We start from the raw sequence: 113,933 nt of genomic DNA on the forward strand, positions 1-113,933 counted from the left end.
ACTGCGGCAAACCCAAGAGGCTCACCATCGGCGCGACGGATGAAGAACGGCTGCTTGCGGCCGTCGATCGCCTTCCATTCGTAATAGCCATCGGCCGGGATCAGACCGCGCCGCCTCCGAATCGCGTTCTTGAAGGCGGGCTTCTCCAGCACCGTCTCCGAGCGGGCGTTGATCAGCAGCGTAAAGCCCTTGGGGTCCTTGACCCAGGTCGGCAACAGGCCCCAGCGCATCAGGCGGAAATGGCGGGCACCATTCTCGACCAGAACGACCGGGATCGGTTGCGTCGGGGCCACATTGTACCGGGGCGGGAAGTTCGGCTGCTCGATATAGCCAAACAGTTGCCGCAAAGCCGCGGGGGCCGAAGTTATGACGAAGCGTCCACACATCCTAAGGCGTCCATATAGTGTCCGTTCAGGTCCTTTTAACCCCGAACGTTAACACTGCGGCCAATGAGCTCAACGGCCTCCCAACCCGCGACGCACGCACAGACGGGCCCCGAGGCCGCGGCCTGGGCCGAGCGGCTGCGCGTGGCCAACATCAACCCGCGGACCGGGCTTGCCACCGACTATCTCAACCATTTCAATGAAGCCGTGATGCTCCTGGAAATGGTCCCGGACATGCCGGAATGCGCCGAAGATTTTCTGACCTGGACGCCGTTGTCCTATGCCGAGCACTTCACCGCCTCGAACTTCAAGGCGCGCGATCTCGCCATCGAGGCCTATGAGAAAGCCGATCCCAATGTGCGCGCCCAGTTCGACCACATTACCGACACCATGACCTCGATTCTATCAGCGGTCGGTTCCGCCATGCGCGAGGTCGACAAGGACCAGACCCGCGTCCGGCTCGCCGAGCAGGCCTCCCTCTGGGTCAGGCCGCTGATCGCCACCTGCGGCGGCATCATCAATGGCGGCGCTGAGGCCGACATCGACACCATCATGGCGAACTAGCGAAGTGGCCGCGGTCGTCCAGCCCACCCATCCCCAGCTTGCGGTCTCGGCCGCGATTTTCCGCGACGGCAAGGTGCTGCTGGTCCGCCGTGCCCGCTCGCCGGCCAAGGGCTTCTATTCGCTGCCGGGCGGCCGGGTCGAGTTCGGCGAATCGCTGCACCAGGCGCTCGAGCGCGAAGTCGACGAGGAGACCGGGCTCGAGATCGACATCATCGCCCTCGCCGGCTGGCGCGAGGTGCTGCCGGCCACCGCGGGCGCCGGCCACTATCTGATCATGTCCTTTGCCGCCCGCTGGACGGCCAAGGAGCCCGCTCTGAACGACGAGCTCGACGACTACCGCTGGATCGCCCCGGACGCGCTGGCGAGCCTCGGCGACCTCAAGCTGACCGGCGGGCTGGAGGAGGTCATCCAGTCGGCCGCACGGCTGATCGGCTCCTGACGGCCGCCTTGCGTCCACCGCCCTGAGGGGGCATACACCCCGCCGATGTCGACGCGATTTCTGGCCATTTTTGCCCTGATTCTCGCCTGCGCCTGCGCGCCCGCCCGGGCCCAGGACGTGGCAGCGCCGTTTGACGGCGATTTGCAACGGCTGGCGGAGATTTTGGGCGGCCTGCACTATCTGCGCGGCATCTGCGGCGCCAACGAGGGCAACAAATGGCGCAGCGAGATGCAGGCGCTGATCGATGCCGAAACCCCCTCCGGCGAGCGCCGCACCCGCATGATCGCCGGCTTCAACCGCGGCTATAACGGCTTTCAGCAGACCTACCGGAGCTGCACCCCGGCCGCGACGGTGGCGATCCGCCGCTATATCGAGGAAGGCTCGAAGATTTCGCGCGACCTCACGGCGCGCTACGCAAATTGAGCTCTCGGGAACAACGACATCGTCTTTGTTCACAGCCGTTAACCGTTCTTAAAGATGTGGCCTAGCGGTCGTTAATGCGCGTGCTACACCTCTCGTGCAGCGCATCGCCGTGGATCGCGCCCCAGCCCTGTCGAGTTTCATGAGCCATCCTGTGTCCTACGCCCCCGCCCGCGCGCCGCTGCCCGATCACGAGCAGAAACAGGCTGCGCTGAGCTATCTCAACGAGGCCTGGGCCGAGGCGCGCCATGATGGCGTCGATGGCGATTGCCTGGCGCAGGCGAGCCTGTTCGCGGCGCTGGCCGAGCTCGTCGGCACCTATGGCGAGGACGCGGTCGCGAAGTTCGTCGAGGGCTTTCCGGCGCGCATCCGCAACGGCGAATTCTCGGTCGGCGTCTCGCGGCAGTGAGCGCTTCCGCGCCCTAATCGGTCTCGATCGGCAGCGCCTCGTCCCTTGCCCACTCGCCCATCGAGCCATCGTATAGCTTGAGCTTGTCGTAGCCGAGCTCTGTGAGCAGCAAGAGGTCGATCGTCGCCGAGATGCCGCCGCCGCAATAGCAGATCACGGTCTTGTCGCGCGTGATGCCCTGGGCGGCGAATTTCGCCTCGGCATCCGCAAGCGTCGTGACCGTCTTGTCGGCATTGGTGAGCGTTGCAGCCGGGACGTTGACACTGCCGGGGACGCGGCCGGGCCGGCCGTAGCGGCTCGGCTCGAGACCGCGATGAAACTGCGGCCCGAGCGCATTGACGATGACGGTCGAGGGATCGCCGATCCGCGCCGTGACAGTATTTTTGTCGACGAAGAACCCGGCGCGTGGGGCGGCCTTGAAGGTCGTCGCCGGATAACCCTTCGGCGCGCCGGTCTCGACCGGCCGCCCCTCGTCCTTCCATTTGTCGAAACCGCCGTCGAGCACGCGCGCCTCGACGCCGAGCGAGCGCAGCATCCACCAGAACCGCGTCGACCACATCATCGTGCCGATGCTGTAGAGCACGATGGTCTTGCCGGCATCGAGCCCGTGGTGGCCGAAAGCGGCTGCGAGTTGAGCCACGTCAGGCATCATGAACAGCGGCCGCGCGGAAGTGTCGGAGAACTCGCCTTGCAGGTCGAGAAAATCGGCGCCGGGGATGTGGCCGGCTGCGAACGTCTTGTCACCGGGCACCGCGCGATAAGGCACATCGCTGCCCGGCGGCACCGGCTCGTTGTAGGTCGTGCAATCGTAGAGGCGAAGATTGGGATCGCCGAGGATGGCAGCGAGTTGCTCGGTGGTGATAAGGGATGCCGGTTGGGACATTGATTGCACTCCCATCCCTCCTTGTGGTCGTCCCGGCGAAGGCCGGGACCCATAACCACAGGGAGACGTTTGGCGACGGCTCGTCGTTCGGTACTGCGACGGCCTACAATCGAGAGATCACGCGGTATGGGTCCCGGCCTTCGCCGGGACGACACTGAGTGTGTGGCGCGCTTTTGCCGTTCGGCCCGGCCCCCTACTGCTTCAGCGTCTCCAGAAACCGCACCGGCTCGCCCTGAGACGGCGTCACGAGCTCGCCCTGCCACATCACACGCCTGCCGCGCACAAAAGTGCCGACGGGCCAGCCCGTGACGCGCACGCCGTCATAGGGCGTCCAGCCGGCCTTGGAGGCCACCCATTTGTTGGTGACGGTTTCGCTGCGCTTCAAGTCCACGATCGTGAAGTCGGCGTCGTAGCCGGCGGCGATGCGGCCCTTGCAGGCCATGTTGTAGAGGCGCGCGGGGCCGGCGCTGGTGAGATCGACGAAGCGCGCAAGCGACAGCCGGCCCGCGTTGACGTGATCGAGCATGAGCGGCACCAGCGTCTGCACACCGGTCATGCCCGAGGGCGAGGCCGGATAGGTCTTCTGCTTCTCTTCCAGCGTATGCGGGGCGTGATCGGAGCCGAGCACGTCGATGATGCCCTGCTCGATGCCGCGCCAGATCCCGGCGCGGTGATCGGCGCCGCGCACCGGCGGGTTCATCTGCGCCAACGTCCCGAGCCGCTCGTAGCATTCGGGCGCGACCAGCGTGAGATGATGCGGCGTCGCCTCGCAGGAGGCGACGTCCTTGTGGTCGCGCAGAAACTCGATCTCTTCCTTGGTCGAGATGTGCAGCACATGGATGCGCTTGCCGGTTTCATGCGCGAGCTTGACGAGGCGCTGCGTTGCCATCAGCGCCGCGGTCTCGTCGCGCCACACCGGATGCGAGCGTGGATCGCCCTCGATGCGGAGCGACTTGCGATCGTTGAGGCGATACTCGTCCTCGGCGTGGAAGGCGGCGCGGCGCCGGATCACCTGAAAAATGCGGCGCAGGCTTTCGTCGTCCTCCACCAAGAGCGCGCCGGTCGAAGAGCCGATGAACACTTTCACGCCCGCACAACCCGGCGCGCGTTCCAGCACCGGCAGGTCCTGCACGTTCTCGCGGGTGCCGCCGATGAAGAAGGCAAAATCGCAATGCATGCGGTGATGGGCACGCTTGATCTTGTCGGAGAAGGTGGCCTCCGTCACCGTGAGCGGCGACGTGTTCGGCATCTCGAACACCGCCGTGACGCCCCCCATTACGGCGCTGCGCGAACCGGTCTCGAGGTCTTCCTTCTGCTCCAGCCCGGGCTCGCGGAAATGCACCTGCGTGTCCATCACGCCGGGCAGGATGTGCAGGCCCTTGCAGTCGATCACCTCGGCAGCCGAGGCCTGCGACAGCGGGCCCAGCTCGGCGATGCGGCCGTTGGTGATGCCGATATCGCGAACACCCTCGCCGTCCTGGTTGACCACGATGCCGCCCTTGAGGATCACATCGAAACGCTGGGTCATGGCTGGAGGCCTCTCTCATCCCCAAGCGCAGGGCTCAAGGTCTTGTCGTTTAATCCTTGCGGGCTTACGTTCCCGAGCAACATGTCGCAAGAGATTTTCGCATGAAATCAGCGTTTCTTCCCGACCGGGGCGTGGTCAAGGTCGCGGGCGAGGATGCGCGCAACTTCCTCAACGGCCTCATCACCACCGATGTCGACAGGCTCAAGCCGGGCCTGGGGCGATTCGGTGCGCTGCTGACGCCGCAGGGCAAGATCATCGTCGATTTCCTGATCACCGAGGTGCCCGCCGGCCATGGCGGCGGGTTCCTGATCGACTGCCCGAAGGCACTGGCCGAGGGGCTCGCCACCAAGCTGAAATTCTACAAGTTGCGCGCCAAGGTCACGGTGGAAAACCTCGATCTCGGCGTGCTTGCGGTCTGGGACGGCCAGCTTGCGGCACAGCCGGATCTCTCCTTCGCCGATCCCCGCAATGAGGCGCTCGGCACTCGCATCCTGATCCCCGAGGATCTCAAGCAAAAACTATCCGATCTCATCGGCGCCGAGCTGGTCGATGCCGCCGAATACGAGGCTCACCGCATCGCGCTCGGCGTGCCGCGCGGCGGGCTCGATTTCATGTACAGCGATGCGTTCCCGCACGAGACCAACATGGATCGCCTCGCCGGCGTCGATTTCGACAAGGGCTGTTATGTCGGCCAGGAGGTCGTCTCGCGGATGCAGCATCGCGGCACTGCGCGCACCCGCAGCGTGAAGGTGCTGCTCGACGGGCCCTCGCCCGAGGCCGGCGCCACCATTCTCGCCGGCGACAAGCCGGTCGGCACCATCGGCTCCTCCGCCGACGGCAAAGGCATCGCGCTGGTGCGCATCGACCGCGTCGCCGATGCGCTCGACGCAAACCAGCCGCTCAGCGCCGGAGGCATCGCCTTGAAGCTCGCCGAGCCCGAGGTCGTCCGCATTCCAGTGAAGCAGCCCGTTGCATGAGCCGTGCTCCCCACCTGCATCCCGACGGAAAGACCCGCTGCCCCTGGCCGGGTGAAGATCCGCTCTACGTCGCCTATCACGACACCGAATGGGGCGTGCCTGAGTATGACGACCGCGCGCTCTACGAAAAGCTGATCCTCGACGGCTTTCAGGCCGGCCTGTCCTGGATCACGATCCTGCGCAAGCGCGACAATTTCCGCAAAGCCTTCGACGATTTCCAGCCGGAGAAGATCGCGCGCTACACCGACAAGAAGGTGCACGCGTTGATGAACGATGCCGGCATCGTGCGTAACCGCGCCAAGATCGACGGCACGATTTTGAGCGCAAAATCCTATCTCGACATCATGGAGAAGGGGCCCGGTTTCTCGAAGCTGTTGTGGGACTTCATGGACGGAAGGCCCAAGGTCAACAATTTCAAGACCACCGCGAGCGTACCGGCCTCGACGCCGCTGTCGGTGCAGATATCGAAGGAGCTGTCCTCGCGCGGCTTCAAGTTCGTCGGCCCGACCATCGTCTATGCCTTCATGCAGGCGACCGGCATGGTCAATGACCATCTGGTCGACTGCCATTGCCACGCGAGCTGCGGCAAGACGCAGCGCAAGCCGCGTCTCAAGGTCAAATGACGGCCAACAAGACTCCGCGCGGCCTGGAATCCCGCGCCTGGCAGCGCATGCTGTCGGGGCGGCGGCTCGATTTGCTCGATCCCTCTCCGCTCGACGTGGAAATCGCCGACATCGCCCATGGGCTCGCGCGCGTCGCGCGCTGGAATGGCCAGACCATTGGCACGCACATCTTCTCGGTAGCGCAGCACACGCTGCTGGTGGAAACCGTGTTGCGGCACGAGACACCGCGCGTCGATCAGCGCGCGCGCCTCGCGGCGCTGCTGCATGACGCGCCCGAATACGTGATCGGCGACATGATCTCGCCCTTCAAGGCCGTGCTCGACGGCCATTACAAGGCCGTGGAGAAGCGCCTGCTCGGCGCCATTCATATCCGCTTCGGCCTGCCGCCGGTGCTGCCCGAGGAGATCACGCAAGCCATCAAGGCCGCCGATCGCGGCGCGGCCTATCTCGAAGCGACCGAGCTCGCCGGCTTCAGCGAAAGCGAGGCCAGGCGCCTGTTCGGCAAGGACCCGGGCCTGTCTGACAGCGTCCGGCGCGACTACCTCACGCCCTGGACCGCGGCGCGGGCCGAGAAACAGTTTCTGGAGCGGTTTGGCGCGGTGTTTGCGTAAGTCTCGTAGGGTGGGCAAAGGCGCGTTTGGGCCGTGCCCACCATCCTCAGCGTTTGCGGCAAAAAGGGTGGGCACGCTTTGCTTTGCCCACCCTACGGCCGCTCGCTATAATCGCCGCCAAAAAGGTCCGCCATGATCCACGTCTGTTCGCTTGCCGCCCTTCCCGAAACCGTCCGCCGCACCGGGGCCAGCCATGTGCTGACCGTGATGGCCAATGTCGAGCAGGTGGCACGGCCGGTGTCGGTGCTGCCGGCCAATCATCTGAAGGTGTCGATGGACGACATCACCGAGGAGATGGACGGTTTTGTCGCGCCCTCGGAAGCGCATATCGACCAGGTGCTGAACTTCGTGCGCGGCTGGGACCGCAACGCGCCGTTGGTGGTGCATTGCTATGCCGGCATCAGCCGCTCGACCGCGAGCGCGTTCGCGGCCGTCTGCGCGCTCAATCCCGATCGCGACGAGATCGAGATCGCGAAGAAGATCCGCGCCGCCTCCCCGGTCGCCTCGCCGAACCGGCGCATCGTCGGCCTCGCCGATCGCGCACTCGGGCGCAATGGCCGCATGCTGCAGGCGCTCGACGAGATGGGCCCGGGCGCAATGATGGTCGAGGGCCGCCCCTTCGTGATCGAGCTCGAATGACATCAGCGATCTTGGGATGAGCGACAAGCTGCTGACGCCGATCGAGATCGGCCTGACTGCCGCGATCGTCGCGATCGAGGAGCATGAGCCGCTGGTGCTGACCGCGCGCGGCAGCGACGGGCTTGCCGGCCTGCCCTTCGGTCCGTTCGACGCGCCGAGCCATCGTACCTTCGAGATCGGCCTGCGTGCCTGGGTCGAGGAACAGGCGGGCTTGCGGCTCGGCTATGTCGAGCAGCTCTACACTTTTGGCGATCGCGGCCGTCATGCGGAGGCCGGCGACACCGGCGCGCACATGGTGTCGATCGGCTATCTCGCGCTGACGCGCACCGTTGACGGCGCGGCGTCCTCCAATACGGCGAGCTTCGAGCCCTGGTATCGCTACTTCCCCTGGGAGGACTGGCGCGAGGAACCGCCCGCGATCATCGCGCGCGACATCATCCCCGCGCTGACCAAATGGGCCGAGGAGGAAACACCCGAGACCACGCGCGCGTTGCCGCGCCGGGATCGTGTGCGGTTCTATTTCGGCCTCGAGGGTGATGCGTGGGACGAGGAGCGCGTGCTCGACCGTTACGAGCTCCTGTACGAGGCCGGCCTCGTCGAGGAAGCCCGGCGCGACGGCCGCCCTGCGGCGTTGTCGCGCAAGGCACTGCCTGCGCTCGGCACCTCGATGCGGTTCGACCACCGCCGGATCCTTGCCACGGCAATCGCGCGGCTGCGCGCAAAGCTGAAGTATCGCCCTGTGGTGTTTGAACTTTTGCCGGCCGAGTTCACACTTACGGAATTGCAGTATACGGTGGAGGCGATCTCGGGCCGGCACCTGCACAAGCAGAACTTCCGTCGCCTGGTCGAGATGGAGGCCCTGGTCGAACCGACCGGAGTGATGTCGACACAGACGGGTGGACGGCCGGCGGCGCTCTATCGCTTCCGCCGCGACGTGCTCCAGGAGCGGCCGGCCCCCGGCTTGCGCATGCGCTCCCGGCGCTAGATCAAGATCGCGATCGGCCCCTGCACGCCGGTCGCCAGGAGGCCCCATGTTCGACGCCCCGTTTGACGTCTTTGCGGTGATGTTTGCGATCGCTGCGTTTTTGATTGCGCTGAAGGCGTCGAACCAGGCGACTGAGTTGCGCCGAAGGCTGGGCTCGCTGGAGGCCGCGCTGCAAGCGCCGCGACCGATCCAGCCGCCGCCGTTGCTGCCCGAGCAGGAGCAGGCAGCTGCGCCCGCAGCGAGCGCGGCAGAGCCGCCGCCGCTTGCGCCCGAAACCGAGCAGGCGCCGTCGCTGGTCACAGCCGACGTGACACCGCCGCCGATCGAGCCCAGTTCCGATGCGCCGCCTCCGCGGCCCGCGCCGGCGCCCGGCTTCGAGGAGCGGCTCGGCACGCGCTGGGTGGTGTGGATCGGCGGCCTTGCGCTCGCGCTCGGCGGCTTCTTCATGGTGCGCTATTCGATCGAGGCCGGCCTTATCGGCCCTGGCGTCCGCGTGTTCCTCGGCGGCGTATTCGCGCTCGCGCTGCTAGGTGCCGGCGAATGGACGCGGCGCAAGGAAACCATCTCCAACATCCAGGCGCTGCCGATCGCCAACATCCCCGCAATCCTGACTGCGGCGGGCACCGCCGTGGCGTTCGCGACGGTCTATGCGGCCTACGCGCTCTACGGCTTCCTCGTGCCCGCGACCGCATTCGTGCTGCTGGGCCTCGTCGCGCTTGGCACGCTGGCTGCGGCCCTTCTCCATGGCCCTGCGCTTGCAGGTCTCGGCGTCGTCGGCGCCTTCATCACGCCTGCTCTCGTCTCCAGCGCAAAGCCGGACTATTGGGCGCTCTACGTCTTTCTCGCCATCGTCACCGCTGCGAGTTTCGGCCTCGCCCGCATCCGGCTGTGGCGCTGGCTCGCGGTGACCACCATCGTCTTCGCCGTGCTCTGGATCTTCCCCGGGCTCGACACCAACGAATTGCAGGTCGCGCCGCACGCTTTCCATGCCATTGCAGGATTCGTGCTCGCCGCACTGCTCGTCGTCTGCGGCTTCATGTTCGGCCCGACCATCGAGGACGGCCAGATCGAACCGGTCTCGTCGAGCGCGCTCGGCGCCTATCTGTTCGGCGCGATGCTGATCGTGCTGTCGAGCGCACATGCCGATCTGTCCCTGATCGCGTTCACTCTTCTTGTCGCCGCGACGCTGTACGTCGCCTGGCGCGCCGAGGCTGCGACCGGCGCGCTGGGCGCGGCGGCCGCGGTCGTCTTCATCGTGTTCGCCGAATGGGCGGTGCGCGCCAATCCCGACATGCTGGTGCTACCCGGCGGCCCGCTGCCCGGCATCGGGCCGACCGCAACCGATAGCTCCGTGACGCTGCATCTGATGATGGCCGCGATCTTCGCCGCCGGCTTCGGCATCGCCGGGTTTCTCGCGCAGGGCCGCTCGAACTCGGCGATCATTCCCGTGGTTTGGGCGGCGGCCGCAGTCGCCACGCCCATTGCCGTTCTCGTTGCGCTCTATGCGCGCATCGCCCATCTCGACCGCTCGATTCCGTTCGCGATCCTCGCGGTGCTGCTCGCCGGCGCATTCGGCCTTGCGACCGAAACGCTCAGCCGCCGCGAAACCCGGCCAGGTCTTGCGATCTCGATCGCGCTGTTCGCCACCGGCACGCTCGGCGCGCTGGCGCTGGCGCTGACCTTCGCTCTGGAGAAGGGCTGGCTCACCATTGCGCTCGCGCTGATGTCGCTCGGCACAGCCTGGATCTCGATGCGGCGACCGATCCCGTTCTTGCGCTGGCTCGCCGCCATCTTCGCCGGCATCGTCACCGCGCGCGTCGCCTATGACCCGCGCATCGTCGGCGACGCCGTCGGCACCACGCCGATCTTCAACTGGCTGTTGTGGGGCTATGGCCTGCCGGCGGCGGCGTTCTGGGCAGCGAGCCATTTCCTGCACCGCCGCGGCGACGACGCGCCGCTGCGCATGGTGGAGGCGGCTGCGATCCTGTTCACGGCGCTGCTCGCCTTCATGGAGATCCGCCATCTCGCGACCTCAGGCGACATGACGTCGTCGCCGTCCCTGCTCGAAGCCGGTTTGCAGGTCTGCGTGGCGCTGGCGATGGCGATCGGGCTCGAGCGGTTGCGGCTGCGCAGCCGCAGCATCGTCCACAATGTCGGCGCCGTCATTCTGACTGCGATCGCCGGGTTCATCAGCGTGTTCGGCCTCCTGTTCCTGGAGAACCCGATGATCTGGCGCATCGACGTCGGCGGCGCGGTGTTCAACCTGCTGCTGCTCGGCTACGCGCTGCCGGCGGTGCTGATGCTGCTGCTCGCCTATGCGGTGGTCGGCGCGCGCGGCAAGGTCTACGCCAACATCCTGGCGGGCGCAGCACTGCTGTTCGCGCTGGTTTACCTGACGCTGGAGATCCGCCGCTTCTATCACGGCCCGATCCTCTCAAGCGGCGGGACCACGGGCGCCGAACAATACACCTATTCGATCGGCTGGCTCGCCTTCGGCGTGGTGCTGCTCGGTATCGGTGTCCTCGTCAACTCCGAGCGGGCGCGGCTGGCGTCCGCCGCCGTGATCGGGCTGACGATCCTGAAGGCCTTCGTGATCGACATGTCGACGCTGACCGGCGTCTACCGCGCACTGTCGTTCATGTGCCTCGGCATCGTGCTGGTCGCGATCGGCTGGCTCTACCAGCGCATCCTGTTCCGGCGGCAGCTGCCGCCGCCGGCGCCGCAGACCAGCAGTTAAGGTCAGGCCGCGCGGACCGATTCCAGGAACTGCGCAACCTCGACCTTGAGGCGTGTGCTGTCGGTCGCCAGCAATTTCGCCGCCGACAACACCTCGCTGGAGGCCTCGCCGGTCTCGATCGCGCCGCGCTGCACGTCGGTGATGTTCGACGAGACCTCCTGCGTGCCGACCGAAGCCTGCTGCACGTTGCGCGAGATCTCCTGCGTCGCCGCGCCCTGCTGCTCGACGGCGGCGGCGATGGCCGAGGACACCTCGGACAGCCGCTCGATGGTGCCGCCGATCTCCTGGATCGCGCTGACCGATTCCTGCGTCGCGGCCTGGATCCCTGCGACCTGCGCCCCGATCTCGCCGGTCGCCTTCGCGGTCTGCTCGGCCAGCGCCTTGACCTCGGAGGCAACGACCGCGAAGCCGCGGCCGGCTTCGCCCGCGCGCGCCGCCTCGATGGTCGCGTTCAACGCCAGCAGATTGGTCTGGCCGGCAATCGTGTTGATGAGCTCGACGACGTCGCCGATGCGCGAGGCGGCCTGCGACAGTGCGTTGACGCGCTCGTTGGTGCGCGCCGCCTGCTCGACGGCTTCGGCGGCCATCCGCGCCGAATCCTGCATCCGGCGGCTGATCTCGGTGATAGAGGACGACAGCTCTTCCGAAGCCGATGCCACGGCCTGGACGTTGGTGGAGGCTTCCTCGGACGCAGCCGCGACGACGGTCGCGAGCTCCTTCCCGCGCTGCGCGGTGCCGGTCAGCGTCGAGGCAGACGCCTCGAGCTCGGTCGAGGCCGAGGAGACGGTGCCGACGACTTCGCCGATCATGGCTTCGAACTTGCGGGTGATGGCATCAACGCGGCGGCCGCGTTCGATCTTGGCTTCGGCATCGGCCGCGGCAGCCTGATCAGCAGCCTTCTTGGCAATCAGCGCTTCCTTGAAAATCTGCAGCGCATCCGCCATCGAGCCGATCTCGGTCTTCTCGCCGCGATGCTGCACCTCGGCCGAGAGGTCGCCCTCGCCGAGGGACTGCATCGGCTTGATGATGGATGCAATGCCGCGCGAAACATCGCGCACGAGATAGTAGGCCGCGCCGATCGCGATCGCGACCGAGGCTATGATGATGCCGACCAGCACGCGGAAGATCATGGCGTAGCTGTCCGCCGCCTGCTTCGTCTCCGATTCGACGCCGCGATTGTTGAGGTCGATGTTCCTGGTCAGCAGCGGATCGGCCGCCTGGGCCATCTTCGCCACCCTGGTCTGCAACAGCTCGTTGGCTTCAGACGGGAAGCGGCCGACGCTCTTGCGCGACAGCGCCATCACCTCCTGCACGCCGTTCAGGTACTCGCCCCACGCATTGGTCCATTGCCCGTAGATGGAGCGTTCTTCGGACGAAGTGATCAGCGGCTCGTAGGTCTTGCGAGTCTGCTCGATGCGTTCGCGCAGCGAGGCGAGGCGCTTCTCGGCGGCCTCCTTGCCTTCGGCGGTGTCCTGCATCAAATGCAGGCGGAGCGCGACCCGCAGCTCGTTGACATCGGCGCGGATCGAGCCCAGCGCACGCACGCTCGGCAGCCAGCCCTGCGCGATCTCGACGGTGTGCGAGTTGATGTTCTGCATGGTGCCGATCGCCACCACGCCAACGCCGGCGAGCGAGAGCACGAGGACCGACAACACGGTCAGAAGCTTGAAGACGATCGACAACTTCGACATCACGACAAATCCCGATGATACCTGGCAACACACGACTTGCCTGCGCCGCAATCGTCACGACGGACGACAGGGCAGGCGTCATTCCAACAATGCTGGCTGATTCTTATCCCGTAAGATTGCGCACATAGTTGCAAACAGGCGTTAACAGGAACCTACGTGAAACTACGGGGAATGACCCAACCGGCGCTATTTTCGCTGTATTGCGGCGCCGCAACACGAACGGAAACGACCGCCACGCCTTCGGGCGCAGCGGTCGCGGGATCGGGTTGAAACTTCGTGCGGTCGCGTCAGGCCGCCCGGACCGTCTCCAGGAATTTGCCGACCTCGAGTTTTAGACGATCGCTGTCGGTGGACAGCATCTGCGCGGCGGACAGGACCTGCGAGGACGCCGAGCCGGTCTCGCTCGCGCCGCGCTGTACGTCGACGATGTTTGAGGAGACCTCGTGCGTGCCGTGCGCGGCCTGCTGTACGTTGCGGGAGATTTCCTGCGTCGCCGCGCCCTGCTCTTCCACGGCCGCCGCGATCGTCGAGGAGATCTCCGACAGTTTCTCGATGGTGTCGCTGATGTCCTTGATGGCGCCGACCGATTGTTGCGTCGCCGCCTGGATGCCGGAAATCTGCTGGCCGATCTCGCCGGTCGCCTTCGCGGTCTGCTCGGCCAGGGCCTTGACCTCGGAGGCGACGACCGCAAAACCCTTGCCGGCCTCGCCGGCCCGCGCCGCCTCGATCGTGGCGTTGAGCGCCAGCAAATTGGTCTGGCCGGCGATGGTGTTGATCAGCTCGACCACGTCGCCGATCCGCGTCGCGGCCTTCGACAATTCACTGACGCGCTCGGTGGTGTTGCGGGCCTGGCCGACGGCCTCGCTCGCCACGCGCGCGGACTCCTGCACCTGGCGGCTGATCTCGGTGATCGAGGAGGACAATTCCTCCGTCGCCGACGCGACCGACTGCACGTTGGTGGAGGCTTCCTCGGAGGCCGCCGCAACCACGGTGGTGAGCTTCTGCGTGCGCTCCGCGGTCGAAGTCAGCGTCGTGGCGGAGGCTTCGAGCTCGGTCGAGGCCGACGACACCGTGCCGACGATCTCGCCGACGGCGCCTTCGAAACTGTCGGCGAGCTTGCGCATTTCCACCTTGCGCTGCTCGGCCGCGATCTGATCCTGTCGCATCTTGGCGTCCGCTTCCGCGCGCGCTTTCTGCTCGGACACGATCTTGAATTTCTCGACCGCGCCGGCGACCTCGCCGACCTCGTCCTTGCGGCCGAGGCCCGGCAGCACCACCGAGAAGTCGCCGCCGGCGAGCTTTTCCATCGCGACCGTGAGCGCGCGCATGGGACGCGCGATGCTGAAGACGGAGAAGATGCAGGCGCCGATCAGGATCAGCGCGACCAGCGCGCCGGCGACGAGCGACGTCCGCGCCACCGCCGCGGCTTCCGTCTCCGCCGCCGCCCGCGCCTCGGCGCTCCCCTGCTTGGCGAATTCGGTGATCTGGTTGGTCAGCTCAGATATCTCTTCGTTGATTGGCGCCAATGTCTCCTTGCGAAGGCGGTCGACGTCAGAGACAAGCTTTGCAAGCTGCGCGGCCGCTTCGCTGTCCTTCTTTGCTTCGAGCCCGAGCTCCTGCTTGCGAACGGCTTCGATCTGCAGCTCACCCTTGACGAAATTGCCGACAAGCAAGGTGAGGCGCTCGATCCGCTTGCTGTTTTCGGGCGAGCGCGAGAGCTTCGCCATCTCTACCGCGAACTTCAAAGCCGACGTCTGGCGGTCGTTGAAATAGCTGACGGCCTTCTGCATCTCGGCTGGCGAGGACGACGTCAGAATGTCGCGAATGCCGATCTGCATCCCGCGTACCGAGGCCTTCGCTTCAGCGGCGTTCTGCGCGATCGCCTGCTGCCCCGATGCGCCATTGCTGAGTCTCTGGACCTCGGCGTCACCGGTCATCTGGAGGAAGATCATCAGGGCGACGAGCCCGATGGTCAGCGCTGAGGTGATGGCGAGCTTGGTGCCAATTCGCAGGTTCTGAATGAACATCATCGAAGCATTCCCAGGATATGCGTGGCCGCGACGAAGCGCGTAAACAGCACGGGAAGGCTAAACCGGCAGGTTCCTCATTAACGTTAAGTAGAGGCGGTCGGGACTTGGGTAGAACTACGGGAAACGCTGCTCAACCTGCCGGACTTGCACAGCTTTCACGTGCAGAGAAAAGGCGCCTCTCGGATTTGCATATGTCGCCGTCGTTAACGCCTGAGGCCGCGTCAGCGCACGGTCTCGCCAAGGAGGCTGATGCGAAACACCGGCTGCTTGTTCTCGTCGAGCAGCTCCATGCACCACTTGGCGTTCGGCTTGAGATTGCGCGAGATGCTGCCGAGCAGGTTGGCGCACACTTCTGTCATCTCCTTCCAGGCGGCGTCGTGATCCCGGAACTCGTAGGGATGATCGGCGGCGCCGGAATAGCGGCCGGTGCTGATGCGGAAGAAATACAGCGACATCGTTGAACCCTTGCGTACGGCCGCACCCCTCGGCCGTTACACAAGCTGGGGCGCCAGTCGCTACCAAGGCATGAAAGCCGCAGACCGTATGACTACGGCGTGACGGCTTGATCGCCGATGGATTCGTCAATTTGTGTGCAGCTGGTCCCTACACGAAGAGGCCGAGATCACTCGGTCGAGCGGCGCAGCTCCAGCGCACCTTCGTTCTTCGGCTCGGACCTCACCGGTTCGATCCGGCTGCTCTCGACACGCGGCGTCTCGACGCGCGCGGCGACCTCGGTGCTCGATGTGTTGACCGAACCGGTCTGCTCGGGTGCGCGCAGCGAGCGCGGACGCGCGACGGCGCGCGCCATCAGCATCTGGTTGCCGCCCTGATGGTGGAAGTCGCAATAGGCGAAGCCCATGCCCGACACCGAGCCGCGGAAGCTGCGCTCGTCGGTCTTTTCAAGGTTGAAACAGGGTTCGAACGGAATGCCCTTGATCGAGGCGCAGACGTTCTGGCCGCGGATCTGGAGCGTGTTGCCGGGAAGGCGGAGATGTTTGACCGGGCCTGAGCCCGAGAACTGCACCGCGCCGGCGGCGCCGAGGTCGTCCAGGATTCGGCCTGCGCCGCGGGTACCGTCGAAACAGGTGAAAGCGAAGACCTTGCCGGCGACGAAGCGGCGCGCCTCGTCGGCGTTCATGCTGCCAGCAATGGCCGGCGCAAACGTCGCGACAGCGGTGACAGCCCCCAACACAATACGCGCAAGCATGCTCAACTCCGAACCAACCCCCGCAGCGGGCGATGCCTTATCTCTTTACCCGCTGCTTACCATACTAACCATGGCGACATTGAAGCAGCTTCGTTGGTAAAGTCTGAACGCCGTTAGACAATTTTTACCACGATCCGGCCGCGGACCTGGCCCGCGAGGATCTTTGCACCCCATGCGGGCACTTCGTCGAGCGGAATTTCATGAGTGATTTCAGATAGTTTTGTCCGATCCAGATCGGAGGCCAAGCGTTGCCAGGCGGCTTTTCGCGGTTCGATCGGGCACATCACGGAATCGATGCCGAGAAGGCACACCCCGCGCAAAATGAATGGCGCGACCGAGGACGGCAGATCCATGCCGGCCGCCAAACCACAGGCCGCGATCGCGCCGCCATATTTCGTCATCGACAGCAGATTCGCGAGCGTGGTCGAGCCGACGCTGTCGACGCCACCCGCCCAGCGTTCCTTTGCGAGCGGCTTGCCCGGCGCCGACAATTCATTGCGGTCGATGACCTCTGCGGCACCGAGGCTCTTCAGATAATCGGCTTCCGACGCGCGGCCGGTGGAAGCGATGACGTGATAGCCGAGCCAGGACAGCACCGCGGTGGCGACCGAGCCGACGCCGCCCGCCGCGCCCGTCACCACCACCGGACCGCTCTTCGGCGAGATGCCCTGCTTCTCCAGCGCCAGCACCGACAGCATCGCGGTGAAGCCGGCGGTGCCGATCGCCATGGCGTCGCGCACCGACAGGCCCTGCGGCAGAGCGACCAGCCAGTCGCCCTTCACGCGCGCCTTTTCGGCATAGGCGCCGAGATGGGTCTCGCCCATGCCCCAGCCGGTGCAGACGACCTTGTCGCCCGCCTTCCACGCCGGATGCGAGGACAGCTCGACGGTGCCTGCGAAATCGATGCCGGCGATCATGGGAAAGCGGCGCACCACCGGCGCCTTGCCGGTGAGCGCGAGGCCGTCTTTGTAGTTCAGCGTCGACCATTCGACGCGGACGGTGACGTCGCCTTCCATCAGCTCGGCTTCGTCGTACTGTGTGAGCGCGGCGGTGGTGCCCTTGTCGGCCTTGTCGATCCGGATCGCCTTGAATGTGGCCACGGCAAAACTCCCTGAGACTTGTTTCAGGCGATGTTTAGCCGATCAGGCAGGCTGCGCAACCGCCCGCTGGACGGGTTTCTCCACGATCGGAAGATTGATCAGCGCCGAGAGCACGCCGAACAGGACCGAGAGCCACCAGATCGGCGTGTAGGAACCGTACTTCTCGAACACGATGCCGCCGAGCCAGACGCCGAGGAAGCCGCCGACCTGATGGCTGACGAAGGCGAAGCCATAGAGCGTCGCCAGCCAGCGCGTGCCGAACATTAGCGCCACCAGCGCGGATGTCGGCGGCACCGTCGACAGCCAGGTCAGACCAGAGACGGCGCCGAACGCGATCGCCGAGAACGGCGTGATCGGGAACGAGATGAAGGCGAGCGTTGCGAGCGCGCGGGTGAAATAGATCACCGACAGGATGTAGCGCTTCGGCAGCGAGTTCTGGAGATAGCCGACACTGAGCGATCCGATCATGTTGAAAAGCCCGATCGCCGCGATCACCCAGCCGCCGACCTGCGTGGAAATGCCGCGATCGACCAGGAAAGCCGGCAGATGCACGGTGATGAAGGCGAGCTGAAAGCCGCAGGTGAAGAAGCCGAGCACCAGGAGCACGTAGGAGCGATGTCCGAAGGCTTCGCTCAGCGCCTTCGTGAAGGTCTGCTCATCCGCAGGCGCAGCGTTTGCGGCACTTGCCACCGGCGGCGTCGAGAGCGCCAACGACAGCGGGATGATCAGGAGCATCAGGAAGCCGAACACGGTGAGCGCCTGCTGCCAGCCAAAATTGTCGATCAGCGCGACGCCGATCGGCGCGAACAGGAACTGGCCGAACGAGCCCGCTGCGGTGCCGGCGCCAAGCGCAAGGCCGCGCTTCTCGGCCGGCAACAGCTTGCTGAACGCCGACAGCACCAGATTAAACGAGCAGCCGGCAAGGCCGAAGCCCACCATCACGCCCGCGCCGACGTTCAGCGACAACGGCGTCGACGAATAGCGCATCAACAACAGGCCGCCGGCATAGAGCAGCGCGCCAACGCACATCACCCGGAACAAGCCGAAGCGATCGGCGACCGCGCCGGCAATCGGCTGGCCCAAGCCCCACAACAGATTCTGAAAGGCAATCGCGAGCCCGAACACGTCGCGGCCCCAGGCGAATTCATGGCTCATCGGCTGCACGAAGAAGCCGAGCGCCGAGCGCGGACCGAAACCGAGCATGCCGATCGCGCAGCCGCAGAGAATGATGACGGCCGGCGTGCGCCAGTTGGAGGAACGTGAGACCGGACCGAGCTCGCCCACTTGCGTCGACATGGTGTTCCTCATCTGTCGTTGGCGGGTCCGGAATAGGCAGCCGCGAGTCAGGCGTTTAATGCAAATGCATGAAAGTCCCAAGACCAAAATGGCTGCGCCCTGGGAAGGGCTGGGCCGGGAGCATTGCGTTTCATCGCGGCGTTGCCGGGGCGGGACTTGACGAGAATGTGTGCGGCAGGACCTAGCGGGATGCCGAACGCGGTGCTATCTTTGATATACTCATATTGAGCATATGTGAGCTCGCGAAACCCGCCGGCCCTCTCGGCCGGATTTCTCAGGCTCTATATATACTCATATTGAGTATATATAATTCTCACGGGAGGCTTCAATGCCGATCACTGGAATCTACGGCCCCGACGACCTTGCCAGCTCGCCACAGGGCCAAACCATCTCCGCCCGCACGCCGGCGCACAGAGGACCAGCGCTGCCGATGCCCTCGCTGGAATGGACGGCGGAGGTCGAGCGGGCCACCGCGCCGATCTACGAGCGCGTCAAGCACGTGATCCCGCCAATCGAGTGGCCGCTGATGGCGCCGACGATTCACGCGATCAACGCGCTGAAGCGCGAACGCAACGCGGTGATCCTCGCCCACAACTATCAGGCGCCGGAGATCTTCCACGGCGTCGCCGATATCGGCGGCGATTCGCTCCAGCTCGCGGTCGAGGCGACCAAGGTGAAGGCCGATGTCATCGTGCAATGCGGCGTGCACTTCATGGCGGAGACGTCAAAGCTGCTCAACCCTGACAAGACGGTGCTGATTCCGGACTCCCGCGCCGGCTGCTCGCTGGCGGCCAGCATCACGGGCGCGGATGTGCGGCTGCTCCGTGACAAATTTCCCGGCGTGCCCGTGGTCGCCTATGTCAACACGTCGGCGGAAGTGAAGGCTGAGGTCGACATCTGCTGCACCTCGTCGAACGCGGTGCAGGTGGTCGAGAGCCTGAACGCGCCCACCGTAATTTTCCTGCCCGACCGCTATCTCGCGACCTACGTCGCTTCGAAGACCGACGTGAAGATCATCGCCTGGAAGGGCGCCTGCGAGGTGCACGAGCGTTTCACCGGCGACGAGCTGCGTGCGTATCGCGATGCCGATCCGTCCGTGCAGATTATCGCGCATCCGGAATGCCCGCCGGACGTGCTGGCGGAAGCCGACTTTACCGGCTCGACCGCGCACATGATCAACTGGGTGCGCAACAAGCGGCCGAAGCGGCTGGTGATGATCACGGAATGCTCGATGGCCGACAATGTCCGGGCCGAACTGCCGGACGTGGAGATGCTGCGTCCCTGCAATCTCTGCCCGCACATGAAGCGCATCACGCTCGCCAACATTCTGGAGAGCCTGCTGACGCTTGGCGAGGAAGTGACGATCGATCCCGCGCTCGCGGCACGCGCGCGGCGATCGGTCGAGCGGATGATCAATTTGAAGAACTAGCAACCCAAGTCGCAACACACACAACCGTCGTCCCGGCGAAGGCCGGGACCCATAACCACCGAACGCTGTTTTGCGAAGAACGCGTTGAACATCTTCGCACAACAAGTTCCGCCGCGGCGTATGGGTCCTGGCTTTCGCCAGGACGACGACGAGGAGACAGCCATGACAGACATCCACAACCTCACCCGCACCACCGACGACGTCATCATCGTCGGCGGAGGGCTCGCCGGTTTGTTCTGCGCGCTGAAGCTCGCGCCGCGGCCGGTGACGCTGATCTCGGCGGCGCCGCTTGGACAGGGCGCATCCTCCGCATGGGCGCAAGGCGGTATCGCCGCGGCCGTGGCCGAGGGCGACACGCCGGAGGCGCACGCGGCGGATACCATCGCTGTCGGCGGCGGCATCGTCGATGAGGCCATCGCACTCGGGATCGCGCGCGAGGCCGCGCCGCGGATTCACGATTTGCTCGCCTACGGCGTGCCGTTCGACCGCGACCTCGAGGGCCGGCTCGCCGTCGGCCGCGAGGCCGCCCATTCGGCGCGGCGCATCGTGCATGTGCGCGGCGACGGCGCCGGTGCTGCGATCATCGCGGCGCTCTCCGAGGCCGTGCGCCGCACGCCGTCGATCCGCCTGATCGAGGGCTTTGTGGCCGAAGCGCTGCTCACCGAGGATGGCGCCGTCACCGGCCTCCAATTGCGCGAGGCCGGCAACTTTGCCGCAAGGCCCGTGATGATCGCCTCGCGCGCCGTGGTGCTGGCGACCGGTGGCATCGGTCATCTCTATGCCGTCACCACCAATCCGGTCGAGGCCAGCGGATCGGGCCTCGCAATCGCGGCGCGCTCCGGCGCCGTGATTGCCGACCCAGAGTTCGTGCAATTCCACCCGACCGCCATCATGGTCGGCCGCGACCCGGCGCCGCTCGCGACCGAAGCGCTGCGCGGCGAAGGCGCGACGCTGGTCAACGGCGATGGCGATCGTTTCATGACTGCACGCCATCCACTGGCCGAGCTCGCACCGCGCGATATCGTCGCCCGTGGCGTGTTCGCCGAGATCGCAGCCGGGCGCGGCGCCTTCCTCGATGCGCGGCAAGCACTCGGCGTACGTTTCGCCGACAAATTCCCGACGGTGCATGCAAGCTGCATCGCCGCAGGGATCGATCCTGCGACGCAAGCGATCCCGATCGCGCCGGCTGTGCATTACCACATGGGTGGCATCGCGGTGGACGCGCGAGGGCGCAGCTCGATCGACGGACTCTGGGCCGGCGGCGAAGTGTCGTCTACCGGCGCACATGGCGCGAACCGGCTGGCGTCGAACTCGCTGCTCGAAGCCGTGGTCTACGCCGCACGCATCGCCGACGACATTGCCGGCCACGCGATCCCCTCGCCTGCCCCGCTCCCCGACATGCTGGTGACGCCGCGCGGTGGCGCGCCGGATGCAGCTGGCGTGAAGCGGCTGCGAGCGTTGATGAGCGCAAATGTCGGCGTGATCCGCGATGGTGACGGGCTGGCTGAGGCCGTGCGCAGCTTTGCCGAGCTCGAACGCGACACCGCCAACACGGCATTTCGCAACATGGCAACGACCGCCCTGCTCGTAGCCACCGCCGCCTGGAGTCGCCACGAGAGCCGCGGCGCGCATTTCCGCGCCGACCATCCAGCAGAGATTCCCGCCCTCGCACAGCGAACGATCACCACGCTCTCAGCCGCGCGCGACGTGGCGGAGAGCCTTGCCGAACACCCGATGCCGCGCATCGCGCAATCCATGATCGCCTGACGGAGTTTCCCATGATCACCCCGACCTCACTGCTCTATCCCGACGCCTTCCTCTCTCCGCTTGCAATTGACGAGGCGGTGCACCGCGCCCTCGACGAGGATCTCGGCCGCGCCGGCGACGTCACCTCGCTCGCGACGATTCCCGAAGCGACGACGGCGCAGGCCATCCTCGTGGCGCGGCAGTCTGGCGTGATCGCAGGACTTCCGCTGGCGCTGGCAACATTGCAAAAGCTCTCGCCCGACATCGAGGTGCGCGCTCATGTCCGCGACGCTGCGCGCGTCGCCCGCGGGCAACAGGTGCTGACGATCTCCGGTCCCGCCCGCGCCATCCTCACGGCAGAGCGGACCGCGCTGAATTTCGTCGGCCGGCTGTCGGGCGTCGCCACGTTGACGGCTGATCATGTCGCTCGCACCGAGGGCACCAGAATGCGCATCTGCTGCACGCGAAAGACCACGCCCGGTTTGCGCGCGCTGGAAAAATACGCAGTGCGGTGCGGCGGCGGCTTCAACCACCGCTTCGGCCTCGACGATGCGATCCTGATCAAGGACAATCACATCGCGGTCGCCGGCGGCATCCGCCCCGTGCTGGAGCGCGCCCGCGCCCATGCCGGCCATCTCGTCAAGCTCGAGATCGAGGTCGATACGCTGGCGCAGCTGCGCGAGGTGCTCGACACCGGCCTTGCCGATGCCGTGCTGCTCGACAACATGGATCTCGCCACGCTACGCGAGGCGGTGCGGATGGCGGAAGGCCGCGTGGCGCTGGAGGCATCCGGCGGCGTCACGCTGGACTCGATTCCCGCGATCGCGGCCACCGGCGTTGACTACGCCTCGTCAGGCGCGCTAACGCATTCGGCGCCAAATTTCGACTGCGCGCTGGATATCGAGATGTGAAGCGTGCGCTCCTCTCCGTCATGGCCGAGCTTGTCCCGGCCATCCACGTCTTGGCACGCAGCACAGAGAACGTGGATGCCCGAGACAAGCCCGGGCATGACGGCCTTTCGTGAAGACGACTACCTTCGCTCGCTCACGCCCATCTCGGCGGAGCTCTTGGCTTCCTGCGCGAGCTCGGCCGAGAGCGCGGCGGTCTGCGCCGGCGTGCCCCAGCTCGGCTCCTCTCCGCCGTCGCCCCAGGCGCGCGGACGGTAGAAGGTGTGGACGCCGAACTTGTACATCTTCTTCATCTCGGCGACCCAGGACGGACGCACCCAATAGGCATGATAGTGCGTCGACTTGCCGACCTCGGGCAGCCAGATCTGGCCGTCGAGCATCGCCTTCGAGATCTTTTTCGCGCGCTCCCACATTTCGGGCTCGCGGATCACATCGGGATTGTTGTCGCAGGCGAAGGTGAACTGGCAGGCGAGATGACGATACTTGTTTTGATAGACCACGCCGCAGACCGTATCCGGATATTTGCCGGAGAACACGCGGTTCATCACCACCTGCGCGACCGCGATCTGGCCGCGCACGGCCTCGCCGCGGGATTCGAAATAGACCGCTTCGGCGAGGCACTTTTCCGATTTCGCACGTGACTTGTCGTCGAGCGCGAGGCGCTCGGCGGGCGATTTGGCGCGCTGGTTATCGGCGTTGACCTCGCCCTTCGGCGCGACGCTCTCGCCGCTGTCGGTGGCGCCTGCGGCGTCCTCGGCCGGCGGCGTCAGCGAGGCCAGCTTCATGTCGGGATCGGACATCACGATCAGCGGCTCGGCGCCGGGCTGCCAGCTCTCGATGCTTTCGAGATTGCCGCCGAGCGAGGAGCTGCCGAAGAACAAATTCGAGGTCTTCACGCTGAAGGGATCGCGCGGCGGCGTGACGATCGTCGCCTGCTTCAGCGCGTTGAGCGGCTGGGCCGCAAAGGACAGCGCATCATCGCCGGCCTTCGGCGGGTTGGCATATTGCGGCAGCGGCGGCGCGCGCATCGCTTCCTGCAGCTCGGGGTCGAGCGCGGCCGCGGACTCCGGCGACATCGCTTGTGGCGACGCCGCGCGCAGCTCGACCGTCTTGGCGCCGAACACGGAGCTGTTCGAGGTCGCGGGATCCTGCTGCGCGGGAGCTGCGGGCGGCGCGGCAATCTCAGGCGTGGGCGTGATTGTCGTGAGACGATCGCCCTTCAGCGAGCGGTCGACCTTGGGGAAATCGGAGGCTTGGTAACGCGGGGGGGCCTGGAGCGCCGGATTGCCACGGGGAATACTGCCGGTGACGTCACGGCCATCGAGGCTCGCGAGGCGAACCATCGCGCTCTGCGGCACCGACGTTCCGATCGGGCGCGTAAAGCTGTAAGTGGCGAGCTGAATCGACGAAGCCGCAGAAAACACCTGCTTCTGCCAGCGCTCGGCGACGCCGGGTTGGCGCGCCAAGAGCGAGCCAATGTCCTGATACCCGATCTCTCTCGGCATCAATGCGAAGATGCAGAGACCGAGTCCGAAGGACGCGAACCGCGCGCCCCTCGGATGGTTACGCAACACAAACATCGATACGCTCACGCTACGCTTACGCCAGAAAAATCGAACCGCAGTACTTCCGTGCAATTCGATCCTTTTCGTGAGTATCTAATTTAGGTTGCCGGGGCGTTAATCGACGTTGCGCGTGCAACACACTCAAGCGAACACAGGTGTTTTCAGGGGGGATTTCGTGCGTTGGTAAATGCGTCCTCATTTGAGGCGGTAAACATCCCCTCAACGCGAATGGTGAAGGAACTCTTGCGCGTGCGTATCATTACGGGACGCGTTGTGAGTTCCATCCTCCGTCATTGCTTCGTCGCAAGAGCTCCTCGCAATGACGGTGTGGATGGCGTGTCGCGCAAAATAAAAGAGGCGGGGTTTGGCCCCGCCTCTTTTAACTCAATCTCACGCTTCGGCCTTACGCCTGGCTCGCGATCGCCTTGCCGAGTGCGGCTTGGGCTGCGGCAAGACGCGCGATCGGCACGCGATAGGGCGAGCAGGAGACGTAGTCTAGGCCGATGTTGTGGCAGAAGGCGACGGAGGCGGGATCGCCGCCGTGCTCGCCGCAGATGCCGACCTTGAGCTGCGGGCGCGTCTTGCGGCCGCGCGCAACGCCGATCTTGACGAGCTCGCCGACGCCTTCCTGGTCGAGCACGATGAAGGGATCGACCGAGAGGATGCCCTTTGCCACGTAGGGACCGAGGAAGCTCGCCGCGTCGTCGCGGCTGATGCCATAGGTCGTCTGCGTCAGGTCGTTGGTGCCGAACGAGAAGAACTCGGCGCTCTCCGCGATCTCGCCTGCAAGCAGGCAGGCGCGCGGCAGCTCGATCATGGTGCCGACCTGATAGCTGAGTTTTGTATTCGTGTCGCGCATCACGGCCTTCGCGGTGGCGTCGATCCGCGCCTTGACCAGGTCGAGCTCGGCCTTGGTCGCGATCAGCGGCACCATTACCTCGAGACCGACGGCCTTGCCGGTGCGCTTCTCCGCTTCGACGGCAGCCTCGAAGATCGCACGGGCCTGCATCTCGGCGATCTCCGGATAGGCGATCGCGATGCGGCAGCCGCGGAAGCCGAGCATCGGATTGAACTCCGACAGCTCGCGCGCGCGGTCGGCGAGACGCCGCGGGTCGGTGTTCATGGCGCGCGCCACTTCCTCGACCTCGGCATGGGTGTGCGGCAGGAACTCGTGCAGCGGCGGGTCAAGCAGGCGGATCGTGACGGGCAGGCCCTTCATGATCTCGAACAGCTCGACGAAGTCGGCGCGCTGCATCGGCAACAGCTTTGCGAGCGCGGCGCGACGCGATTGCTCGTCCTCGGAGAGGATCATCTCGCGCACCGTGCGGATGCGCGTCTCCTCGAAGAACATGTGCTCGGTGCGGCAGAGGCCGATGCCTTCCGCGCCGAACTTGATCGCGGTGCGGGCGTCGTCCGGCGTATCGCCGTTGACGCGCACGCCGATCTTGCGGACCTGGTCGGCCCAGTTCATCAGCGTGCCGAACTCACCGGAGAGCTCCGGCTCGATCATCGGCATGCGGCCCGACAGCACCTGGCCGAGCGAGCCGTCGATGGTGATGACGTCGCCGGCCTTGAAGGTACGCGAGCCGATGCTCATGGTGCCGCGGCCGTAATCGACGCGGATGGTGCCGCAGCCGGAGACACAGGGCTTGCCCATGCCGCGCGCGACCACGGCGGCGTGCGAGGTCATGCCGCCGCGGGTGGTCAAGATGCCTTCGGCGGCGTGCATGCCGTGGATGTCTTCCGGGCTGGTCTCGATGCGGACCAGGATGACCTTGCGTCCGTCGCCCTGGAGCTTGGCCGCCTCGTCCGAGGAGAACACGATCTCGCCAGAGGCGGCACCGGGCGAAGCCGGGAGGCCGGTTGCGATCACGTCGCGCTTGGCGTTGGGGTCGATGGTCGGGTGCAGCAGCTGATCGAGCGAGGCGGGATCGATCCGCGCCACCGCTTCCTTCTTCGAGATCAGGCCTTCATTGGCGAGCTCGACCGCGATGCGCAGCGCCGCTTTGGCGGTGCGCTTGCCGCCGCGGGTCTGGAGCATCCACAGCTTGCCCTGCTCGACCGTGAACTCCATGTCCTGCATGTCGCGGTAGTGCTTCTCGAGCAGCGTGTAGATCCGCGTCAGCTCCTTGAAGGCCTCCGGCATCGCCGATTCCATCGACGCCTTGTCGGAGCCCGATTCCTTGCGCGCCTCCTCGGTGATGTCCTGCGGCGTGCGGATGCCCGCCACCACGTCCTCGCCCTGCGCGTTGATCAGGAACTCGCCGTAGAGCTTGCTCTCTCCGGTCGAGGGATTGCGGGTAAAGGCAACGCCGGTCGCCGAGGTCTCGCCCATGTTACCGAACACCATCGCCTGCACGTTGACCGCGGTGCCCCAGGACTCCGGGATATCGTGCAGCTTGCGGTAGGTCACCGCGCGCGCGTTCATCCAGGATGAAAACACAGCACCAACCGCGCCCCAGAGCTGATCGTGCGGATCCTGAGGGAAATCCTTGCCGGTCTCGCGCGCGACCGCGTCCTTGTACTTGCCGACCAGTTCGACCCAGTCCTCGGCGGTGAGGTCGGTGTCGAGCGTATAGCCCTGGCTGTCCTTGAAGCTGTCGAGGATTTCCTCGAAGTGATGATGCTCGAAGCCGAGCACCACGTCGGAATACATGGTGATGAAGCGGCGATAACTGTCATAGGCGAAGCGACGGTCGCCCGAGAGTTCCGACAGCGCTTCCACGGTCTCGTCGTTGAGGCCGAGATTGAGCACGGTGTCCATCATGCCCGGCATCGAGGCGCGCGCGCCGGAGCGCACCGAGACGAGCAGCGGGTTCTTGGTGTCGCCGAACACCTTGCCAGTCAACTTGCCGACATAGTCGAGCGCCTTCTCAACCTGCGACTGCAATTCCTTCGGATAGGATTTGTCGTGCGCGTAGAAATAGGTGCAGACCGAGGTCGGGATGGTGAAGCCCGGAGGCACCGGCAGGCCAAGATTGGCCATCTCGGCGAGGTTGGCGCCCTTGCCGCCGAGCAGGTCGCGCATCTCCGCCTTGCCCTCGGCCTTGCCGTCACCGAACGTATGGACCCACTTGCCGGCCTTGACCGGAGCCGGCGCGGCCTTCACCGCGGCTTTGGCCGCAACCTTCGGCGCGGCCGGCTTGGTCGCAGCTTTTGCAACAGGCTTGGCAGCGGGCTTCGCAACCGGCTTGGCGACCGGCTTCGGGGCGCTCTTGGCAAGCGCCTTGCGGGCCGCCGGCGCGGCCTTCGCCTTGGCGGAAGGCTTTGATTTCGCTGGGAGTTTCTTAGGCTTCGAGGCGGCTTTGGCCATAGCTTGCACACAACCTGCGAGAGGAATGGGAAATCGCGCGCCTTACACCACTTTGGACAGGCCCGCGCAAGTCGAACAGTTCCGGAAAATGAAGGCCTAGAGATGGAGCCACTTCAACAATCCGAGCCCGATCGCACCATTGATGATCAGGAAGATCGCAACGATGAAGTTGAGCAGGCGCGGCATGATCAGGATGAGCACCCCCGCCAGCAATGACAGGATCGGCGAGATGTGGGCGACGGTCAGATGCATGAAAAGTCTTCCTGTGACGTGAGGCGAATCGCGGCCGGATCATAGCGGACCGGGTTCCGCGGGTAGAGACGCACTGGGGGCGATGCGAGTTCCCGCCTTCGCGAAAACTGCCCGAAAATGCCGCGTGTGCGGCAGGGCATTTTCCGGAACATCGCGCGCGCCGCAGCATTGGCAACCGGTCGTGCCACCGGCCGGCAGAAATCACTTCGAAGGAGTTGCCCATGCGGAACAGGATTCTCGCTATCGCTGCGCTTGGCGTCGCGATCGGCGCGCCCCTCGCGGCGCAGGCGCAAACCGGCATCACGGTCGGACGAGCGCCCGTCGTCGTCGACAGTGGCCCGACCATTGCGGTGGAACAGCGGCCGGCCTTCCGCGACTATGTGGTCGAACAACGCGTGCCGGCCTTCAGCATTCCGGATCGCGTGGTGGTCGGGTCAACCTTACCCGAGACCGGCATCACCTATTATGACGTGCCGCAACGTTTCGGCGCGACGACCTATCGCTACACCGTCGTGAACGGCGAGACCGTGCTGGTCGAGCCGCGATCGCGCCGCATCGTCGAGGTGATGGACTAGGGAGATTCGACTCGATGTCCGTCGCGTCACATCAGGCTGGCGCGGATAGCTTGTCGCGGACATCAGGCCCCGCCCGGTCTTCCCCCCGCCCGGGCGGGGCATTTTTTGCTTACGACGTGATCAATCCTGGATCTTCGAGAAGTCCGCGACCGCACGCGTGGCGCTGCGAATCTCGTTCAGCAGCTTGAGGCGATTTTCGCGCACCTTCGCATCGTCGTCGTTGACGCGAACTTTTTCGAAGAACGCATCGACCGGCGGACGCAGCTTTGCCATCGCGCTCATCGCGGCAGCAAAGTCCTCCCTGGCGACGGCGGTGCTTGCTTCCGCCTTCACCTCGCCGATCGCCTTCGCCAGCGCCTTCTCCTCAGCCAGGCTGTAGAGCGCAGCATCCGGCGCGCCGTCGAACGTGCGCTTGTCCTTCTTCTCCTCGATCGAGAGAATGTTGCTGGCGCGCTTGGTGCCGGCGAGCAGGTTCTTGCCGTCGTCGGACTCGAGGAATTTTCCCAGCGCCTCGACGCGGCGGACGATCATGAGGAGATCGTCCTGGCCGCCGAGCGCAAACACGGCATCGACGAGGTCGTGTCGCGCACCCTGCTCGCGAAGCTGAACCTTGAGGCGATCGGCGAAGAAGGCGAGGAGGTCACCTGGAAGCTTTTCCGCATCAGCAGGCTTGACTGACAAGCCGGCGAGCGCCGAAGCCGCCACCTTCATGAGCGACAGCCGCAACGCGTTCTCGACAATCAGCCTGATCACACCGAGCGCCGCACGGCGCAGCGCATACGGGTCCTTGCTGCCCGTCGGCTTCTCATCGATGGTCCAGAAGCCAACCAGCGTATCGATCTTGTCGGCAAGTGCGACCACAACGCTGACCGGATCGGTCGGCACGCGATCCGCCGGGCCTTGCGGCTTATAGTGCTCCTCACACGCTGCGGCGACGGAGGCGTCCTCGCCCTGGGCCAGCGCGTAGTACTTACCCATCAGCCCCTGCACCTCGGGGAACTCGCCGACGACCTCCGTCAGCAAATCCGCCTTGGCCAGATGCGCGGCGCGCGTCGCCTTGGCGACATCGGCGCTAACCAGCGGCGCAATCTCGGCGGCCAGACGCTCGATGCGCTTGATGCGCTCCGCCTGCGTGCCGAGCTTCTCGTGGAACACGATCTGCTCGAACTTCGGCAGCCGGTCCTCGAGCCTGGTCTTCAAATCCGTCTCATAGAAGAACTTCGCATCCGACAGGCGCGGACGGATCACGCGTTCGTTGCCCGATACGATGACCTTGCCGCCGTCGGCCGCCTCGATATTGGCGGTGAGAACGAACTTGTTGGTCAGCTTGCCCGTCTTGGGGTCCTTGACGACAAAACACTTCTGGTTGTTGCGGATGGTGGCGCGGATCACCTCGTCCGGGATCGCGAGATACTCTTCTTCGAACGATCCCATCATGACCACGGGCCATTCGACGAGGCCCGACACCTCGTCCAAGAGCACCTGATCCTCAACCAGCTCGAACCCTTGCGCGAACGTCAACTCCTTGGCGTCGGCGAAGATGATGTCCTTGCGCGCCTGCGGATCGAGGATAACTTTTGCAGTCTTCAGCTTCGCTTCGTAGTCTTCAAAACGGCGTACCGAAATCGCGGCTGGCGCCATGAAGCGATGGCCGTAGGTGGTCTGGCCCGTCTCGATGCCGTCGACCTCGAATTTCACGACATCGGGCTCTTCGGTCTCGAGCCCGAAGGTCGCGGTGATCGCGTGCAGTGGACGCACCCAGCTCAGCGAACCCGGCTTTGCCGAGCGCGCGCCCCAGCGCATCGATTTCGGCCAGGGGAAGGTGCGGATGATGACGGGCAGGATTTCCGCGAGCACGTCGATCGCGTCGCGGCCGGCCTTCTCGATCAGCGCGATGTAGAAGTCGCCCTTCGGGTCGCGCTGGATCTTGGCCTCATCCAGCGAATTCAAACCGGTCGCTTTCAGAAAACCCTGCACGGCCGCATCGGGCGCGCCGATCTTCGGACCCTTGCGTTCGGTCTTGAGGTCCGGCTGGCGCGCAGGGATTCCATGCACGGTCAGAGCCAAGCGGCGCGGCGTCGCGAACGCCTTGGCGCCCTCGTAGACGAGGCCTTCGGCGACGAGCTTCTCGGTGACCAGACGACGCAGATCGTCGGCCGCCTTCGCCTGCATGCGCGCGGGGATTTCTTCCGAGAACAGTTCAACAAACAATTCGGGCATCAGGCCGCTCCGCCCGCTTCAGTATGGATCCAGGCCTCGCCGCAGGCTTTTGCCAATTCGCGTACGCGCAGGATGTAGCTCTGCCGCTCGGTCACGGAGATCACACCGCGGGCGTCGAGCAGATTGAAGACATGGCTCGCCTTGATGCACTGGTCGTAGGCCGGCAGCGCCATCAGATGCTCTTTGCGGTTGCCCTCGCGCCAGCCTGCGGCGAGATATTTCCTGCAAGCCGCTTCGGCCATCTTGAACTGCTCGAACAGCATCGCTGTGTCAGCGACTTCAAAATTGTGCCGCGAATACTCCTGCTCTGCTTGCAGGAACACATCGCCATACGTCACCTTGGCATCGCCGTCGCGACCGTTGAAGTTGAGGTCGTAGACGCGATCGACGCCCTGCACATACATCGCGAGACGCTCGAGCCCGTAGGTGAGCTCGCCCGCAACGGGGGCGCATTCGAAGCCTGCGACCTGCTGGAAATAGGTGAACTGGCTGACCTCCATGCCGTCGCACCAGCACTCCCAGCCGAGACCCCAGGCGCCGAGCGTCGGGCTCTCCCAATCGTCCTCGACGAAGCGGATGTCGTGCACGGCGGAATCGATGCCGATCGCGGCCAGCGACTTCAGGTACAATTCCTGAAGGTTCGGCGGCGACGGCTTCATGATCACCTGGAACTGGTAGTAGTGCTGCATCCGGTTCGGATTCTCGCCGTAGCGGCCGTCCTTGGGCCGGCGCGACGGCTGCACATAGGCCGCGTTCCACGGCTTCGGCCCCAGCGCGCGCAGCGTGGTCGCCGGATGGAAGGTGCCCGCACCCATCTCCATGTCGTAGGGCTGGAGGATCACGCAGCCCTGCTCGGCCCAGAACCGCTGGAGCGCGAGGATAAAACCCTGGAACGAGCGTTCCGGGCGCATATGGGCGGGCAATGAGGCGTCCATCGTCAGATCGGGCTCTCGCGGGGGGTTTTGAATCGCGCGGGACCGTATCGACGGCGGGGATGGGAATCAAGGCAAAGGGGGTGGAAACGGACCTGTAGGGTGGGCAAAGGCGCTCTTGCGCCGTGCCCACCATCTTTCCAAGGCTTCGACTGTTGGTGGGCACGCTTTCGCTTTGCGCACCCTCGGCTCGCTAGCCCGGCCGATAGGCTCCAGTCACGGGGTCACGCTTCAGCGTCTGGATATCCCCCATGGAGGCAGCCTCGGCAACGCGCGACAGGCGCATCTCCTCCAGCTCCTGATTGACCCGGAGTGCGGTCTTGTAGGCCCAGCGGACCACGGCAAGCCCGCCCAGGACACCCGCGAATGCGATGAACGGCGGCATCGGTCGATCCTTGTTCAATGCTCAGCCCCCACACGTATTCTCGCGCAGTCCGGGCCGCGCCGCAATTGGCTCGGGCCGGACCAAATGGCGCGGGAGGGCGCCTGCTAGAACCCGAATTTCGCCCAAATCGCGCGGGTTTCGATCGCCGAGATCAGCTCGTCCGGCAGACCTGCCATTGATTCCATGGCCGAAAGCTGGCCCGCGCCGGGCGATCTTCGCCCAAAAACGCCGGATAGCAGGCCGGTCGGCTGCGCGATCACGGGGGTGAGAACCTTCTCTCCATAGCGGGCACGAAGAGTTGAGCGGAGATCGCCGATCCCATCGGCGAGCCCCAGCGCGATCGACGTGTCGCCGGCCCAGTACTCGCCGGTGAACAGGGTGTCGTCGGCCCCCTTGAGCCGCGCGCCGCGGCTCTCCTTCACCAGCGCAATGAAGATCTGGTGGATCTCGCGCTGGAGCGCCTTCAGCTTCGCGACGTCATCGGGGTTTTCGGGCAGGAACGGATCGAGCATCGCCTTGTGCGCGCCGGCGGTGTAGAGCCGCCGCTCGATGCCGAGCCGCTTGATCGCCTCCTGGAAACCGAAGCTGCCGCCGACAACGCCGATCGAGCCGAGGATCGAGGACGGATCGCAGAAGATCTCGTCGCCCGCACAGGCGATCATGTAGCCCCCGGACGCCGCGACGTCCTCGACGAAGACAAGCACCGGCAGCTTCTTCTCCGCTGCGAGCTGCTTGATGCGCAGATAGATCTGGCGCGACTGCACCGGCGAGCCGCCGGGCGAGTTGATCACCAGCGCCACCGCCTTGGCATTGCGGACCGAGAAGGCCCGCTCCAGCACCCGCGCGACACCCGCGAGCGTCATGCCGGGACGTAGCGGCGTCACCGCGCCGATCACGCCGGACAGCCGCACCACCGGCACCACCGCCGTGCCCGGGCGGAAGCGTGCTGGCAGATATTGCATGAGCTTGTCGGCCAGGCCGGAACTTCCTCGATCGTTCAATTGTTCGGCCATGCCGTTACCTCTGATTAACCATTTCTTATCACGCGACTGTCATTGAAAGTGCCTGGAACGTGTTTTGCAGAATCCACGTTTGGAAGCTGCAATAAGGCAGCGGAGGAAACGCCATGAAGATCTACCTGCTGATCCTGCTGATCGGTGCGCTTTTCACGGCGATTCGCTTCACGTCTCCGCAAGAACAGCAGTCGGAATCGCTTCCGCAGTAAGCCGTCACGGCTCCGCCAGCGGCAAGACCGCCCTCCCTTCCAGAATATTCCTCACCTCTTTTTTAGGCACGCTTGACTCATCGTTAAGCATGAGGCCCGGCAACAGTCGCATCGGTGCCCGGCTGCCTTTGATCGCGCGCACCAGCACGCGAATCGCAGGGCTCGCCGCATCGCCATGAACCGGCAGGATCGACACGCTGCCGAAGCCGCGTGACAGCGCTGCCAAAACCTCCGCAACCCCGTCCGCACGCCAGATCAGCGTCAGCACACCGTTCGACCGGAGGATACGCCGCGCTGCATGCACCCAGGCATGCAGCGTTTCCTCCATGGCCACATGCGCGGTGCGGCGCGCCTGATCCGGCGAGCCGCGATGTCGCGCGGCATCGTTGAAGGGCGGGTTCATCATCACGATGTCGGCACTGTCAGGCACGAGCCCGTGTATCGCAAACGCCTGCGCGTCCGCCATGACGTCGAGCACGATGGCTTCGGCGGCAATCGCATTTGCCGCCGCATTGGCGTGCGCGAGCCCTGCAAGCTCCGGATCGATCTCGACCAGCCTGAGCTTGATCCCGGCGACGCGCCGCGCCAACGCCAGCCCGGCCGTGCCGATGCCGGCGCCGAGATCGACCACGCGATCGCCGGGCTGAGCCTGCGTCGCTGCCGCAAGCAGGATGGCGTCGTGCCCGGCACGATGACCGGATCGCTTCTGCTTCAGCAGCAATTGCCCGCCGAGAAAGGCGTCCTCGGTGATATCTGTGACGACGTCAATCATCGCCGCGCAGTTCGTGGCTGAGGCCAGCCTCGGTGAGGAGTTGTCGGGCCTCGCTGGCATCGTCCTCATGGACCAGGATCCGCCGCGGCAAAATGCCGAGCGAGCCCTCGATGATGCTCATGTTCTGATCGAGCACCAGATGATGGATGTTGGCGCCGTCGAGCAGCGCGCCGATTGCCGACACCAGCACCATATCGTTGGTCCGAACCAGTTCACGCACAACACAGGTCTCCTGCCTGAAGGGTCAAAGCGGCAAATGTCAATGGTTCCACAGGTCTTGCCGCACCCGCCTCCAGTTTCTATTGTATTTCCATCAGAATAGCCCTTCCGGGGCAAATATTGGAGACCGGCGTGGCCGTCATCGTACCTTTCGAAACTCCCGGCGCGTCGATCGAAGAGCTGGTGGCCCTTGTCGCTCCTGACATGGAGCGCGTCAACGCCACGATCCTGTCGCGGACCGGCTCGGACGTGACCATGATCCCGGAGGTCGCCAACCACCTGATCTCCTCCGGGGGAAAACGCCTGAGGCCGATGCTGACGCTCGCCATGGCCAACCTCGCCGGCTACACCGGCGACGGCCATATCAAATTGGCTGCCTCTGTCGAGTTCATGCACACCGCCACGCTCCTTCACGACGACGTCGTCGACGAGAGCGAGATGCGCCGCGGCAAGCTGTCGGCGCGGATGCTGTGGGGCAACGAGGCGAGCGTGCTGGTCGGGGACTTCCTGCTCGGCCAGGCGTTCCGCATGATGGTCGAGGTCGGCTCGCTACGCGCGCTCGACATTCTCTCGGCCGCTGCCGCCACCATCGCCGAGGGCGAGGTGATGCAGTTGGCCGCCGCCAAGAATACCGCGACCACCGAGGACGAATATCTCGCCGTGATCCGCGGCAAGACCGCCGAACTGTTCGCGGCAGCCTGCGAGGTCGGCCCCGTCATCGCCAACCGTCCGAAGGCCGAGCAGACCGCCTGCCGCTCGGTCGGCATGAATCTCGGCATCGCCTTCCAGCTCGTCGACGACGTGCTCGACTATGGCGGCAAGAGCGCAAAGCTTGGCAAGAACACCGGCGACGATTTCCGCGAGGGCAAGATCACGCTTCCCGTGGTGCTCGCCTTCCGCCGCGGCAACGACACCGAGCGCACCTTCTGGATCCGCGCGCTGGAGCGCGGCGAGATCGGTGATTCCGATCTCGATCACGCCATCGGGCTGATGAACAAGCACCGTGCGCTCGAGGACACGCTGAGCCGCGCCCAGCACTACGGCGCCATGGCGGTCGATGCGCTCGCGCTGTTCCCGTCCTCGCCGATGAAGAGCGCGCTGGAGCAAGTCGTGGCGTTCTGCCTGGCGCGGTCGCATTAGGTCATCTCGGTGTCGTCACGGCCTAGTGCGCGCGACGACACCGGCGGGGTAGCCGCCGCTGCTCCAACATCGTCATTGCGAGCGCCGCGAAGCAATCCAGAATCCCTCCACGGTAAGATCCTAGATTGCTTCGCTGCGCTCGCAATGACGGAGCAAGGTGCCTCGGCGCCAACCGCCAATTCGCATTCGAACCTCAGCGACAACTTCGTGGTCACCTAGCTCGCCCTCACCGGCTCGCCCCACCAGAGCCAGAAGGCGTCCACCGAGTAACTTGCATTTTGCAAGTCACTGACCTACGTTCCGGCCATGCAGCCCAAATCCCCCTCCATCCTGGAATGCCCGGTCGGCCGCGCCGTGGAGACGGTCGGCGAATGGTGGAGCATTCTGATCCTGCGGGACGCGTTCCAGGGTTCGACGCGGTTCGACGAGTTCTCGCAAAATCTCGGGATCGCGCCGAACATCCTGTCGCGGCGGCTTGCGCACCTCACCAAGAGCGGCATGTTCGTCCGCCGCCGCTATCACGAGCGGCCACCGCGTTACGAATATGTGCTGACCGAGAAAGCGCGGGACTTCTTCCCCGTGATCGCGACGCTGCTCGCCTGGGGCAACAAGCATCTCGCACCGAAGGGCGAAGCGATCGTGCTGGCGAACCGTGGCGATCGCCAACCGTTCGATCCGATCGTCGTCGATGCCACCGACGGGCGTCCGATCACGCTTGCCAATGCCGTGGTGATCGCAGGCCCGCGCGCCAGCCGCGGGATGCGTGCGCGGCTCGCTTCGCTGAAAGCCATGAACCCGGTCGTTGCGCCGGCTGGAGACTGACATGCGTCGTATCGTCGTGACGGGAATGGGCGCGGTGTCGCCGCTCGGCTCTGGTGTCGAATTGTCCTGGCGCCGGCTGCTCGCCGGCCAAAGCGGACTGCGGCCGCTGCCCCAATGGGCACAGGCGCTGCCCGCGCGCATCGCCGGGCTCGTGCCTGACAAGGCCGACGACGCCGAAGGCGGCTTCGACCCCGCGCAGGCCGCAGCGCCAAAAGACCAGCGCAAGATGGACCGCTTCATCCTGTTCGCGCTGCTCGCCACCGCAGAAGCGGTCGCGCAGGCCGGATGGGCGCCGCAGGACGCAACCGCGCAGGAGCGGACCGCGACGATCATCGCCTCCGGCGTCGGCGGCTTCCCGGCGATGGCGGAAGCGGTGCGCATCACCGAGCAGCGCGGCGCGCGCCGCCTCTCGCCTTTCACGATCCCCTCGTTCCTGGCCAATCTTGCCGCCGGCCATGTCTCGATCAAATACGGCTACAAGGGCGCGCTGGGCACACCGGTCACCGCCTGCGCCGCCGGCGTCCAGGCGATCGGCGATGCCGCGCGCATGATCCGCGCCGGCGAGGCCGACGTCGCGATCTGCGGCGGCGCGGAGGCCTGCATCGACATCGTCAGCCTCGGCGGCTTTGCCGCGGCGCGCGCGCTGTCGAGCAGCTTCAACGAGGAGCCCACGCGTGCCTCACGCCCGTTCGATCGCGACCGCGACGGTTTCGTCATGGGCGAAGGCGCCGGCATTCTGGTGGTCGAGGAACTGGAACATGCGCTCGCGCGCGGCGCCGCGCCGATCGCGGAGATCGTCGGCTACGGCACGACGGCAGACGCCTATCACATGACGTCGGGCCCGCCCGACGGCGACGGTGCCCGCCGCGCCATGGAGATTGCGCTGTGCCAGGCACGCCTCGCACCCGCCGATGTGCAGCATTTGAACGCGCATGCGACGTCGACGCCAGCTGGCGACGAGAGCGAGCTTGGCGCCATCAGCGCGCTCTTCGGCCGCAACAACAGCATCGCGGTGAGCGCGACCAAATCGGCCACCGGCCATCTGCTCGGCGCCGCCGGCGGCCTCGAGGCGATCTTCACGGTGCTGGCCTTGCGCGACCAGATCGCGCCGCCGACGCTCAATTTCGAAAACCCCGATCCGGGCGCTGATGGCATCGACATCGTCTCGGGCGCGGCACGGCCGATGCCGATGCTCAACGCCATCTCCAACGGCTTTGGTTTCGGCGGGGTGAACGCCAGCGCGATCTTCCGCCGGATCACCTAGAGGGCTTGCAATCACGCCGGGCCTCGCTACCAAAGCAGGATGACCGAATCCAGTTTCTGGCTGTTCCTGGCCGCAGCTTTTCTTATTGCCGCCGTTCCCGGCCCCGGCATCTTCTACGTCGCAGCGCGGACCTTGTCGGCGGGACGCGCGAGCGGCTTTGCATCGACCGCGGGTACGGCGCTGGGCGGGCTGGTTCATGTGGTTGCCGGCAGCCTCGGCATCTCCGCGATCATTCTGGCGAGCGCAGAACTGTTTTCCGCCGTCAAATTCGTCGGCGCGCTCTATCTGGTCTGGCTCGGCATCAAGACTTTTCGTGGCGCCGGCCGAGCGCCGTCGCTCAACAGCGAGCCCGTTGGCGACACGCGCGCCTTCCGTGACGGCGTGCTGGTCGAGGCGCTGAATCCGAAGACCGCCGCGTTCTTCCTCGCCTTCATTCCGCAGTTTCTCGATCCCACGGGATCGAACCCCTCGCTGCAATTCATCGTGCTTGGTGCGATCTCCGTGGCGCTGAACACGCTCGCTGATGTCGTCGTGGTGCTGATGGCGTCAGCGACACGCACGCAGCTGATCGGACGGCCGCAACTGATGCGGCGCCTCACCCAAGGCTCCGGCGTCTTCATCGCGGGCCTTGGCCTCTCGCTCGCGCTGGCGCGGCGGCCGGCAAATGGCTAGCCGTCCGCAGAGCCGCTTCTACGAATCCCACGGCCTGCGGCTGCATTATGCCGACTGGGGCAACGATGGCGCGCCACCACTCATCCTGATCCATGGCGGTCGCGATCATTGCCGGAGCTGGGACGCGATTGCGCGCGCGTTGCAGCCGCATTTTCACGTGATCGCGCCCGATCTGCGCGGGCACGGCGATTCCGACTGGACCCGCGGCGGCAGCTACGCGCTGACGGAATATGTCTACGATCTCGCACAACTCGTCCGCGTTATCGCGGCACCTCAAGTCACTCTGATCGGTCATTCGATGGGCGGCATGGTGAGCCTGATCTTTTCGGGGTCGTTCCCGGAGCAGGTCGCGAAGCTGGTGGTGCTCGACGGTGTGACAATGTTGCCAGATGCGCCGAAGGCGCCAACGCACGAGCGCATCGCCAAATGGATCGGCCAGCTCGACAAGCTGCACGACCGCACGCCGCGCCGCTATTCGACCATCGCGGCCGCAGCCGCGCAGATGGTGCTTCACAACAAGCGACTGTCCCGCGATCTCGCGCTGCACCTTGCCACACATGGAGCGCGGCAGAACGCGGATGGCACCTATAGCTGGAAGTTCGATCCCTACCAGCGTGCCTCCGCACCGCACCGGCTGTGGTCGGACGATCACGTCGCGCTGTGGTCGCGCATCACCTGCCCGACGCTGCTGCTCAATGCCGGCGAAAGCTTTCTTGCGGATGCGAGGGCGGCGGGACTCGATCGCTATTTTCCGCAGGCCCGTGTCGAGATGATTGCCGGCGCCGGACATTGGTTGCAGCATGACAAGCCGCAAGAGGTGTTGGCTGAGATCCGAAAATTTCTCGGGCTGGCCGAGCCATCATAGGGTGGGCAAAGGCGCTCTTGCGCCGTGCCCGCCATCCATCCGGATTGCGCGACGACGATGGTGGGCACGCTTCGCTTTGCCCACCCTACGGCAGTCGGGCTCAACTAAGCGTCCCCGCATGCACCCACCAACCGGGATGATCCCGGCGGATTCTTTCCGCGGCGGCATGCGTCTCTGTCGGCGCGCCGAAGATCGCAAAGCAGGTCGCGCCGGAGCCGGACATGCGGGCGAGCTTGACGCCGGCCGCATCGCGCAAGGCGTCCAGCACCTCGCCGATCACAGGCTCGATGCGCATCGCAGGCGCCTCGAGGTCGTTGGGCACGGTTTCGAGAACTTCGACCCAGTCGGCGATCGACCCGCCCTCTTCCGGCCAGGCTGGGGCCTCGAGCACATCGGTGGCACCAACCAGAAGCTCGCCATTGCGCAGGCCCAGCGCCTGGAACACGTCCTTGGTCGCGACAGGCACGCGTGGATTGACCATGACGCAGGGCATGCTCGGCAGTGCCAGCGGCAACAGCTGCTCGCCGACGCCGGTCATGTCGCAGGCGCGCGAGAACACACACACCGGCACGTCAGCGCCGGTCGCGAGCGCGACCTCTTGCAGCCGGGGATCATCGAGCGACAAATTGTTGAGACGCGCCAAGAGCCGCAGCGCCGCGGCCGCATCGGCCGAGCCGCCGCCAATGCCGGCTGCGACCGGGAGTACCTTGTCTAGCGCGAAGGCGCCGAGCTTCAGGTTCGGCACGGCTTCGGCCAGAAGCTTGGCCGCCTTGAACACGAGATTGTCGGAGGCATCGCCGCAGGCCGCGGCGAGCGGGCCAGTGGTGGTGAGCTTCAGCTCGCCACCCGGCTCCAGCGTCAGCCGGTCGGCGCAGTCGGCAAACGCGACCACGCTTTCGAGATCATGATAGCCGTCGGCACGACGGCCGACCACGCGAAGGCTCAGATTGACCTTCGCGCGCCCCTCTTCAATCAACGCCGGCATTGGCGATCAACCCCCACACGCACCCTTAGCCGCCCTTGCCGTCGTCCTTCTTCTCGACCTGCGCCGCGGGCGCGTTCGAGTTGTCGTCGGTCATGCCGTTGGCGATCTTGGCCTCGATCTTCGGCAGATCGTCCGGCTCGGGCTTGAGATCGCGGGCGTGCGCCCACTGGAATTTGGCTTCCAGGGTGCGGCCGACACGCCAATAGGCGTCGCCGAGATGGTCGTTGATGGTGGGATCCTCTGGCTTGAGGTCGATCGCGCGCTCGAGGTTCTTCACCGCTTCCTCGTAATTGCCGATGCGGTAATAGGCCCAGCCGAGGGAGTCGACGATGTAGCCGTCGTCGGGACGCTGCTCGACGGCGCGCTTGATCATCTTCATGCCTTCGTCGAGGTTCACGCCCTGGTCGATCCAGGAATAGCCGAGATAGTTGAGGACATGCGGCTGGTCGGGCTGGAGCTCGAGCGCCTTCTTCATGTCGGCTTCGGCCTTGCCCCACTGCTTGGAGCGCTCCTCGCAGATGCCGCGATAGTAGTACCAGACGCTGTTGGCCTTGTCGTTGCCGGCCGGCAGCGCGTCGATGCCCTGCGAATAGGTCGCGCCGCAATCGCCGAACTTCTTGCGGCCGCGCTCGAGATTGCCGAGCGCCATGATGGCTTCGAGATCCTTCGGATCTTCGCTCACCACACCCTTGAGGATCTTGATCGCCTCGTCGGTGCGGTCGGCGGAATCGAGATCGACGGCGAGCTGAATCTGGGCGTTGCGCTTGAGCGGTGAGGTCGAAGGCACGCGCTCATAGACCTTGATCGCCATCTGCGGCCGCTTCACCGATTCATAGAGGTCGGCGAGCGAGAGCAGCGCCAGCGGATGGCTGGGCTGGAGGTAGAGCGAGAGCTGGAGATAGACCAGCGCAAGATCCTCGCCACCGCGGCGGGTCAGCGTGGCGCCGATGCCGTAGAGCGCCTCGGCTGCACCGGCCTGCGCGGAATCGACGAGCGGCGGCATTTTCTTGCCAGCCTTGGTCTCGCGCAGGCCTTCCACGATCAGCGGATGACGGGCGAGCTTCTTGTCGAAGGCCTCGTAGACCGCGGTCGCGGACGCCGCATCCTTGTTGCGCGACAGCCAGCGGCCATACGCCTCGGTGATGCGCAGCATGGAATCGTCGAGCTTGTAGGCGCGTTCGAAGCGGACGCCTGCGTCCTTTTCCTTGCCGGAGAGCTCGAGGATCATGCCGGCGTGGAGATCCTTGAACAACGGATACCATTCGGGACCGGCGAGCTTGTCGATGGTAGCGACGGCACCCTTGGCGTCGCCGGCGCCGTAGGCGGCCCAGCCGGACAACAGTGTTGCGACCAGATCGGTGATCGGGCCACGGATCGACTGGTTGATGTTGCTCTGCGCGCTCGGATACTTCTTCAGCTTCAGATCATGCACGCCGACGACGAGGCGCGCGACGCGGTTGGTCTTGTCGATGGTGAGGATGCGCTCGGCGAGCTTGACGGCTTCGTCGATGTCGCCTTCGGCGACCGAGGAGATGAAGGCGCGGTCGAGCAGCTCGTTGTTCTTGGGATCGGTGCGCAGCGCGGAGCGGTAGAAGGCGGCGGCGGAGGCCGCGTCGCGCTCGACGCTGGCATGGCGGGCCGCGAGATAGCTGCCGGCGGTGGTGAGCGATTTCAGATCGTTTCGGGTCGGAAACTGCGCCGCCGTGTCGGCCGGATGATCCGGCGTCTGCGCCAGCACCGCGCCGGGGATCGCCACGATCGCAGAACCAGCAATGGCGATGGCAGCAGCAGTCCAGCGGTTGAAACGATTTGAAAACATCAGGGCTCGCCTTGAGTTGGTAGTGCCTGGGTCTAGAGCAAAAGGCCGTCTCGCATGCGAACGCGGCCGGCGACATCGGGACCGGAACCGTCAGGTCCGGACAATGCCGCTTTTGGCGCTTCACCGCAAGGATTCGGACCGCGCGATCCCCTCCGCACGCCCCAAATCGGCCAAGTGACCGTCAAGAGCGCCCCAAGATGGCCTTATCGTGGCCGCGGCCCGTCGCCGCGCCCCCGTTCTCACGCGAACGTGCGCTATGTCACTTTCGTGACGTGACGCGCCGCTACATCGCCTCGTAATTCGGACCGCCGCCGCCCTCCGGGGGAACCCAGGTGATGTTGCCGTTGGGGTCCTTCACGTCGCAGGTTTTGCAGTGGACGCAGTTCTGGGCGTTGATCTGGTAGCGCGGGCTCGCGCCCTCCTCCACCCATTCATAGACGCCGGCCGGGCAATAGCGATTCGAGGGACCGGCGAAGACATCGTGCTCCGACGTCTTCTGGAGGTTCATGTCCGCCACCCGGAGATGGATCGGCTGATCTTCCTCATGATTGGTGTTGGACAGGAACACTGACGACAGCTTGTCGAAGGAGATCTTGCCGTCCGGCTTCGGGTAGTTCTTCGGCGCGTGGCTCTTGGCCGGATCGAGCGTGGAGCGATCGGGCTTGGCATGCGACTGCGTACCGAACAGTGAAGTCCCGAACAGCGTATTGAACCACATGTCGAAGCCGCCGAGGGCCACGCCGAGCACGGTACCGAACTTCGACCACAACGGCTTGACGTTGCGGACCAGGAACAAATCCTTCCCGACCGGCGAGGATCGCCAGGCGTTCTCGTAGTCGATGAGTTCGTCATTGGCGCGATCGGCCGCGAGTGCGGCCGCAACATGCTCGGCCGCGAGCATGCCGGTGCCCATTGCGTTGTGCACGCCCTTGATGCGGGGCACGTTGACGAATCCGGCCGCGCAGCCGATCAGCGCGCCGCCGGGGAAGCTCAGCTTCGGCACCGACTGATAGCCGCCCTCGGTGATGGCGCGCGCGCCATAGGCGAGCCGCTTGGCGCCTTCGAAGGTGCCGCGGATCGAGGGATGGGTCTTGAAGCGCTGGAACTCGTCGAACGGCGACAGATAGGGATCGTCGTAGTTCAGATGCACGACGAAGCCGACAGCGACGAGATTGTCGTCGTAATGATAGAGAAACGAGCCGCCGCCGGTCTTCAGGTCGAGTGGCCAGCCGAACGAATGCTGGATCATGCCCTTCTGATGTTTGGCGGGATCGATCTGCCAGACCTCTTTGAGGCCAATGCCGAACTTCGCCGGCTCGCTGTTGGCGTCGAGCGAAAACTTCGCGATCAGCTGCTTGGTCAGGCTGCCGCGCGCGCCTTCGGCGAACAGCGTATACTTGCCGAGCAATTCCATGCCGCGGGTGAAAGAATCCTTCGGCTTGCCGTCGCGACCGACGCCCATATCGCCGGTGGCGATGCCCTTGACCTTGCCTTCGTCGTCATAGAGCACTTCGGCTGCGGCAAAGCCCGGATAGATCTCGACGCCGAGCGCTTCCGCCTTGCGCGCCAGCCAGCGGCAGACATTGCCGAGCGAGCCGATATAGCAGTGATGGTTGTCCATCAGCGGCGGCATCATGAAGCCCGGCAGCTTGATCGCGCCGCCGGCCGTCATCCAGTAGAAGCGGTCGTCCTTGACCTGCGTCTTCAGCGGACAATCGGAATCCTCGCGCCAGTCCGGGATCAGCTTGTCGAGCCCGGCCGGGTCGATCACCGCGCCGGAGAGGATGTGCGCACCGACCTCGGAGCCCTTCTCCACCACGACGACGTTGAGATCGGCATTGATCTGCTTCAGCCGGATCGCGGCCGACAGGCCCGAGGGGCCGGCGCCGACGATGACGACGTCGAATTCCATGGATTCGCGCGGGGGAAGTTCTTCGGTGCTCATCTGATCTCAGCCCTTGAGACGGTTCCTTGTCATTTGCGCCCCCTTGTTTCCGATTTTTCCGGATAGGACAACCACGGAAATGCGTTCCGCTGGGATGCAAGGGGCCTTAAGATGAACTAATAGATTGACGTTCCAAATGATCCCCGAGCCCGCACCCACCGTCCAAGAGCTGCTCGCCTTCTATCTGGAGGCGGGTGTCGACTGCGCGCTCGCAGAGGAGCCGATAGACCGCCTGGCGGAAATGGATGCTCCGCCGCCGGCCCCCCGTGCCCCGCCACCGATCGAGGCACCGCGGCCCGTCGCCGCGCCCGCGGTGATGCGCGGCGAGACCGCACCGGCGCCGGACGTCGCGATCGCCTCGGCGCGCGAGGCCGCGCGCACCGCACCGACGCTCGAGGCCCTGCGCGAACTGATGCAAGGCTTCGAGGGCTGCGCGCTGAAACACACCGCGACGCGGCTGGTGTTCGCCGACGGCAATCCGCAGGCGCGCATCATGTTCGTCGGCGAGGCGCCGGGTCGCGATGAGGACATCGAGGGGCTGCCGTTCGTCGGGCGCAGCGGCAAGCTGCTCGATCTGATGATCGGCGCGATCGGCCTCAACCGCACCACCGCCTATATCACCAATGTCATTCCCTGGCGGCCGCCCGGCAACCGCACGCCGACGCCGCAGGAGACGCAAATCTGCCTGCCCTTCATCCAGCGCCATATCGAGCTGGTGAATCCCGACGTGCTGGTGACGCTCGGCAATCCCTCGACGCAGACCCTGCTCTCGACCCGCGAAGGCATCATGCGCACGCGCGGGCGCTGGTTCGATTACGATACGGGTCGCCGCAGCATCCGCGCACTGCCGACGTTCCATCCGGCCTATCTGCTGCGCTCACCGTCGTACAAGCGGCTGGCGTGGCTGGATCTGCGGTCGATCGCGAAGGTGCTGGCGGGATAGGACGTCCGCCTACGTCCCCTTCGGCCGCACGATGGCCCAGCCGATGCGCAGGAGCGGCTGGCGTCCGGTCACCAGCCATTCGAAGGCGCGCGGCACTTCCGGCACGATGTCCGGGAAGCGCTTCAGGATGTCGGGCGGCGGGGTGCCCGCGGTGTCGGAGGCACGCCAGACCACCACGCCGCCGGTCTCGTTGAACTTGGCTTGATTCATCCATGGCGTGCGCGCGGGCTCGGCGTCGATGAAGAGATGCGGCCGGCCGGAATGCAATGCGATCAAGCTCGCAAGCTGGGTCTCGCCGGCGACCGCCCGCAGGCGGTGATTGGTGCGGCGGGCGAAGCTGTCGTCGAAGAAGTCGGAGATCGCGTGCGCAGGCATCGAGGTCGCGATCTCGCCGGTGCCGCTCCAGGGCAGGAACAGAACCGCCAGCACGACGCCGGCCGCCGGCGCCACCACGGCGGCGGCCCACACCACGCGCAGCATCCGGCCTCGCCGCATCGCGATGAGATCGCCGGCCGCTACGACCACGGCAAGCCCGGACATCACCAGCACGACGCCGGCGCCGCCGACGACGGCATCGAACCCGAACAGGCCGGAGATCAGGACGGCGCCGAGCGCCGGCGCCAGCGCAAAGAAATAGACGAAGTTTTGCGCCAGCGGCTCGACCGGCGGCCGGTAGATGATCGGCGCGTCATCGCTCTTGCCGGCGAACAGGCCGGTGTTAAGGAAGGTCAGCACCGGGATCGCGGCCGCGCCAAGCATGAGCCCGCCGAGCAGCCAGCCTGCGTGAAAGGCGCGGGCGTTCAGCTCCGCGAGCTGCGGCAAGGCCGGCGGCACCAGCGTCTCGGCGCGCATCAGCCAGACCGCATAGGGCAGCGCCAGCACGGCGACGACGATCAGCGCGAACAGCGGATCGAGCGCGCGCAGCGTCCTTCGACCGCCGGCGGTTGCAAGCGCGAAGACGACGAGCAGCACGAGGAGAAAGATCGCCGCAGGCGTGGTCAGCAGCAACAGGCCCGCCTCGATCGACCAGGCGAACCAGGCATTGCCGCGGCGCTGGCCGATGATCTGCCAGGAATGCAGCAGAAGCAGCGCCCAGAGCGGCCGTGCCAGCACCAGCGGGCCGAAGTCGAGCGCGGGCGAGGAGAAGGCCAGCACCGTCATGGTCAGCAGCACGGCCAGCACCGCCTGCTGGGCGCCGACCACGGCACGGGACAAATGATAGAGCGTGATGAAGGTCGCGATCTCGCAGAGCTCGGCGAGCAGATAGACGCCGAACACGTGGCCACCGACAGCGCGATAGGCGATGTCGGCGAGCCAGATCGGCAAGGGCGGGCCGAGATCGGTGCCGACCTGATATTCGCGGCCGAACGCCAGCAGGGTCGCGAGGTTGCCGGGCGGGCTGCGGTAGAACAGCAGCGCCACGAACAGCCACATCGCCGCCTGCAACAGCACCGCGATCCACACGATCAGCCGCGGCCGGGCGCGAATGAGCTCGATGACCAGGGAGGTAAACCGCATGCAACGCCCGCAAGATGCAGCCAACCCGTCCAGCCGGCCCTATTCGCTCAGGAGTGTTTTGATAAAGGGCGTCGTGCGTCGTGGCAACGACAGTCTGCGCTAGGGGCCCGCCGAAGCTTCGATTTCGACAGCCGCTTCCACGCTGACCTCGACGTCCGTTGCCGAAAACAAGTCTGGCACCGGCTCGACGGTCCAGGGCATGTGCTTGGCGCGTGCCGCCGCGACCGGAGCGAAAAAGCTGCGGTGGTGGATGGTGGGGCCGAGGCGGTTCAGCGCGTCGAGATGCTCGGGCACGCCATAGCCCTTGTGCTGCTCGAAGCCGTAGCCGGGGCAATCCTGCGCCAGCGCGCACATCAGCCGGTCGCGCGTCACCTTGGCGACGATGGAGGCTGCGGCAATCGACAGCACGATGCCGTCGCCGCCGATCACGGCCTCGCAGTCGCAAGCCGTATCGAGCCGGTCGCGGCCGTCGACGAAGACATGGCGCGGCGTCTCGGGCAGCGCGACCACGGCACGCTTCAGCGCCCACAGCGAGGCACGGAGGATGTTGTCGCGGTCGATGCGGGCGATTGAGGCGACGGCGACCGAGACCTGCGCGGTGGCGCAGATCCTGTCGAACAGTCTTTCGCGCTCCTCCGCGGTCAGCCGCTTGGAATCGTCGATGCCGCGCGGAATGCGGTCGGGATCGAGAATCACCGCGGCCGCCACCACGGGACCTGCGAGCGGCCCGCGGCCGGCCTCGTCGCAGCCCGCGACCGGCCAGATGCCGCGCTTGATCAGCGCGCGCTCGCGGCGAAAGCTCGCCTTCGCGGGCGTGGCCTTCTTGGCAACGTCCTCGGTCGGCTTTTTGACGGACTTGTCCCGAATCATGGCCGGGATCGTGCGCAAGCAGCTCCGCTCGCGCAACCGGGAACCCAGCACAATTCCCGTTATTCAAACTCAGAACAGGCTGAGCTGATCGCCGGCCGGCTTGGGCCTGGCAAAATGATCGGTCGTCAGCTTCGCGCGGCGCTTGTTGAGGCCGAGCCTGTCGCAGGCGATCTCGAAGCGGCGGCCGATGGTCCAGGCCATCGGTCCGGTGCCCTTCATCCGCTCGCCCCATTTCGCATCGTAGTCGCGGCCGCCGCGCATGTCGCGGATCAGGGTGAAGACGTGGCGATAGCGGTCCGGATAGTTCGCCATCAGCCATTCGCGGAAGAGATCGCGGACCTCCAGCGGCAGCCGCAGCAGCACGTAGGAGGCCTCCTTGACGCCGGCATGGGCGGCCGCATCGAGAATGCGCTCGATCTCGGAATCGTTCAGCGCGGGGATCACCGGCGCGACCATCACGGTGGTCGGAATGCCGGCGTCCGAGAGCTGCTTCAGCGCCTCCAGCCGCTTCGGCGGCGTGGACGCGCGCGGCTCCATGGTGCGCGCCAGTTTCGGATCGAGCGAGGTGACCGAGATCGCGACCTTGGCGAGGTTGCGCTTGGCCATGCGCGACAGAATGTCGATGTCGCGCACCACCAGCGCCGATTTGGTCACGATGCCGACGGGATGGCCGGCACGCTCCAGCACCTCCAGAATGCCGCGCATGATCTTGCGCTCGCGCTCGATCGGCTGATAGGGATCGGTGTTGGTGCCGATCGCGATCATCCGCGGCTCATAGCCTGCGGCCGCGAGCTCCTTTTCGAGCAGCGAAGGCGCCTCGGGCTTGACGAACAGTTTCGACTCGAAGTCAAGCCCCGGCGACAGGCCGAGATAGGCGTGCGTCGGCCGCGCGAAGCAATAGACGCAGCCATGCTCGCAGCCGCGATAGGGGTTGATCGAGCGATCGAAGCCGATGTCAGGGGATTCGTTGCGGGTGATCACCTTGCGCGCGGTGTCGACCGCGACGGTGGTCTTGAACGGCGGCAGGTCGTCCAGACTTTGCCAGCCGTCGTCGAAGGCGACGCGCGCCTCGGCCTCATAACGGCCGCTGGCATTGGACTGGGCGCCCCGCCCTCGCCTGCGCTGGCGGTCGATGGCGACCGCCAGTTCGGGAAAGTCGGCGGGCATAGCGGAAGGCGCACCCGCCGGCTCGGAGGGCGCCGTGACCGGCGGGTGCTTGAGAACGCGAGAGGATGCTGGACTCATGAAGCCAAGATAGCACGCACACAGAACAAATCAAGAACACAAACAAAAAACGCGAAAACAACCCCATGCACAGTAGCGCTGCCCAAACTTCGCGCGCGCACCTTTGACCTCCCGCAACATCGCGTGGCCGCGATCCCGTTTGATGGCGAGCAGGATCAATTTTGGGATCGATCTCCCCGGAACAAGGTTGATCACGATCGCTGGGTGGAGGTCTCCATGAGTATGACAAATCAACAACAATCGACCCCAGCGAGCAGAGAACTCGATCTCCTGGACCGCTACTGGCGCGCCGCCAACTACCTCTCCGTCGGGCAGATCTATCTGCTCGACAACCCGCTGCTGCGCGAGCCGTTGCGGCCCGACCACATCAAGCCGCGCCTGCTCGGCCATTGGGGCACGACGCCCGGGCTGAACTTCATCTACGCCCATCTCAACCGCGTCATCCGCGCACTGGATCTCAGCATGCTCTATGTCTGCGGTCCCGGCCATGGCGGCCCGGGCATGGTCGCCAACACCTATCTGGAAGGCAGCTACAGCGAGATCTATCCGGATATCGGGCGCGATACGGACGGATTGCGAAAACTGTTCAGGCAGTTCTCCTTCCCCGGTGGCATTCCGAGCCACGCTGCGCCGGAAACGCCCGGCTCGATCCACGAGGGCGGCGAGCTCGGCTACGCGCTGGTGCATGCCTATGGTGCCGCGCTCGACAATCCCGATTTGATCGTCGCCTGCGTCGTCGGCGACGGCGAGGCCGAGACTGGCCCGCTCGCGGCCTCCTGGCACTCCAACAAGTTCCTCAACCCGGCCCATGACGGCGCGGTGCTGCCGATCCTGCATCTCAACGGCTACAAGATCGCAAATCCGACCGTGCTCGGGCGAATGCCCGACAGCGATATCCGCGATCTCTTCCGCGGGCTCGGCCACGAGCCGCTATTCGTCGAAGGCGACGATCCCAAGCTGATGCACCAGGCCATGGCCGATGCGCTCGATGTCGCAATCGCCAGCATCCACTCGATCCAGCGCTACGCCCGCGACGGACGCAACAGCGTCGAACGGCCGCGTTGGCCGATGATCGTGCTGCGCAGCCCGAAGGGCTGGACCGGCCCCAAGGAAGTCGATGGCAAGAAGGTCGAAGGTTTTTGGCGTGCGCACCAGGTGCCGGTTGCGAGCTGCCGCGAAAATCCCGCGCATCTGAAGATTCTCGAAGACTGGATGCGCAGCTACGAGCCCGAGGAGCTTTTCGATGCCAATGGCGCGCTGATTACCGAGCTTCAGGCACTCGCGCCCGAAGGCAACCGCCGCATGGGCGCCAATCCGCACGCCAATGGCGGCCTGTTGAAGAAGGAGCTGAAGCTGCCGGACTTCCGCAGTTTTGCGCTCGACGTGCCGCAGCCCGGCGCCGTCACCGGAGAAGCGACCCGCGAGCTCGGCAAATTCCTGCGCGACGTCATCCGCCTCAACGCACAAGAGCGCAACTTCCGCATCATGGGGCCGGACGAGACGGCGTCAAACCGGCTCGATGCCGTGTTCGAGGTCACCGAACGAGCCTGGATGGAGCCGATCGAATCCTACGACGTGCACCTCGCCCAGGATGGCCGCGTGATGGAAGTCCTGAGCGAGCATCTCTGCCAGGGCTGGCTCGAAGGCTATCTGCTCACGGGACGACACGGCTTCTTCTCCTGCTACGAGGCCTTCATCCACATCGTGGATTCCATGTTCAACCAGCACGCCAAATGGCTGAAGGTGACACGGCACCTCGCCTGGCGGCGCCCGATCGCCTCGCTCAATTATCTCCTGACCTCGCATGTCTGGCGGCAGGACCATAACGGCTTCAGCCATCAGGATCCCGGCTTCGTCGATCTCGTCGCCAACAAGAAGGCCGACATCGTCCGCATCTATTTCCCGCCGGATGCCAACACGCTGCTGTGGATCGCCGACCATTGCCTCCGGACCTACGACCGCATCAACGTCATCGTCGCCGGCAAGCAGCCGGCGCCGCAATGGCTGTCGATGCAGGACGCCGCCACGCATTGCGATGCCGGCATCGGCATCTGGACATGGGCTGGCAACGAGGACGCGGGCCACGAGCCTGACGTCGTGATGGCCTGCGCCGGCGACGTGCCGACCCTGGAAGCGCTCGCCGCCGTCGATCTCCTGCGCAAGGCGCTGCCGGATTTGAAGATCCGCGTCGTCAATGTTGTCGACCTGATGACGCTGCAACCCAAGGAGCAGCATCCGCACGGTCTTTCCGATCGCGACTTCGACAGCCTGTTCACGCGCGACAGACCGGTGATCTTCGCCTATCACGGCTATCCCTATTTGATCCACCGGCTGACCTATAACCGCACAAATCATGCCGGAATGCATGTGCGCGGCTTTGCCGAGGAAGGCACCACGACGACGCCGTTCGACATGGTCGTGCTCAACGAGCTCGACCGCTATCACCTCGCGATCGAGGCGATCGATCGCGTGCCGGGGCTTGCGACCAGGGCCGCCCCCGTGAAGCAGCAATTCCGCGACAAGCTGATCGAGCACGCGGCTTACGTGCGCGAGCACGGCGAGGACATGCCCGTGATCCGCGACTGGGTCTGGCCGGGCAAGGCGGGTTGAGCCGATGCCGGCGCCCGGTGCCGTCCTCGTCCTCAACGCGGGATCGTCGAGCATCAAGTTCGGCCTGTTCGACATATCGGCGAGCGAGCCTGCCCTGCTCTGCAAGGGCCAGCTCGACGAGCACGAGGCGAAGCCGCGGCTGGTCGTGAAGAGCCCGAAGGGGGAGGACCTGTTCGAGCAGCAGCGGACGGAAGCGGATGCGGACGGCGATCATCTGTTGGCCGCTGTGCTGTCCTTCAGCGAGAGACAATTCGGCGATCACAGCTTGCGCGCCGTGGGTCACCGCATCGTCCACGGTGGTCCGGACTATTCCGCCCCGGTCGAACTGACCCTGGACGTCCATGCAAAGCTTGAGGCGCTCACGCCGCTGGCGCCATTGCATCAGCCGCGCTGCCTGGCGCCGGTCCGCACCATCAGGGCGATCCGGCCTGCGCTGATACAGATCGCCTGTTTCGACACCGCCTTCCACCATGGCCTGGTGCCGCCCGTGAGCCGCTTCGCCATTCCGCGGCGCTATGAACAGAGCGGCATCCGGCGCTACGGCTTTCACGGTCTCTCCTTCGAATATGTCGCGGGCCGCCTCGTCCAAATCGCACCGGAGCGTGCAGCCAAGCGCACCATCATCGCTCATCTCGGCAATGGCGCGAGCCTCTGCGCGCTGCGCGACGGCCGCAGCGTCGACACCACGATGGGACTGACACCGCTCGACGGCCTCGTCATGGGCACGCGCTGCGGCACCATCGATCCCGGCGTGCTGCTCTATCTGCTGGAGCACGAGACCATGTCTGCCGAAGAGCTGCAGCGCCTGCTCTATCACGAGTCCGGTCTGCTCGGCGTCTCCGGCATCTCCGCGGACATGCGCACGCTGCTGGCGAGCAGCGAGGCTGCGGCGCGGGAAGCCGTCGATCTCTTCACCTTCCGAGCGGCGCAGGCGATCGCGATGATGGCGACCACGCTGGGCGGGCTGGATGGCCTCGTCTTCACTGGCGGTATCGGCGAGCATGCCGGGGAAATCCGCAGCGGCATCGGCGAGCGGCTCGCCTGGCTCGGCGTGCGCATCGACGCGGCAGCGAATGACGCGGCGCGCGAGCGCATCAATGCCGGCGATAGCGCGGTGGATGTCTTCGTGATCCCAACGAACGAAGAACTGACGATCGCGCGGCATTGCGCGGCGATGCTGCGAAGCGCTCGGGTATCGTAGGGTGGGTAAAGCGAAGCATGCCCACCACTTGCCTGAGGCAGGATAGGTGGTGGGCACGGCGCAAGTGCGCCTTTGCCCACCCTATGATGCTGGGTGTGGGCGCAGAGCAGGGATCAGGCGTCACCGGCTCAGTGAATGCCGGCAAAGATCTGGATGCAGCCGATCACGACCTCGATCACGATCAGCGCAACCACCGCGATTTCGAGGCGCAGCGAGCGCTGGGTGTCGATGATTTCGGTCAGCGCGTTGGCGGTCTCCGTAATCGCGGTCACCTTGCGCTCGAGCGTATCGAGGCGCTCCTTCAACTCGTACTCGTCTTCGAGACGCGCATAGAGGCGGTCGAGCTGCGGCTTTTCCCAGAGCGCGTCGGGCTTCTCGGCAACGGCAACGCGGCCGGCGACGCGCTGCTGGACCAGAAGCGCATTGCCGATCAATTGCAGGATGCCCTTGCGCCGCCGCGACGTACGGCCTTTCTCGGCGAGCTCGCGCGCGAAAGGCTCGATAACATCGAAGACCGCGGCAACGCGGCGCTCGTCACGCGCCAGCGATGTGCTCTTGGCGAGTGCGTCCGCGATCAGGAGCAGCCGCTCATCGGAGAATTTCGACAGATGAATCGGCCCACCCGGCTGGATCGCCTCGGCGTTCTCGTCGTGGCAGAGCTGCGCGTGCGCGATCTCTTCCTCATACGGGCTGAGCTCGCCGGTCACGCGGGACTTCAGGCTGTCGATCAACACCTTCTCTTCCGAGGGAAGCAGGCCGATCAGCACCACGACACCGTAGCGAAACACCACGGCGAGGCCGGCATGGACGCGAAAGGTTGCGGGCGTCGAGGAGACCAGCGCGCCAAGCTCGAGCCCGGAGGCATTGATGCGATCGCCCAACATCACTGCACGGATCCGCAACGTGGGCGCAGCGTCCTGCTTCGGCAAGGTTGGCATCGTGCCAACGACAGGTTGATCGCTATTCATTCGACTGTCTCGCTCCGCACGCGATTGCACGTTTGTCCCGTCCGCAACGCCGATCCGGCACTGACGACCAATCCTTCCGGGATAGTCCGCGGAGTGGCTCCGGATTCTTACGGTCTTTTGCGCCGTCCGCCGAAACATCCGGCAATCCGGCCTCCGCGCGCGACACATTTGGCTGCGATGGGCGCATGGCGGTTTACCATCGCAGGCTGAAATACCCGCAAAAAGTTGCACTCGGCAACGCCGCGTGTTTATGACAACATCATAACAAGCTTACGCTTCTCCCGAAATTGAGACATTGAAGCCTCAATCATGCTGAGCGTCATCATCCCGACCGAAGGCGTCGAGCAGACCGCGGTCGCAACTCTGGCAGCACTGGTCCCCGGTGCTGCGGCCGGCATCATCCGCGAAGTGCTGCTGGTCGACGGCACTCGTAACGGCGTCATCGAACGCGTTGCCGACGTCGCGGGCTGCCGTTTCATCGGCTACGAGGGTCCCTCGCAAGGCGCAGCGCTGGCCGCCGGCGCGCTCCAGGCCCGTTCGCCCTGGCTGATGTTCCTCCCCGCCGGCGCCGTCCTCGAAACCGGCTGGATCGAGGAGACCACCCAGTTCATCCAGGCCGTCGCGTCCAGCGGCCGGGATCGCGCAGCCGTGTTCCGCTACGCCCGCTCACCTTACGCGGATACCGGGTTCCGCGATGTCCTGCGCGCCGCGGTCCGCAAGCTGGTCGGCCCACTCGGCGATCAGGGTCTTTTGATCGCGCGTGATCATTACGACCGGATCGGCGGCTATCCGCCCCAGGCCCGGCGCGCCGAAGCGCGGCTGCTGCGCCGGCTCGGCCGCTCGTCGCGGACGCTGCTGCGCAGCCGGATCGTCATGGTGGGCTGACACGCATCCAATACTTGCCAAAGTCAAATAACTATTTGACAATGGCAATTATTGAGGTGTCCCATGCCATTTGACGGTACCGACGACCAGATCGCAGCGGTCCGCGCCTTCAACCGCTTCTATACCCGCAAGCTCGGCGTGCTCGACCAGCACCTTGGCAAGAGCCCGTTTTCGCTCAGCGAGGCCCGTGTGCTCTACGAGCTCGCGCATCGTGACGACCTTGCGGCCAAAGAGATCGGAAACGAGCTCGGTCTCGACCCCGGCTATCTCAGCCGCATCGTGCAGAGCTTCGACGAAAAGGGGCTGATCACGCGAAAACCCCTGCCCGCGGATCGCAGGCAATACCAGCTCAGCCTCACCGCCAAGGGCCGCCAGACTTTCGCCAAGCTGAACCTGAGCTCGCAGAACGAAGTCGCCGCAATGCTGGCGCAGCTTACGACCAGTGACGCAACGCGGCTCACGCAGGCTATGGCGACCATCGAGGCTGTGCTGGAGCAGCGTCGAAGCCAGCCGGCCGCTTTCCTGCTGCGCAGCCATCGCGTCGGCGACATGGGTTGGGTCATCTCCAAGCAAGCCGCCGCCTATGCCGCGGACTACAATTGGGACGCCAGCTACGAAGCGCTGGTCGCCGAGATCTGCGCGCAGTTCATCAGGAACTATGACCCCGCACGCGAACACTGCTGGATCGCGGAAGTCGGTGGCGAGCCGGTGGGCTCGGTCTTTCTGGTCAAGGCCGCGGACGAGATCGCCAAGCTTCGCCTGTTGCAGGTGGAGAAGAAAGCACGCGGATTAGGCGTCGGCCGAGCGCTGGTCGAGCAATGCCTCCAGGGCGCACGCGAGCGGGGCTACGGCAAGATGACGCTGTGGACGCAAAGCATCCTGCTCGCCGCGCGCGGCATCTATCAAAGCGCAGGCTTCAAGCTCGTGAAGGAAGAGAAGCACCACAGCTTCGGTGCCGATCTGGTCGGGGAGACCTGGGAGCGGGATCTCTGATGATTTCGCGTGGCCAGCTGCAGATTGCGGCGCGATGCGCGTTGTTGTGCCCTCTCCCCTTGCGGGAGAGGGCAGCGATGCCGGCAGACACGAACTCGCTTGGGTGAGGGGTATGTCTCAACCAGCGTCTGTGCGAGTGGATGGAACCCCTCATCCGGCGCTTCGCGCCACCTTCTCCCGCAAGGGGAGAAGGAAGAAGACCACCTACACCGTCGCGCCCTGCGCTTTCGGCCGGCGCAGATGTTCGTCCAGCCGCGGCATGATCTCGACGAAATTGCAGGGGCGGGTGCGGTAGTCGAGCTGGCTTGCGAGGATGCCGTCCCAGCCATCGCGGCAGGCGCCGGGCGAACCGGGGAGACAGAAGATGTAGGTCGCGCCCGCAACGCCCGCGGTGGCGCGGCTCTGGATCGTCGATGTGCCGATCTTGGCATGGCTCAGCATGTGGAACGCGATCGAGAAGCCGTCCATGCGCTTCTCGAACAGCGGCTCGATCGCCTCCGGCGTGACGTCGCGGCCGGTGAAGCCGGTGCCGCCGGTGGTGATGACGACGTCGATGCCCGTCTCCGCGATCCAGCGGCGGATGACGGCGCGGATCGCCTCGATATCGTCGGTGACGATCTCGCGCGCGGCGAGATGATGGCCGGCGGCGGTGAGACCATCAGCGAGCGTCTGGCCGGATTTGTCGTCGGCGAGCGCACGCGTGTCGGAGACGGTCAGCACCGCGATGTTGAGCGGGATGAATTGTCTTGTTTCGTCGATGGACGCCATTACGCTTCTCTCGTGTCCCGGACGCGATGCACCGCAAAGCGGTGCAGCGCAGAGCCGGGACCCATTTTCAGGGAGACCGGCAATGTGGGCCCCGGCTCTGTAGCGCACCGCTGAAGAAGCGCTGCGCTGCGTCCGGGGCACGAAGTCTTCGTTGCTACGCCCCGCCGCCGAACGTGTTGCAGGCCTGGACCGTGCCCTGCTGATAGCCGGTCATGAACCATTGCTTGCGTTGCGCCGCCGAGCCGTGGGTGAAGGAGTCGGGCACGACGCGTCCCGTGGCCTGGCGTTGCAGCGTGTCGTCGCCGATCGCGCTTGCGGTGGTCAGGGCCGCGTCGATGTCGCCGGCCTCGAGGAAGCCCGGACGCTTCTTCTCCTCGCGATTGACCCAGACGCCCGACAGGCAGTCGGCCTGGAGCTCGACCTTGACCTGGAGCGCGTTCGACTCGGCCTTGCTGCCGGCCTGCTGCTGGAGCCGCGTCACGCGCGGAATGATGCCGAGCAGATTCTGGATGTGATGGCCGGCCTCATGCGCGATGATATAAGCTGCCGTGAACTTGCAGGCATTGCCGGAGCAGCCGCGAAAGCGTGTCTCGACCTCGCGGAAGAACGAGGTGTCGAGGAAGATGGTCTTGTCCGGAGGGCAGTAGAACGGGCCCATCGCCGACTGCGCCATGCCGCAGCGGCCGCCATTGGTGGCGTTGCGGAACAGCACGATCTTCGGACCGCTATAGGACTGGCCGCTGGCCTGGAAGATCTCGCTCCAGCGATCGTCGATCTCGCCGAGGATGCCGGCGATCATGCTGCCCATCTCGTCGGTCGGCGCGCCGCGCTTGGCGGTCGAGGACGACTGACGATCGGTCTGGTAGGTCGGCGCCTGGCCGCCGCCGGTGAGAATTTCGGCGCCGCCGATCAGGATGCGCGGATCGATGCCGAAGGCGTAGCCGATCAGGCCGAGCACGATGACGGTGCCGATGCCGAGCCCGCCGCCGCCCATGGGAAGGCCGAACCCGCCGCCACCTCCTCCGCCGCCGCCATCATCGCCGCGACGATCCTCGATGTCGTCGCTGCGGCGGAAATCATCGTAGCGCATGGCGGGCTTCCCTCAAATCGTCGTTTGCATCGCATGGACACGCAGGAACGCGAAAAGCTGAACGCGCCACAGACGTAAAATTTCCATTGCGTTAATCAATATCCCGCTCGGCAAATATTGCCTAGTGCGACAGCATGCCGGGGCCAGCAATTTTTTCCGAGGGCGAGCAATTTTTTCCGAGAGAAATTTGGAGTCTTTTTCGTGTCCGGGCTGCTCCCGCAGCGCGATGAAATACGAAATACACTGCAAAACACGACAAATGCGCGCGATGAATCGCGCACAACGCGCGACGCGGCGCTTGCTCACAAAAGCAGCGGGTTAAGTCGATTTTTACTTTGCCACTGCAATGTAACGGCCAGTCGGTTGTTTGGTCCCGCGTCGCCGACAGCGTCGCCTGAGTCAGAGTTCTTGAGTCATGGTTGTGTCGCGTCGCGGGGCGTCTGCAAGGGCGCCCCGCACAAATTTTGAGTCCGCCTCGCATCGCATCATCCTCGGTGATTGCGTCGCCGAGATGTCGAAGCTTCAGGCAGGTAGCGTCGATCTGGTGTTCGCCGATCCGCCCTACAACCTCCAGCTCAAGGGCGATCTCAAGCGTCCCGACGAATCCCATGTCGATGCCGTCAACGACGACTGGGACAAGTTCGATTCGTTTTCGGCCTATGACGACTTCACCCGCGCCTGGCTGCTCGCCGCGCGGGCTGCGATGAAGCCGTCGGCGACGATCTGGGTGATCGGCTCCTATCACAACATCTTCCGCGTCGGCGCGATCATGCAGGACCTCGGCTTCTGGCTCCTGAACGACATCGTCTGGCGCAAGTCGAACCCGATGCCGAATTTCCGCGGCCGCCGCTTCACCAACGCGCACGAGACCATGATCTGGGCCGCGCGCGACGAGAAGGCCAAGGGCTACACGTTCAATTACGAAGCGCTGAAGGCGGCGAACGAGGACGTGCAGGCGCGCTCCGACTGGCTGATCCCGCTCTGCACCGGCGAGGAGCGCCTCAAGGGCGCCGACGGCAAGAAGGTGCATCCGACGCAGAAGCCGGAGGGCCTGCTCGCGCGCGTGCTGCTGTCGTCGTCGAAACCCGGCGACCTCGTGATCGATCCGTTCAACGGCACCGGCACCACCGGCGCCGTCGCCAAACGCCTCGGCCGTTCCTATATCGGCTTCGAGCGCGACAAGACCTATGCCAAGGCCGCGGAAGCGCGCATCGCCGCGGTCGAGCCGCTGCCGGAAGAGAGCCTCGCCCCGTTCATGACCGCGCGCGACGCGCCGCGGGTGGCGTTCTCCGAATTGATCGAACGCGGCATGATCATGCCGGGCACAAAATTGTTCGACGCTAAGAAGAAGCTCGGCGCGCTGGTGCGCGCCGACGGCGCCATCATGTTCGGCGACAAGGTCGGCTCGATCCACCGCATCGGCGCGGTGGCGCAGGGCGCGCAAGCCTGCAACGGCTGGACCTTCTGGCATGTCGAGACCAAGAAGGGTCTCAAGCTGATCGACGAGCTCCGCGCCGAGATCCGCGCGGGGATGGGGGCGGAGTAGTATTTCTCCGATCTCGCAGGGTGGGCAAAGGCGCCTTTGCGCCGTGCCCACCAACTTTCTCCTCCGCAGACGCACTGGTGGTGGGCACGCTTCGCTTTGCCCACCCTACGGCGTCTTGAATGACGCCAGGGCCAGACTACATTAACCCGACCAGCCCCGTCCTGACCGGATGGTCCCCATGCGAAAACAGTCCGAGACATTGCTGCTCCTGCCGCTGCTGCCGATCTTCCTGATCGGCATGTTTCCGATGTTCCTGATCGCCCTGCTCGGCTTTTTCGGGCTTGCGCTGTTCGGCGTGCTCGTGATCTGCGTCGGCCTTGCCAGCAGCAACGAGGCCCACGACGCCTTCAACCACGACGTCATCGTTCACGGCTATGCGCGGGGATCGGAGCGGGCCACGCAGGCGTCGAACATGCGCATGGCCACACGGCTCGGGCTGCGGCTAGAGGCCGTCGGCGCGGCGATGGTCCTTACGGCGGCGATCGGCTTTTGTTACGCCGGCTGATCTGCGCATCACGCAGATACCGCACGGCAAACTCGCCGGTTGCGCTCCCCGATCAGGTTTTGGCAAGAGATAGCGGCTAGCGGCAATGATGCTGCGTTCGCTCTCGACAAGAAACACTGGGGAGAGACTGATGCTCAAATTCTATTTCAACGGATCGCCGAACCCGACCAAGGTCGCGCTTTATCTCGAAGAGACCGGCCTGCCGTTCGAGCCGGTCAAGATCGACACCCGCAAAGGCGACCAGTTCACGCCGGACTATCTGAAGGTCAATCCCAACGGCAAGGTGCCGGCGATCGACGACAATGGCACCATCGTTTTCGACAGCAACGCCATCCTGCTCTATCTCGCCGAGAAGACCGGCAAGTTCCTGCCCGCGGCAAGCGTCCGCGGCGAGACGCTGTCGTGGCTGATGTTCATCGCCACCGGTCTCGGGCCCTTTTCAGGGCAAGCGGTGCATTTCAAGCATTTCGCGCCGAAGGACCAGAACCACGACTACGCCCATAACCGCTACCAGTACGAGACCGATCGTCACTACAAAATTCTCGACGCTCACCTCAAAGGCCGCAGCTACATGGTCGGCGACAGCTATTCGATCGTCGACATGGCGCTGTGGGGCTGGGCACGGATGGTGCCGTTCAAGCTCGGCGACGACGCCTTTGCGCGCTACCCGAACGTGAAGCGGCTGATCGACGAGATCTCGGCGCGCCCTGCGGCCGCGCGCGCGATCGCGCTGAAGGACAAGTTTACCTTCAAGGCGGAGATGGACGACGAGGCGCGCGCCAACATGTTCAAGCACATGAACATGAAAGTGGCGTGATCACGTCGCGCCGTAGCATGAAGGCCACGCACATGCGCGTGGCCTTTTGCTTTTGAGAGGGACGCCTCGCTCAGGCGGCGTGGACCGAGCTCAGGAAGTTCGCGACCTCCTGCTTCAGGCGGTTGCTGTCCGAAGACAGCGAGCGCGCCGCTGACAGCACCTGCGATGACGCCGAGCCGGTCTCCGACGCACCACGCTGCACGTCGCCGATATTGGTCGAGACCCGCTGGGTGCCGTGCGCGGCCTGCTGGACGTTGCGCGAGATCTCCTGCGTGGCCGCGCCCTGCTGCTCCACGGCGGCTGCGACCGCGGCGGAAATCTCCGACAGGCGCTCGATGGTGCCGCTGATCTCCCTGATGGCGCCGACCGATTGCTCGGTGGCGGCCTGGATGCTCGCAATCTGCTGACCAATCTCACCGGTGGCCTTCGCGGTCTGCTCGGCGAGCGCCTTGACCTCGGAGGCGACGACGGCAAAGCCGCGGCCGGCGTCGCCGGCGCGCGCGGCCTCGATGGTGGCATTCAGCGCCAGCAGATTGGTCTGGCCGGCGATGGTGCTGATCAGCTCGACCACGTCGCCGATCCGCGCGGCCGCCTTGGACAGCTCGCCGACGCGTTCGTTGGTCTTGCTCGCCTGCCCCACGGCCTCGTTGGCGATGCGGGCGGATTCCTGCACCTGGCGGGCGATCTCGCTGACCGAGGAGGACAGCTCTTCGGTCGCGGACGCAACCGCCTGCACGTTGGCGGTCGCCTCCTGCGACGCGGACGCCACCTCCGTCGACAGGTCCTGGGCGCGGGTCGCGGTCGCGGTCAGCGTGCCGGCCGAGGCTTCGAGCTCGCTCGAGGCCGAGGAGACGGTGTCGACGATCTCGCCCACCGCCTGCTCAAACTGGTCGGCGAGCCTGACCATGTCTTGCTTGCGGCTCTCGACCTGCCGCGCCTCGAGCTCGGTCTGCTCATGGCGCAGGCGCTCGGTGTCGATCATGTTGGTCTTGAACACCTCGATCGCCTTGGCCATGTCGCCGATCTCGTCTTTGTTGCCGCGTCCGGGAATCTCGACCGCGAGATTGCCGCCGGCCAGCGCGCCCATCGCGCGCGTCATCGACGTCAAGGGACCGACAATGCCGCGGGCGATCAGGACAGCGACGATCAGGCCGAGCAGGGTGGCAAGGCCGCCCGCAATCTCCTGCACCGAAATCGTGCTGTCGATCACGGCTTCGGCCTGGCTGCGCGACTCCTTGTAATCCTTCTTGAGTGCGGTCTCGGCGACCTTGAGCTTGGCGATGCTGTCGACGATGAGGGGCGCGAGGTTCTTGTGATAGATCTCGTCGGCCTGGAGCATCGCGGCCGATGTCGTCTCGAACGCGGATTTGTAGATTCCGAGCGAGGTCTTCACCGGTGCGATGGCGTTGCGCAAGTCTCCCGCCTGCGGGCTCCTCTCGATCGCCGCCAGCCGTTGCGCGGCCCGGTCGGCGTTGGTCCTGAAATTCGCCGGCCCCTTGGTGTCGCGCAGCGCCAAAAAGCGCCAGCCTGCGATCTGGACCTGAAGCAGCCTGGATTCGAGGTCGGCGACGAGCGCCGCGGTGTCTTCATCTGCGGATGCGCGCGCCGCGTCGACCAGCTTGCTCATTTTGGTGGTCAGCTCGTCGCCGCTCGGCAGCAGCGTGGCCTTGCCCGTTCTCGCCTCGTTGACGGCGTCGCCGAGATCGTCACGCAGGGTCTTCATTTTCTTGATGTCGTCGATCAGGCCGTTGTAGAGGTTGCGCCGCTCTTCCGAGAGCGTGCCCTTGGCGCCTGTCTGCAACAGCTCGATCGCGGCCGCCTCGCGTTCCGAGGCCTCCCGCATCGCCGGCTCGTTGGCGTCGTAGATGTAGCGAAGGTTGGCGCGCTGGATCGCCTGGAGGTGGGTCGAGATTTCCAGCACCCGCGCCGTGCTGTCCGAAAACGCCGAAGCCTTGGCCACCTGATCCTGCACGGCCCGCAAGTTCCAGACCGCAACCACCGCCATCACGAGGCCAACCACGACCAGCGCCATGAAGCCGGCATAGAGCCGGCCCCGGATCCGCAAACCAAACTTCGGCATTCCCAGTATCCACCCAGATGCATGTGACTTCGAGCGGTCGGACCCGTCCAGTTGGTATCGCCGGCCACCCTGGCAGCCGCGCGTCGCGATTCGGCGACCCACGCTGCACCGCGATACAATGGAGGACACTTCTTAATTGAACCTTCCGGTTTTTCGCGCGCGCTCGCATCGGCGCGCAGAAAAACTGCTGATTTTATCAGCAGTTGCGCAAGGTTTTGGCGCAGGGCGCTACAGTGTGTCGCGGCTTGGCGCCGGAAACGGACCGAGCGCCCTTTCAGTCAAGATCGAGTCGCAATATTCCCGGATCTCCTTGATCTTGCCGTCCTCAAGACGAAACACCAGGCAATAGTCGTTGTCGTAGCGCACGCCCTCGGGCGTGACATTGTCGCCCTTGGCCTCCACCACGACGATGTCGCCGTCGGCGATGAAGCGTTCGGCGACGGTGCGCGTCCGGTCGCGCAGGCGGGTCCGCACGTAGCCGTGCAGATCATTCATGATGGCCTCCTTGCCGGTGAAGGTGCGGGACCAGGAATACTGGCCGGTCACGATCCATCTGGCATCCTCCGCAAGGCTTGCGGCGAACAGCGCGCGGTCGCGCACCGCAGGATCGAGGTTGGCGGCGGCCGCGAAAATATCCTGCATCAGTTTCTTGTTGGCGCTCGCGCTCATGGCGGCATCTCCGTGTGGTGACAACGCGGAGATGATCGTCGCTGGAGCGACATTCTTCAAATCGATAACAAATATGATATCTATTCAGCCCATGAATTTGAATTCGCTCGACCTCAACCTCCTCACCGCGCTCGACGCGCTGCTGCGCGAGGCCAATGTCAGCCGCGCGGCCATGCGCATCGGCCTGTCGCAGCCGGCGGCGAGCCATGCGCTGCAACGCCTGCGCGACATCTTCGGCGATCCGCTGCTGGTGCGGACCGGTGCGCGGATGGAGCTGACGCCGCGCGCGCAGGCCCTCCGCGCACCGCTGGCGCAGGCGCTCGACCAGGTGCGCGGCCTGTTCGTGCCAGATGATTTCGACGCCGCGCGCAGCGAGCGCGCATTCCGGCTGATGATGCCGGACCTCGCGGTCGAGCTGTTGATGCCGCCCTTGATGGAGAAGGTGACGCGCCTTGCGCCCAACGTCCGTATCGACGTTGTGCCGTGGCGGGGACCGGCGATCTTCCACGCCGAGTTCGCCCGCACCATCGACCTCGTGATCTCGATCGGCAACGCCTTCAAAGGCTTTCACCGCCAATTGCTCTACACCGACAGCGACGCGCTGGCGGTGCGACGCGGTCATCCCGTCGGCGCCAAGCTGAAGCGGCGCGAGGCGTTCCTCGCTGCGCGCCATGTCGGCGTGATCATCCGGGGCAACAGCGAGGATCTGATCGACACCTGGCTGCGCAGCAAAGGCATCGAGCGGCACATCGCGCTGGTGGTGTCGGGCTATCTCGAAGCCCTGCACGTCGCCGCCCGCACCGACCTCGTCGCCTTCGTGCCGCGCCGGCTGATCGCGGCGCTGTCGCGGCAGTTCGCACTCGTCACTGTGACGCCGCCGCTCGACCCCGGGATCGACGAGCAGTTCATGTTCTATCCGACACGGGCGCAGATGGATCCGGGATCGATCTGGCTCAGGCGGCTGATGCTGGAGACGGGACGGGAGTTGGAGCAAGCCAAGCGCAAGCTCTCGTAGGGTGGGCAAAGCGGAGCGTGCCCACCACTTCTATCACAACCTGGAAAGATGGTGGGCACGGCGCTGCGCGCCTTTGCCCACCCTACAAGTGCCTCAGGCCTTCTGCGCGTCCATCACCTTGCGGACCGCAGGGCGGTCGGACATGCGCTTGAAATGGTCGGCGATCTTCGGCGTGGCCTTGATGTCGACGCTGTCGCCTTCGAGCCAGTGCGAGAGCGTGTGGAGGTAGGGATCGCAGATCGTGAACTGATCTCCCATCACCCACGGCCCTTTGAACATCCTCTGCTCGATCAGGGCGAAGCACGCGCCCATGGTCTTCGGCACCATCGCCTTCATGTCGGCGAACGAGCTCTGCTCGGTCGCCCAGCGCGCGCCGCGCATCTTGTGGGCATGGTTGATGTGCACGGTCGAGCAGAGATAGGAGTTGAACGACTGCACCTGGGCGAAATCGAAGGGATCGTCGAGCGGCGCCAGCTTCGCCTTGGGGAAGGTCTGCGCGATGTAGGCCAGCATCGCCGGCGTCTCGGTGAGGACGCCGCGATCGGTCACCAGCGCAGGCACGCGGCCTTTCGGGTTGATGGCGAGATAGTCCGGGCTGTTCTGCTGGTTGTCCTTGAAGCTCAGCCGTTCAGCCGTGTAGTCGGCGCCGGCCTCCTCCAGGGTCATGTAGGTGGCGAGCGCGCAGGTGCCGGTTGCGTAGTAGAGCTTGAGCATGTCGGACCTCATGGGAAAATTGGAAATTAACGGCTGTCGTCCCCAAGGTCCATAGCACGAAATCCTCTTCGCAGTTGCCCACCGCCGCCCGGCTGTGCCAAGACGCCCGCAATTGGAGGGGTTTGGTCATGACGGTCCTCATCGCCGGCGGCGGCATCGGCGGGCTGACGCTTGCGCTCAGCCTGCACGGCATCGGCGTTCCCGTAAAAGTGTTCGAGAGCGTCAGTGAACTGAAGCCGCTCGGCGTCGGCATCAACGTGCTGCCGCATGCGGTGCGCGAGCTGATCGAGCTCGGGCTGATGGACAAGCTCGACGCCAGCGGCGTGCGCACGCGCGAGCTCGCCTATTTCTCCAAGCACGGCAAGCCGATCTGGAGCGAGCCGCGGGGACTGGAAGCCGGCTACAAATGGCCGCAATTCTCGATCCATCGCGGCACGCTCCAGCAGCTGCTGCTCGACACCGCGATCGAGCGGCTCGGCCGCGACAACATCCTGACCAGCCATCATCTGACCGGCTGGACCGAGACGGCCGATGGCATCCGCGCCGACTTCATCGACAAGGCGACCGGCAAGGCCGCAAGGACTTATGACGGCGCGATCCTGATCGCCGCCGATGGCATCCATTCCGCCGCGCGAGAAAAGCTCTATCCGAACGAAGGCCCACCGATCTGGAACGGCCGCATCCTCTGGCGCGGCGTCACGCCGTCCGAGGCTTTCCTCACCGGCCGCACTATGATCATGGCCGGGCATGAAATCCTGAAATTCGTCTGCTATCCGATCAGCAAGGCGCCCGACACAGCCGGCAATCATCTGATCAACTGGGTCGCCGAACGCCACATGCCGCCGACCTATCAATGGCGCCGCGAGGATTACAACCGCACCGCGCGGCTCGAGGAGTTTCTGCCCTGGTTCGAGAGCTGGCAGTTCGACTGGCTCGACGTGCCCGGCCTGATCAGGAACTGCCCGCACGCTTACGAATATCCGCTGGTCGACCGCGATCCCGTCTCGCAATGGACCTTTGGCAGGGTGACGCTGATGGGCGATGCCGCCCACCCGATGTATCCGATCGGCTCGAACGGCGCCTCGCAGGCGATCCTCGATGCCCGCACCATCACCCGCGAGATTTTGGCGCACGGCCCCACGAGTGCCGCGCTGCTCGCCTATGAGGCCGAGCGAAGGCCCGCGACCACCGACCTCGTCCTGCTCAACCGCAAGAACGGCCCCGAGCAGGTGATGCAGCTCGTCGAGGAGCGCGCGCCGGATGGCTACAAGGTGGTGACCGACGTGCTGTCGCAAAAGGAGCTGGAGGATATCGCCGCGAACTACAAGCGCGTCGCGGGCTTCCAGGTCGAGGCGCTGAACGCGAAGCCGCCGATTGTGAGCAAAGATGCGCGGGCACGCGCCTAGTTTACTGCTCTTGCACGAAGCGAGATGCATGTTGATGTGCCCTCGCCCCTTGTGGGAGAGGGCAGCGACGCTGGCAGACGCAGGCTCCCTCGGGTGAGGGGTATGTATCCGCGAGTCCAACTCGCGCTTGAATTCGCGGACGGATACCCCTCATCCGGCGCTTCGCGCCACCTTCCCCCACAAGGGGGGAAGGGAAGAGCAGTGCGGGTTAGACTAGCTAAGCACCACCCTCGCCGCTTCCAGCAGCCGCTCGCTCGCACCCGCCGTTGCGAGCACCGTGCCATCTTCCGCCATCAGCTTCGCCTCGACGAACGCGATGGTCTTGCCGAGCTGCGTCACCCTGGCCTCGCCGATGATCGGCCCAGGCTTTGCGGGGCTGAGAAAATTCACCGTCATGCTGATGGTCGTGGTGTAGAGCCGGCCTTCGCTCATCACCAACACGGCGGGGCCCATCGTGTCGTCGAGCATGGCCGAGAGCATGCCGCCCTGGATGAAGCCCGCCGGGTTGCAGAATTCGGGCTTTCCCTCGAAGGCGAGCTTGATCCAGCCGTCCGCAGGACGAGCATCGAGCAGACGCCAGCCGAGCAGCTCGGCGCAGGGCGGCCTCCTGAAGTTGTCGAGCGCGGTCTTGACCATGCGAACCTCCATTGCAGCTGACGGAATAGCGTAGGCCTGCTGACACCCTCATGGCAGCAGGCCTACGCCGCACCGCAACACCCCGGGGAACTCCGAAAATTGCGCGAAATCAGGGCATTCCGCTCATGATTAAGCCGGCTTCAACCAACCGATTTCACGACCGATTCAATACGATCCAATCGCGCAATCTGCCGGTAAGCGGTTGGAAGTTACGACATGGGAGAAGCGACGGTGAAACCGGAGCCTTTCCATGCGGACCTTCTTGCAACGGGCGGCAGACCGCCTGCACGCGATCGAAGATCATCTGACGGTGCGGACCCAGATTGCTGCGGCCGTCGCCGCCATGTCCATCCTGCTCGTCGGCACACTCGCGGCGGGCGCCGCGCTGATCAGCTACAGGCACACCGCCGCTCTGGTCGAGAGCAGCCTAGCCGGGATTGCATCCGCCACCTCGGGCCGGCTCGACCGCTTCATGGCGACGCGGCAGCAGGAGATGAAGCTGTTTGCAGAGCTGGAGCCGACGCAGCGGCTGTGGCAGGGCGATCCGAACGAATTGCGCAGCGCGCTCGAGGCTCTCCAGCATTCCTTCGAATTCACCTGGATCGGCTTTGCCGACGTCAACGGCAACGTCGTCGCGGGCACCGGTGGCCTGCTGCAAGGCAAGTCCGTGACCGCACGTCCCTGGTTCAAGCAGGGTCTCGAAAAGGTCGTTATCGGCGACGTGCACGAAGCCATTATGCTGGCCTCGCTGCTGACCCAGCGCGCCAACAACGAGCCCTATCGTTTCGTCGACATCGCCGTTCCCGTGCGTGACAAATCCGGCAAGGTGCTCGGCGTGCTCGGCGGTCACCTGGACTGGGCCTGGGCCACCAACCTGATCAAGGACGTCGAGGCCAATGACGGCAACACCGACACGCGGCTCACGATCCTCAGCAAGGGCGGCATGGTTCTGGTCGGGCCGCAGAGGGAAACCATCCGCTATGGCGGCGACGAACTCGCCGGCATCCTGAACGCCCGCAATGGGACCTTCCGCGAAACGACGGACGGACGGCAGCTGCTAACGGCGTTTCACGTTGGCGACGGCTATCGCGATTACCAGGGCCTGAACTGGATCGTCACCGCGAGCCAGCCCGCGAGCGTCGCGCTCGCCGCCGCGATCTCGTCGGCGCAGACGATTTTGGCGATCGGCGCGGTCATCGCCCTGATCGCATTGTCGCTGGCCGTGCTGGTCTCGCGCCGGATCGCAGCCCCGATCATCGCCATCACGCGGGAGGCCGACCGCATCGGACGCGCCCACGGGCCGACCATGCTGGCGCGGCAGAGCGGCTCGGCCGAGGTGGTCCAGCTCTCGCGCGCGCTGCGCTCGCTGCTCCGACGCATCGGCATGGCCGAGGAGCGCACCAAGGAGGCCGAGCTGCGCGCGACCGAGAACGCGATGCAGCTCCAGGAGGACATGCTGAAGCTGCGCCATCTCGCCGACACAGACTTCATGACCGGCCTGATGAACCGCCGTTCCTTCCTGACCGTCGCCGACGACGCCGTCGCGTACTGCCGCCGTTACAAGCGCAACATGGCGACGTTGATGATCGACATCGATCATTTCAAGAAGATCAACGACACCCACGGCCACGCTGCCGGTGACGACGCGATCAAGAGCATCGCCGACATCATCAGCCAGTCGATCCGCACCACCGACAAGGCGGCCCGTTTCGGCGGCGAGGAATTCGTGGTGCTGCTGCGCGAGATCGACCAGGAGACGGCGATCCTGCTCGCCGAGCGCATCCGAACCTCGATCGCGGCCGCGACCGTACGCCATGGCGGCACTGTCATTCCCGTCACCGTCTCGGTCGGGCTTGCCCTGTTTGACGAGAGCGACCGCGACGTTCAGGACGTGATCGAGCGCGCCGACCAGGGCCTCTATGTTGCCAAGAAGACCGGCCGCAACCGCGTCTTCATGATGCCTGCAACCGACGAACGGGCCGCGCGCGCCGCCTAAGCGGTCAGCCCAGCGCGTGCGCAATCACCTTGCGCATGACGTTCGGCAGCGCCTCGTCGGCCAAGGTCGCGATCGGCACCCAGCGCATGCCTGCGGGCGCACGCGTGCGCGCTGCGGCCTTCGCGGTGTAGACCACGAGTTCCAACGGGAAATGCGTGAAGACGTGGGTGACCACGCCGACCTTGCGCTGCCAGTGCGGCAGCCCTTTCAATTCCGGCGCCTGCTGCTTCGCGGTCGAGTCCTCCTGGCCGGCGAGCCAGTCCGAGCCCGGCACTTCGGTCATGCCGCCGAGCAGGCCCCTTTCCGGCCTTGAGCGGACGAGCAGTTCGTCGCCGCGGGTCACGACGAAGGCGGCCCCGCGGCGCAACGTTCCGCTCTTCTTCGGCGCCTTGCGCGGAAACGTCTCCGGCGTGCCCTGCGCACCCGCCACGCAATCCTCGTTCAGCGGGCAGAGCGAACAGGCCGGCTTCTTCGGCGTGCAGATCGACGCGCCCAGATCCATCAGCGCCTGCGCGCTGTCCCCGGCGCGAGACTTCTCGTCGCCGGCGCGAGAGTCGGCGAGCAACGTCGCCGCCAATTGCTGAATCACGGGCTTTGCCTGCGGCAGCTCCTCCTCAACCGCAAACAGCCGCGACACCACCCGTTCGATATTGCCGTCGACCGGCATGGTCCGGCGATCGAAGGCGATCGCCGCGATCGCGGCGGCCGTGTAGGGCCCGATCCCCGGCAGCGCGCGCAGCCCCTCCTCGGTGTCGGGAAAGATGCCGCCATGCTCGCGCGTCACAGCGACGGCGCAGGCGTAGAGATTCCGCGCACGCGAGTAATAACCGAGCCCGGCCCACATCCGCAGCACGTTATCCAGCGAGGCCCGGCCGAGCGCCGAGACATCCGGCCAGCGCGCGACGAACTTTTCGAAATAGGGCCCGACCGCCTTCACCGTGGTCTGCTGCAGCATGATCTCGGACAGCCAGACGCGGTAGGGATCAGATGCCTCGCCCGGCGCGGCGCGCCAGGGCAAGCGACGTCGGTGGCGATCGTACCAGGCGAGCAGCAATGTCGGACGCGATGACGCTACCGGCAGCGTTGGTTCCGACTTGGCCTTGAGGGCAGATTTCGGGCTCATGCGACCACTCTAGCCGCGCCGCACCGATCCCTCCACGTCATGCCTGCGCTCGTGGCGGGCATCCACGTCTTTCTTCACAGCGAAGAGCCTATGCTGTGCGCCGGAGTGCTATAAGGGTCCATGGCCAAATTCCCTCCCAAGCCCGGCCCCATCAGCGCCAAGCCGCTCGGCATCCTGCTCAACGACGTCTTTGCCGAGGCCTATGCCAAGCAGGGCTTTGCGGCGCGCGAGCTGGTGACACGGTGGGCGCAGATTGCGGGGCCGGAGATCGCCGCGCATGCCGAGCCGCTCAAGATGCAATGGCCGCGGCCGGTCGAGGGCCAGCCGCAGGAGCCGGCGACCCTGGTGCTGCGGGTCGAAGGGCCGATGGCGCTGGAGATCCAGCACTCGGCCGACGTGATCCTGGAACGGGTCAACCGCTTCTTCGGCTGGAGCGCCGTCGGCAAGCTCGCCTTCCGCCAGGCCCCCCTGTCGCGCGCCCGGCGCCCGGCGCGGCCTGGCCCGCCAGACCCGAAGGCGGTGGCCAAGGTGGCGGAGGGCCTCGCCGATATCGAAGATGAACAATTGAAGACAGCGCTGGCGCGGCTCGGGGCTGCCATCAAGCGAAATTGAGCCTTATTCCGCTGCCAAATTGAACCCGTCCTTGCGGCGCGCCATTGCCTCAAACGACGTTTCAAGCTAGCGACAAGCCGCCTGGGAACCTCGATAAGGACCTTAGGCGAGACCACGCCAATTCGGGAGCCGACCTTGATCATCACCCGCCGCGCCTTCAACACGATGCTGTCGCTGACCGGGCTTGCCGCGCTCGCCGGGCTCTCGCCGCTGCGGTTCATTTCCGAAGCTATGGCACAGTCGGCCGCCGAGGTGGCCAAGCCCGTGTCGCTGCCCGACATGGCGCTCGGCCCGAAGGACGCCGCTGTCACCATCACCGAATTCGCCTCGATGACCTGCCCGCACTGCGCGGCCTTCAACGAGCAGGTGTTCCCCAAGATCAAGTCGGAATACATCGACACCGGCAAGGTGCGTTACATCTTCCGCGAGTTCCCGCTCGACATCAAAGCCGCCGCCGGCTCGATGCTCTCGCGCTGCATCGCCAATGGCGATGCGCCGAAATATTTCGCGGTCACCGACATGCTGTTCCGCCAGCAGAGCGACTGGGTGATCAAGAACACCACCGAGACGCTGGCGCGGATCGGCAAGCAGGCCGGCCTCACCCAGCAGCAGGTCGAGACCTGCCTGAAGGATCAGGCGCTGCTCGACAAGATTGCCGCCGACCAGAAATATGCGAGCGATGTCCTGAAGGTCGATTCGACGCCGACCTTCTTCATCAACGGCGAGAAGATCAAGGGCGAGGCCTCGTTCGAGGAATTCGCGAAGAAGATCAATCCGCTGCTGAAGAGCTGATGGTCGCGCGCAAGAGCTGATTCGCAAGTCCTCCAAGCCGTATCATTCCCGTCATATTTCCCTTGGGAAAAGCGGCTTTCGCAGGTTGCCCTCGCGGCACACCGCGGCCATTGTCCAGCCGCATGAGCCGCCTTGGGCGACTCACCCCGACAGCGGCATTGCCTTCCATGGTATTGTCCAGGCAGCGGGATTCGCGCCTGCCAACAGAGATGCGTGCTTATGAAAATCACCCGCCTGCGCCTTCACGGCTTCAAGTCCTTCGTTGAGCCCACGGACTTCGTCATCGAGCCCGGCCTGACCGGCGTGGTCGGCCCCAACGGCTGCGGCAAGTCGAATCTGGTCGAGGCACTGCGCTGGGCGATGGGCGAGACCTCGTACAAGTCGCTGCGCGCCGCTGACATGGATGCGGTGATCTTCGCAGGCTCCGGCAACCGTCCCGCACGCAACCACGCCGAAGTGACGATGACGATCGACAACGCGGATCGCACCGCGCCCGCGGCAATGAACGACAGCCAGCTGCTCGAAATCTCCCGCCGCATCGAGCGCGAGGCCGGCTCGGTCTATCGCATCAACGGCCGCGACGTGCGCGCTCGCGACGTGCAGATCCTGTTTGCGGATGCCGCCACCGGCGCGCGTTCGCCGGCCCTCGTCCACCAGGGCAAGATCGGCGAAATCATCCAGGCCAAGCCCGAGCAGCGCCGCCGCGTGCTGGAAGACGCCGCCGGCGTCGCCGGCCTGCACGCCCGCCGCCACGAGGCCGAGTTGCGGCTCAAGGCCGCCGAGACCAACCTTACCCGCGTCGAGGACGTGATCGGCCAGCTCGCAGGGCAAATGGAGGGCCTGAAGAAGCAGGCCCGCCAGGCCGTGCGCTATCGCGAAGTCGCCTCCAAGGTGCGCAAGGCGGAAGCAACCCTGTTCCACCTGCGCTGGATCGGCGCGCATGCCGACGTCAACGAATCCGGCCAGACCCATGATCTCGCCGTGCGCGAGATGGCCGAGCGCACCCAGCACCAGGCCGAGGCGGCCCGCATCCAGGCGATCCGCGCCGCCGAAATGCCGGCGCTGCGCGACGCCGAAGCCCGCGCCGCGGCGGGCCTGCAACGCCTGACCAATGCGCGCGAGCTGCTGGACCGCGAGGAGGAGCGCGCCAAGGAGCGCGTCGCCGAGCTCGAGCGCCGGCTGACGCAATTCGAGGGCGACATCACCCGCGCCCAGCAGCAGACCATGGACGCCGATGTCGCGCTGGAGCGGCTCGACACCGAGGACGCCGAGCTGAAGGAAGAGATCAAGTCGCGCGTCGAAAAGCGCTCCGGCGTCGACGAGCGCGTGGCTGAGGCCGAGGCGGTGCTGACCGAAACCGAGCAGCAGTTCTCCGAGCTCACCACCGCGCTCGCCGACCTCACTGCCAAGCGCAACCAGTTAGAGGCCAACGTCCGCACCCACCGCGACAAGCTCGCCCGGCTCGACCAGGAAATCGCCAATATCGCGGCGGAAGAGCAGAAGCTTGCCGAGGAGACCGGCGGCTTCGGCGATCTCGACGAGCTGACCGCCACCGTCGAGACCGCCGAGCAGACGCTGGCGGCCTCAGAAGCCGCCGCGCAGGCGAGCGAAGCCGCGCATGTCGCCGCGCGACAGACGCTGGAATCCTCGCGCTCACCGCTGGTCGAAGCCGACAAGCGCGTGCAGCGGCTCGACACCGAGGCGCGCACGATCTCCAAGATCGTCAACGGCGAGACCAAGAATCTGTGGCCGCCGATCATCAACGGCATCACCGTCGACAAGGGTTTTGAGAAGGCGATCGGCGCCGCGCTCGGGGACGATCTCGACGCGCCGGTTGACCCCTCGGCGCCGATGCGCTGGACCAATGCCGACGTCACCGACGGCGATCCGGCGCTGCCGGAAGGCGCGGTGCCGCTCGCCAACCATGTGCAGGCGCCGGCCGAGCTCGCCCGCCGCCTCGCCCAGATCGGCGTGGTGCCGCGCGAGCGCGGCGCCGAGCTGGTCTCGCAGCTCAAGACCGGCCAGCGGCTGGTCTCGCCCGAAGGCGACGTCTGGCGCTGGGACGGCTTCGTCGCCGCAGCCCATGCCCCGACCGGCGCTGCGCGGCGGCTGGCCGAGCGCGCCCGCCTCGTCGACATCGAGAACGAGCTGGAGCAGGCCCGCATCGACGCGCAGATCAAGCGCCAGGCGCTGGAGACTGCCGAGTCCGAGTTGCAGATGGCGGCCAGCACCGAAGGTGCCAGCCGCGAAGCCTGGCGCGCCGCGCAGCGCGAGCTCAACATCGCGCGCGAGCGCCATGCGAGCGCCGAGCGCGAGATCAGCCGCCACGCCGCGCGCAAGGCGACGCTGTCGGAAGCCCACAGCCGTCTTGCCGCCGACCGCGCCGAGGCCGAGGCCGCCTACGAATACGCCGAAGCCGGCATCAGCGAGCTGCCGTCGAGCGAGGACACCGAGACCCGCCTCGCCGCGGTCCGCAGCGACATCGAAGGCCACCGCCGCATGGCCGCGCAGGTTCGTGCGGAAGCGCAGGCGCTGGCGCGCGAGGCCGAGCTTGCCGACCGCCGCGTGCAGGCGATCCTCGCCGAACGCACCGAGTGGCAGAACCGCAAGGGCAGCGCGACGTCCCACATCGACACCATCCAGGCCCGCATCACCGAAGTCTCAATCGAGCGCAGCGAGCTCGAAAACGCGCCGGCCGTGTTCGCCGAAAAGCGTAGCGCGCTGATCACCGAGATCGAATATGCCGAGAACGACCGCCGCGTCGCCGCCGATGCGCTCGCGGCCGCGGAAACCGCGATGGCCGAGACCGATCGCGCCGCGAAGCTGACGCTGGAGGCACTGTCGAGCGCGCGTGAAGCCACGGCACGCGCCGAGGAGCGCATGGACGGCGCGCGGCGCCGCCTCGAGGACATCGAGCGCGAGATCCGCGATATGCTCGAGGTCGAGCCGCAGGCGGTCGCCGGCCTTGCCGAGATCGAGCCCGGCGCCGAGCTGCCGCCGCTCGGCGAGACCGAGGAAGAGCTGGAGAAGCTGCGCCGCGACCGCGAGCGCCTCGGCGCCGTCAATTTGCGCGCCGAAGAAGAGCTGCGCGAGGTCGAGACCCAGCACACCAGCCTGACCACCGAGCGCGACGACCTGGTCGAAGCCATCAAGCGGCTGCGCCAGGGCATCCAGAGCCTCAACAAGGAGGCCCGCGAGCGGCTGCTGACCTCGTTCGACGTCGTCAACAGCCACTTCAAGCGCCTGTTCGTCGAGCTGTTCGGCGGCGGCGAGGCGGCGCTGCATTTGATCGAGAGCGACGATCCGCTGGAGGCCGGTCTCGAGATCATCGCAAAACCGCCGGGCAAGAAGCCGCAGACGCTGTCGCTGCTCTCGGGTGGCGAGCAGGCGCTGACCGCAATGGCGCTGATCTTCGCCGTGTTCCTCACCAACCCCTCGCCGATCTGCGTGCTGGACGAAGTCGACGCACCGCTCGACGACCATAACGTCGAGCGCTACTGCAACCTCCTGCACGAGATGACCGGCTCGACCGACACGCGCTTCATCATCATCACGCACAACCCGATCACCATGGCGCGGATGAACCGGCTGTTCGGCGTCACCATGGCCGAGCGCGGCGTCTCGCAGCTCGTCTCGGTGAACCTGCAAGAGGCGGTGGACATTCTCGACCAGAACGTGGCGTGAGGCCGCGATCCCTCGCCACCCATTGACGTCATCATCCGCGACGGCGGATGATGGAAGATGATCTCGTCCACTCTTCCCGCTGAACTGAAGGCCGCCCTCGACGCGAAGCTTCAGGGCTTTTCGCGTACCGACGCCGCACAGCGCTCGCAGAAAATCTCGAACACTTATCGCGCAGGCGGCGGCTCCGGCACGATCAAGTCCGAAGCCGATGCGCTGGCTTACGCACTGGCGCGGATGCCTGCGACTTACGCAGCGGTCGCCGCCAGCCTCAATGCATTGACGGAGATCGCGCCCGACTTTGCCCCGGAAACGCTGTTAGACGTCGGCGCAGGTCCGGGCACTGCGAGCTGGGCTGCCGCGGAGGCGTTTTCATCGCTCCATGATTTTACCTTGCTCGACGCCAACGCCACCCTGAGCCGGCTGGCACTTGAACTTGCGCAAGACAGCTCGCGCCTGGCCGATTGCCGCTATCTGCCAGGCGATGCCGGCGGCAACCTCGCCGAGGTCTCGCCTGCCGACATTGTCGTCGCGAGCTACATCATCGGCGAGCTCGGCGAGGGCGACCAGCGCGCACTCGCAGACGCCATGTGGGCCAAGGCGCGCCACGCGCTCGTCGTCATCGAGCCCGGCACGCCCGCGGGCACCACCCGCATCCTCGCACTGCGCCAACAACTGATCGCGGCCGGCGCCTTTGTTGCGGCACCCTGCCCGCATGAGAAATCGTGTCCGCTCACAGCGCCCGACTGGTGCCATTTCTCCCAGCGCCTGCCGCGTTCGCAGGCGCACCGCCAGATCAAGGGCGCCGAGGTGCCATTCGAGGACGAACGGTTCATCTACGTTGCCCTGACCCGCACGCCACTGGCGGCGCGCCCCGCGCGCGTGCTGGCGCCGCCGGATGTCGGCAAGGCCGAGATCACGGCGAAGCTTTGCACTGAGGACGACGTTGCCATCACCAGGGTGCCGCGCCGCGACAAGGCCGCCTATGCGCAGGCGCGTCGCTGGCGCTGGGGCGACGCCGTGATGTCCGAAAGTTAACCTCGTTCGCCGCTTTTGCCTTGAACTCGGATGGCTCCCCATTCGACCAAGTCTTACCTTTCCTCTGCGCCGGGCTCTCCCCCGGCCCCCTTTTGGGTTACGCTGCCCGCCTTAAATCCTCTTCAGGAGTTCTCCATGTCGACCGGCTGGATCGTTCTCGGCGTCATCGTCGTCCTCGTGTTCCTGGCCTTCAGCGCCTACAACCGGCTGGTGGCACTGGGCCAGCGCGTCGGCCAGGCCTTTGCCGATGTCGACGTGCAGCTCAAGCAGCGCCACGACCTGATCCCGAACCTGGTCGAGACCGTGAAGGGCTATGCCTCGCATGAGCGCGGCACGCTCGACGACGTCATCAAGGCGCGCAACTCTGCAATGTCGGCGCAGGGACCGGCACAGGTGTCCGCCGCCGAGAACCAGCTCTCCGGCGCACTCGGCCGGCTGATCGCGCTGTCGGAGGCCTATCCGGACCTCAAAGCCAACGCCAACTTCCAGCAGCTTGCCAGCGAGCTCTCAGACCTCGAGAACAAGATCGCGGCGAGCCGCCGCTTCTTCAACAACGCGGTCCAGGAATACAACACCGGCATCCAGCAGATGCCGGCTGCGCTGTTTGCCGGCATGTTCGGCTTCACCAAGAAGGACTTCTTCGATCTCGGCGCGAGCCGCACCGAGGTCGAGGCGGCGCCTCAGGTGAAGTTCTGATGTGAGCCGACAGGCGGGCATCGCGTCATGGCCGCGTATGGTCTCTACACGCACATCGCATCGAACAAGTTTCGTTCGATGCTGCTGCTCGCCGGCCTGTTCGCGCTGGTCTATGTGCTGGTCTATGCCGGCGCGCTGGTCGCCGAGGTCGTCATCAACGGCAATGAGACCGTCGCGTACTATCTGAGCCGCGCCTTTTCGGATCTGCTCAAGGCCGCGCCGTTCGCAACGGTTGCGGCGGTTGCCTGGATCATCATCGCCTATTTCTTCCACCAGTCGATGATCGACGCGGTGACGGGCGGCCATGACGTCACGCGGCAGGAAGAGCCGCGGCTCTACAACCTGCTCGAAAATCTCTGCATCTCGCGCGGCATCACCATGCCGAAGCTGAAGATCATGGAAAGCCCGGCGCTGAACGCGTTCGCGACCGGCCTCAACCCGCGGCAATATGCCGTCACCGTCACCACCGGTCTCCTCAAGGCGTTGAACGACCAGGAGATCGAGGCGGTGCTCGGCCACGAGCTGACCCACATCAAGAATGGCGACGTGCAGCTCATGGTCGTTGCCGTGATCATCGCCGGCGTGGTCGGCTTCTTCGGCGAATTGTTCTTCCGCCTGTTCACGAATCTCAGCTGGAGCTCCGGCGGCTCGTGGTCGTCAGGATCCTCCTCCTCGTCGCGATCATCCTCGTCGTCGAGCGACAGCAAGAGCTCCGGCGGCGGCGCTGTGATCGTCATCATCATCGCGGTGGTGCTGATCGTGGTGGCCTGGCTGGTGTCGCAGGTGGTCAAGCTCGCGCTGTCGCGCTCGCGCGAATATCTGGCTGACGCAGGATCGGTCGAGCTGACGAAAAATCCGGACGCCATGATCTCGGCGCTGCGCAAGATCGAAGGCCGGGGTGAGCTGCCGGGCGCGACCTCGGCGGTGATGGAGCTCTGCCTCGACAATCCGCGCGAGGGTTTTGCCGATCTGTTTGCGACCCATCCGTCGGTACAATCGCGGGTGGATGCGCTGGTCAAGTTCGCCGGCGGTCATGATCCAGGCCCGCTGCCGCCGCCCGCTGACGAGACGGACCAGCCCGAGGCGGACGATCCCGAAGCGCAGACCGACCGGCAGGATGCCCCGCCACCGCTGCCGCAGGGCCCGTGGAACGATGCAGGCGGGCGAACCGCTCCACCGCGGGTGCCTGCGCCGAGCCCTGCCGGAACCGCCACCGGCAATCCGTTGGGTCCCCTAGGCAACCCCATCGGTCCCTGGGGGCGCCACTAAGCGAGCCGTTTGACACGTCTTGCGGCTGGTTTCACGGCAACCGGGAAAAACCCCGGGAATTGCCGCGACCGGACGGCAAGGAATTGAATTCTCCCTTGTTTCTGCCATGTTCGCGCCCAACAGCAGACTTGGGACATCCTTGGGACATCGTTTGGGGCCCGGCCGATTGCGACCTCGCGATCGGGGGCGCGTTAGGGGACAGCAATGGCAAAGCCGGCAGTGGTTGTGGTGGGCGCGGACAAGGGCGGGGTCGGCAAGACCACGGTATCGCGCACCCTGCTCGATTATTTTTCCGCCAACAACGTGCAGACGCGGGCTTTCGATACCGAGTCCCCGCGCGGAACGCTGAAGCGCTTCCATCCCGACATCACCGAGATCGTCGACATGACGACCACGGCCGACCAGATGAAAATCTTCGATACGCTCAATGCGACGAGCCCGTCGGTGACCGTGATCGACGTTCGCGCCGGCCTGCTCTCGCCTGCGCTGGCCTCGCTGCGCGACATCGGCTTTCTCGACGCCGCCAAGGCCGGCCAGATCACCTTCGCGGTGTTCCACATCCTGGGACCCTCGATCGCCTCGCTGGATGAGATCGCCGAGACCGCGGGCTTCATGACCGGCGCGAAATATTTCCTGGTGAAGAACTTCATCAACGACACCCAGTTCTTCCAGTGGGACCAGGCGACCTACAATTCCTATTTCCACCGCATCAAGGACGCGACCGAGCTGACAATCCCGAAGCTCAACGAAATGGCCTATGAGCAGGTCGAGGTCTCCTCGGTCCCGTTCCTGAAATTTGTCGCCAACAAGGGCCTGCACGACGAGGCCGCGAACTATTCGTTCGTGCTGCGCGGCTATGTCCGGCACTGGCTGGCGAATGTCTGGAGCGAGTTCGACCGGATCCGCCTCACCGACATCGTCGGCTCCAAGTCCGCCGCCCGCAGCAGCAGCGAAAAATAGTTGCAGGCGAGGTGCGGATACGGCTGGATTGGGCGGTGAGTTCGCTCAGATAATAGCTGATGCCCGCGACGCCCCTCTACATCATCTGCTCGCCCCGCCCGCAGGTCGGCAAGACGCTGCTGGCGCGGCTGCTCACCGAATTCCTGCTGCTCAAGAACGGCAATGTCGCGGCCTTCGACGTCAACCTGAAGGAGCCGTCGCTGCTCGACTACCTGCCCAAGGTGACCGAGACCGCGGACGTGATCGACACCTACGGCAAGATGCAGCTGATGGACCGCGTCATCGTCGACGACGGGCTCGCCAAGGTGATCGACCTCGGCTTCCACGCCTTTGACGAGTTCTTCAAGATGACCGACGAGATCGGCCTGTTGAAGGAGGCGGCGCGCCGGCACGTCGCCCCGATGATCCTGTTCGTCGCCGACAACGACCGCGTTTCGACCCGGGCCCATGAGATGCTGCGCGGACAGATCCCGCGGATCAACCTGATTACGGTCGACAACGAATACGTCGTGCGCGGCGAGCTGCCGCCAGCGATGGCGGGGGGCCGCCTGCTCCGCCTGCCCGCGCTGCCCGGCTTCCTGAAGACCTATATCGACCGGCTGAACTTCTCGTTCACCGGCTATCTGCGCCAGGAGAAGGACGCCTCGACCGAGCTGCACCAATGGACCCGGCGCAACTACCTCGCCTTCCGGGAACTGGAGCTCAGCCTGATCCTGCAGCGGTCGTAGGCAGCAATTTACCCGGGCGTTATTTGCTCAATGCCCCTCGAACGTCATCAGCGTGCGCACCGGCACGTCCATGGCGCGCAGCTTGGCGGCGCCGCCGAGCTCGGGCAGGTCGATGATGAAGCAGGCCGCGACGACGTTGGCACCGATCTGGCGCAAGAGCTTCACCGCGCCCTCCGCAGTGCCGCCGGTGGCGATGAGATCGTCGACCAGGATCACACGCTCGCCGGGCTGGATCGCGTCGACATGCATCTCCATCTCGTCGATGCCGTATTCGAGCGAGTAAGCGATCCGCACGGTGGTGTGCGGCAGCTTGCCTTTCTTGCGGATCGGCACGAAGCCGGCCGAGAGCTGATGCGCCACCGCGCCGCCGATGATGAAGCCGCGCGCCTCCATGCCGGCGACCTTGTCGATCTTGTTGCCGGCCCACGGGTTGACGAGCTCGTCGACCGCGCGGCGGAACGCGCGCGCGTCCGCCAGCAGCGTGGTGATGTCGCGGAACATGATCCCCGGCTTGGGATAGTCGGGAATGGTGCGGACGCTCGCCTTCAGATCGTGGTCAAAGGTCATTGGTGCCTCTCAATTGACCGGCGCATCCAGCCGGAACGCATTCTCGACAATACGTAGTCCCACCTCGCCGCCAAGCGACATCAGCGATTCCGGGTGGAATTGCACACCGGCGACCGGCAGGCTCTTGTGCTCCAGCGCCATGGCGACGCCGTCCTCGGTGCTGGCGGTGACGTTCAACACCTCCGGCATGCTGTCGCGCTCGACATAGAGCGAGTGATAGCGGCCAATGACGATCTCGTTCGGCAGATTGCCCATCAGCCGCCCGCCCCGCACCTGGACCCGCGAGGGCCGGCCGTGGGCAGGATGGGTGAGCTGGCCGAGCTCGCCGCCGAAATATTCGCCGATCGCTTGCAGGCCGAGGCAGACGCCGAACACCGGCAGCTTGTTCGCAAGCGCCGCGTCGATGGTCTTCTTGATCCCGAAGTCCTCCGGGCGGCCCGGGCCAGGCGACAGCACCAGCAAATCCCACCTCTTCTGCTTGAGCATGTCGAGCGCATGCACATAGCGGACCACGGTGACACTGGCGCCGACCTGGCGGAAATAGTCGGCCAACATGTGGACGAAGCTGTCGTCGTGGTCGATCAGCAGCACCCGCTTGCCGGAGCCGGTGGCATCGGGCGCGAAGGCCGACAGCGGTTTTGGCGGATCGCCGCGCAGGGCCTGGAACAGGGCGGCTGCCTTGACCTGGCATTCGCGGTCCTCCGCGGCGGGATCCGAGTCAAACAGACAAGTGGCGCCGACACGCACTTCGGCAAGACCATCCTTCATGCGGATGGTCCGGATGGTGAGACCGGTGTTGATGCTGCCGTCGAAATTCACCGCACCGATCGCGCCGGCATACCAGCGTCGCGGCGAGCGCTCGTGATCCTCGACGAACTGCATCGCCCACAGCTTTGGCGCACCGGTGACGGTGACGGCCCAGGCATGGGTGAGGAAGGCGTCGAGCGCGTCGAAGCCGGGGCGCAGCATGCCTTCGACGTGATCGACGGTGTGGAACAGCTTCGAGTAGGTCTCGATCTGGCGTCGTGCCAAAACCTTGATCGTGCCGGGGACGCAGACCCGCGCCTTGTCGTTGCGGTCGACGTCGGTGCACATGTTGAGCTCGAACTCGTCCTTCTCCGAGTTCAGGAGCTGGCGGATCTGCTCGGCATCGCCGATCGCATCGGTGCCGCGCGCGATCGTGCCCGAAATCGGACAGGTCTCGACGCGGCGGCCGTCGGAGCGCACGAACATTTCGGGCGAGGCCGAGACGAGAAACTCGCCCTCGCCGAGATTCATCAGTGCGCCATAGGGCGACGGGTTGATGACGCAGAGGCGCTGAAACACTTCCGCCGGTGAGCGGTCGCAGGGCTCGGCGAAGAGCTGACCCGGCACGGCCTCGAACAGATCGCCGCGCGCGAAGGCCGCGCGCGCGGTCTCGACCGTCGCCTGATATTCGCCGGGCGCGTGATCGGCAAAGCCCTGGCGCGGCGTCTTCAGATACGGGCTATCGGCCGTCTCGCGCGGCAGGCTTTCGGTAGATTTGCCCTTCCAGGCGAAGTCGTAACTGATCAGCACGCCGCGTCCGGTGGCGCGGTCATAGGCCAGCAGGCGATCGGGGAGGTAGAGCACGATATCGCGCTGGTCCTGCTCGCGCGGACGCTTCTGCACGAGGTCCTCGATCTGGAACACGAGGTCATAGGCGAAGGCGCCAAACAGGCCGAGCAGGCCATCGTCGTTGGTGAAAAAGGTGGCAACGAGATCGCGCACCAGCGACATGACGCTGGCACGGCGGGTGCGCTGGTCTTCCTCGACAGGCGCATCGCCGCGGATGATGTGGCCGGCAAGCCGCGTCACGGTCTTCTCCGAGATCACCACGCAGGGCTCGCGCAGCACGTCCGCGAGGAAAGCGATCAGCACCTGACCGCGCACGTTGAGCGCTTCCAGCCTGAAATTGACGCCGGCGGTCTCGAGCTTGAGCGGCGGATCGGAGAAGCCGAGGTCAAAGCTCTCGTAGCGGCCCGGCACGGTCGTGCCCGACGACAGCACCACGCCGCGACGGCGATCAAGCAGGCTGACGAGATCGTCGAGCCGGTTGGCGCCGCCGGTGAATTGTTCGGCCACACGCGTGATCGCGAGACCTGCGCGGGTCACGTAATCGCTTCTGGCCGGGAGGGCAAAGACTGTCCTGTTCATGGGGTCCTCTTACGAAACTTGCCGAGGGAACGCCACACAGGACAAACGATCAGGCCGCCGCGGCTGTGCCGGCGACCTTCGACGATTTGGAGAAAAGAAATCGCACCGGCCACCTCTTAGGAGGTGCGCCACCAACGACGGGATGGGCGGACTGCGGTGCTCATGGAGCGGATACTCACCATGGCGCGGGGGCGGCGTCAAGAGCGTGCCGGGCCGCCCTCAATCACCAAAATGGTACGGGATCACGTTGCAGATGATTCCGGGGCCCGCATGCTGTTACGACCGGCGGTCGCCTCGGCGGCGTGACGCTCGATTTCGGCCCGTGTCACCGTATTCGCGCCCTGGGCGTCGGACCCGATGAGATCGGCGCGGTCACCGTGGGTTGCGACCATCATGCTGGTCTGTCCGGCGACCGCACACCATGCCGCCCAATCATCGCTCACGCGCAACGCCGTGATCTTCACGGCTGGATCGAGACCCGACTTTCGCAAAAGCAGGTCGATGGCCTCGGCCGCCAGGGTCTGTTCGGCAATTCTCGAGAAGTTCTGGATCGTGTCGGCTCCCACGGACGACAGTCGCGCACCGCCATCCGACGCACCGAGGCCACCCCGGCTGCGCGGGCCGTAGTCATAAAGTCGTCCACCGGCCTCTCCGACGGCGCATAGCCGCGAGCCCTTGTCGGTCTTGACGCCGAAGGCCATGCATTGCTGTCCCTCCAGCGTCATCATGCTTCCTGCAAAAATCGCGAGCTTCAGCTCCGGCTCGGGCGCCACGGCGCCGCATGCCGCGGCGACCGTGATTTGCAAGCGGTCCGTCATCTGGAATTTGATCTGCTGAACACTGTGCCAGATCCGGCGCTGCGCCAGATGCGGGTTGAGTTGCGCAAGGCGCTCGATCTCGGACGAGAATTGGTCTCGCGCGACGGCGCGCAATTCCGGCCAGTTCGCGATCCATCGGGCCGCGAGTTGCGTCATCGGCTGCTGCCGCTCGGCTTCATAGAAGCGCTTGTCAAGCGCGTCGAGCGCCGCGGCGCAGTCTCCGAAACCGGTCTGCCGTGCAGCCTCCTCGGGATGGGCCTGCACCCAGGCCATCATCTCCTGCAATATCTGGTGTTGCGCGCTGGCCCCCATGGCCTTCAGTCCCGCAAGCGCATCGCCGCAGGTCGTCGCCAGCATCGCAACATCTGTGTTGCCGATGAACTGGCTGTGACCGCCGTTATTGACCTGAGCAAGGTAGTAGTCGGCGTGATAGGCCTGCATGACCCCCGCGGCCAGTTCACGCGCGTGGTAGACGCCAACACGTTGAATTTCGTTGACGTAGTACACCACAGCTTCGGTCAGATAGTAGGCCTTCTCAGGCTTCTGGGCAGCCTCCAGCGCTTCGCGGGAGACAACGACCGTCGCCAGGCGGCCACCTTCGATCATCGCGCTCTCCTGCGTTCGCCACGGCGGAATGTCACACCTCAAGATTGCAAAGACAATTACAATCTCAAGGCAGCCGGAGCTGCCAGTCGGCCCGCCCGCGCTGCAGGCTGCGCCCTACCCCAGATGCTTCCGGAAAAACTCCGTCGCCCTGCCCCAGGCGAGCTCGGCGGCTTCGCGGTCGTGGACGGCCTGGCGCTGCTCGTTGACGAAGGCGTGCTCGGCGTCGTAGCGGAACAGCTCGAGCGACTTGCCGGCGGTCTTCATGGCCTTCTCGAAGCCGTTGACGAGCTCCGGCGTGCACCAATCGTCCTTGTTGGCGAAATGGGCCTGGAGCGGGATCTTGACGTCAGCAGGCTTGGCCGCCTGCTCGGGCGGAATGCCGTAGAACACGACACCGGCGGCGAGCTCCGGCACATGCACCGAGCCGATGATGGTGACGGCGCCGCCGAGACAGAAGCCGGTCAGCCCCACTTTGGCGCCGTTGCGCGACAGGTATTGCGTGGCGCCGCGCACCGTCTGCGTGGTAGCGTCCATGAAGTCGAGCGAGTTCATCTCTTTACCGGCCGCGTCCATGTCGTGATACGGCACCACCTTGCCCTTATAGAGATCGGGCGCGAGCGCATCGAAGCCCGCCAGCGCAAAGCGGTCGCACAGGCCCTTGATCTGGTCCGACAGACCCCACCATTCCTGGATCACGACCACGCCCGGCGCGTTGCCGCGCGCGGCATTGGCGAGATAGCCCGATGCGTCCTTGCCGTCCGGGCGCTTGAAGGTGATGGCGGTTCCCATGGTGTCCTCCGACGATGTGCTGGGGAGCAGTTGGCGGCATCTTGGCGGGTGCGCGCGCGATAGGCAATCGCGCCGAACAACACACGCTCGTGTCCAATGAAAAAGCCCCCGCGCGGGGGCTTTTTTAATCTCGTTGCGCGGCCGCGGCTCAGTGCGAGTCGGCCCAGACCTTCTTCTTCGTAAAGTACATCAGGAACGCGAAGATGATCAGGAAGATGAAGACCTGGAAACCGAGGCGCTTGCGCGCTTCCATATGCGGCTCGGCGGTCCACATCAGGAACGTGGTGACGTCCTTGGCGTATTGCGCAACCGTTGCCGGCGAGCCGTCGTCATAGGTCACCTGGCCGTCGCTCAGCGGCTTCGGCATCTTGATGGCGTGGCCCGGGAAGTACTTGTTGTAGTAGGAGCCCTCCGGGATGGTCACACCCTCCGGCACCTTGTCCTCAAAGCCCTGAAGCACGGCCGAGACATAATCCGGGCCCTGCTCCTGGTACTGCGTGAAGAAGTCGAAGATAAACCAGGGGAAGCCGCGGCCGTAGGACCGCGCCTTGGTGATCAGCGACAGGTCCGGGGGCGCTGCGCCACCGTTGGCCGCACGCGCGGCCTGCTCGTTCGGGAACGGCGACGGGAAGTAGTCGGCCGGCCGGCCGGCGCGCTCGAACATGTCGCCCTGGTCGTTCGGACCGTCCTTGATCTTGTAGTCAGAGGCGAAGGCCGCTGCCTGTGCCACTGAATAGCCGGGGCCGCCGGCTTCCGCGAGGTTGCGGAAGGCGATGTAGGACAGGCCGTGGCAGTTGGAGCAGACCTCCTTGTAGACCTTCAGGCCGCGCTGAAGCGCCGCACGGTCATAGGTGCCGAAAGGGCCCGCGAACGACCATTTGTTGGCGGGCGGCTTGGGGCCGCCTTCCTCGGCGCGTGCATCCTGCAACGAACCGAGGAACAGCGCGCTCGCCGCGACGAGCGCGACCGCGATGGAGGCCGCGGCCTTGCCGCTCTTGGCGAGGATCGCCTCCGAGATCGAGTTCGGCACCGGCCGCGGCGTCTCGATGCGCGAGAGCAGCGGCAGCACGATCAGGAAGTAGGCGAAGTAGCAGACCGTCAGGACCCGGCCGGCGATCACATAGATGCCCTCCGGCGGCTGGGCGCCGAGATAGCCGAGCAGGATGCAGACCGCGACAAAGATCCAGAAGAACTGTTTTGCCAGCGGACGGTACTTCGACGACCTCGTCTTGGCGCTGTCGAGCCAGGGCAGGAAGACGAGCACAATGATCGCCGAGAACATCCCGATCACGCCCGCGAGCTTGTTCGGGATCGAGCGCAGGATCGCGTAGAACGGCAGATAGTACCATTCCGGCACGATGTGCGGCGGCGTCACGCCCGGGTTCGCCGGAATGTAGTTGTCGGCGTCGCCGAGATAGTTCGGCATGTAGAAGATGAACCAGGCGTAGAGCAGCAGGAAGCAGGCGACGCCGAAGCCATCCTTGATGGTCGCGTGCGGCGTGAACGGAACCGTGTCCTTTTCCGTCTTCGGCTCGACGCCGTCGGGATTGTTCTGGCCGGCGACATGCAGCGCCCAGACGTGGAGCACGACGACGCCCGCGATCACGAACGGCAGCAGATAATGCAGCGAGAAGAAGCGGTTCAGCGTCGGGTTGCCGACCGAATAGCCGCCCCACAGAAGCGTCACGATGCTCTCGCCGAAATAGGGAATGGCGGAGAACAGATTGGTGATGACGGTGGCGCCCCAGAAGCTCATCTGGCCCCACGGCAGCACATAGCCCATGAAGCCGGTCGCCATCATCAGGAGGTAGATGATGACGCCGAGGATCCACAGCACCTCGCGCGGCTCCTTGTAGGAGCCGTAATAGAGGCCGCGCAGCATGTGGACGTAGACCGCGAAGAAGAACATCGACGCGCCGCAGGCATGCATGTTGCGCAGCAGCCAGCCGTAATTGACGTCACGGACGATCAGCTCGACCGATTTGAAGGCGAGATCGGCATGCGGCGTGTAGTGCATCGCCAGGATCACGCCGGTCAGGATCTGCATCCCCAGCATGAAGGAGAGGATGGCGCCGAAGGTCCACCAATAGTTCAGGTTGCGCGGGGTCGGATAGACGACGAAGGAGGAATGCACGAGACCCATGATCGGCAGACGTCGCTCGATCCATTGCAGGGCCGGGTTGCTCGGCTGGAAGTCGGATGGTCCGCTCATGATGCGATCCTGAGGAAAAAATACGACGCGACGGTTCGAGGCTTCGGACGAGTGTCCAAAGCTCAGCCGATCTGGATTTTGGTGTCGGAAACGAAATTGTACGGCGGCACCGGCAGGTTCGCGGGCGCGGGCCCCTGGCGGATGCGTCCGGACGAATCGTACTGCGAACCATGGCAGGGGCAGAAGAACCCGTCGTAATTGCCTTCATGAGCGATCGGGATGCAGCCGAGATGGGTGCAGATGCCGATCACGACCAGCCATTGCTCGTGGCCGGCCTTGACCCGGGCATCATCGGGCTGCGGATCGGGCAGGCTCGCCACCGGAACGGCGCGCGCCTCGTCGATCTGCTTCTTGGTACGGTGGCTGATGTAGATCGGCTTGCCGCGCCAGAACACCTTGATGTCCTGGCCCTCGGCGACCGGGCTGAGATCGACCTCGATCGGCGCGCCGGCGGCGATGGTCGAGGCGTCAGGATTCATTTGGGAGATAAAGGGCCAGAGCGCGGCCGCGCCCCCGACTGCTGCAGCTGCCCCCGTTGCAACGAATAAGAAATCACGGCGTGTCGGATGGTCCGCCGAAGACGCTGTCGTCACGATTCCAACCCTTTCTTCTTATGCTGCCGGTGGAACCGCTCCAGGGGGCGCCCAAAGCTCCCCGGAAAGGCTGCCGGCGCCCGCGGCCCCCCGCGGCGGCAGAACTTTGCGTGTTCACCTCTAAACGAATGAAACAGCAGTCCAGAATCGTTCTATTGGCACCCTTGCCGGGCGAGCGCAAGCCCGCTAACGGCGGGGAAGCGTGCAATGCACGAATTCCCGGGCGAGCGATGTTTTATTGAGACATTTCCGCCCCGACAACCAGCCCGTCACCGCCCATGCAGATAGCGCTTTTCCAGCCCGACATTCCCCAGAACACCGGGACGATTCTCAGGCTGTGCGCCTGTCTGGGCATCGCCGCCCATATCATCGAACCGGCGGGCTTCCCGGTCTCCGACCGACATTTCCGCCGGGCGGGAATGGATTATCTCGACCACGTCAGTATCACCCGCCACGACTCCTGGTCGAAATTCGAAGACTGGCGCGCGGCGGAAGGCGCTAGACTGCTGCTGTTCACCACCAAGGCCGCCACCGACTACCGCGATTTCCGTTACCAGAGGTCGGACATCCTGCTATTCGGGCGCGAGAGCGCCGGCGTCACCGACGCGGTGGTCGAGGCCGCCGATGCGCGGCTGGTGATCCCGATCACGCCGGGGCTGCGGTCGCTCAATGTCGCCATGACCGCGGCGATGGCCGCAGGCGAGGCGCTGCGGCAGATCCGGAACCCACACGATTGAGACGTTTGAGGAGAGACGAGTGAGTTACGCGGTCAAGGAGATCTTCCTGACCCTGCAAGGCGAAGGCGCCCATGCCGGGCGCGCGTCGGTGTTCTGCCGTTTTGCCGGCTGCAACCTCTGGAGCGGCCGCGAGGCCGACCGGATCGACGCGACCTGCAAATTCTGCGATACGGATTTCGTCGGCACCGACGGTACGCTCGGCGGCCGCTACGCCACGGCCGCGGAGCTGGCCGACACCATCGCCGCGCAATGGCGTGCGACCGCCAAGAACCGCTACGTGGTGCTGACCGGCGGCGAGCCGCTGCTCCAGGTCGATGCCGCCCTGGTCAAGGCGCTCCATGCCCGCGGCTTCGAGATCGGCGCCGAGACCAACGGCACGATTGCTCCGCCGGACGGGCTCGACTGGATCTGCGTCAGCCCCAAGGGCGGCAGTGAGCTCAAGCTGCGTCATGGCCACGAATTGAAGCTGGTGTATCCGCAGGCGCAGGCAGCTCCGGAAGCTTTTGAGGGCCTCGCCTTCGAGCGCTTCTCGCTCCAGCCGATGGACGGGCCCGAGGTCGCCGAGAACACCGCGCGCGCGATCGATTATTGCCTGCGGCATCCGCAATGGCGGCTCAGCGTGCAGACGCATAAGTCGCTCGGCATCAGATAGGATGGGTTGACGGACCAATGTGGGAATTGACGAAATCGTTCCGCTTCGAGGCAGCGCATGCGCTGTCGGGAACGACCTTTGGTGCCGCGAGCGAAGAGATCCACGGCCACTCCTTCCGCGCCGAGGTGACGGTGCGCGGCACGCCCGATCCCCGAACCGGCATGGTGGTCGATCTCGGCCTGCTCCAGCGCGCCATCGAGGAGGTCCGGCTCGCGCTCGACCACAAGTTCCTCAACAAGATCGAGGCGCTGGGAACGCCGACGCTGGAAAACCTGTCGCGCTTCGTCTGGGAGCGGCTGGCCCATCTCGGCAAGCTGACCCGCGTCAGCATCCACCGCGACAGTTGCAACGAGAGCTGCACCTATTACGGTCCGCAAGGGTAGACTTCGTAGGGTGGGCAAAGCGTAGCGTACCCATCGATCAGGATCACGACAGGAAATGGTGGGCACGGCGCAAGGGCGCCTTTGCCCACCCTACGGGCGACGAGAATGCAGATGGACGTTTCGACAATCGAAAACCGCAAGGCCCGCGCCCGCGGCTGGTTCGAGCACTTGCGCGACGACATCTGCGAAAACTTCGAGCGGCTCGAGGACGACGCGCCGCAAAGCCTCTATCCCGGCGCGGCCGGCCGCTTCGTGCGCACGCCCTGGCAGCGCACCGACCACTCTGGCGCGGCCGGCGGTGGCGGCGTGATGTCGATGATGGTCGGCCGGCTGTTCGAGAAGGTCGGCGTGCACTGCTCGACCGTGCATGGCGAATTCGCGCCCGAGTTTCGCGCGCAGATTCCGGGTGCGGCGGACGATCCGCGGTTCTGGGCCTCCGGCATCTCGCTGATCGCTCACTTGCGCAATCCGCATGTGCCCGCGGTGCACATGAACACGCGCTTCGTCGTCACCACAAAAGCCTGGTTCGGCGGCGGCGCCGATCTGACGCCCGTGCTCGACCGAAGGCGGACGCAGGAGGACGCGGACACGCTCGCCTTCCACGCCGCGATGAAGGAGGCATGCAGCGGACCGAACGGCGTTGCCGATTACGACAAATACAAAAAGTGGTGCGACGAGTATTTCTACCTGCCGCACCGGAAAGAGGCGCGCGGCATCGGCGGCATCTTCTACGACTGGCACGATAGCGGCGATTGGGACGCCGACCTCGCCTTCACCCAGGATGTCGGCCGCGCTTTCCTGAAGATCTATCCTGACATCGTCAGGCGCAATTTCGCGACCAGCTGGACCGCTGACGACCGCGAGGAGCAACTGATCCGGCGCGGACGCTATGTCGAATTCAACCTGCTCTACGACCGCGGCACCATTTTCGGGCTCAAGACCGGCGGCAATGTGGATTCGATCCTGTCGTCGCTGCCGCCGGAGGTGAAATGGCCATGAACACCACGAAGCCTGCCATCAAGCAGCTCCCCCGCGCAATGCTGATCGACATGGACGACACCATCCTGTCGGCCTATGGCCGGCCCGAGATCGCCTGGAACACGATCGCGAACGAGTTCGCCGCGGAGCTTGCGCCGCTGCCGCCGGAGCTGGTCGCAACCGAGGTGCTGGCCTTCGCGCGAAACTTCTGGGCCCATGCGGATGCCTCGTGGCGGATGAAGCTCGGCGAGGCCCGGCACATCACGGTCAAGGGCGGCTTTGCCGCGCTGGCAGCCGCGGGTCACCGGGCGCTGCCCGACGATCTCGCCATTCGTCTCGCCGACCGCTTCACCACCTATCGCGAGGAGGAGATGTTCGTCTTCCCCGGCGCGCATGAGGCGATCGACAAGTTCAAGGCGCTCGGCATCAAGCTCGCGCTGGTGACCAATGGCGCTGCCGACATGCAACGTGCCAAGGTCCAGCGCTTCGATCTCGCGCACCGCTTCGACCACATCCAGATCGAGGGCGAGCACGGCTTCGGCAAGCCGGAGGAGCGCGCCTATCTGCATGCGATGGACGCGCTCGGCGTCACTGCGAAAGACACCTGGATGATCGGCGACAATCTGGAATGGGAGGTGGTCACGCCGCAGCGGCTCGGCATCTATGCGATCTGGATCGACGTGCATGGCGAGGGCCTGCCCGAAGGCTCGACCATCAAGCCCGACCGCATCATCCGCTCGCTGACCGAGCTCGTGCCAGACCGGGTCTGACGCAAAACATCGAAAACAACCCCATGCACAGTAGGGCGCCGCTGCAAATTCAAGGGATTTACGGATTTTTCGAAATACTTTTGACTCGTCGGGCAAAACAGGCGCATGATGTCATCGTCGGGATGCATGCGACGGAGAGCCTTCCGTATGTAGCCCCGCCTGCGGCCTATCCTTCGAGACGCCCGCCCGGCACTGTCGCCGCCCTCAAGAACCTGATGCGATGGCCCTGCCCTTCACGCGTGTTCGGCGTGTCATGACAAATTGCTAGCTTCGCGCCCGGATCGATCAACTCGGAGGACAAATCCATGGAATTGAAAGCCGGCGATATCGTGATGCTGAAATCGGGCGGCCAGCCGCTGACCGTCGCTGAGGTCAAGGGCGACGACGTGCTCTGTCTCTGGATGGGCATGGAAGGCGATCTGTTCCGCGAGACGCTGCCGCTCGCCACACTCGTGCAGGTCGAAGAAGACCCCGACGAGGACGACGAAGACGAGGAAGAAGACGACGAGGACGACGAGTAGGCCAAGCCTGAGACCTAGATCGGAGCCTTACGCTCCGCCGCTCCCGATGTCCGCTTCTCTGCCAGCAACGGCGCAATCGCGGACATCGCCGGATGCTTCGAACGTCAATCCAGCGGCACGTTCAGACTGGTCCCTTTGGTGATGATGCCACCACGGTTGCCGATCTCGATCGAACCATAGCGCTGCTTGAAACAATCGGGCAGCGGCCGGTCACCCTCCATGCTGAGCCAAAGGCGCAACAAATGACGCTTCTGGCTTGCATGGGGCCAATCGCGGAAGCCGGTCCGATCATGCAACAAGGCATGATTGTAAACGAACTGCATGTCCCCCGGCTGAAGCCGCATGCCAAAATGCAGCGCGGAATCATTTGCGAGCGCGTCAAACAGATCGAGCGCCTCGACGTGAGCCGGCGTCAGTCTCATCGCTTCGGGGAAGCGCTGCGCACTATCGATATACTGGCGCTGATAGAACCCGGTCAGGAATCCCGCATGCCAATTCAGCACCGGGATTTCGAGATATGGCTTTTCGTTCTCCGGCACCTCGCCGCGCCGGTCTGTCGCGATGGGATCAAACAAGAGCGCGGCAAGGTCGGGCCGCCTGGCAAACATCTCGTTGTAGATCGTCGTCGTGCTGACAAGGAGAGAATCCCCTCCCTCCATGGCCTCGCGAATGCATAGCAGTCCCACCACGTCGGACGAATCCGTGTGGAATGTTTGCCGTTCCGACGTCTGATAAATCCGGGTGTTCGGATCCCTCGCATCGGCGCCCGTGTCGCGGACGTGACCGAGGATGTGCCCCGCGGCGTTCTGGGACCGCGCCGATCCGAGATGCGCGCCCACCCCGCAAAAGATCGTGGCGGCAAGCTCCTGGCTGTAATTTGCCACCGGGAGGCCGCGTATCACTTCGAAGCCAAGGCCTACCAGAAGCTTTGTTTTGAGTTCTTCCAGGTGCGCGCCGAAATGCGGAAGCGGAAAGCTGTCCTTCGTGATGTCGGCGATCTTTTTGCTCCGGCCAAGATAGGATTCGGCCGCGTTCTCGAGCTCAGTGATCTCGCTGGCAGCAAGCGATATCAACCATCGGTCAGGATGGACCTTCATCTCAGCGCCTTGCCAGGCCGATGGGATGTCGATCTTCCCCGGAGGGCGATCGATCCCGCCGGGCGCTGAGACCACCTTCATGGTGTTGGCTCCTGAGAGGATCGGTCGTCAGACCGAGCGTCGGACCATCAACGATATTGTGCCGGCTGCCAGTTTGCAACGTGGCGAGGCCAATGCCCGCCTGATGTCCGCTTCTCTGCCGGCAACGGTGCAACGCGCGGACATCACTGGAGGTCAGGCCACTTTCGAATTTCAGGGCAAGAACCGGAGTTTGATGCGCGCCGACGACGCCTAGACAGTGCAGCGATCGCCAGTCGATCCATGATCCCTGCAAATGAAAGGTGTTTTTCGATGAGCAAGCAAGATGCGAACAAGGCCATCGTTGGTCGTTGGTTCACCGAATTCTGGGGCAAGACCGTCAATCTTGGCGTCATCGACGAGATCGCCGCGCCCGACATGCTGCTCAAATATTCGCTGCATGAGCCCCGTCGCGGCCGCGCCGATATCAAGGCGTTCATGACCGACTTCCGCGCCGCGTTTCCCGATCTCAACTTCTGGGGCACCGCGGATCTGATCGCCGAGGGCGATTACGTCGTCGGTCAATGGGAGGGCGGCGGCACCCACACCGGTCCGGCGTTCAACGACTTCCTGATCGGCGGCCTTCCGGCTGCGACGGGCCGCAAGATGCGCTTCACCGGCACCACGGTGCTCAAGGTCATCGACGGCAAGATTGTCGAGGAGATCGGTCTCGACGACGGCGTCACCGCGCTGACTCAGCTCGGCTTGCTCAAGAAAGCGGCCTGATCGGAACGCGTCCGCGCCATCGGTACATCCGATGCCGCTAAACGAGGCCCGCACATTGTGCGGGCCTCGCCTGCTTTTGGAGACCGGAGCGTGACATCGGGAATCGGGTGGCAACACCTGCGGCAATGTGGAGACTCAAGACCATGACCGCAGCGCTCCACCAGTTCCGGAAGCAGACGCCCCCAGCGGTCGCGGATGATCCGCGATGGGCCCGAATCCTTGCGCGCGACAAGGCCGCAGATGGCCAATTCTGGTATTCGGTTTCAACGACCGGGGTCTTTTGCCGGCCGTCCTGTCCTTCGCGCGCGGCGAACCCGAAGAACGTCCAGCTTCACGACAGCCTGGTGAGCGCCAGGGCGACCGGATTTCGGCCTTGCAGGCGGTGCAATCCGGACGGGCCCTCGGTCGATGCAGGGAATGCCACGCGGGTCGCCAAGGCGTGCCGCATCATCGAGGCGAGCGAGGAGGAGCCGTCGTTGGAGCAGCTGGCCGGAGCGGTCGGCCTGAGCCCCGGCTATTTTCACCGAATCTTCAAGGTTGCCACCGGGCTGACGCCGAAGAGCTACGCCGCCGAATTCCGTGCCAGGAAGGTTCGTGAAGGCCTGGCGTCCTGCAATTCCGTCACCGAGGCGATGTACGGCGCCGGCTTCAATTCGAGCGGGCGGTTCTACGAAAAGTCGACGGAAATGCTCGGCATGACGCCATCGCAATACCGCGCCGGAGGGGCGAACGAGGAGATCAGGTTCGCGGTCGGCCAAAGTTCTCTCGGTCCGATCCTCGTCGCATCGGGCAGGAAGGGCGTCGTTGCGATTCTTCTCGGGGATGACGCGGAGGATCTGGTCCGCGATCTTCAGGATCGCTTCCCCAAGGCGCGCCTGATCGGCGCTGACCACGACTATGAGGCGATGGTGGCGCGCGTGGTCGGCTTCGTGGAAGCACCGGAGATCGGTCTCGATCTGCCGCTCGACATTCGCGGCACTGCGTTCCAGCAGCGCGTCTGGCAGGCGCTTCAGGATATCCCTGTCGGCGCGACCGTCTGCTATGCCGAGCTCGCGCAGCGGATCGGGGCTCCGAACGCGGTGCGCGCCGTTGCCGGCGCTTGTGCGGCGAACAAGCTCGCGGTCGCCATTCCTTGCCACCGCGTGATCCGCAACGACGGGTCGACCTCCGGATATGCCTGGGGCGTGGAGCGCAAGCGCGCCTTGCTGGACCGGGAAACCTCGCGAGCCACCTGAACCGCACGGCCGGGCTCCATCGCCTCCAACGGCATTTGCTGCGCGTGGAAGGTCGTCGGAATTCTTCTCGATTTGAAAGCAAACAACGGAGTTTGGACAGCAGCGTGTTCACTTAGCTTCGGTCATGAGGACGAATAAGGAGCGATCTTATGAACCTGATGACATCCGAAGCCGCCTTGCGGCTCCTGCCCACGGTCGGGCCCGCCACCACGGCGACCGAAATTCTCTTCTTCGCGATTTCCGATACTGCTTTGGGCAAGGTGTTGCTCGCCCGCAGCGCCAAAGGTGTGTGCGCGATCCTGCTCGGCGACGACGCGGCCGGGCTCGAGGCTGATCTCGCGGCCCGCTTCCCCGGGGCTACCCTGGTCGCGAACGAGGTCGTCGTCCGCGACGAACTGGCGAAGGTCGTCCGCTACGCGGAGAAGCCCTCCGAAGGCCTCGATCTGACGCTGGATATGCGCGGCACCCCGCTTCAGCACCGCATCTGGGGGCAGATCCGCGCGATCCCCGTCGGCAAGACGATGAGCTACCTGCATCTGGCCCGGCTGATCAACAATGTCTATCCGCGGGTCGCCACCCGCGCGGTGGCGAAGGCTTGCGCCGCCAATCCGATCGCGCTTGCCGTTCCCTGCCACCGCGTCATCCGCAGCGATGGCGAGCTCGCGGGCTACCGCTGGGGCATCGCGCGCAAGCGCGACCTGCTGCGGAAGGAGACCGAGGCATGAAACTCGTCAGACTGGATGGCGACAGAATCGGTCTCTTCGTGCTGCTGCCGAAGGGACCCCATGCGATCGATATCGCGAACAGTCTCGGCGTCTTTCCGCACGATCCGCTGTCGAACGGCCTTCTCAACGGTGCGCTGAAAACGGGTCACGACTGGTCGGTCATCGTCAAGCATTGGGGTCATCTGCGCTGGCCGCTGAAGAAGCTACGAGACATCGCCCTCGCGAATCCCGACATGCCACGCCTCGTCTTGCAGCCTCTTGTCGACGCCACGGGCACGGCGAGCGCGGCCAATCCGATCAGCGCCATCGAGGTGACGGATACCGAGAGCATCGAACAGCACGATCCGACCGGCTGGCATGCCATGCAACGGCAGTTCGCACCGGCACCGCGACACGAATCCGTGCGGCAAGCTGCACCGGACGAGACCGTTCGGGTGATCGACTTCCCATCGATCGAACAGCGGCGGCCTCTTTCGTAAGCGGGTGCGCCTTCCCCAGCGCTCCTCCCGCAAGCGCAGAACCATCGCATCTGCTGTGCATGCTGCGGCGGCATCGGCACTGCGCTCCCTCTCCCGCTTGCGGGGGAGGGTTGGGGTGGGGGTGTCTCCGCATCGAGATTCTTGAGGATGACGGAGGACGTCTCTGCGTGGTGAGAGCCCTCACCCGCCGCGCTCTGCGAGCGCGTCGGCCTCTCCCGCAAGCGGGAGAGGCGGAGCACGCCCGCGAACAATCCTCGTGAAATCCAAATGCGATTGCCCCAGATGCGATTCCCCTACCGCAAGAGCCGGCACTCCGCTTCTTCGCTTCAAATTCCGGACGAGTCCGATTTGGAAGCAGGATCCGGAGTGGCAATCGGCGGCGGTGGATCCAGGCTCCCTATCCTGATCAGCAAGGGAGCCGAGCAACGATGTCGTTCAGTCATTTCAATGCGCTTGCGGCCGCCCGCGGCGACGGCCTGGATCCGAAGCTGCGCGCGCTGCTCGAGCGGGCTGCCGTGTCACCGCATTCCGAGGTGATGGTCCGGTCCGACGGAATGCTCCAGGCGGGGCCAAATCCGGGATCGGGGGAGGTGGAGAGAGTGCCGGCGGTTGTGGTCGAGCTTCAGCAACTCCTGACGCCTCGGACGAGATGAGGGCGCTCAGTGCCGCCCCGTCATTGCGCTCAATTCTGTCTCCGGATTGGGGGCAAGCGGCAACGTCGGCCAGCGTTGCTTGCGCCGTGCGGCAGCCATGTCCGTGGCGGTCATCGGCAGAAATCGTTTCAACCTTCGGTAGCCACGCTCGGAAACCTCGGCTAGCATTTGGCGCCGCGTAAGCATTGGGACGGAAGGTCCGTCCTTGAAAGGACACGTCATGAGACTGTCGTCAAAGTTTGTCGCGCCCTCAGCCTTCGCTGTCGTCTCAACTGTTTTGCTGTGCGACCCGGCAACGTCGCAAATCACAGCAGGCTCCCCCGCCCCGCTTCCTTCCATCACGGTCGAAGCGCCGAAGCAGGCGGTGAAGCCGAAACCGGTGATCAGCACCGAAACATCGCAGCGGACATCGTCAACCCGTCAGACGCGATCGGCAACCGTCCAACCGTCCACCACGCGAACGCCTTCGCCGGCGCCAGGTTCGCCCCTGGGGAGGATTGCCGCGCTGGAGAAAGTCGCCAGCAGTTGCAACGGCGGCTGTGCATCAAGCTTCCCCAGCGGCAAGGATCCCTGGGTTGGATGTAGCGAGTCGGGCGGCGGCCTGAACTATGGACCTTTCTCGCCAACGTGCCGAGACACCATCACCCACAAGAACTACGAGGAGTGCGTCGAGACCAAGGTGTTCCTGGGCGAGAATCGAAACAGAGCCCACTGGTTTTGCAGCAGCCTGGCCGCCGGCAATCGGTTTAAAGTCGCCGAGCTCAAGCGACCGAAGCGGTAGTGCTAGATCGTAGGATGGGTTGAGCTCTTGCGAAACCCATCAAACCTCGTCCTCCAATCGGATCGAACCGACAAGAATTACCAGATACTGCGTCCGCTCATCAGGGCGATGGGTTTCGCAGGAGCTGGAGATTACGGTGACAGTGCACTCAATTGGTGTCCGCCAGGCGTTGACCGAAGCCGCATAGCCCGCAGCACGGCGATGGCAAACGGATTTAGTGCACTGTCACCGTAATCCCGCGTATCGCCCCCTGTCCATCAGGAAGCCGCGCAGGAGCGCTCGGAGACGCAAACCTGCCTCTCCGAGCGAACAGCGTCATCTCACGGCCGGGAGGCCCGCAACGGCGGCAGACGTTGGATTGTTCAGACACTTCGGATGGCCGAAGCCACCGGCGCTCTGACCGACGCCGCCCTGGCCGTTGGGAACCTGTCCGGTCCCGCCGGTACCGTCCGCGTTGGCCGTGATATCAAAGACGATATTGTCCGGGTGGGTCGCATCGGCAACGCCCTGGACGCCCTGCAGCTCATCAAATCCCAGCGCATGGCGAGCGCGCCAGGCGACCATATGGTCGGTGCAGGATGTATCGCCGCTCACACCGATGCCTCCCACCCTCTGTCCACCTTTGTAAAGTGCAAGCCCGCCGCCGAATACATTCACGCCGCCGATGCGCTTGCCAACCATCGGATCGGCGTTGGTGCCGAACGCCTGGCTGTTGGCGGGGGCCGAATTGAAATTCGCCTGAGTGAAGCCTCCAAAGCTCGGTTGATTGCCATAAGCCACGCCGGTATCGACCGGATTGCTGTGTTGTAGACCGTAGAGGCTGCCGCCAGGTTGAACTGCCGAGAACAGATTTGCCGTCGACAGCGCGAGGCCGGCCGGGAATGCACTGCCCGCAGGAGTGCTATTGTGGCCAAGGCTGAAATCGTTTGCCGTGTTGGCTTTCTGCGCGGAAATCACCCGGCTGCCGAGCCATTGTGACGTGAACTGGCTGCCGGAGAACGCGACCGCGCAAACCGTCCCATCGCGGTCGACAATCGTCCCCCACATGTGGAAGCCAAGTCCGCCATTGGGGCCCGTGGATGGCGTGATAGATCCAACCAGAGCCGATCGAAGCTGCGATAGATTGGGCAGAGACCCGCAGTCCGCCATGGCTGGGCTGGCGAGCACGCTAACAAGGGCGCTGACTGAATACGAAAACAGGCGTGGCCGAATATTCATTGGCTGCTCCTCTACTGATGAATCGGCGTTTTCTAAAAAAGATGCGTGTGGCCCCCTCATCAGTTTTCGTCTGAGAGATTGCTCGCGGGTTCACACCGCGTCAGCGATTTTACTGGGTCAATGCGTCTTACGTGTCACGCAACTGTAATCTCTCGAGCCGTGCGAACGACTGCTCGGCGAGATGTCGGCTGATCGAGCTTATCGAAGGCGTCGAATCGGAGAACTTGCTCAAACGTGCTAAATTAAGGTGACAGTGCTGGACTGCACCCCTGAAGTGAGACACGACAATTACGGTGACAGTTTAGTGCACTGTCACCGTAATTCCGTAATTCAATTTTTCTGATCGCGGGCGACGCGTGCCGCAGCTTGATCGGCGATGGAAGCGAGTGCGGCTTGGTCCAGTGGAAAATCCGCCGCAAGCCAAGCGTCCTCGGCCAATGTCAAGACATGTCCGAGCGCAGGCCCCTCGGCCATGCCGCGCGCGATGAAGTCGGCGGCCTTCAGCGGGAATTTCGGCGCGGTCCAGCTTTGCGGTAATTCCGCGAGCTCGCGCCAGCGCGACGAGGTCATGTCGCCGCCGGCCCGCGCCCAGGCCAGCAGCACGCGATCGTGATAGCGATCAGTGCCGAGACGATACAGCAGCCGGCGTGCATTGGCCTCGTCCTTGGTGGGGAAGCGCCACCAGCGATGGCCCATCGAATCCAGCGCCTTGGCTTCGGCATTGGAGAGCCTCAAGCGGGTCGCGACGCGCTTGGCGTCTTCGGTCACGGCCACCGTCAGCGCAGCCAGCCGGCGCGTGGGACTTGCCGGCAGATCGAGCGCGCGCTCGATCGCGATCATCGCGGTCAGCGGCCCGGCGTAGGCGACACCGCCGATCAGCAGTTGCAGCAATCCGGCATCGACCATCGCAAGCACTGCCACGGATGCGCCGCCCGCCACCAGCAATTTCAGCATCTCCATGCGCACGCGTTCGGCCGACAGCGTCGCAAGGCCGGCACGGCCGCGAATGCAGGCGAGATAGCCGTCGCGATCGGGATCGCCGGCGCCGAACGCGGCGTGGATGCGGAAGAAGCGCAGGATGCGCAAATAATCTTCGGCGATGCGCTGGTCGGGATCGCCGATGAAGCGCACGCGGCGCGCTTTGGCATCCGCGATGCCGCCGACGTAATCGTACACGACACCCGCTGCATCGACCGACAGGCCGTTCATCGTAAAATCGCGCCGCTCGGCGTCCTTCACCCAGTCGCGGCCGAACACGACCCTGGCCTTGCGGCCGAAGGTTTCGGTGTCCTCGCGCAGCGTCGTGACCTCGTAGGGCTCGCCGTCGATGACGAGCGTGATGGTGCCGTGGTCGATGCCGGTCGGCACGCTCTTGATACCCGCTGCCTTGGCGCGCCGTATCACCTCCTCGGGCAAGGCCGTGGTCGCGATATCCATGTCACCCGGCGGCAGATCGAGCAGCGCGTTGCGGACCGTGCCGCCGACCACGCGCGCCTCCTCGCCGTCAGCATTGAGCAGCTGCAGGACGCGCGCGGCCCCGCCCGAAATCAGCCAGGGCGCATCGGCAAGGACCGGCTCAAGGATCGGCTCCGCGCTCATCGTCCGGCCCTTATCATCTTTCCATTCAGCTTTCCCTGCCCGGCACGAGCTTGCCGTTCTCGATATGGGCGGGAATGTAGGTCGAGTTCGGCGCGGCGCCGGAGAAATGCGCGAGCCCAATCAGCCCGCCGATGACCAGCACGAGCGCCACAAGGATCAGGCGCGCGACGATGGTGATCGGCCAGGACGATTGCACGAACAGGCCGGACCGGGTGGCGGCCAGAAACAGCGCATAGACGGCAAAGGGGATGAGGAAGATTCCGATCTCGGTCAGAACCGGCCGGATCACGACGAATAAATCCGCTCATACAGCACACGCAGCATTCCGGCCGTCGCACCCCAGATGTAGCGCTCCGCAAACGGCATCGCGTAATAGGACCGCTCCATGCCGCGGAATTCCTTGCTGTGCATCTGGTGGTTCGCCGGATTCATCAGGAAGGATAGCGGCACTTCGAATGCGTCATCAACCTCGGAATGGTTGATCGTCAGTTGAAAACCCGGCCTGACCTTCGCGACCGTCGGCAGGATGCGGAAGCCGAAGCCGGTGCCGTAGAGATCGAGATAGCCGATCGGCTCGACGAAGTCGCGCGACAGCCCGACCTCCTCCTCGGCCTCGCGCAGCGCCGCATCGAGCGGCGAGGCGTCGGTCGCGTCGATCTTGCCGCCAGGAAAGGCGATCTGGCCGGCATGGTCGTTGAGATGCGCCGAGCGCTGCGTCAGCAGGATGGTCGGCTCGGGACGGTCGACCACTGCAATCAGCACCGCTGCGGGGCGCACCGGCTGCTCGCGCGCGATGATCTCGAGCATCCGGTCGGTGCCGGGATCGCCCGAGGCCGGAATGATGTTGGGGTCATAGAGGCCGGGCGGCACGTCGAAGCCGAGCTTCGCGCGTGTGCGGGCGAAGAAATCCGCCGCTCCGACCGCGACGGGCTCGTTCCTCAGAATGGGCTTGTTCAAAGCGCGGCCCTCACCTGCTCCGCGTCGGCCATGGCGAAGAATTCGCCGGCCGACTCGACGCCGAACATCGGCTGGCCATCGACCATCCGCTCCTCGCCCATGTCAACCAGATCGTAATAGAGCGCGCGGGTGACCTTGGCCCAGAGATCTGCACGGACATGCAGATAGGGTGTCAGCCCGCCATCCGCCGCCTGCGCGAAGCGCAGCCGGTGCGCGGCGTCGCAGGCGACCCAGTCGTCGACATTGGTGCGGAAGCGCAGCACGCGATGGTTGTCCTCGCTGTCCTCTCGCATCTCGACCGCCATGAAGGGCGCGTCGTCGACGCGGATGCCGACCTTCTCCACGGGCGTGACGAGAAAATGCTTATCGCCTTCGCGCTTCAGGATGGTCGAGAACAGGCGCACCAGCGGCGCGCGCCCGATTGGCGTGCCCATGTAGTACCATGTACCATCCGAAGCGATTCGAATGTCGAGATCGCCGCAAAACGGCGGATTCCACAGATGCACCGGAGGCAGGCCCTTTTTGGCGCCTTCGGCACTGGCAGCACTTTTGGCGGCGGCAGTCAGCCCCTCAAGACCGTGATCGGTACTCTGCCCTTGGTTCGCCATGGTTTGCCCTGACTTTGTCATTTGGCACGATGCTATTTGGCACGATTGGTGCAGGTCTAAATTGTACTTTGGCGAGCGGTTCCATCCCCGGATTAGTCCGGTGTGGAGTTCGCCACTTCGTGATGCCCTACATACCCTTAAGCCGATAAGGTGGGGATAGCTTAATTCAACGAATACATGGCGTTCCTGCAAGCCTAGCATAGGGCCCATGGGGTGAGTTGAGGTGACGACGCAAGAAAGCCGCGTGCAGGCTGAAGGAGCTAACGGATGGCGGAAAGTGTCGAGAAGCTCGAAGACGGCATCGTCCGTTCGGCCGAGCAGGTATCGGGTCAGGTACGCGCGGCGAAGGAGGCGATCGCCTCCGTGATCTTCGGCCAGGACCGCGTGATCGAGAACACGCTGGTCACAATCCTCTCCGGCGGCCATGCGCTCTTGATCGGCGTGCCCGGCCTCGCCAAGACCAAGCTGGTCGAGACGCTCGGCGTCACGCTCGGTCTCGATGCCAAGCGCATCCAGTTCACACCCGATCTGATGCCGTCGGACATTCTCGGCGCCGAAGTGCTCGACGAGAGCACCGCGGGAAAACGCGCCTTCCGCTTCATCTCCGGCCCGGTGTTCGCGCAGCTGTTGATGGCCGACGAGATCAACCGCGCCAGCCCGCGCACGCAATCGGCGCTGTTGCAGGCGATGCAGGAGCAGCACATCACCGTCGCCGGCGCGCGCCACGATCTGCCGAAGCCGTTCCATGTGCTCGCGACGCAAAACCCGCTGGAGCAGGAAGGCACCTATCCGCTGCCCGAGGCGCAGCTCGACCGCTTCCTGATGGAGATCGACGTCGACTATCCCGATCGCGATGCCGAGCGCCGCATCCTGTTCGAGACCACCGGCGCCGACGAGACGCTGGCGAAGGGCTCGATGACCGCGGATGCGCTGATCACGGCGCAGCGGCTGGTGCGCCGCCTGCCGGTCGGTGACTCCGTCGTCGAAGCGATCCTGTCGCTGGTGCGCTCGGCCCGTCCGGGTCCTGACAGCGGCGAGGCCGGCAAGTTCATCGCCTGGGGCCCCGGCCCGCGCGCCAGCCAATCCCTGATGCTCGCGGTGCGCGCCCGCGCGCTGATCGACGGACGTCTCGCGCCGTCGGTCGACGACGTGCTCGACCTCGCCGAGCCGATCCTGAAGCACCGCATGGCGCTGACCTTCCAGGCGCGCGCCGAGGGCCGCACGATTCCGGACGTGATCCGGCAATTGAAGACACGGATCGGTTGATGGCCGCAGACACCGGGCACACGGCGAAGGAGATCATCGCGATCCGACGTGCCGATGGCGAAAGCCGTACGCTCGCCGCTTCGCTGCCGCGCCTGGTGCTCGAGGCCCGCCGCATCGCCGCCAACGTCATCCACGGCCTGCACGGCCGCCGACGCGCCGGCTCCGGCGAAAATTTCTGGCAATACCGGCGCTTCGTCTCGGGCGAGCCGGCGCAGAACGTCGACTGGCGGCGCTCGGCGCGCGACGACCATCTCTATGTCCGCGAGCTCGAATGGGAAGCCTCGCACACGGTCTGGATCTGGCCCGACCGCTCGCCGTCGATGGCCTTCGCATCGAAGACCGCGCGCGAGTCCAAACTGGAGCGCACGCTGATCGTCGCCTTTGCACTGGCCGAGCTCTTGGTCGCGGGCGGCGAGCGCGTCGGCATTCCCGGCCTGATGGCGCCGACCACAAGCCGCAGCATCATCGACAAGATGGCGCAGGCGATGCTGCACGACGATGCCGACCGGCTGAGCCTGCCGCCGTCCTTCGTCCCGGCGGCGCTCGCCGAGACGATCGTGCTGTCGGATTTCTGGTCGCCGATTGAAGAGATAAAGGCGACGCTCGCAGGGCTGTCCGGCTCCGGCGCGCATGGCACGCTGGTGCAGATCGTCGATCCCGCCGAAGAGAGCTTCCCTTATTCCGGCCGCGTCGAGTTCGTCGAGCCCGAGGGTTTTGGCGTGATCACCGCCGGCCGCGCCGAAAGCTGGGCGCAGGATTACACCGCGCGGCTCGCGCTGCACCGCGACCAGATCCGCGCTGAGACCAACAAGCTCGACTGGCTGTTCACGACGCATGCGACCGACCGCTCGGCGGCCGAATTGCTGCTGTTCCTCCATGCCGGCATGCAGGTGAGCAAGTCGGGCGCCCGCACCACGGCGATCAAGGTGGGGCCGGCCGCATGATGGGATTGCCGCTCGCCTTCACCGAACCGCTGCTCCTGATCGGGCTCGTCAGCCTCCCGGTGCTGTGGTGGCTCTTGCGCGTGATGCCGCCGCGGCCGCGCCGCATCGAGTTTCCGCCGACACGGCTGTTGTTCGACATCGCGCCGAGGGAAGAGACGCCGTCGCGGACGCCGTGGTGGCTGACCGCGCTGCGCCTGCTGGCTGCGGCGCTCGTCATCTTCGCCGCCGCCGGCCCGATCTGGAATCCGCAGACCGGCCTCGCCTCCAGCAAGGTACCGTTGATGATCATGCTCGACGACGGCTGGAGCGCGGCCTCGAACTGGGACACCAGGATCAGGGCCGCCGACGAGCTGATCGCCAACGCCGACAACGACCGCCGCGCGATCGCGCTGGTGCCGCTGTCCGAGCCGAACCGCGACATCACGCTGATGCCGGCGGGCGCGGCGCGCGTCGCGCTGCGCCAGCTCTCGCCAAAACCCTATTCGATCGACCGCGTCGATACGCTCACCGCGATCGACCGTTTCCTGAAGACGACCGGCGATTGCGAGATCGCCTGGCTGTCGGATGGCGTCGACACCGGCCGCGGCGAAGAGTTCGTGCAGGGCCTCGGCAAGACCATCGGCGATCGCAGCCTGACCTTGTTCGAAGGCGGCACCTCCTCCCCGATGGCGCTGGTCGCCGCCGAGAACGCCGCCGCCAAGATGACGGTGAAGGTGCTGCGCGCCGACAGCGGCATCGCGACGGGAATCGTTCGGGCGCTGGACCAGAAGGCCTCGCCGATCGGCGAGGCGCGCTTCACGTTCGGACCGCAGGACAAGGAGACCGAGGCGGCGTTCGACCTGCCGGTCGAGCTGCGCAACGACATCTCCCGGCTCGAAATCTCCGGTGAGCGTTCGGCCGGCGCGGTGCAGTTGCTCGACAAGCGCTGGCGCCGCCGCGCCATCGGCATCGTCTCGGGCGCGAGCAGCGAGACCGCGCAGCCGCTGCTGGCGCCGACCTTCTACCTCACCCGCGCGCTATCGCCGTTCGCCGACGTGCGGCTCGCCGACAAGGGCTCGCCGCAGCAGGGCATCACGCAATTTCTGGACCAGAAGCTGCCGATGATCATCCTGGCCGATGTCGGCACCGTCGCCCCCGAGTTGCGCGAGCGTCTCAACGCCTGGATCGACCAGGGCGGCGTGCTGGTGCGGTTCGCAGGGCCCCGGCTGGCGCAGGCCGAGGACGATCTCGTGCCGGTCAAGCTGCGCAAGGGCGGCCGTACGCTCGGCGGCAGCCTGACCTGGGAGAAGCCGCAACACCTCGCCTCCTTCACCGCGGACGGCCCGTTCGCCGGCGTCGTGGTCCCCAAGGACGTCACCGTGAACCGGCAGGTGCTGGCCGAGCCCGACGCCGTGCTCGCCACCAAGAGCTGGGCCTCGCTCGAAGACGGCACGCCTCTCGTGACCGGCGAGCATCGCGGCAAGGGGCTGGTCAGCCTGTTCCATGTCAGCGCGGACATGCGCTGGTCCGATCTGCCGATGTCGGGCACCTTCGTCGAAATGCTCAGGCGAGTGGTCGACATGTCCGGCTACACGTCCAAACCCGGCGCCGGTGTCGCCGCTGAGGCGAGCGCCGAGACGCTGGCGCCGCTGCACATGCTCGACGGCTTCGGTGCCTTTGGCCCGCCGCCTTCCACCGCCAAGCCGCTGACGGCTGATTATCGTGACCGCGCCACGCCGGACCATCCGCCCGGCTTCTACGGTCCGGCAGAAGGACCGCTCGCCGTGAACACGCTCGCTAGCGCCGACCGCATCGCCCCGCTCGACACCTCGGGCCTGCGCGCCCGGCACGCCACCTACACCAACGCCGAGCCGCGCGACTTGCGCGGATGGCTCTTGTCGACATCGCTCGCGCTGTTCCTGATCGACGCCATCATCGTCGCGCTGCTCGGCGGCGGTCTCGCCGCACTGCTGCGCCGCCGCGCCGCGCCCGCCATGATCCTGCTCGGGCTGGTGCTCGCGGGCGCGCTGGCGCTTGCGCCGACGCCGTCTCGCGCCGACAGCGCCGCAGACGATTTCGCGATGAAGTCGACGTCGCAGACCCGTCTCGCCTATGTCGTCACCGGCAATGCCGACGTCGATTCCATCGTCAAGGCCGGCATGTCCGGCCTGACGCTGTTCCTGGCGCAGCGCACCGCGCTCGAGGCCGGCGACCCCGTCGGGGTCGATCCCGCGCGCGACGAGCTCGCCTTCTTCCCGCTGATCTACTGGCCGATCGTGCCGGGCCAGCCGAAGCCGCCGCAGGACGCCATCAACAAGATCGACGCCTATATGAAGCAGGGCGGCACCGTGATCTTCGACACCCGCGACGCGGTCGAGGCACCGCCCGGCGAGAACGGCGCCTCGCAGACGCCGGCCATGCAGTCGTTGCGCGAAATCCTGTCCTCGCTCGACGTGCCTGAGCTCGAACCGGTGCCGCGCGAGCACGTGCTGACGAAAACCTTCTATCTGCTGCGCGACTTCCCTGGCCGCTTCAATTCGGGCCAGACCTGGGTCGAGACCCTGCCGCGCGACGACGACGACGAGAGCGCGCAGAAGCCCGCGCGCGGCGGCGACGGCGTCTCGCCGATCATCATCACCTCGAACGACCTCGCCGGTGCCTGGGCGATCCGTCCCGACGGCCAGCCAATGCTGCCGCTGACGCCGGGCGAGCCGCGCCAGCGGGAATTCGCCTACCGCGCCGGCGTCAACATCGTGATGTACACGCTGACCGGCAATTACAAGGCCGACCAGGTGCACGCACCGGCGCTCATAGAGCGTCTCGGCCAATAGGATCGACATGAATTACGGCATCGCCTTCACGCCGCTGGTTCCCGCGATCGTCCTGTGGATCGCGCTCGCCGCGATCGTGGTCATCGCGATCGTGCTGCTGCTTGCGCGGGCGCGCGGTGCAGCCGTGCGCGTGGCGGCGCTGGCGCTGTTCCTGCTGGCGCTCGCCAATCCGTCCTTCACGCGTGAAGACCGCGATCCACTGACTTCGATCGCCGCTGTTGTCGTCGACAAGAGCCCGAGCCAGAATTTCGGCAACCGCAATCGCGAGGCCGCGCAAGCCCAGGAAGCGCTGGTCGACAGCCTGAAGAAGATCAAGGGCCTGGAGGTCCGCGTCGTCGACGCCGGACAGGCCGACGGCGAAACCGACGGCACTCGCTTGTTCGGCGCGCTCGCCTCCGCGCTGTCGGACGTGCCGGTCGATCGCGTCGCCGGCGCGTTCCTGATCACCGACGGCCGCGTTCACGACATCCCGGCCAACGCCGCCGGACTCGGCTTCCAGGCGCCGGTGCAGGCGCTGATCACCGGGCAGAAGGACGAGCGCGACCGCCGCATCGCGATCACGGCGGCGCCGCGCTTCGGCATCGTCGGCCAGAACCAGACAATCACCTACCGGCTCGACGACCAGGGCGTCAGCAACGAGCGCGCCAGGGTCACGGTCCGCCGCGACGGCGAGGTCATCAACGAGCGCACGCTCGGAAGCGGCCAGACCGCGAGCGTCGATGTCGAGATCAAGCATGCCGGTCCCAACATCGTCGAGATCGAGGCATCGCCGCTCGAAAAGGAGCTGACGCCGGTGAACAACCGCGCGGTCGTCGCCATCGACGGCGTGCGCGACAAGCTGCGGGTGCTGCTGGTTTCCGGCGAGCCGCATTCCGGCGAGCGCACCTGGCGCAATCTGCTCAAGTCCGACGCCAGCGTCGACCTCGTGCACTTCACCATTCTGCGCCCACCGGAGAAGCAGGACGGCACGCCGATCAACGAATTGTCGCTGATCGCGTTTCCGACCCGCGAATTGTTCCAGCAGAAGATCAACGAATTCCAGCTGATCATCTTCGACCGCTACGCCCGCCAGGGCGTGCTGCCGATCGCCTATTTCGACAACATCGCGCGCTACGTCCGCTCCGGCGGCGCCGTGCTGGTCTCGGCCGGCCCCGACTACGCCTCCAACACCAGCATCTGGCGAACGCCGCTGGATTCGGTGCTGCCGGCCGAACCCATCGGCGTGACCGAAAAACCGTTCTATGCGCACCTCTCAGACATCGGCAAACGCCATCCGGTGACGCGCGGGCTGGAGGGCTCGGCCTCCGAGCCGCCGCATTGGAGCCGCTTCTTCCGCACCGTCGACACCCGCAATCCCGTCAACCCGCCGGTGATGACGGGTGTGGACGGCAAGCCGCTGTTGTTCCTGTCGCGCTTCGGAGAGGGCCGCGTCGCGCTGCTGCTGTCCGACCATATCTGGCTGTGGGCGCGCGGCTTCGAGGGCGGCGGTCCGCATCTCGATCTGTTGCGGCGGATGTCGCACTGGCTGATGAAGCAGCCGGACCTCGACGAAGAGGCGCTGCGCCTCCAGGTGCAGGGCAAGGACCTGGTGGTGGTGCGGCAGACCATGGCGGACACCGTGCAGCCGGTGAGCGTGACCTCGCCGTCCGGCGTGTCGCGCGACCTGACGCTCAGCCCCGGCGATCCCGGCGAGTGGCGTGCGAGCCTGCCGGCGAGCGAGCTCGGCCTGTGGCAGGCGACCGACGGCACGCTGAAGGCGCTGATCAATGTCGGCCCGACCAATCCGAAGGAGTTTTCGGAAGTCACCTCCACCACCGAGACGTTGAAGCCGCTGACGCAGGCGACCGGCGGCAACGCCGTGCGCGTGGTCGATGGCACGAGCGTCGAGCTGCCGCGCATCGTGCCGGTGCGATCGACCAGCGTGTTTTCCGGCGATGGCTGGATGGGGGTCAGGATGCGCGACGCCAGCGTGGTGAAGGGCGTCGGCGTGCTGCCGATCTTCGCCGGCCTGATCGGGCTGTTGCTGCTGCTCGGCGCGTTCGCAGCGACCTGGGTCCGCGAAGGGCGCTGATCGCTTATTGTTTGAGCATGATCTTTTCGGAAAACCGCTGCGCACTTTGCGCCAACGCGGCCCGTCGGGTCCGGATCATGCTCTAGCCGAGCTCTCATCGACCATAGTAGCTCCGCGAGAGCATGTAGCCGCCTCCGTGCCGCACATACACTTCGTGCAGACAACCTGTCGGGGTGCAAAACCGGTTCGGCCCGTCGCAGGAAAGTCGATCGTAGTGGAGGTGCATTTCCGCCGAATTGTAGAAAAAGGTCGCAAAGTACTGATGGGGATGGGCGGCCCCGTTGCACCGCCCGACGACGATCTTCTGCACGTTCGCCGGAAGCATTGCGAGATAATCAGGATTCCTCGAGGAGCCGGCCCCGAAGCTCCAGGCGGGCGCGCCCGCGACAAAGATGCCGGCTATCGCGATCGCGCCCCGTGAACAACCTGCTTTGCGCAGTCGAAGTGCGCGCATGGTTCGCGCTCCTCAAGAACCGGCACGGTCCTGAAGTGCTCCAGCTTGACGACATCGCTTGAGACGGTGTAGCTGAATGTAATGTTATAACATTACGTATCCGGAGTGTCCATGCCCAAGCCCCAGATCGCTGAGGACCCCCGCCTCCCCGCCGATCGCGAGACGACACCTTGCGAAGCTTTGACTGCGGGCGTCGTCGTTCTCGGAATCGACTTCAGGTGGAGGCGCCGTGAGCGAATTTATGATTCCGACAAGGTCTGGTCAGGCGAACACACGATCCTGGACTACACCGAAATCTAAGGCCGCTATGTCGACCACGAAGGGTGAGGCCATTGCAAACGCACGGCGTACGTCGCGAGTGCCGACGCAACAGTTCCGTTACCGATTGGCCACAACACGAAACATTCGATTTTTCCAGGCTGCCGCACCCAATTGACCGGGCGAGACCATCGGATAGGATTATCATGAGGGACAGTATCTAGCAGATGCGCTGGTTTCGAAAACATATCGGGCAAGGTTCGTGGCTCGCACTCGTTGCGCTGGCCATCAACTTCACGTTCGCCTTCGGTCACGTCCATCTCGTGGACGGGCGGGAGTCCGGGCACCCGTTGCTGCTGGCTCTCGGGGCGGGCGACAGCCACCAGAGCCAGAACCATCCCGCAAACCATCCCGACGACGATCTTTGCCCGATCTGCATGGCCGTCGCTGCCATGGGCAACGCGCTGGCCTCGGCACCTCCGGCGACGCCGCCGATCGAGCTGGCCGAAGCAAGGATCGATCGCGCGGTCGATCAATTGCTCTCGGCACCGCGCTCCCCGCGCGCCAGCTTTCAATCGCGTGCGCCTCCGATCTCCTGACAGCAAAGCTTCGATCCACAGCTAGCGCCGCGTACTAGGGCGCGCCGCGGGCCACGGAGCGAAGCTCCTTTCGCCCGCGCGCCGTCGCCTTGCGGAAAACGTCTTGTCAGGACTTCTCAAATGAACAGCCCCCCGTCGTTGCGTGCGTTTCGCATCCTGCTCATGTCGGCGTCGTCGCTGACGCTCGCGGCGCTCTGGAGCGCCGGCGCGATGGCGCAGAGCAACAACGCATCGCCCGGCACGGCCACGCCGCAGCCGACCGCTTCTCCGGCCGCGCCGCCTTCGCCGACGCCGCAAGCGACGGAGACACCCGCCCCGGCGCAGCCCGCAGGACAAGCACCGCAGCAGGAGGCGGCTCCCGCGGCACAACCGGGCACAACCGTGCTGCCGGAAACCCGCGTGGCCGCGCCGATCGAACGGCGGCAGCCGCGCACGCCACCGCCCCCGAGGCAGGCCACGACCAATCCGCCCGCGACCGTGCCGACGCAGGCGCAGGTCGAGGCCGCAGCCAATCGTCAGGTCGTCCAGCAGACCCAGAATTTCGACCAGCGACGTGACAACGTCATCCTGCCGAAGACCGGCACGACGAACTACCAACTCAACCAGAGGGACCTCGAGACCCTCCCGCAGGGAAGCGCGGCCCAGCTCAGCGACATCGTGCTGCAATTTCCGGGCGTCTATCAGGATTCGACGAGCTCGGGCGATTTTCACATCCGCAACGAGCACGCCAACGTCCAGTACCGGATCAACGGAATCCTGCTGCCAGATGGCGTTTCCGGGTTCTCGCAGCTTCTCGAGACCTCCTTCATCAGCAACATACAGTTGCTCACCGGCGCGCTGCCGGCGCAATACGGCTTGCACACGGCGGGCGTGCTCGACATCACCTCCAAGAGCGGAGCCGCGCTGGCCGGCGGCAGCGTCAGCATCTATGGCGGCAGCCGCCAGACCATCACGCCCAGCTTCGAATATGGCGGGGTCGCGGGAAACACCGACTATTACGTCGCCGGCCGCTATCTCAGCACCGGCCTCGGTCTTGAGAATCCCCTACCGTCCCTCAACGCCATCCACGATCATTCCGAGCAGGGCCGATTCTTCGCCTATACGTCGACAGCGCTTGATCCGATGACGCGGGTCGTCACCATTTCGGGCTTCGGCCTGACCCGCTACCAGATTCCCAACAATCCCGGGCAGCCCGGCAACGCGGCCGGCTTTTGCGGCGGGCCGTTCGACCCCGCGAACCCCTGCCTCAACCCGGATGGCAGCCCGAACCCGACCGCTCCGGCCTATACGGCCTTCGGCAAGGGCGGATTCGATTCGGCGACCCTCAACGAAAACCAATATGAGAAGAACGCCTACAACGTCATTGCCTGGCAGAAATCCGAAGGCAATTTCGATGCGCAGCTCTCCTATTATTCGCGCTACAGCGATCTTCACTTCGTTCCGGATCCGGTAGGCGATCTCTTCATCAACAACGTCGCATCGGATGTTTACCGCAGCTCGTTCCTCAACGGCGTGTCCGGCGATTTCTCGTACCGTCTGAACGAGGCGCACACGGTCCGCGCCGGTTTTTACACCCACGGCGAGCAGACCAGCATCGCAACCACGAGCACCGTTCAGCCGCTCGACCCGAACGATCCAAACGGCCTGACCGCGATCGACTCGCCGTTCAACATCATCGACAAGAGCAAACTGTTCGGCTGGCAGCTCGGCGCCTATGCCCAGGACGAGTGGCGGCTCACCCGGGAGCTCACGCTCAATTACGGTCTGCGGTTCGATCAGATCTATCAATACACCGACGCCAACCAGTTCAGCCCACGCGCCAGCCTGACGTACAAGCCATGGTGGTCGACAGTCCTGCATGCTGGCTACATGCGCACGTTCCAGCCGCCGCCCCAGGTGCTTGGTCGAACGACTCCGACCGATATCTTCAACGGCACGACTGCGGCTGTTCCGACCGTTACGCCCGATCAGGCTGCCGTGCTGCCCGGCCAGGTGGCCGGCCAGCCTCTTCAGAATATCGGCGCGATCCAACCCGAGCGGGCCGATGTGTACGACGCCGGTTTCACGCAGCAGCTGCTGCCGCAATGTCCGACGAGCGCGGGCGCGATGCCGACCAAGGCGCCCGTCGCAGCCGCGAATTGTCCGAGCCTGGAGCTCGGCGGCAGCATCTATTACAAGAAGGCCAGGGACCTGCTTGACGACGGGCAGTTCGGCCAAGCCTACGCGCTCACTGCGTTCAACTACGATAGAGCGGAAAATTACGGCGCCGAGCTGAAACTCAGGTTCAGGTGGGGCGGCCTCTCCGCCGACACCAGTTGGGCGTGGGGGGTCCAGCACGCACACACTGTCGTATCAAACCAGACGCTGTTTAGTCCGGACGACCTCGTCTACATCCAGAGCCATTGGATCCACACCGACCACGATCAGACCTACACGGGTTCGGGACGGGTCGCCTACCGGTGGTTTGACACCAACAGCTGGTTGGATGGCACGACTGTGAGCGCGACCTTCATCTACGGCAGCGGCCTGCGGACGGATCCGGCCGATGGCTCGACCTGCCCCAACTGCGCCCACCTGCCGTCCTATTGGCAGGTCAACACCGGCGCGTCGCACGAATTTGCCAATGGCTGGAACGGACTGCCGGTGACTGTCCGGTTCGACGTCGTTAACGTCGCCGACACCATCTACCAGATCCGCAACGGCAGCGGTATCGGCGTGTTTGCCCCGCAATACGGACCCCGGCGCGGATATTATTTCGGCATCTCGCAAAAGATCGGCGGACCGGAAAAGACTCCCGGCGTGTTGGGCGTCTTCTACACCAAGGCTCAAGCCCCGATTGCTTATCATTGGGAGGGCGCCTATGCCGGCGCCAACTTCGGAAGCGCACTGAGCGCGGGCGAGCATGTGCTCACGCCGATCGGCTGGGGTACCACAAATCCCGCCGGCGCGCAGGGTGGTTTGCAGTTCGGTTACAATCACCTGGTTGCGCCGAACTGGCTCGTCGGCCTCGAGGCCGAACTCGACTGGACCTCGGCGCAGGGCAAAGCCAATTTCGTCGATCCCGCCGGAACGACCGCACTGTCGCTGACCAGCGATCACAACTGGTATGACACTTTGAGCGGGCGGGTCGGTTATGTGATGGGACCGCTGATGCTGTATGCAAAGGGCGGCGCCGCCTGGATGAATGCGGATTACCGTATGGACGTGAATAGCGGGCTTGACGGCTCGACCTCGGCCAGCACAACGAGGACCGGCTGGATCGCCGGCGGCGGCGTGGAATATATGCTGGGCTCTCGCTGGTCGGCCAAGCTGGAGTATAATCATCTCGACTTCGGCAGCAAAACCTTGGGGCTGGCGAACCCGTTCGGCAACAGCGTGACCGTCGAGACCGCGGTCGACCAGGTCAAAGCCGGCGTGAACTATCACCTTGAAGGGCTACTTTGACGGCTTTTTGCCGGACATGTGAGGGGCGGGGAACGATTGGGGGGCCGATCGAGACAAGAAAGAATGATATGAACACTTGCGGAAACAAGCGCGGGCGAGGCCTTTCCCGACCCGTCCTCGGTGCCTTCAGCCTGCTGGCCACGGCTGCGCTGCTTGCGCAGCCTGCGCAGGCGCAGGCCCCAAATCCCCTGCTGCCACACAATCTGTCGCCATGGGGAATGTTCCTCAATGCTGACATCGTGGTGAAGGGGGTACTGATCGGGCTTGCCTTCGCCTCGCTCGTGACGTGGACGGTCTGGCTTGCCAAGACCGTCGAGCTGCGCCTCGCCAGGAACCATGCGCGGCGCCGGATCGACATGCTGGAGCAAGGCGGCAGTCTGCGTGACGCGGTGAACGAGTGCGCCAACGACCGCGACGCCATCGCGCAGCTGGTCCTCTCGACCGCGCGCGAGGCGGAACTGTCCGGCGGCATCGTCGATGATGGATTCAAGGAGCGCGTCGCGTTGCGGCTTGAGCGTGTGGAGGCGGCGGTGACGCGGCAGATCTCGCGCGGCGTCGGCATCCTCGCCACCATCGGAGCCACCGCGCCGTTCGTCGGGCTGTTCGGCACGGTGTGGGGCATCATGAACTCCTTCATCGGCATTTCCGAATCCCACACCACCAATCTCGCGGTGGTGGCGCCCGGCATCGCCGAGGCGCTGCTGGCTACCGCGCTTGGCCTCGTCGCCGCGATTCCTGCGGTCGTGATCTACAATCACCTCGCCCGCGTGATCGCGGGTTATCGCGCCTTGCTGGGCGACGCCTCGGCGCAATTGCTGCTCCTGATCAGCCGCGGACAGCGCGGCCGGACCATGTCGCTGCCACACGCGGCGGAGTGACGGCCATGGCGATTCGTCTCGGCTCACGCTCCGGCGGCGACGATCTCGAAATCCAGCACGAGATCAACGTCACGCCCTTCATCGACGTCATCCTGGTGCTGCTGATCATCTTCATGGTGGCGGCGCCGCTCGCGACCGTCGACATCGGCGTCAACCTGCCGGCGAGCACGGCCCCGGAACAGCCCCGACCCGACAAGCCGGTTTTCGTCACCATCAAGTCGGACCAGACCGTTGCAGTCGGCGACACCGTCATCGATCACCTGGCGCTTCCGGGAGCGCTCGATGCGGCGACCAACAGTCACA

The 113,933-nt window shown here is 65.2% G+C and carries 104 protein-coding genes (2 of these 104 running past the window's edge); 59 read left to right on the plus strand and 45 right to left on the minus strand.

The features are described from left to right. Positions 1-386, minus strand: the 5' portion of a protein-coding gene (locus IC761_RS26470; protein WP_195799621.1) for an SOS response-associated peptidase. The gene continues 373 nt to the left of window position 1, outside the view; 386 of the gene's 759 nt are visible here — the first part of the coding sequence; the start codon lies at positions 384-386; the stop codon falls past the left edge of the window. Between the two features lie 63 nt (positions 387-449). Between IC761_RS26470 and IC761_RS26475 the strand changes: the two genes are divergently transcribed. The 4 genes from IC761_RS26475 (at position 450) to IC761_RS26490 (ending at position 2,215) form a co-directional block, all read left to right on the plus strand. Then, a complete protein-coding gene (locus IC761_RS26475; protein ID WP_195799622.1) occupies positions 450-947 on the plus strand; it encodes a hypothetical protein in 498 nt (165 codons plus the stop codon). Between the two features lie 4 nt (positions 948-951). Further along, positions 952-1,386: an NUDIX hydrolase gene (locus IC761_RS26480; protein WP_195799623.1), complete on the plus strand. Its 435-nt coding sequence runs from the start codon at positions 952-954 to the stop codon at positions 1,384-1,386. A gap of 45 nt (positions 1,387-1,431) precedes the next feature. Beyond that, entirely contained in the window at positions 1,432-1,809 is a 378-nt protein-coding gene (locus tag IC761_RS26485) for a TIGR02301 family protein (RefSeq protein ID WP_195799624.1), read from the plus strand. Between the two features lie 139 nt (positions 1,810-1,948). Next, positions 1,949-2,215 carry a hypothetical protein gene (locus IC761_RS26490; RefSeq protein ID WP_195799625.1) on the plus strand — a complete coding sequence of 89 codons (267 nt, stop codon included), beginning with the start codon at positions 1,949-1,951 and terminating at the stop codon, positions 2,213-2,215. Between the two features lie 13 nt (positions 2,216-2,228). Here the strand turns inward: IC761_RS26490 and IC761_RS26495 are convergent, their stop codons facing one another. Next, a complete protein-coding gene (locus IC761_RS26495) occupies positions 2,229-3,098 on the minus strand; it encodes a sulfurtransferase (RefSeq protein ID WP_195799626.1) in 870 nt (289 codons plus the stop codon). Between the two features lie 193 nt (positions 3,099-3,291). After that, positions 3,292-4,626: a dihydroorotase gene (locus IC761_RS26500; protein ID WP_195799627.1), complete on the minus strand. Its 1,335-nt coding sequence runs from the start codon at positions 4,624-4,626 to the stop codon at positions 3,292-3,294. 101 nt (positions 4,627-4,727) lie between these two features. Here IC761_RS26500 and ygfZ point away from each other — a divergent pair, with 101 nt between their 5' ends. From ygfZ to IC761_RS26530, 6 genes are all read left to right on the plus strand, one after another. Further along, the gene (ygfZ, locus tag IC761_RS26505; protein ID WP_195799628.1) at positions 4,728-5,603 is read left to right on the plus strand and encodes a CAF17-like 4Fe-4S cluster assembly/insertion protein YgfZ; all 876 of its coding nucleotides are present in this window, start codon (positions 4,728-4,730) and stop codon (positions 5,601-5,603) included. Then, positions 5,600-6,226, plus strand: a complete 627-nt coding sequence (locus tag IC761_RS26510) for a DNA-3-methyladenine glycosylase I (RefSeq protein WP_195799629.1) — start codon at positions 5,600-5,602, stop codon at positions 6,224-6,226. The genes ygfZ and IC761_RS26510 overlap by 4 nt, the downstream gene beginning before the upstream one ends. After that, on the plus strand, positions 6,223-6,837 hold the full coding sequence (locus tag IC761_RS26515; protein WP_195799630.1) for a YfbR-like 5'-deoxynucleotidase: 615 nt from the start codon (positions 6,223-6,225) through the stop codon (positions 6,835-6,837). Before IC761_RS26510 ends, IC761_RS26515 begins: the two co-directional genes overlap by 4 nt. 132 nt (positions 6,838-6,969) lie before the next feature. Continuing rightward, positions 6,970-7,476: a tyrosine phosphatase family protein gene (locus tag IC761_RS26520; protein WP_195799631.1), complete on the plus strand. Its 507-nt coding sequence runs from the start codon at positions 6,970-6,972 to the stop codon at positions 7,474-7,476. Between the two features lie 16 nt (positions 7,477-7,492). Next, the gene (locus IC761_RS26525) at positions 7,493-8,461 is read left to right on the plus strand and encodes an NUDIX hydrolase (protein WP_195799632.1); all 969 of its coding nucleotides are present in this window, start codon (positions 7,493-7,495) and stop codon (positions 8,459-8,461) included. A gap of 46 nt (positions 8,462-8,507) precedes the next feature. Then, positions 8,508-11,198 carry a DUF2339 domain-containing protein gene (locus IC761_RS26530; protein WP_195799633.1) on the plus strand — a complete coding sequence of 897 codons (2,691 nt, stop codon included), beginning with the start codon at positions 8,508-8,510 and terminating at the stop codon, positions 11,196-11,198. Positions 11,199-11,200: 2 nt separating this feature from the next. Here IC761_RS26530 and IC761_RS26535 read toward each other — a convergent pair whose 3' ends face one another. The 6 genes from IC761_RS26535 to IC761_RS26560 all read right to left on the minus strand — a co-directional run bounded on the left by IC761_RS26535 (position 11,201) and on the right by IC761_RS26560 (position 18,522). Continuing rightward, the gene (locus IC761_RS26535) at positions 11,201-12,889 is read right to left on the minus strand and encodes a methyl-accepting chemotaxis protein (protein WP_195799634.1); all 1,689 of its coding nucleotides are present in this window, start codon (positions 12,887-12,889) and stop codon (positions 11,201-11,203) included. 287 nt (positions 12,890-13,176) lie between these two features. Beyond that, positions 13,177-14,919, minus strand: coding sequence for a methyl-accepting chemotaxis protein (locus IC761_RS26540; protein ID WP_195799635.1), 1,743 nt, complete (start codon positions 14,917-14,919; stop codon positions 13,177-13,179). A 221-nt stretch (positions 14,920-15,140) separates the two neighbouring features. Beyond that, the gene (locus IC761_RS26545) at positions 15,141-15,374 is read right to left on the minus strand and encodes a DUF6894 family protein (RefSeq protein WP_195799636.1); all 234 of its coding nucleotides are present in this window, start codon (positions 15,372-15,374) and stop codon (positions 15,141-15,143) included. Positions 15,375-15,541: 167 nt separating this feature from the next. Further along, complete coding sequence (locus tag IC761_RS26550) at positions 15,542-16,126, minus strand: hypothetical protein (RefSeq protein WP_195799637.1); 585 nt, start codon at positions 16,124-16,126, stop codon at positions 15,542-15,544. Positions 16,127-16,239: 113 nt separating this feature from the next. Continuing rightward, on the minus strand, positions 16,240-17,226 hold the full coding sequence (gene acuI, locus IC761_RS26555; protein ID WP_195799638.1) for an acrylyl-CoA reductase (NADPH): 987 nt from the start codon (positions 17,224-17,226) through the stop codon (positions 16,240-16,242). A gap of 42 nt (positions 17,227-17,268) precedes the next feature. Beyond that, the gene (locus tag IC761_RS26560; protein WP_195799639.1) at positions 17,269-18,522 is read right to left on the minus strand and encodes an MFS transporter; all 1,254 of its coding nucleotides are present in this window, start codon (positions 18,520-18,522) and stop codon (positions 17,269-17,271) included. A gap of 328 nt (positions 18,523-18,850) precedes the next feature. Between IC761_RS26560 and nadA the strand changes: the two genes are divergently transcribed. The 3 genes from nadA to nadC all read left to right on the plus strand — a co-directional run bounded on the left by nadA (position 18,851) and on the right by nadC (position 22,608). Beyond that, positions 18,851-19,951: a quinolinate synthase NadA gene (gene nadA, locus IC761_RS26565; protein WP_195799640.1), complete on the plus strand. Its 1,101-nt coding sequence runs from the start codon at positions 18,851-18,853 to the stop codon at positions 19,949-19,951. Positions 19,952-20,113: 162 nt separating this feature from the next. Continuing rightward, positions 20,114-21,718 (plus strand): L-aspartate oxidase, encoded by a 1,605-nt coding sequence (locus IC761_RS26570; RefSeq protein ID WP_195799641.1) that lies wholly within the window; start codon positions 20,114-20,116, stop codon positions 21,716-21,718. An 11-nt stretch (positions 21,719-21,729) separates the two neighbouring features. Beyond that, positions 21,730-22,608 (plus strand): carboxylating nicotinate-nucleotide diphosphorylase, encoded by an 879-nt coding sequence (gene nadC, locus IC761_RS26575; protein ID WP_195799642.1) that lies wholly within the window; start codon positions 21,730-21,732, stop codon positions 22,606-22,608. Between the two features lie 119 nt (positions 22,609-22,727). Here nadC and IC761_RS26580 read toward each other — a convergent pair whose 3' ends face one another. From IC761_RS26580 to IC761_RS26590, 3 genes are all read right to left on the minus strand, one after another. After that, positions 22,728-24,185, minus strand: a complete 1,458-nt coding sequence (locus tag IC761_RS26580) for a cell wall hydrolase (protein WP_195799643.1) — start codon at positions 24,183-24,185, stop codon at positions 22,728-22,730. 388 nt (positions 24,186-24,573) lie between these two features. Next, entirely contained in the window at positions 24,574-27,483 is a 2,910-nt protein-coding gene (gene ppdK / locus IC761_RS26585; RefSeq protein WP_195799644.1) for a pyruvate, phosphate dikinase, read from the minus strand. Positions 27,484-27,579: 96 nt separating this feature from the next. Next, positions 27,580-27,735, minus strand: a complete 156-nt coding sequence (locus IC761_RS26590; protein WP_195799645.1) for a DUF3096 domain-containing protein — start codon at positions 27,733-27,735, stop codon at positions 27,580-27,582. Positions 27,736-27,956: 221 nt separating this feature from the next. Between IC761_RS26590 and IC761_RS26595 the strand changes: the two genes are divergently transcribed. Further along, on the plus strand, positions 27,957-28,310 hold the full coding sequence (locus IC761_RS26595) for a DUF1236 domain-containing protein (protein WP_195799646.1): 354 nt from the start codon (positions 27,957-27,959) through the stop codon (positions 28,308-28,310). 120 nt (positions 28,311-28,430) lie between these two features. On the opposite strand, the gene glyS is transcribed toward IC761_RS26595, so the two are convergent. The 6 genes from glyS to IC761_RS26625 form a co-directional block, all read right to left on the minus strand. Next, the gene (glyS, locus tag IC761_RS26600; RefSeq protein ID WP_195799647.1) at positions 28,431-30,530 is read right to left on the minus strand and encodes a glycine--tRNA ligase subunit beta; all 2,100 of its coding nucleotides are present in this window, start codon (positions 30,528-30,530) and stop codon (positions 28,431-28,433) included. Beyond that, positions 30,530-31,465, minus strand: a complete 936-nt coding sequence (locus IC761_RS26605; protein WP_195799648.1) for a glycine--tRNA ligase subunit alpha — start codon at positions 31,463-31,465, stop codon at positions 30,530-30,532. Before IC761_RS26605 ends, glyS begins: the two co-directional genes overlap by 1 nt. Before the next feature lie 190 nt (positions 31,466-31,655). Beyond that, positions 31,656-31,847, minus strand: coding sequence for a hypothetical protein (locus tag IC761_RS26610; RefSeq protein WP_195804779.1), 192 nt, complete (start codon positions 31,845-31,847; stop codon positions 31,656-31,658). Between the two features lie 104 nt (positions 31,848-31,951). Then, complete coding sequence (locus IC761_RS26615) at positions 31,952-32,860, minus strand: S49 family peptidase (RefSeq protein WP_195799649.1); 909 nt, start codon at positions 32,858-32,860, stop codon at positions 31,952-31,954. 216 nt (positions 32,861-33,076) lie between these two features. After that, complete coding sequence (locus IC761_RS26620; RefSeq protein WP_195799650.1) at positions 33,077-33,844, minus strand: tRNA1(Val) (adenine(37)-N6)-methyltransferase; 768 nt, start codon at positions 33,842-33,844, stop codon at positions 33,077-33,079. After that, positions 33,837-34,064, minus strand: a complete 228-nt coding sequence (locus IC761_RS26625) for a putative signal transducing protein (protein ID WP_027524291.1) — start codon at positions 34,062-34,064, stop codon at positions 33,837-33,839. The genes IC761_RS26620 and IC761_RS26625 overlap by 8 nt, the downstream gene beginning before the upstream one ends. A gap of 131 nt (positions 34,065-34,195) precedes the next feature. Between IC761_RS26625 and IC761_RS26630 the strand changes: the two genes are divergently transcribed. From IC761_RS26630 to IC761_RS26650, 5 genes are all read left to right on the plus strand, one after another. Continuing rightward, positions 34,196-35,203, plus strand: coding sequence for a polyprenyl synthetase family protein (locus tag IC761_RS26630; RefSeq protein WP_195799651.1), 1,008 nt, complete (start codon positions 34,196-34,198; stop codon positions 35,201-35,203). 306 nt (positions 35,204-35,509) lie between these two features. Continuing rightward, positions 35,510-36,025 (plus strand): winged helix-turn-helix transcriptional regulator, encoded by a 516-nt coding sequence (locus tag IC761_RS26635; RefSeq protein ID WP_195799652.1) that lies wholly within the window; start codon positions 35,510-35,512, stop codon positions 36,023-36,025. 1 nt (position 36,026) lies between these two features. Beyond that, positions 36,027-37,289: a beta-ketoacyl-ACP synthase II gene (gene fabF / locus IC761_RS26640; RefSeq protein ID WP_195799653.1), complete on the plus strand. Its 1,263-nt coding sequence runs from the start codon at positions 36,027-36,029 to the stop codon at positions 37,287-37,289. A 39-nt stretch (positions 37,290-37,328) separates the two neighbouring features. Next, on the plus strand, positions 37,329-37,961 hold the full coding sequence (locus IC761_RS26645) for a LysE family translocator (protein ID WP_195799654.1): 633 nt from the start codon (positions 37,329-37,331) through the stop codon (positions 37,959-37,961). Next, on the plus strand, positions 37,954-38,826 hold the full coding sequence (locus IC761_RS26650; protein WP_195799655.1) for an alpha/beta fold hydrolase: 873 nt from the start codon (positions 37,954-37,956) through the stop codon (positions 38,824-38,826). Before IC761_RS26645 ends, IC761_RS26650 begins: the two co-directional genes overlap by 8 nt. Before the next feature lie 100 nt (positions 38,827-38,926). Here IC761_RS26650 and IC761_RS26655 read toward each other — a convergent pair whose 3' ends face one another. The 3 genes from IC761_RS26655 to IC761_RS26665 all read right to left on the minus strand — a co-directional run bounded on the left by IC761_RS26655 (position 38,927) and on the right by IC761_RS26665 (position 43,575). Then, entirely contained in the window at positions 38,927-39,811 is an 885-nt protein-coding gene (locus tag IC761_RS26655) for a 4-(cytidine 5'-diphospho)-2-C-methyl-D-erythritol kinase (protein ID WP_195799656.1), read from the minus strand. 25 nt (positions 39,812-39,836) lie between these two features. Beyond that, positions 39,837-41,630 (minus strand): tetratricopeptide repeat protein, encoded by a 1,794-nt coding sequence (locus IC761_RS26660; protein WP_195799657.1) that lies wholly within the window; start codon positions 41,628-41,630, stop codon positions 39,837-39,839. 283 nt (positions 41,631-41,913) lie between these two features. After that, a complete protein-coding gene (locus IC761_RS26665) occupies positions 41,914-43,575 on the minus strand; it encodes an electron transfer flavoprotein-ubiquinone oxidoreductase (protein WP_195799658.1) in 1,662 nt (553 codons plus the stop codon). 136 nt (positions 43,576-43,711) lie between these two features. Here IC761_RS26665 and IC761_RS26670 point away from each other — a divergent pair, with 136 nt between their 5' ends. Further along, complete coding sequence (locus IC761_RS26670) at positions 43,712-44,518, plus strand: uracil-DNA glycosylase (protein ID WP_195799659.1); 807 nt, start codon at positions 43,712-43,714, stop codon at positions 44,516-44,518. 9 nt (positions 44,519-44,527) lie between these two features. On the opposite strand, the gene IC761_RS26675 is transcribed toward IC761_RS26670, so the two are convergent. The 3 genes from IC761_RS26675 to IC761_RS26685 all read right to left on the minus strand — a co-directional run bounded on the left by IC761_RS26675 (position 44,528) and on the right by IC761_RS26685 (position 48,151). Then, complete coding sequence (locus tag IC761_RS26675) at positions 44,528-46,036, minus strand: glycosyltransferase family 39 protein (protein ID WP_195799660.1); 1,509 nt, start codon at positions 46,034-46,036, stop codon at positions 44,528-44,530. Positions 46,037-46,135: 99 nt separating this feature from the next. Next, positions 46,136-46,906: a ribonuclease HII gene (rnhB, locus tag IC761_RS26680; RefSeq protein WP_195799661.1), complete on the minus strand. Its 771-nt coding sequence runs from the start codon at positions 46,904-46,906 to the stop codon at positions 46,136-46,138. 69 nt (positions 46,907-46,975) lie between these two features. Next, entirely contained in the window at positions 46,976-48,151 is a 1,176-nt protein-coding gene (locus IC761_RS26685) for a PA0069 family radical SAM protein (protein WP_195799662.1), read from the minus strand. Between the two features lie 222 nt (positions 48,152-48,373). Between IC761_RS26685 and IC761_RS26690 the strand changes: the two genes are divergently transcribed. After that, positions 48,374-50,761 (plus strand): phosphoketolase family protein, encoded by a 2,388-nt coding sequence (locus tag IC761_RS26690; protein WP_195804780.1) that lies wholly within the window; start codon positions 48,374-48,376, stop codon positions 50,759-50,761. A 4-nt stretch (positions 50,762-50,765) separates the two neighbouring features. Further along, positions 50,766-51,962, plus strand: a complete 1,197-nt coding sequence (locus IC761_RS26695) for an acetate/propionate family kinase (protein WP_195799663.1) — start codon at positions 50,766-50,768, stop codon at positions 51,960-51,962. A 128-nt stretch (positions 51,963-52,090) separates the two neighbouring features. Here the strand turns inward: IC761_RS26695 and IC761_RS26700 are convergent, their stop codons facing one another. Further along, a complete protein-coding gene (locus IC761_RS26700) occupies positions 52,091-52,930 on the minus strand; it encodes an RMD1 family protein (RefSeq protein WP_195799664.1) in 840 nt (279 codons plus the stop codon). A gap of 309 nt (positions 52,931-53,239) precedes the next feature. Between IC761_RS26700 and IC761_RS26705 the strand changes: the two genes are divergently transcribed. Together IC761_RS26705 and IC761_RS26710 are read left to right on the plus strand one after the other, a co-directional pair. Beyond that, on the plus strand, positions 53,240-53,815 hold the full coding sequence (locus tag IC761_RS26705; RefSeq protein WP_195799665.1) for a glycosyltransferase family protein: 576 nt from the start codon (positions 53,240-53,242) through the stop codon (positions 53,813-53,815). 63 nt (positions 53,816-53,878) lie between these two features. Beyond that, positions 53,879-54,808, plus strand: coding sequence for a bifunctional helix-turn-helix transcriptional regulator/GNAT family N-acetyltransferase (locus tag IC761_RS26710; protein ID WP_195799666.1), 930 nt, complete (start codon positions 53,879-53,881; stop codon positions 54,806-54,808). A gap of 204 nt (positions 54,809-55,012) precedes the next feature. On the opposite strand, the gene moaB is transcribed toward IC761_RS26710, so the two are convergent. Both moaB and ypfJ read right to left on the minus strand, forming a co-directional pair. Further along, a complete protein-coding gene (gene moaB / locus IC761_RS26715; RefSeq protein ID WP_195799667.1) occupies positions 55,013-55,576 on the minus strand; it encodes a molybdenum cofactor biosynthesis protein B in 564 nt (187 codons plus the stop codon). 154 nt (positions 55,577-55,730) lie between these two features. Further along, positions 55,731-56,666, minus strand: coding sequence for a KPN_02809 family neutral zinc metallopeptidase (gene ypfJ, locus IC761_RS26720; protein ID WP_195799668.1), 936 nt, complete (start codon positions 56,664-56,666; stop codon positions 55,731-55,733). Positions 56,667-57,081: 415 nt separating this feature from the next. Between ypfJ and IC761_RS26725 the strand changes: the two genes are divergently transcribed. From IC761_RS26725 to IC761_RS26735, 3 genes are all read left to right on the plus strand, one after another. Beyond that, positions 57,082-58,212, plus strand: a complete 1,131-nt coding sequence (locus IC761_RS26725) for a site-specific DNA-methyltransferase (protein WP_283814449.1) — start codon at positions 57,082-57,084, stop codon at positions 58,210-58,212. A 178-nt stretch (positions 58,213-58,390) separates the two neighbouring features. Next, positions 58,391-58,717 carry a hypothetical protein gene (locus tag IC761_RS26730; protein ID WP_195799670.1) on the plus strand — a complete coding sequence of 109 codons (327 nt, stop codon included), beginning with the start codon at positions 58,391-58,393 and terminating at the stop codon, positions 58,715-58,717. A 130-nt stretch (positions 58,718-58,847) separates the two neighbouring features. Then, positions 58,848-59,534: a glutathione S-transferase family protein gene (locus tag IC761_RS26735; RefSeq protein WP_195799671.1), complete on the plus strand. Its 687-nt coding sequence runs from the start codon at positions 58,848-58,850 to the stop codon at positions 59,532-59,534. Between the two features lie 70 nt (positions 59,535-59,604). Here the strand turns inward: IC761_RS26735 and IC761_RS26740 are convergent, their stop codons facing one another. Together IC761_RS26740 and IC761_RS26745 are read right to left on the minus strand one after the other, a co-directional pair. Beyond that, positions 59,605-61,614 carry a methyl-accepting chemotaxis protein gene (locus IC761_RS26740; protein ID WP_195799672.1) on the minus strand — a complete coding sequence of 670 codons (2,010 nt, stop codon included), beginning with the start codon at positions 61,612-61,614 and terminating at the stop codon, positions 59,605-59,607. A gap of 228 nt (positions 61,615-61,842) precedes the next feature. Next, entirely contained in the window at positions 61,843-62,283 is a 441-nt protein-coding gene (locus tag IC761_RS26745) for a nuclear transport factor 2 family protein (protein WP_195799673.1), read from the minus strand. Positions 62,284-62,374: 91 nt separating this feature from the next. Between IC761_RS26745 and IC761_RS26750 the strand changes: the two genes are divergently transcribed. Continuing rightward, positions 62,375-63,298, plus strand: a complete 924-nt coding sequence (locus IC761_RS26750; RefSeq protein ID WP_195799674.1) for a LysR family transcriptional regulator — start codon at positions 62,375-62,377, stop codon at positions 63,296-63,298. Positions 63,299-63,391: 93 nt separating this feature from the next. Here the strand turns inward: IC761_RS26750 and IC761_RS26755 are convergent, their stop codons facing one another. Continuing rightward, positions 63,392-64,012 (minus strand): glutathione S-transferase family protein, encoded by a 621-nt coding sequence (locus IC761_RS26755; RefSeq protein WP_195799675.1) that lies wholly within the window; start codon positions 64,010-64,012, stop codon positions 63,392-63,394. A 128-nt stretch (positions 64,013-64,140) separates the two neighbouring features. Between IC761_RS26755 and IC761_RS26760 the strand changes: the two genes are divergently transcribed. Further along, entirely contained in the window at positions 64,141-65,418 is a 1,278-nt protein-coding gene (locus IC761_RS26760; protein WP_195799676.1) for a flavin-dependent oxidoreductase, read from the plus strand. A 213-nt stretch (positions 65,419-65,631) separates the two neighbouring features. Here IC761_RS26760 and IC761_RS26765 read toward each other — a convergent pair whose 3' ends face one another. Beyond that, positions 65,632-66,054, minus strand: coding sequence for a PaaI family thioesterase (locus IC761_RS26765; protein WP_195799677.1), 423 nt, complete (start codon positions 66,052-66,054; stop codon positions 65,632-65,634). Positions 66,055-66,304: 250 nt separating this feature from the next. On the opposite strand from IC761_RS26765, the gene IC761_RS26770 reads away from it, so the two are divergent. Next, positions 66,305-68,050, plus strand: a complete 1,746-nt coding sequence (locus IC761_RS26770; RefSeq protein WP_195799678.1) for a sensor domain-containing diguanylate cyclase — start codon at positions 66,305-66,307, stop codon at positions 68,048-68,050. A gap of 4 nt (positions 68,051-68,054) precedes the next feature. Here IC761_RS26770 and mutY read toward each other — a convergent pair whose 3' ends face one another. Beyond that, complete coding sequence (gene mutY / locus IC761_RS26775) at positions 68,055-69,173, minus strand: A/G-specific adenine glycosylase (protein ID WP_195799679.1); 1,119 nt, start codon at positions 69,171-69,173, stop codon at positions 68,055-68,057. A gap of 120 nt (positions 69,174-69,293) precedes the next feature. On the opposite strand from mutY, the gene IC761_RS26780 reads away from it, so the two are divergent. From IC761_RS26780 to IC761_RS26815, 8 genes are all read left to right on the plus strand, one after another. Continuing rightward, positions 69,294-69,785: a DUF721 domain-containing protein gene (locus IC761_RS26780; RefSeq protein WP_195799680.1), complete on the plus strand. Its 492-nt coding sequence runs from the start codon at positions 69,294-69,296 to the stop codon at positions 69,783-69,785. 135 nt (positions 69,786-69,920) lie between these two features. Further along, entirely contained in the window at positions 69,921-70,577 is a 657-nt protein-coding gene (locus tag IC761_RS26785; RefSeq protein WP_195799681.1) for a DsbA family protein, read from the plus strand. Positions 70,578-70,796: 219 nt separating this feature from the next. Continuing rightward, positions 70,797-74,261, plus strand: a complete 3,465-nt coding sequence (gene smc, locus IC761_RS26790; protein WP_195799682.1) for a chromosome segregation protein SMC — start codon at positions 70,797-70,799, stop codon at positions 74,259-74,261. Between the two features lie 57 nt (positions 74,262-74,318). Continuing rightward, positions 74,319-75,296 carry a small ribosomal subunit Rsm22 family protein gene (locus IC761_RS26795; protein WP_195799683.1) on the plus strand — a complete coding sequence of 326 codons (978 nt, stop codon included), beginning with the start codon at positions 74,319-74,321 and terminating at the stop codon, positions 75,294-75,296. Positions 75,297-75,431: 135 nt separating this feature from the next. Further along, positions 75,432-75,992, plus strand: coding sequence for a LemA family protein (locus IC761_RS26800; RefSeq protein ID WP_195799684.1), 561 nt, complete (start codon positions 75,432-75,434; stop codon positions 75,990-75,992). 27 nt (positions 75,993-76,019) lie between these two features. After that, positions 76,020-77,261: a M48 family metallopeptidase gene (locus IC761_RS26805; RefSeq protein WP_195799685.1), complete on the plus strand. Its 1,242-nt coding sequence runs from the start codon at positions 76,020-76,022 to the stop codon at positions 77,259-77,261. 204 nt (positions 77,262-77,465) lie between these two features. Continuing rightward, the gene (locus IC761_RS26810; protein WP_195799686.1) at positions 77,466-78,221 is read left to right on the plus strand and encodes a P-loop NTPase family protein; all 756 of its coding nucleotides are present in this window, start codon (positions 77,466-77,468) and stop codon (positions 78,219-78,221) included. 59 nt (positions 78,222-78,280) lie between these two features. Next, complete coding sequence (locus IC761_RS26815; RefSeq protein WP_195799687.1) at positions 78,281-78,949, plus strand: hypothetical protein; 669 nt, start codon at positions 78,281-78,283, stop codon at positions 78,947-78,949. Positions 78,950-78,976: 27 nt separating this feature from the next. Here the strand turns inward: IC761_RS26815 and IC761_RS26820 are convergent, their stop codons facing one another. The 6 genes from IC761_RS26820 to petA form a co-directional block, all read right to left on the minus strand. Beyond that, positions 78,977-79,516 (minus strand): adenine phosphoribosyltransferase, encoded by a 540-nt coding sequence (locus IC761_RS26820; protein ID WP_011085277.1) that lies wholly within the window; start codon positions 79,514-79,516, stop codon positions 78,977-78,979. Between the two features lie 9 nt (positions 79,517-79,525). Continuing rightward, entirely contained in the window at positions 79,526-81,691 is a 2,166-nt protein-coding gene (locus IC761_RS26825) for an anthranilate synthase component I (protein WP_195799688.1), read from the minus strand. Positions 81,692-81,933: 242 nt separating this feature from the next. Next, positions 81,934-83,115 (minus strand): DMP19 family protein, encoded by a 1,182-nt coding sequence (locus tag IC761_RS26830; RefSeq protein WP_195799689.1) that lies wholly within the window; start codon positions 83,113-83,115, stop codon positions 81,934-81,936. 114 nt (positions 83,116-83,229) lie between these two features. After that, entirely contained in the window at positions 83,230-83,904 is a 675-nt protein-coding gene (locus tag IC761_RS26835; RefSeq protein ID WP_195799690.1) for a dienelactone hydrolase family protein, read from the minus strand. A gap of 148 nt (positions 83,905-84,052) precedes the next feature. Beyond that, positions 84,053-86,116, minus strand: a complete 2,064-nt coding sequence (fbcH, locus tag IC761_RS26840) for a cytochrome b/c1 (protein WP_195799691.1) — start codon at positions 86,114-86,116, stop codon at positions 84,053-84,055. A 62-nt stretch (positions 86,117-86,178) separates the two neighbouring features. Continuing rightward, on the minus strand, positions 86,179-86,709 hold the full coding sequence (petA, locus tag IC761_RS26845; protein WP_195799692.1) for a ubiquinol-cytochrome c reductase iron-sulfur subunit: 531 nt from the start codon (positions 86,707-86,709) through the stop codon (positions 86,179-86,181). A gap of 278 nt (positions 86,710-86,987) precedes the next feature. On the opposite strand from petA, the gene IC761_RS26850 reads away from it, so the two are divergent. From IC761_RS26850 to IC761_RS26875, 6 genes are all read left to right on the plus strand, one after another. Next, positions 86,988-87,446 carry a tRNA (cytidine(34)-2'-O)-methyltransferase gene (locus tag IC761_RS26850; RefSeq protein ID WP_195799693.1) on the plus strand — a complete coding sequence of 153 codons (459 nt, stop codon included), beginning with the start codon at positions 86,988-86,990 and terminating at the stop codon, positions 87,444-87,446. A gap of 19 nt (positions 87,447-87,465) precedes the next feature. Continuing rightward, entirely contained in the window at positions 87,466-88,098 is a 633-nt protein-coding gene (queE, locus tag IC761_RS26855; protein ID WP_195799694.1) for a 7-carboxy-7-deazaguanine synthase, read from the plus strand. Positions 88,099-88,115: 17 nt separating this feature from the next. Further along, positions 88,116-88,481 carry a 6-pyruvoyl trahydropterin synthase family protein gene (locus tag IC761_RS26860; protein WP_195799695.1) on the plus strand — a complete coding sequence of 122 codons (366 nt, stop codon included), beginning with the start codon at positions 88,116-88,118 and terminating at the stop codon, positions 88,479-88,481. Positions 88,482-88,592: 111 nt separating this feature from the next. Continuing rightward, complete coding sequence (gene hemF, locus IC761_RS26865; RefSeq protein WP_195799696.1) at positions 88,593-89,480, plus strand: oxygen-dependent coproporphyrinogen oxidase; 888 nt, start codon at positions 88,593-88,595, stop codon at positions 89,478-89,480. Further along, complete coding sequence (locus IC761_RS26870) at positions 89,477-90,229, plus strand: HAD family hydrolase (RefSeq protein ID WP_438265055.1); 753 nt, start codon at positions 89,477-89,479, stop codon at positions 90,227-90,229. The genes hemF and IC761_RS26870 overlap by 4 nt, the downstream gene beginning before the upstream one ends. A gap of 305 nt (positions 90,230-90,534) precedes the next feature. Next, positions 90,535-90,750: a YodC family protein gene (locus IC761_RS26875; RefSeq protein ID WP_195799698.1), complete on the plus strand. Its 216-nt coding sequence runs from the start codon at positions 90,535-90,537 to the stop codon at positions 90,748-90,750. A gap of 104 nt (positions 90,751-90,854) precedes the next feature. On the opposite strand, the gene IC761_RS26880 is transcribed toward IC761_RS26875, so the two are convergent. Further along, positions 90,855-91,928, minus strand: coding sequence for a TauD/TfdA family dioxygenase (locus IC761_RS26880; RefSeq protein ID WP_195799699.1), 1,074 nt, complete (start codon positions 91,926-91,928; stop codon positions 90,855-90,857). On the opposite strand from IC761_RS26880, the gene IC761_RS26885 reads away from it, so the two are divergent. The 7 genes from IC761_RS26885 to IC761_RS26915 all read left to right on the plus strand — a co-directional run bounded on the left by IC761_RS26885 (position 91,927) and on the right by IC761_RS26915 (position 96,524). Next, on the plus strand, positions 91,927-92,142 hold the full coding sequence (locus IC761_RS26885; protein WP_195799700.1) for a hypothetical protein: 216 nt from the start codon (positions 91,927-91,929) through the stop codon (positions 92,140-92,142). The genes IC761_RS26880 and IC761_RS26885 overlap by 2 nt on opposite strands. Positions 92,143-92,198: 56 nt before the next feature. Then, the gene (locus tag IC761_RS26890; RefSeq protein WP_195799701.1) at positions 92,199-92,651 is read left to right on the plus strand and encodes an ester cyclase; all 453 of its coding nucleotides are present in this window, start codon (positions 92,199-92,201) and stop codon (positions 92,649-92,651) included. Positions 92,652-92,794: 143 nt separating this feature from the next. After that, entirely contained in the window at positions 92,795-93,886 is a 1,092-nt protein-coding gene (ada, locus tag IC761_RS26895) for a bifunctional DNA-binding transcriptional regulator/O6-methylguanine-DNA methyltransferase Ada (protein ID WP_195799702.1), read from the plus strand. A 149-nt stretch (positions 93,887-94,035) separates the two neighbouring features. Beyond that, complete coding sequence (locus IC761_RS26900; RefSeq protein ID WP_195799703.1) at positions 94,036-94,611, plus strand: methylated-DNA--[protein]-cysteine S-methyltransferase; 576 nt, start codon at positions 94,036-94,038, stop codon at positions 94,609-94,611. Further along, complete coding sequence (locus tag IC761_RS26905) at positions 94,608-95,090, plus strand: hypothetical protein (protein ID WP_195799704.1); 483 nt, start codon at positions 94,608-94,610, stop codon at positions 95,088-95,090. Before IC761_RS26900 ends, IC761_RS26905 begins: the two co-directional genes overlap by 4 nt. Positions 95,091-95,518: 428 nt before the next feature. Continuing rightward, positions 95,519-95,743: a hypothetical protein gene (locus IC761_RS26910; RefSeq protein WP_195799705.1), complete on the plus strand. Its 225-nt coding sequence runs from the start codon at positions 95,519-95,521 to the stop codon at positions 95,741-95,743. A 220-nt stretch (positions 95,744-95,963) separates the two neighbouring features. Further along, positions 95,964-96,524 carry a hypothetical protein gene (locus IC761_RS26915; RefSeq protein ID WP_195799706.1) on the plus strand — a complete coding sequence of 187 codons (561 nt, stop codon included), beginning with the start codon at positions 95,964-95,966 and terminating at the stop codon, positions 96,522-96,524. Positions 96,525-96,839: 315 nt separating this feature from the next. On the opposite strand, the gene IC761_RS26920 is transcribed toward IC761_RS26915, so the two are convergent. From IC761_RS26920 to IC761_RS26940, 5 genes are all read right to left on the minus strand, one after another. Then, positions 96,840-97,742, minus strand: coding sequence for a GlcG/HbpS family heme-binding protein (locus tag IC761_RS26920; protein WP_195799707.1), 903 nt, complete (start codon positions 97,740-97,742; stop codon positions 96,840-96,842). 330 nt (positions 97,743-98,072) lie between these two features. Then, complete coding sequence (locus tag IC761_RS26925) at positions 98,073-99,341, minus strand: CCA tRNA nucleotidyltransferase (RefSeq protein ID WP_195799708.1); 1,269 nt, start codon at positions 99,339-99,341, stop codon at positions 98,073-98,075. Positions 99,342-99,366: 25 nt separating this feature from the next. Continuing rightward, positions 99,367-99,630, minus strand: coding sequence for a DUF6111 family protein (locus tag IC761_RS26930; RefSeq protein WP_195799709.1), 264 nt, complete (start codon positions 99,628-99,630; stop codon positions 99,367-99,369). Beyond that, positions 99,627-100,298: a CoA pyrophosphatase gene (locus tag IC761_RS26935; RefSeq protein WP_195799710.1), complete on the minus strand. Its 672-nt coding sequence runs from the start codon at positions 100,296-100,298 to the stop codon at positions 99,627-99,629. The genes IC761_RS26930 and IC761_RS26935 overlap by 4 nt, the downstream gene beginning before the upstream one ends. Further along, positions 100,295-100,906, minus strand: a complete 612-nt coding sequence (locus IC761_RS26940; RefSeq protein ID WP_195799711.1) for a DUF1285 domain-containing protein — start codon at positions 100,904-100,906, stop codon at positions 100,295-100,297. The genes IC761_RS26935 and IC761_RS26940 overlap by 4 nt, the downstream gene beginning before the upstream one ends. Before the next feature lie 267 nt (positions 100,907-101,173). On the opposite strand from IC761_RS26940, the gene IC761_RS26945 reads away from it, so the two are divergent. The 4 genes from IC761_RS26945 to IC761_RS26960 are packed head-to-tail and all read left to right on the plus strand — an operon-like array spanning position 101,174 to position 107,997. Continuing rightward, positions 101,174-102,172 (plus strand): AAA family ATPase, encoded by a 999-nt coding sequence (locus IC761_RS26945; RefSeq protein ID WP_195799712.1) that lies wholly within the window; start codon positions 101,174-101,176, stop codon positions 102,170-102,172. Beyond that, on the plus strand, positions 102,172-103,116 hold the full coding sequence (locus IC761_RS26950) for a DUF58 domain-containing protein (RefSeq protein WP_195799713.1): 945 nt from the start codon (positions 102,172-102,174) through the stop codon (positions 103,114-103,116). The genes IC761_RS26945 and IC761_RS26950 overlap by 1 nt, the downstream gene beginning before the upstream one ends. Then, entirely contained in the window at positions 103,113-105,926 is a 2,814-nt protein-coding gene (locus tag IC761_RS26955; protein WP_195799714.1) for a DUF4159 domain-containing protein, read from the plus strand. Before IC761_RS26950 ends, IC761_RS26955 begins: the two co-directional genes overlap by 4 nt. 7 nt (positions 105,927-105,933) lie before the next feature. Further along, entirely contained in the window at positions 105,934-107,997 is a 2,064-nt protein-coding gene (locus IC761_RS26960) for a hypothetical protein (RefSeq protein ID WP_195799715.1), read from the plus strand. Between the two features lie 94 nt (positions 107,998-108,091). Here IC761_RS26960 and IC761_RS26965 read toward each other — a convergent pair whose 3' ends face one another. Beyond that, positions 108,092-108,451 carry a hypothetical protein gene (locus tag IC761_RS26965; protein WP_195799716.1) on the minus strand — a complete coding sequence of 120 codons (360 nt, stop codon included), beginning with the start codon at positions 108,449-108,451 and terminating at the stop codon, positions 108,092-108,094. A 485-nt stretch (positions 108,452-108,936) separates the two neighbouring features. Between IC761_RS26965 and IC761_RS26970 the strand changes: the two genes are divergently transcribed. The 4 genes from IC761_RS26970 to exbD form a co-directional block, all read left to right on the plus strand. Continuing rightward, entirely contained in the window at positions 108,937-109,308 is a 372-nt protein-coding gene (locus tag IC761_RS26970) for a DUF2946 family protein (protein WP_195799717.1), read from the plus strand. Positions 109,309-109,428: 120 nt separating this feature from the next. Continuing rightward, a complete protein-coding gene (locus IC761_RS26975; protein WP_195799718.1) occupies positions 109,429-112,752 on the plus strand; it encodes a TonB-dependent receptor domain-containing protein in 3,324 nt (1,107 codons plus the stop codon). Between the two features lie 68 nt (positions 112,753-112,820). Then, positions 112,821-113,630, plus strand: coding sequence for a tonB-system energizer ExbB (gene exbB, locus IC761_RS26980; protein WP_195799719.1), 810 nt, complete (start codon positions 112,821-112,823; stop codon positions 113,628-113,630). 5 nt (positions 113,631-113,635) lie between these two features. Then, positions 113,636-113,933, plus strand: partial view of a TonB system transport protein ExbD gene (gene exbD, locus IC761_RS26985; RefSeq protein WP_195799720.1) — the 5' portion only. Its footprint extends 137 nt past the window's final position; only the first 298 of its 435 coding nucleotides appear in the window; it begins with the start codon at positions 113,636-113,638; its stop codon lies off the right edge, out of view.

It is taken from the genome of Bradyrhizobium commune (genome assembly GCF_015624505.1).
In the GTDB taxonomy this organism is placed as follows: domain Bacteria; phylum Pseudomonadota; class Alphaproteobacteria; order Rhizobiales; family Xanthobacteraceae; genus Bradyrhizobium; species Bradyrhizobium commune.

Excerpts from the sequence above, each read along its gene's own strand:
- IC761_RS26475 (WP_195799622.1), top strand. The coding sequence starts at position 450 with ATGAGCTCAACGGCCTCCCAACCCGCGACGCACGCACAGACGGGCCCC.
- IC761_RS26485 (WP_195799624.1), top strand. The coding sequence starts at position 1,432 with ATGTCGACGCGATTTCTGGCCATTTTTGCCCTGATTCTCGCCTGCGCC.
- IC761_RS26490 (WP_195799625.1), top strand. The coding sequence starts at position 1,949 with ATGAGCCATCCTGTGTCCTACGCCCCCGCCCGCGCGCCGCTGCCCGAT.
- IC761_RS26495 (WP_195799626.1), bottom strand. The coding sequence starts at position 3,098 with ATGTCCCAACCGGCATCCCTTATCACCACCGAGCAACTCGCTGCCATC.
- IC761_RS26500 (WP_195799627.1), bottom strand. The coding sequence starts at position 4,626 with ATGACCCAGCGTTTCGATGTGATCCTCAAGGGCGGCATCGTGGTCAAC.
- ygfZ (WP_195799628.1), top strand. The coding sequence starts at position 4,728 with ATGAAATCAGCGTTTCTTCCCGACCGGGGCGTGGTCAAGGTCGCGGGC.
- IC761_RS26510 (WP_195799629.1), top strand. The coding sequence starts at position 5,600 with ATGAGCCGTGCTCCCCACCTGCATCCCGACGGAAAGACCCGCTGCCCC.
- IC761_RS26515 (WP_195799630.1), top strand. The coding sequence starts at position 6,223 with ATGACGGCCAACAAGACTCCGCGCGGCCTGGAATCCCGCGCCTGGCAG.
- IC761_RS26520 (WP_195799631.1), top strand. The coding sequence starts at position 6,970 with ATGATCCACGTCTGTTCGCTTGCCGCCCTTCCCGAAACCGTCCGCCGC.
- IC761_RS26525 (WP_195799632.1), top strand. The coding sequence starts at position 7,493 with ATGAGCGACAAGCTGCTGACGCCGATCGAGATCGGCCTGACTGCCGCG.
- IC761_RS26530 (WP_195799633.1), top strand. The coding sequence starts at position 8,508 with ATGTTCGACGCCCCGTTTGACGTCTTTGCGGTGATGTTTGCGATCGCT.
- IC761_RS26535 (WP_195799634.1), bottom strand. The coding sequence starts at position 12,889 with ATGTCGAAGTTGTCGATCGTCTTCAAGCTTCTGACCGTGTTGTCGGTC.
- IC761_RS26540 (WP_195799635.1), bottom strand. The coding sequence starts at position 14,919 with ATGATGTTCATTCAGAACCTGCGAATTGGCACCAAGCTCGCCATCACC.
- IC761_RS26545 (WP_195799636.1), bottom strand. The coding sequence starts at position 15,374 with ATGTCGCTGTATTTCTTCCGCATCAGCACCGGCCGCTATTCCGGCGCC.
- IC761_RS26550 (WP_195799637.1), bottom strand. The coding sequence starts at position 16,126 with ATGCTTGCGCGTATTGTGTTGGGGGCTGTCACCGCTGTCGCGACGTTT.
- IC761_RS26560 (WP_195799639.1), bottom strand. The coding sequence starts at position 18,522 with ATGTCGACGCAAGTGGGCGAGCTCGGTCCGGTCTCACGTTCCTCCAAC.
- nadA (WP_195799640.1), top strand. The coding sequence starts at position 18,851 with ATGCCGATCACTGGAATCTACGGCCCCGACGACCTTGCCAGCTCGCCA.
- IC761_RS26570 (WP_195799641.1), top strand. The coding sequence starts at position 20,114 with ATGACAGACATCCACAACCTCACCCGCACCACCGACGACGTCATCATC.
- nadC (WP_195799642.1), top strand. The coding sequence starts at position 21,730 with ATGATCACCCCGACCTCACTGCTCTATCCCGACGCCTTCCTCTCTCCG.
- IC761_RS26580 (WP_195799643.1), bottom strand. The coding sequence starts at position 24,185 with ATGTTTGTGTTGCGTAACCATCCGAGGGGCGCGCGGTTCGCGTCCTTC.
- ppdK (WP_195799644.1), bottom strand. The coding sequence starts at position 27,483 with ATGGCCAAAGCCGCCTCGAAGCCTAAGAAACTCCCAGCGAAATCAAAG.
- IC761_RS26590 (WP_195799645.1), bottom strand. The coding sequence starts at position 27,735 with ATGCATCTGACCGTCGCCCACATCTCGCCGATCCTGTCATTGCTGGCG.
- IC761_RS26595 (WP_195799646.1), top strand. The coding sequence starts at position 27,957 with ATGCGGAACAGGATTCTCGCTATCGCTGCGCTTGGCGTCGCGATCGGC.
- glyS (WP_195799647.1), bottom strand. The coding sequence starts at position 30,530 with ATGCCCGAATTGTTTGTTGAACTGTTCTCGGAAGAAATCCCCGCGCGC.
- IC761_RS26605 (WP_195799648.1), bottom strand. The coding sequence starts at position 31,465 with ATGGACGCCTCATTGCCCGCCCATATGCGCCCGGAACGCTCGTTCCAG.
- IC761_RS26610 (WP_195804779.1), bottom strand. The coding sequence starts at position 31,847 with ATGCCGCCGTTCATCGCATTCGCGGGTGTCCTGGGCGGGCTTGCCGTG.
- IC761_RS26615 (WP_195799649.1), bottom strand. The coding sequence starts at position 32,860 with ATGGCCGAACAATTGAACGATCGAGGAAGTTCCGGCCTGGCCGACAAG.
- IC761_RS26620 (WP_195799650.1), bottom strand. The coding sequence starts at position 33,844 with ATGATTGACGTCGTCACAGATATCACCGAGGACGCCTTTCTCGGCGGG.
- IC761_RS26635 (WP_195799652.1), top strand. The coding sequence starts at position 35,510 with ATGCAGCCCAAATCCCCCTCCATCCTGGAATGCCCGGTCGGCCGCGCC.
- fabF (WP_195799653.1), top strand. The coding sequence starts at position 36,027 with ATGCGTCGTATCGTCGTGACGGGAATGGGCGCGGTGTCGCCGCTCGGC.
- IC761_RS26645 (WP_195799654.1), top strand. The coding sequence starts at position 37,329 with ATGACCGAATCCAGTTTCTGGCTGTTCCTGGCCGCAGCTTTTCTTATT.
- IC761_RS26650 (WP_195799655.1), top strand. The coding sequence starts at position 37,954 with ATGGCTAGCCGTCCGCAGAGCCGCTTCTACGAATCCCACGGCCTGCGG.
- IC761_RS26655 (WP_195799656.1), bottom strand. The coding sequence starts at position 39,811 with ATGCCGGCGTTGATTGAAGAGGGGCGCGCGAAGGTCAATCTGAGCCTT.
- IC761_RS26660 (WP_195799657.1), bottom strand. The coding sequence starts at position 41,630 with ATGTTTTCAAATCGTTTCAACCGCTGGACTGCTGCTGCCATCGCCATT.
- IC761_RS26665 (WP_195799658.1), bottom strand. The coding sequence starts at position 43,575 with ATGAGCACCGAAGAACTTCCCCCGCGCGAATCCATGGAATTCGACGTC.
- IC761_RS26670 (WP_195799659.1), top strand. The coding sequence starts at position 43,712 with ATGATCCCCGAGCCCGCACCCACCGTCCAAGAGCTGCTCGCCTTCTAT.
- IC761_RS26675 (WP_195799660.1), bottom strand. The coding sequence starts at position 46,036 with ATGCGGTTTACCTCCCTGGTCATCGAGCTCATTCGCGCCCGGCCGCGG.
- rnhB (WP_195799661.1), bottom strand. The coding sequence starts at position 46,906 with ATGATTCGGGACAAGTCCGTCAAAAAGCCGACCGAGGACGTTGCCAAG.
- IC761_RS26685 (WP_195799662.1), bottom strand. The coding sequence starts at position 48,151 with ATGAGTCCAGCATCCTCTCGCGTTCTCAAGCACCCGCCGGTCACGGCG.
- IC761_RS26690 (WP_195804780.1), top strand. The coding sequence starts at position 48,374 with ATGACAAATCAACAACAATCGACCCCAGCGAGCAGAGAACTCGATCTC.
- IC761_RS26695 (WP_195799663.1), top strand. The coding sequence starts at position 50,766 with ATGCCGGCGCCCGGTGCCGTCCTCGTCCTCAACGCGGGATCGTCGAGC.
- IC761_RS26700 (WP_195799664.1), bottom strand. The coding sequence starts at position 52,930 with ATGAATAGCGATCAACCTGTCGTTGGCACGATGCCAACCTTGCCGAAG.
- IC761_RS26705 (WP_195799665.1), top strand. The coding sequence starts at position 53,240 with ATGCTGAGCGTCATCATCCCGACCGAAGGCGTCGAGCAGACCGCGGTC.
- IC761_RS26710 (WP_195799666.1), top strand. The coding sequence starts at position 53,879 with ATGCCATTTGACGGTACCGACGACCAGATCGCAGCGGTCCGCGCCTTC.
- moaB (WP_195799667.1), bottom strand. The coding sequence starts at position 55,576 with ATGGCGTCCATCGACGAAACAAGACAATTCATCCCGCTCAACATCGCG.
- ypfJ (WP_195799668.1), bottom strand. The coding sequence starts at position 56,666 with ATGCGCTACGATGATTTCCGCCGCAGCGACGACATCGAGGATCGTCGC.
- IC761_RS26725 (WP_283814449.1), top strand. The coding sequence starts at position 57,082 with ATGGTTGTGTCGCGTCGCGGGGCGTCTGCAAGGGCGCCCCGCACAAAT.
- IC761_RS26730 (WP_195799670.1), top strand. The coding sequence starts at position 58,391 with ATGCGAAAACAGTCCGAGACATTGCTGCTCCTGCCGCTGCTGCCGATC.
- IC761_RS26735 (WP_195799671.1), top strand. The coding sequence starts at position 58,848 with ATGCTCAAATTCTATTTCAACGGATCGCCGAACCCGACCAAGGTCGCG.
- IC761_RS26740 (WP_195799672.1), bottom strand. The coding sequence starts at position 61,614 with ATGCCGAAGTTTGGTTTGCGGATCCGGGGCCGGCTCTATGCCGGCTTC.
- IC761_RS26745 (WP_195799673.1), bottom strand. The coding sequence starts at position 62,283 with ATGAGCGCGAGCGCCAACAAGAAACTGATGCAGGATATTTTCGCGGCC.
- IC761_RS26750 (WP_195799674.1), top strand. The coding sequence starts at position 62,375 with ATGAATTTGAATTCGCTCGACCTCAACCTCCTCACCGCGCTCGACGCG.
- IC761_RS26755 (WP_195799675.1), bottom strand. The coding sequence starts at position 64,012 with ATGCTCAAGCTCTACTACGCAACCGGCACCTGCGCGCTCGCCACCTAC.
- IC761_RS26760 (WP_195799676.1), top strand. The coding sequence starts at position 64,141 with ATGACGGTCCTCATCGCCGGCGGCGGCATCGGCGGGCTGACGCTTGCG.
- IC761_RS26765 (WP_195799677.1), bottom strand. The coding sequence starts at position 66,054 with ATGGTCAAGACCGCGCTCGACAACTTCAGGAGGCCGCCCTGCGCCGAG.
- IC761_RS26770 (WP_195799678.1), top strand. The coding sequence starts at position 66,305 with ATGCGGACCTTCTTGCAACGGGCGGCAGACCGCCTGCACGCGATCGAA.
- mutY (WP_195799679.1), bottom strand. The coding sequence starts at position 69,173 with ATGAGCCCGAAATCTGCCCTCAAGGCCAAGTCGGAACCAACGCTGCCG.
- IC761_RS26780 (WP_195799680.1), top strand. The coding sequence starts at position 69,294 with ATGGCCAAATTCCCTCCCAAGCCCGGCCCCATCAGCGCCAAGCCGCTC.
- smc (WP_195799682.1), top strand. The coding sequence starts at position 70,797 with ATGAAAATCACCCGCCTGCGCCTTCACGGCTTCAAGTCCTTCGTTGAG.
- IC761_RS26795 (WP_195799683.1), top strand. The coding sequence starts at position 74,319 with ATGATCTCGTCCACTCTTCCCGCTGAACTGAAGGCCGCCCTCGACGCG.
- IC761_RS26800 (WP_195799684.1), top strand. The coding sequence starts at position 75,432 with ATGTCGACCGGCTGGATCGTTCTCGGCGTCATCGTCGTCCTCGTGTTC.
- IC761_RS26805 (WP_195799685.1), top strand. The coding sequence starts at position 76,020 with ATGGCCGCGTATGGTCTCTACACGCACATCGCATCGAACAAGTTTCGT.
- IC761_RS26810 (WP_195799686.1), top strand. The coding sequence starts at position 77,466 with ATGGCAAAGCCGGCAGTGGTTGTGGTGGGCGCGGACAAGGGCGGGGTC.
- IC761_RS26815 (WP_195799687.1), top strand. The coding sequence starts at position 78,281 with ATGCCCGCGACGCCCCTCTACATCATCTGCTCGCCCCGCCCGCAGGTC.
- IC761_RS26820 (WP_011085277.1), bottom strand. The coding sequence starts at position 79,516 with ATGACCTTTGACCACGATCTGAAGGCGAGCGTCCGCACCATTCCCGAC.
- IC761_RS26825 (WP_195799688.1), bottom strand. The coding sequence starts at position 81,691 with ATGAACAGGACAGTCTTTGCCCTCCCGGCCAGAAGCGATTACGTGACC.
- IC761_RS26830 (WP_195799689.1), bottom strand. The coding sequence starts at position 83,115 with ATGATCGAAGGTGGCCGCCTGGCGACGGTCGTTGTCTCCCGCGAAGCG.
- IC761_RS26835 (WP_195799690.1), bottom strand. The coding sequence starts at position 83,904 with ATGGGAACCGCCATCACCTTCAAGCGCCCGGACGGCAAGGACGCATCG.
- fbcH (WP_195799691.1), bottom strand. The coding sequence starts at position 86,116 with ATGAGCGGACCATCCGACTTCCAGCCGAGCAACCCGGCCCTGCAATGG.
- IC761_RS26850 (WP_195799693.1), top strand. The coding sequence starts at position 86,988 with ATGCAGATAGCGCTTTTCCAGCCCGACATTCCCCAGAACACCGGGACG.
- IC761_RS26860 (WP_195799695.1), top strand. The coding sequence starts at position 88,116 with ATGTGGGAATTGACGAAATCGTTCCGCTTCGAGGCAGCGCATGCGCTG.
- hemF (WP_195799696.1), top strand. The coding sequence starts at position 88,593 with ATGGACGTTTCGACAATCGAAAACCGCAAGGCCCGCGCCCGCGGCTGG.
- IC761_RS26870 (WP_438265055.1), top strand. The coding sequence starts at position 89,477 with ATGAACACCACGAAGCCTGCCATCAAGCAGCTCCCCCGCGCAATGCTG.
- IC761_RS26875 (WP_195799698.1), top strand. The coding sequence starts at position 90,535 with ATGGAATTGAAAGCCGGCGATATCGTGATGCTGAAATCGGGCGGCCAG.
- IC761_RS26885 (WP_195799700.1), top strand. The coding sequence starts at position 91,927 with ATGGTGTTGGCTCCTGAGAGGATCGGTCGTCAGACCGAGCGTCGGACC.
- IC761_RS26880 (WP_195799699.1), bottom strand. The coding sequence starts at position 91,928 with ATGAAGGTGGTCTCAGCGCCCGGCGGGATCGATCGCCCTCCGGGGAAG.
- IC761_RS26890 (WP_195799701.1), top strand. The coding sequence starts at position 92,199 with ATGAGCAAGCAAGATGCGAACAAGGCCATCGTTGGTCGTTGGTTCACC.
- ada (WP_195799702.1), top strand. The coding sequence starts at position 92,795 with ATGACCGCAGCGCTCCACCAGTTCCGGAAGCAGACGCCCCCAGCGGTC.
- IC761_RS26900 (WP_195799703.1), top strand. The coding sequence starts at position 94,036 with ATGAACCTGATGACATCCGAAGCCGCCTTGCGGCTCCTGCCCACGGTC.
- IC761_RS26905 (WP_195799704.1), top strand. The coding sequence starts at position 94,608 with ATGAAACTCGTCAGACTGGATGGCGACAGAATCGGTCTCTTCGTGCTG.
- IC761_RS26910 (WP_195799705.1), top strand. The coding sequence starts at position 95,519 with ATGTCGTTCAGTCATTTCAATGCGCTTGCGGCCGCCCGCGGCGACGGC.
- IC761_RS26915 (WP_195799706.1), top strand. The coding sequence starts at position 95,964 with ATGAGACTGTCGTCAAAGTTTGTCGCGCCCTCAGCCTTCGCTGTCGTC.
- IC761_RS26920 (WP_195799707.1), bottom strand. The coding sequence starts at position 97,742 with ATGAATATTCGGCCACGCCTGTTTTCGTATTCAGTCAGCGCCCTTGTT.
- IC761_RS26925 (WP_195799708.1), bottom strand. The coding sequence starts at position 99,341 with ATGAGCGCGGAGCCGATCCTTGAGCCGGTCCTTGCCGATGCGCCCTGG.
- IC761_RS26940 (WP_195799711.1), bottom strand. The coding sequence starts at position 100,906 with ATGGCGAACCAAGGGCAGAGTACCGATCACGGTCTTGAGGGGCTGACT.
- IC761_RS26945 (WP_195799712.1), top strand. The coding sequence starts at position 101,174 with ATGGCGGAAAGTGTCGAGAAGCTCGAAGACGGCATCGTCCGTTCGGCC.
- IC761_RS26950 (WP_195799713.1), top strand. The coding sequence starts at position 102,172 with ATGGCCGCAGACACCGGGCACACGGCGAAGGAGATCATCGCGATCCGA.
- IC761_RS26955 (WP_195799714.1), top strand. The coding sequence starts at position 103,113 with ATGATGGGATTGCCGCTCGCCTTCACCGAACCGCTGCTCCTGATCGGG.
- IC761_RS26960 (WP_195799715.1), top strand. The coding sequence starts at position 105,934 with ATGAATTACGGCATCGCCTTCACGCCGCTGGTTCCCGCGATCGTCCTG.
- IC761_RS26965 (WP_195799716.1), bottom strand. The coding sequence starts at position 108,451 with ATGCGCGCACTTCGACTGCGCAAAGCAGGTTGTTCACGGGGCGCGATC.
- IC761_RS26970 (WP_195799717.1), top strand. The coding sequence starts at position 108,937 with ATGCGCTGGTTTCGAAAACATATCGGGCAAGGTTCGTGGCTCGCACTC.
- IC761_RS26975 (WP_195799718.1), top strand. The coding sequence starts at position 109,429 with ATGAACAGCCCCCCGTCGTTGCGTGCGTTTCGCATCCTGCTCATGTCG.
- exbB (WP_195799719.1), top strand. The coding sequence starts at position 112,821 with ATGAACACTTGCGGAAACAAGCGCGGGCGAGGCCTTTCCCGACCCGTC.